Source organism: Hyphobacterium sp. CCMP332 (assembly GCA_014323545.1).
In the GTDB taxonomy this organism is placed as follows: domain Bacteria; phylum Bacteroidota; class Bacteroidia; order Cytophagales; family CCMP332; genus CCMP332.
Genome location: CP058647.1, coordinates 1,568,358 through 1,683,700, shown reverse-complemented (window position 1 = coordinate 1,683,700; position 115,343 = coordinate 1,568,358). Strand labels below are relative to the sequence as shown.

The following is a 115,343-nucleotide window of genomic DNA, read 5'->3' as shown; positions in this document are numbered from 1 at the left end:
CTGAACGAAGGAGAAGGAGACATCATCGCCCATAATTTGACTGTAACCAGAGAAAGAAAAGAGTATGTAGACTTTACCAGGCATTTGGTTTTAACAAAACAGGTATTGGTTCAACGTAAACCTCAGGGTTGGAGACAAATGAAAGTCCATAACATAAAAAACAAATTAATAAGCACACCTCTGGAGTTGATCGGTAAGGATGTTGTCGTGCGCAAGAATTCTTCATTTAGTAAGCGCTTAGATAACCTATCTGATGAAATAGGTGGTGATATTAATATAATTGAGGCAGATGCTGATGTAGAAACAGATGAATTAATTATGCGTGTAGTGGAGGGAGAAATACAATACACCGTTGCGGATAAAAATGTGGCCATGATCATCGCCAATGAAATACCCGATATCGATATAAGTGTAGAGTTGAGCACTTCCCAAATGATAGCATGGGCCGTCCGAAAAAACGCCAATGAATTATTGGATACGATCAATAATTTTATTAATCGGAAAAAACAACAAGCGACTTTTAATGTCTTATATCGAAAATATTTCAATAGTGTTAACAGGAAGGATGTTAAAAAATTACTTTACAGTTATTACGAGAAAAAAATATCGCGCTATGATGAAATATTGAAAGCATCAGCTGATAGCCTTAACTGGGATTGGCTTCTATTGGCATCTATGGCTTATCAGGAATCGCGATTTGATCCCAAAGCCAAATCATGGGTAGGAGCAAGAGGCTTAATGCAGGTCATGCCGGCAACGGCAAAAGGCTTTGGATATTCAGGAGAGTCACTTTACGATCCAAAGCAGAATCTTCAAATGGCCACAAAGTATATTCGAAAATTGGATAAAATGTGGTCTAAGACAGTAAAAGACTCAGTTCAGAGAATAAAATTTGTTTTAGCTTCTTATAATGTTGGTCCCGGTCATGTCATTGACGCACGAAATCTGGCAAGAAAATTCGACAAGGACCCAACAATTTGGGATGAAAATGTAGAGGTAATGCTATTAAAGAAAGCCTATAAAAAGTATTATACAGACCCGTCTGTAAAACACGGTTATTGCCGTTGCTATGAACCTTACAACTATGTAAGAGAAATTTTTCAGCGATACAAATCTTATTTGCAATTAACTCAAAGAGACAAAAAAATTGATTCGGACTCTGTCGCGTTATAAAACAAAAAACCCCAATGTAATCCAAAGGGGCTTTTATTAAACAATAATTATCTCCAACTATTTAGCTGCCTTTTTAGCATCGGCAATCAATTGTTTCTTAGAAGTTTCAACAACAATCGGTGTAGCTATAAATATGGAAGAATATGTACCAACTAAGATTCCAATCAAAAGCGCAAATGAAAATCCTCTTAAGGCTTCACCACCAAATATGAAAAGAATCAATACCACCAATAATGTTGTTAATGAAGTCATCACAGTTCTGTTTAAAGTACTGTTAATTGACAAGTTCAGTGTTTCTGCAAGGTTTGATTTAAAATGCTCCTGCAAATACTCTCTTACACGGTCAAAAACAACCACGGTATCATTGATGGAATAACCAATAATAGTCAACATGGCGGCAATAAAAACCTGATCAACTTCATAAGCCACACCTAAAAGCCGCATAATAGACATCATTGAGAGCACCACAAGTACATCGTGAAATAATGCCACGATTGCACCCAGACCAAATTGCCATTTCCTAAACCTTATTAAAATGTAAAGGAAGATGACAATCAGAGAAAATATAACCGACTCCTGTGCGGTATTTTTGATGTCATCAGCAATGGTTGCGCCCACTTTCGATGAGCTTAAAACCTGAGGATTCTGATCTTTGTATTCATCCAGGCCAGACATCAAAGAGGCATTCACCTTTTCATCCGCTTCCGCAGATTCATCATCAACTAAATAACCTGTGGTTATCTTGATAGTATTATTTGAACCATATGTCTTTACTTCCACACTGGAATTATCAAAACTATTCGACAAATTGGTCCGAACATCAGGAACTGAAACCGGCTCATCAAATTGAACAACAAAAGACCTACCTCCTGTAAAATCCACACCAAGATTCAATCCATTCTGAAGGAAAATAGTGGATAATCCGAAAATAATGAGAATAGTTGAACCGATATAAGCCATTTTTCTTTTTCCAATAATATTCAGGTTCAAATCGGACAAAAGGTTTTTAGAAATAAAGGTTGAAAAATTAATCCCCCCCTCTTTATTTTTTCTTGTCATCCATTCCACGATAACTCTTGTTATAAAAACAGCGGAGAAGAAAGAACAAGCAATACCAATCATTAAAGTAACTGCAAATCCTTTAACTGGCCCTGAACCAAAAGTATACAGAATTACCCCGGTAAGGAAAGTGGTTACATTTGAATCCAGAATAGAGCTAAATGCTTTTTCATAACCCAGTTTGATGGCATTTAAAAGTGATTTCTGAGCCCGCAGTTCTTCCCTGATTCTTTCAAAGATGAGCACGTTGGCATCAATAGACATACCGATAGTCAATACTATTCCCGCAATACCTGGTAACGTAAGTGCTGCGTTTAACTGAGCCAGTATTCCAAGAATGAAAAATATATTTATAAAAAGCGCAATGTCTGCTACAAAACCACCTTTGTTATAATATAGCACCATAAACAAAATCACCAGCACAAGACCGGCTAAAATGGATGTAATGCCCTGACGAATGGATTCATCACCCAATGTGGATCCAACAATAGCTTCTTCCACAATCCTGGCCGGTGCTGGTAATGCCCCTGCTTTTAAGATGTTGGCAAGATCTTTTGATTCTTCCAGAGTAAAAGCCCCTGAAATTGCCGATCGTCCACCAGGAATTTCATTTTGTACAGTTGGAGCAGAATAAACTCTGTTATCGAGGACAATAGCAATTTTGCGATCGATATTTTCCGCAGTCAATCGCTTCCAGACTTTCGCTCCACGGGAATTCATTTGCATATTGATCTCATATCCTCTTCCGTCCTGAGATATATCGCTATTGGCATTAGTAATAACATCACCTTCCAAAGGCGCTTTTCCGTTTCTGCCTTTTCTAATTGGGAAGAGTTCAAATATTTCTTCTCCTGCCTGTGAAGTGCCAATGGGTTTAACCGACCAAAGAAATTCCAAATTGGGCGGAAAAAATGCTTTGATTTTTGGACTGCGCATTATTTCATTAATCTCGGCAGTATCTTTTCCAGGAAAAAATAATCTCCCGCTGTTCGGATCCACCCCGGTTAACAAAATAGAATATTCCTGTTGAGCAAGGCTGTCTTGAGCTGATATGCCCGAGTCCAAAGCAAGTGCATCAGAACTGCTGTCTTCTTCAAAACCCAATCCATCTGTAACTGACTCAGTAGTATCTTCTTCCAACAATGCCAGATTTTCATCCAAATCCTCGTCAATATCTAAGGTCAAAGGTTCATCAGAGATTTCTAAGTCGCCTGATTCAGTGCTGAGATCACTCCCTTCAGAATCGTTACCTTTTTCCAAAGCCTTTTCTGCTTTTTCCTTTTCTACGAGATAGTCATTAGCTTGTGCATAAAATTCTAAGAATTCATTGGGTTCATAAACCTCAAAAAATTCCAATTTTGCAACACCTTGTAATAATTTTCTTACTCTTTCCGGGTTGTCAACGCCCGGAAGCTCAACCTGTATTCTGTTGGTCCCTTCAAGCTGCTGAATATTTGGCTGCGTTACGCCAAATTTGTCAATACGCGTGCGAAGAATTGTAAAAGTTCTGTCGATGGCATCATCTATTTCAGCGCCAACAACTTTCAATACTTCATCATCTGTTGATGAATAGTCGATTCGACCTCTATTGGCCGTATTGGAAAAATAAGAACTAAGCTTTATACCCGGATTAATTTTCTGATACTCGGTATAAAATAAATCTATAAACTTATCCTGACTGTTTCTTTGGGCTTCACGAGCATTTTTAAGTGCCTCATTAAATTTGGGATCGGTGCTATTTCCCGCCATGGTCTTGATGATTTCTATGGGTGAAACCTCAAGCGTGACATGCATTCCTCCCTGAAGGTCAAGTCCAAAATTTAACTCGGTTTGTTTAACTTCCTTAAGGGTGAATTCCAAGCCCAACAAATTGTATACCGGTGCTGTCCATAGTGAGTCAAGGTATTTTTGCTTGCGGCCAAAATCAACTGTTCCGGTTGAATCTTTGGCAAATTCTGTTGCTTCCTTCGCTACATTTCTGGAAACAAATGTGAATGATAAATAATATACACACAGTAATGTGATAACAATGGTCAATGCGACCACAAATCCTTTGTTTTTCATTTTATTCTATTAAATTTTTGAGAAAATATTTTTAAGAGCGGGGCTTAGAAAAGACGCTTATGGCCCATGTACCTGTATGATTTTAGTAAAAAGCTTTTTCCAGGTAAGAATTGAAAAGTCTCTTAAGATAAAAGAAATGCTGGTCCTGTCGATTTTAGAAACCAGAAATAATTTTGGGGAAAGGGAGAATGTCTGCGAAACACTAAATTGAAAAGAAGAAATTATGGCTTCTGATGATGTACTGATATCAAGATTTTCCGTATCAGATTCTTCTTGTTGTGGTAAAGTCTCTTTTTCAGACTGTACCTTTTCCTTTTGGACGTGCAATTCGGGCACGGCCATGGAAACACTCAACGAAATGAGACAAAGAATTGATATGTAAAGAGTTAATCTTTTCATTTAGGGCTTGCAAAAGTATGTAATATTATTTAGCATACAAGCATTTTAACTTAGGTATTTATTTCAACAAAGCGTGCTATATCATTGTGTTTACCCATTATAATTAAAATGTCGGTGTCGTAAAGAAGTGTTTCTCCATGGGGAACACCTACTATATGTTGTACTTCCTGAAACTTGCCTTTCACCTTTTCTTCAAAGGTTCGTTTTACCGTTATGAGATTTAAGTGATAGTTTTCACGAAGTCCAAGATGGCCCAGGGTTTTATTCACAACTTTTTTTGGTGTTTTGATTTCAACAATTTCGTACTCATCAGGCAATTGAAGAAAAGATTTCATGGTAGGTTGCAATAACATTTCTGCCACGGTTTTACCAACCTCTCCTTCCGGAGATAAAATTTCCTGAACACCTACTTTTTGGAGTATCGCGTATTGTTGAGCATTGGCCGCCCTTGCTATAACCCGCTTTACTTTTAATTCCAGTAAAAGCACTGTCGTCATAAGCAAACCTTCAAAATTTTCACCAATGGCGACAACCACAGCGTCCATATCCTGAAGATTCTGTGACAACAAAGATTTTAAATCAGTTGAATCCATGGTAACGGCATGCGCAACGTCATCCTTAAGTGATTCTACTTTATCATGATCGAAATCTACGGCTAGTACCTCCGCCCCACGAGCAGCAAGAGTTTTTGCGATAGAGGTTCCAAATATTCCCAAACCGATAACAGCAAACTTTTGAGAGGCCATTATAAAAAAGTTTTAAGATGCGAAACTAGCACATTCAAAGCCTTTTCGAAAGAAGTGTGATTAGGAATGATGATATCGGCTTCAGATTGAAAAGGCTTTACATATTTTTCATAGGTTGGATAAACATGATTTTCATAGCGATATAAAACATCATTGATATCATATCCCCTTTCATTATTATCTCTGTTTATTCTTCTGATAAGCTTCACAGGTTCACTGGCTTCAATAAATAATTTTAAATCGTACAATTTTAGATATTCTGCTTTATAAAATGCAAAAAGACCCTCAGCTACTATAATAGGAGCAGGGGAGAAAGTTAGGGTATCAGGGATTTTATCAGGGTTATTAAAAGTGTATTCTTTTCGCCGAACAATACGGCCCGAGCGCAACTCACCTAAGTCCTTATAAAAAGCCTCATGATCTATGGATTGAGGCAGATCAAAGTTTTCGATACCGTTTTTATCTTTTGGCTGATTTTCACGGTCCAGATAATAGTGATCCTGAGAAACCAGACAAATTTCTTTAGAAGTGAATCGGTTTATTAATTCATTTATAAATAATGTTTTGCCTGAAGCGCTTCCTCCCGTGATCCCTATGAGATATGGTTTTTTCAAGTTGATTGTAATTTTAAGAATCCCGCTAATTTATCAATTGCCCTTGCCCTATGGCTAATTTTATTTTTATCTTCTACCGGCATTTCTGCAAAGGTCATGGTTTTTCCATAGGGCAAAAAAATCGGATCATATCCAAAGCCCTTAACGCCAATTCTTTCATTAGTAATCTCACCTTTAACAATCCCTTCAAAATAGTAGTCTTTGCCATTTAATATTAAGGCAATGATGGTTTTAAATTGTGCCGCCCTGTTATTTTCACCTTTGAGATCTTCTAAAACTTTGGCCATATTTTTTTCACTGTTAGGTGGCTTGCCGGCATAGCGGGCAGAATAAACCCCCGGCTTCCCATCCAATGCGTAAATTTCTAATCCGGTATCGTCTGCAAAACAATTTAGATTAAATTTATTGTAAACAAATTTGGCTTTAGCCATGGCATTTTCCTTGAGTGTTTCAAAGGGTTCGGGTATTTCTTCAACACAATTGATGTCTTTTAGGGACATAATATTATAGGGAAGATTTTTGAAAAGAGATTTAATCTCAAAAACCTTATTTTGATTGTTTGTGGCAAACACCAATTCTTTCATTATTAAAAATTAAGATAAAACTCTTTACATAAATTGATATAGGAAGGGTGATATTGATGTCTCATATTTTCTTCAATAATCAGGTTATTTTCACTTTCATTTACTTCTGAGGAATTTGTAAATTCCAAAATAATTCGATGGACCTCATGATTTTGAGTTGGGCGGATGTATAATTTTGAACTGCAAAACAAACCGTAATCTTCCGCAAGAGAAAACAATTGATTCATCTGCTCCACTGGATAAATAATAGTGACTTTGCCATTAGCCGTCAGACTCTTGGATGCAAAAAGAAATAAATCTTCCGGACTTAATGAATTTGAATGTTTGCTACGGCTGTTAGTCTTGTTCTGTGGGAGCAAGGCACGACTGAAATAAGGTGGGTTGGAAACAATCAAGTTAAACTTTTCTTTGATTTCAAAATTTTTTAAGGCCTGGTTGATTAAAAACAGTCTGTTTTTAAAAGGGCTGGATTGAAAGTTATTTTTAGCTTGTAAAGCAGTATCGCCATCTATTTCAAGTGCATAGACATCTGCCTTTTCAAATCTTTGAGCGAGCATTAAAGCTATAATGCCGGAACCGGTTCCTATATCTAATATTTTTTTCAGATGGCATTTCCTCCCGGCCCAGGCACCTAAAATTACAGCATCGGTACCTATCTTAAATGATGGCCCCCCGTGAAAAAGTCCAAATCTTTTAAATCTAAAATAGTTCTGTTTATATTTTTGAAATGAATTAATTTTCATTGCATAAAACAAATTTGGTTTTTTTAGTATTAATAAATGGTATTAGTTCCATATTTCAAAGAAAAACGATTCAGAAACACACCTCAAATAGTTAAAAGAGACATAAATATTTAGTTTAAGCATGGCGGAGTATTCGATTAAGGATTTGGAGAGATTAACTGGTATTAAAGCTCATACTTTGAGAATTTGGGAAAAGAGACATACCATAATCGAACCTAAGCGAACGCCTACAAACATCAGGTACTATTCTGATGATGATCTTAAGAAAATTTTAAATATTTCTATTTTAAATAATAATGGTTTCAAGATAAGCACCATTGCTGACCTTGATGAGGAAGAACTCAATGAGCGTGTGATGTCAATCAGCCAGGCATCGGATAAATCATCTAACTTCATCGATCAATTGACCATAGCAATGATCGAACTGGATGAAGGTAAATTTGAAAGAATTCTATCCGTTGTTACCTTAAGAATGGGCTTTGAAAACACTGTAACAGGAGTTCTTTACCCTTTTCTTGATAAAATAGGAATACTTTGGCAGACCGGTAAAATAAATCCAGCCCAGGAACATTTCATTTCAAATCTCATCAGACAAAAGCTAATTGTAGCCATCGACAGCTTACCCAATCATTCTAATAGCAGACTACCGGCAGTTCTGCTGTATTTACCGGAAAATGAATTACATGAGATTGGCTTATTGTTTTATTCCTATTTAGCCAAAAAAATGGGCTTTAATGTTGTCTATCTTGGACAGACCGTTCCTTTTAATGATTTAAAATCTGTGGTCAAAATCAGAACTCCTAAAATAATTATCACAAGTATAAGTACTCCAATACCGGTATCCTCACTAAAAAATTACCTAAGCCAAGTCTCTGAGCAATTCTCAAATTCAGAAATATTCATTTCCGGATATCAGATAAGCGATAAGGTCGTTGCCTCATTTGATAACATCCACAGAGTGAACAATGCAATCGCATTAAAAGAAAGCCTTCAACAACAGGCAGATCTTTACCTTTCCTAAGACTAATTACTATTTTGTTTAAATATATATTTTAAACGTTAAACACGCTTAAATACAGCACAATGCCCATTTTAAAGTCATTTATTAAAGTATAATTGCTTATCTGGCAAAAATAATTGATTAAATGTTTGGTTTTTTGTTTAATGTTTGACTACATTTGTTAAACAAACCAAAATTAAACATCATGACTGCGATAGAATTTAACTCTCAAGTAACAGGTCTTTATAAAACTTTAGAATTATTTACTAGAAGATTTACCAACGACAGAGATGAAGCATTGGACCTTGTTCAGGAAACTGTTTTAAAAGCCTTCAAGTACAGAGATAAGTACACTCATAATACCAATCTGAAGGCATGGTTGTTTACTATAATGAGAAATACCTTTATAAATAATTACAGAAAAGCTTCCAAAATGAAGTCTACAATTGATACGGACCAGGAACTGTATTATCTTAGTGTAGAAGACAAGAGCAATTTCTCTACTCCGGATCAGAAGCTTCAGTTTAAAGAAATTAAGAAAAATATACAAAAGGTTAAAAAGGAATTTAGAGTGCCATTTGAAATGCATGTAGAAGGATATAAATATAACGAGATAGCAGATAAACTTGGCATTCCTTTGGGAACAGTAAAAACGAGAATATTTTACGCTAGAAAAGAAATTCAAAAACATCTCAAAGTAGCATAAGTGTCAAAAAAGGTAATAGTCATTGGTTCCGGATTTGCCGGCATATCCGTAGCAGCTAACCTTGCGAAGTCAGGTTTTTCAGTAACAGTACTTGAAAAAAATGAACAACCGGGTGGCAGGGCAAGATCTTTTGAATCGAATGGCTTCCTGTTTGACATGGGCCCCAGCTGGTATTGGATGCCCGAAGTGTTTGAGAATTTTTATCAGTCATTTAAGAAAAAAGCATCTGATTATTACAATTTAATCAGACTCGATCCTTCTTACCGCGTCTATTTCGGTGAGAAGGATTTTTTAGATATCCCCGCTAAAATGGAAGAGTTGGAAAATTTATTTGAACAGCTTGAACCCGGGTCTTCTAAAAACCTTAAAAAATTTATCAGTGAATCGGCGTATAAATATGAAGTAGGCATGCGCGACCTGGTGCATAAGCCAGCGAAGTCTATTTTGGAGTTTGCTGATTTACGTCTCTTAAAGGGGATGCTTAAAATGCACGTATTCCAAAGCATTTCTAATTATATAAAAAAATATTTTTCCCATCCGCGCTTAATACAATTACTTGAATTTCCTGTACTTTTTCTTGGGGCAACGCCCTGGAAAACCCCGGCTCTTTACAGTTTAATGAATTATGCCGACATGGCTTTGGGGACCTGGTACCCTATGGGCGGAATGCACAATATAGTAAAGGCAATGAAAGATATTGCTGAAGAACAAGGTGTTGTTTTCAAAACCGGAATCAATGTTGAAGCCATAAAGTCAGAAGGCCGAAATGTAAAAGGTGTATTTGCCGGAGATCACTTTTATGAAGCCGACATTGTCGTGGGAGGTGCGGATTATCATCATATAGATCAGCATTTACTTGCACCTAATGTCCGAATGTATTCCGATGACTATTGGCAAAAAAGAGTTATGGCCCCTTCGTCCCTTATATTTTATTTAGGCGTCAATAAAAAAATAGAAGGATTGCAACATCATAATCTTTTCTTTGATCAGGATTTTGTTGAGCATGCCAAGGAAATTTATGAATCGCCGAAATGGCCGGAAAATCCACTTTTTTATGTATGTTGTCCATCAAAAACGGATCCCTCCGTGGCACCGGAAGGAAAAGAAAACTTGTTCATCTTGGTACCGGTGGCTCCGGATTTGGAAGATAATGAAGAGATAAGGGAGCATTATTATAATATGGTAATCGGTAGATTGGAAAAAATTATTGGTCAAAAAATTAAAGAAGATATCATTTATAAGAGGAGTTTTGCTCATAAGGATTTTATCTCAGATTACAATGCGTTTAAGGGGAATGCCTATGGTTTGGCAAATACACTTAGGCAAACAGCAATATTAAAACCAGCTTTAAAGAACAAAAAGTTAAATAATTTATTTTATACAGGACAATTGACGGTTCCGGGTCCGGGGGTACCGCCTTCTATTATATCCGGACAGGTAGTGGCGAAAGAGATTAATAAGGCATTTAAGGCTTAAAAACATGAAACAGCTCTTTGACGAAGTATCACTCAAATGTAGTCAACTTACTACCCGATCCTATAGCACATCATTTTCAATGGGTATTCGACTTTTAAGCAAAGAAATTCGTGGCCCGATATATTCAATTTATGGATTTGTCAGATTTGCGGATGAAATTGTTGATACCTTCCACGATTACAATAAGGAGGAACTTCTTAAAGAATTTACTAAAAACACATACCGTGCGATTGAAAACGGAATTAGTTTAAACCCCATTTTAAACTCTTTTCAGAAAACAGTAAATGAATTCGAAATCCCCATTCAACTTATTGATCAGTTTCTTCACAGCATGGAAATGGATCTGGATTTGGACAGTTGCAATAGAGAGGATTATGAAGAATACATTTTGGGTTCAGCTGAAGTTGTTGGATTGATGTGTTTAAAAGTATTTGTCAATGGTAATACATCCGAATACGAAAGACTTAAGCCCTTCGCGATGGCTTTGGGTTCTGCTTTTCAAAAAATAAATTTCTTAAGAGACCTTAACGCCGATTACAAAAATTTGGGCAGATCCTATTTTCCCGGTTTGGAAGTTGAAAATTTTGATGAAAACAGTAAAAAGCTGATCGAAGATGAAATTTCCAATGACTTCAAAAAAGCCTATGAAGGAATAGTCCAATTGCCCAAAAAGGCGCGCTTTGGCGTCTATCTGGCTTATGTTTATTATCTGGCATTATTTGAAAAAATAAAGAACACCCATTCTTCCAAAGTAATTGAATCCAGAATCAGAATACCCAATGAAAGAAAGTATGCGATTTTGGTCAGTTCTTATGTTCGTCATCAAATAGGCCTAATATGATTCAAGAGCATGTCATATTGGTAGATGAGTCTGATAATGAATTGGGCACAATGGAAAAGATAGAAGCTCATAAAAAAGGGGTGTTACACAGGGCTTTTTCAGTTTGCATTTTTAATGACAAGGGCGAAATGCTGATTCAAAAAAGAGCGGCTGATAAGTATCATTCACCCGGGCTTTGGACAAATGCTTGTTGCAGCCATCCCAGAAAAGGCGAGAATATTCACGAGGCGGCCAAAAGAAGGTTGGAAGAGGAAATGGGTATTCAAACCACAATTGAAAAGGCTTTTTCATTTTTATACAAGACCCGTCTTGAAAAAGGCATGATAGAACACGAATTGGATCATGTACTAATCGGAAAGTACAATGAAGAACCAAACATTAACCTGGCCGAGGTTGAGGATTGGAAATACATGAAACTTAATGATATTCAGGAAAGCATAATGAAAAAGCCTGAAATGTGGACTGAATGGTTTAAAATAATCATGCCTAAAATAAGTTTATATTATTCACCAATATTTGTATAACATGTTTGGAATTTTTGGAGGAGGAGAAAAAAAGAAATTGGAAAAAAAGTATCAAAAGCTTTTGGAAGAAGCCAGAGATTTACAAAGAAAAGGCGATATAAAAGCTTACGCTGTTAAATCTGAAGAGGCCGATAAAATTGCAGATCAAATAAAAGCCCTGTCATAATTGTATAACTTTTCTTCAGACACCACAATTTTTTGGATGAGAAGAGATCTAAGGTTATTTGATAATCACGGTCTATATCGTGCATTAAAAGATAGAGGAAATGTGTTGGTTCTTTTCATATTTGACAAAAATATTCTTGACGAGCTAGAAGATGAGGAAGATAAACGACTTCTGTTTATTCATCAGGAACTTGAAAAAATCAATAATGAACTTCAAAAATATGGCAGTTCATTAATTACCTATTATGGTAATCCCGAAGACTTTTTCCAGGGCATAGAGGTAAAAGCAGTTTATACAAATCAGGATTATGAACCCTATGCAAGAGAAAGAGATCAAAAAATTAAGGACAAACTTGTTTACCGAGGAATAGCCTTTCATAGTTTCAAAGATCAAATCATATTTGAAAAGACGAGATCGTAAAAAGATGATGGCGAGCCTTATTCAGTTTTTACACCTTACTCTAAAAAATGGTTGGAGGCTTTTAGAAATTCTGAAATGGAATTCTTTCCTTCCGAAGAATTCATGGACTCTTATTCACAAATTGAGGCACAGGAAATAATTCCACTGGAAGAAATGGGATTTAAAAAATTCAATTTTGAATTTCCAGATAGAACAGTTGATAAGGATTTAATAAAAGAATATAAAAATAAAAGGAATCTACCTGCTGAAAAGGGCACCAGCAGATTGAGTATTCATTTCAGATTTGGAACCATTAGCATTAGGGAGATGACCCAATTGGCCGATCAATACAGTTCTACATGGCTCAACGAATTGATCTGGCGAAACTTTTATATGGTTATTTTATGGCATCATCCCCGTGTTGTGGATCAATCGTTCAAGCCTGCTTACGATAAAATTAAATGGCGGAACAATGAATCAGAATTTGAGGCCTGGTGCGAAGGAAAAACCGGCTATCCGATTGTAGATGCCGGAATGAGACAATTAAATCAAAGCGGGTATATGCACAATCGGGTCAGAATGATAACCGCCAGCTTTCTTACCAAACATTTACTTATCGATTGGCGCTGGGGCGAAGCCTATTTTGCAAAAAAATTGATGGATTATGAACTGGCTTCAAACAATGGCGGTTGGCAATGGGCCTCAGGAAGCGGTTGTGATGCAGCACCTTATTTTAGGGTTTTCAATCCTGAACTACAGACTAAGAAATTCGATCCCGAAATGAAATATATCAAAAAATGGGTTCCTGAATTTAAAAGCAATGCGTATCCAAAACCTATTGTTGAACACAAAATGGCCAGAGAAAGAGCCTTGGATACTTATAAAAGCGCATTAAACGGTTAAATTTCCAAATTTTTATCATTTAGAAAAATTGTGAAATTTTTTTAACAAAAAGTTAAACAATTCTATAACACTCAGGTTTATTAATTGAACGTAATAAGTTTCTCATACTAATAGTTTCAATTCCATACTTTTAATTGCGAAAAAAAGTCTTCGGCTTCCGGAGACTTTTTTTATTTAGTTTTGTTATTAAGCTTTATAAGTAATGCCTCATAAATGATATTATTTGCTCTTATAACGATTGTAACTTTTTTATTTATGGAGTTCATGTCCTGGTTTACACACAAATATGTAATGCATGGATTCCTGTGGGTCTTACATGAGGATCATCATGTACCTCAAAAAGGTACTTTCGAAAAAAACGATGCTTTTTTTCTAATGTTTGCCATCCCTAGTTCCTTGCTAATGATTTTTGGATCCATAAATGCGCTTGATTACCGATTTTTTATAGGATTGGGAATACTACTCTATGGCATTGCATATTTTCTTGTTCATGAAGTTTTAATTCATCAAAGGTTGCCATGGTTTAAGCGAACCAATAATGTATATTTCAGAGCAATTAGAAAAGCGCACAAGGTTCATCATAAACATTTACAAAAAGAAGAGGGCGAATGTTTTGGAATGCTTCTGGTTCCAATGAAATATTTTAAAGAAGCTTCTAAAAGTGCGAAAAAATAATAGCTATTGATGAACTACCTCTATCTACTCATCAATATTTTCACAATATCTATTCCTTTAATACGCAGTTTTGAACCAAAAATTCACTACTACAAAAATTTTAAAGCGCTATTTCTTGGGATTCTAATAGCAGGAACAATATTTATTATTTGGGATATATTTTTTACAATTAATGGGTTTTGGGGCTTTAATTCTAAATATTTGACGGGAATCACGGTGTTTCATTTGCCCATTGAGGAATGGATGTTTTTTATTACGGTCCCTTTTGCAAGTGTATTTATTTATGAAGTACTCAATTATTTTCTGGGCCCGGATCATTCCGTTAAAGACAAACATCCATTTGGAATTAGTTTATCATTAATACTTATTGCCTTTGGAATCTTAAATCTTGACAAATGGTATACCTCTATCACTTTTTTATCTACAGGCCTTTATCTTTTCTATCTGTCATATGTTTTAAAAGAGAAATGGCTCAGTAAATTTTTCAGAGCTTATGTTGTAATACTTATACCATTTTTTATCGTGAATGGAATTTTAACGGGGACTGCTATTGAGGAGCAAATTGTCTGGTATAACAATGCCGAAAATCTTGGAATTCGAATATTTACCATTCCAATAGAAGACAGCATTTATGGGATGCTTTTGATTTTAATCAATGTTCATGTACTTGAGAAATTCAGAAATTCTCCAGTTGATTCTAAATTTTGATCTCTCCTACAAGATAGGTGACAGCTGTACCTTTAATCTCTACTCTTTCACCCAAATCTACACAATGTAAATGGCCACCTCTGGCTGATATCTGTTGCGCCGACATTTCTTTTTTATGTAAGCGTTTAGACCAATAGGGAATTAACATGGTATGGGCAGAACCGGTCACAGGATCTTCATTTATTCCCACCCTTGGCGCAAAAAAGCGCGAAACAAAATCTACTTTGTCGCCTTTGGCAGTGACAATAATTCCTCTTGTATCGACTTTGTTTAAAAGATTAAAATCCGGATTTATATCTTTTACTTCTTTCTCAGAATCCAGAATCATCATATAATCATCATTCTTATAAAGCTCAACAGGCAGAGCACCCAAACCTTCAAATAATCCATCCGGTAATTTCGCTATGTTAAAATTCTTTGCCGGAAAATTGAGCACGAGACCATCTTTTTCCTTTCTCACCATCAATTCACCACTTTTTGAAGAAAATTTTAAAGTCTTTGAATTATTATTTAAATAATTAATGATAACATGCGCAGATGCAAGCGTAGCATGGCCACAAAGATCGACTTCAAGTTTTGGCGTAAACCAGCGAATGTCAAAAATCTCATCTTTTTTTACAAAGAATGCTGTTTCCGCTAAATTATTTTCTTCCGCAATTTTTTGCATGACTTCATCCGATAGCCATTTTTCCAAAGGGACAACCGCAGCCGGATTTCCTTTAAATACTTCTGATGCAAAGGCATCAATTTGGTAAATTTTTAGCTTCATTCTGAAAATTGAATTTCAAATTGTGAATTATAAACTCCGTGCAAGGTAATAAATTTCGAAATTTAGCGATTTGAGGCGGTAGCTGATTCTATTATTTTATCATCTTTTACTATTCGTTGTTCATCTGCTTTTCTATAGTCAAAAAGCATGTTTCCCCTTTTATCCCACTCGTACATAATAAAAGCCTGTTCGCTCTTTACCCTCGGATAACTAATGTCCATTTTTCTTCGCTGGGATCCGGGATGATAAATTCTCCATCTACCTACTTTTCTATTTTCTTTATAAGTTCCTGTTACGCGCAGTGTTCCATTCTCATTAAAATAGACATAATCACCTTCTTTTCTTCCCCATACAATTGGCACTACTTCTTTTATTTTTGTCCTTTCAATATCATAATATGTGATATCCGATTCTTTAGGCCAGCCTTTGTAATAATATTCTTTGTCGACCAGAATGGTATCTAAATCGTATTTTACCCACCTTCCATGTTTGGTTCCGATATAAAAATTACCTTCTTCGACAACCATTTTATTGACATATTTTTTGTAAGGGCCGTGTAAAATTCTCATGACCTTTTTATCATTTACAACCTTGGAAGCTCTACCGGTCCCGATTTTTCTTTTTTGCACATCAAACCAAAACACTTCCTTCACATAAGGATTGGGTTCAATAAATTCTTTAAGAACATGATAAGTTTCAATGGTAACCTTTCTGCCTCTTTTAACTGCTGGTGTAAAAGCTTTTTTGGTTTTCAGACCGTAAAAAACCCTTTTCTTTTTTTTCTTTTTATCCTTTTTTTCCTCCTCTTCTTTTTCTTCGTCGGGGTTTAAATCAAGAGTAGGTTTAGCTTCTTCACTGATAAATATTTTCCCTTTGTCCTTAACCTGTGCAGTTACAGTTTGAAAAAGGGTCAACAGAAACACTACTGAAATAAATTTCCAGTTATTCTTCATATCATGTTAAACGGATGATAATTTATCTTATTGAGTCTTGTGCTTTATAATGCACCTCTCAATAGGAACAAAGCTGCGAATGCAATAATTGCATATAATTCAGGAAACACAGCCATTATAAGTGTTTGACCGAAAACGTCATTTCCCGATCCAATACTATCAATTCCACTGGCACAGACACGACCCTGATATATTCCTGAAAAAAGCGCTGCAAGACCCAATCCTATGCCACTTCCTAAAATGGCTGCGGCCTGAAGCATTGTAATTTCCGGAACTAATAAATCCTTCATAAGAAAGAAGCCGGCAAAACCATAGAGACCCTGTGTTCCGGGTAAAGCGGCCAGCACTATAAATGAACCAAAGGCTTCTTTTCTCTTTTTCAATGCACCAACGGTAGTCATGGCACCTAGAGCTGTACCAATGGCACTGCCAATTCCTGGCAATCCTACGATTAATCCTAAACCGATAGATGCTAATATTAGGGGAAGATCAATACTCGTTTCCATATGCTGTAAATTTACAGATTCAGTTGATTTTTCTTAAATGGTTTAAATTCTTTTCCTCCACCTTCAAACTGAGCATTTCCATAAAATTCGACAAATGTCAATCTTAAAGGATGAATTAATGCGCCTAAAAAGGCAATGGCAAAATTGAGTGCATGTCCAAAAACTAAAAATACAATTCCACCTATTATTCCTAAAATACCTGATTCAAGCAAAGGTGCTCCAATTTGATTTACCACCAAACCTAAAATAGAAGAAGAAACTCCTAAGGCAAATAATCGGATATATGACAATGAGTCACCTAGTATTCCGGTAAAAACAAAAAATACTTCTAATAAGCCCTTCATAACTCTACTTACCACAGGAATACTGAAATCATGTGTAAATAATAAAATCACAATACCGAGCAATAGAGCAATCTTTGATAAGCCAACAAATGGCTGAAGCAGCTCCATTTCCTGAGATGCGCCCAAAAATAAGGCGACCGAAGAACTAATAATTAAAAATTTAGCCACCATGGGAATTGCCATAGAAAAACTCTGGTATTTAAGTTTTCGATAGAATGATAATACTACACCCACTAAAATTTGCACCAAACCAATCATTAAAGAGACATTAAAGGCATTAAAAATGAAATCCTGATTATCGGTTATGAAAATATACTTTGAAAGCGAGTCAAAAAGAGCGATATTTTTTGATTCTGCAATGCTTAATCCAAATACAGTTCCTGATTTTATAATTCCAACAAACGTTGTTGCTATTCCAAGTACGAGCCCAAGCAAAGCTACGGTTTTCATTTTTTTGAGTGGGCCGAAATACGCCCAAACTGCGAGTATGCTGAGCACTATACCATAGCCCGCATCCCCCAAACAATATGCGAAAAAGATAGGATAAAAGACCCCAATAAAAGGCGTAAGGTCGAGTTCATGGTAATTGGGCAACTGATAGACCTTTGTAATATTTTCAAATATTTTATTGTAGGTATTGTTTTTTAATACCACCGGTACATCGTCCTGCTCTCCCGGGGCTTCAATTTCATAGGCCAAATCCAGGGTTTCCAGTTCCTTTTGAATTTTACTTTCCATTTCCTGTGGAAACCAGGCGGTGATATATTTTATCCTGCCTTCACCCGCTTCAATCATAGAATTAGAAGCATTTAAAATCATCAGTTTATCAAGCAATTCAGTTAAATGTTTTTCAAGTACATTTCTGTATTTGCTCAATGACCTTATACTTTGCTGCAGTTTTATTATTTCTTCTTCTGTTTGCGACAAAAGCCGGCCTACTTCGCCAAGGGGTAATTTGGGAAGCTCCAATTGCTCAAAGGGCAGGCTTTTAGATCTGTCGAGCGGTTGAATATTTACAAAATATACATTGCCACCTTTCCTGGCCACCTCTAATACATATGGATCGTCTTCTATTTGAAGGAATGAATTTGACGGTGCGATATAAAAATTAAAAGTCCAATTTAACTCCTCAATGGTCCGAATTCTTTTCCATTTGATATTACCCCAAGGCTTTAGAAGTCTAAAATCCTTTTGATATTTTTCAAGCAATTCAGCGTATTCCAATACTTTATCATTTAGAAGATCATAATCCTCTAAAACTTCCAAGGCATTTAAATCGTCTGCCTGAGGACTATGTTCGTCCATTTCATCCAAAATGGATTCAATTTTCGATATATATTTGGAGAGCTCCTGGGATGCTTCATTTTCATCCGTAGATTGTATATCCAAATGTACCAAGCCTTTTTCCTGTAGATTATTTAAAATCTGCTGCGTGTCACGGTGGTAAATCATAAAAGTGGCTTTTTTCATCTTTGCTTTCATTGTGCCACCTCCTTTCTTTGATTTCTCTCTTTCACAATTTTTTGCGCCGCCTTTGCAATATTATCCTTGTCTTCTAAAAACCGTTTTATTTGATTGATTCCTCTTTCAAAAGCAGGTATCTGAACCTTTTCATAAAGATTGACTTTTTGGGTAGTCTTTTTTCTCGCCAGGTATAAAACGTCGTGTTGTTGCTGTAATATTTGTTCTTTGGTTTCAAGACTAATAATATTTTTTAGGATGTCTATTCCTTTAAGCAACCAAACAGGCTGATCAAAATCAATAAATTCTGTCAATTTGAATTGTATATCATTCAATACTGGAATTTTTGTCCCTGCAGTATTTTTAATACTGATGTCAATGGAATCAATTTTCAGCACCTGAGGGTATCGTGTCCAAAGTGGAGAAAATTCTTTGATTTCGGAGTTAAACAAATCCTTTTCCTGTCTGAGTTCTTTGAGCTTTTCTGAGATTTTTTTCACCTCCAATCGAAGTGCGGTTTCCTTACTTTTAAGGGTAGGCAATACTTTTTTTCGTATCGCAAGTTGGCGTTTGAGATAGGTTAAAAATGTTTTATTGTATTGAACCTTTAGTGCCATATTACTCCGAACTGTCTGCGGTTTCTTTTTGCACCCAGTATTTTTGCACTAGCGACTCTTTCACACCGACTTCGTGTTTTTCAAAAAATTTAGCCATCAGTTCCCATCCAGTATCGAGCATTTCATCTGTGCTGATATTTACATCCACGGCAAGAAGCCTGTTTGAATATTCTTTTGAATAATCAAGGCATCTCTGGTCGTAATCCGTTAAATCAAATCCATTTTCTTTTTTAGTTCTGGCGGCCATTGCATCGGCGTATAATCGCACTAATGTATTCATCACCTGAGGGTGATCTTCTCTTGTCACTTTTCCAATTACGTTTTGTTTCAATCTTGAAAGACTGCGAAATGGATCGATAATTACTTTTCCGATATCAGTATCACGACGCAAAAACAACTGGCCTTCGGTAATGTAACCAGTATTATCAGGAATAGCATGCGTTATATCACCTTCATTGAGAGTGGTAACTGCAATGATGGTTAATGACCCACCATGGTCAAACTGAACAGCTTTTTCATAGATTTTTGCAAGATCGCTATACAAGGAGCCGGGCATGGAATCCTTTGAAGGAATTTGATCCATTTTATTGGCCACTATGGCCAGGGCATCGGCATAAAGTGTCATGTCAGTCAATAACACCAAAACCTTTTCCTGCTTATCGTTGGCAAAAAACTCACCTGCTGTACAGGCCATGTCAGGGACCAACAGACGCTCAACAGGCGGATCTTCGGTGGTATTTATAAATGAGATTATCTTATCAAGCTGACCTGCATTGGTGAAAGTGTCTTTAAAAAAAAGATAGTCATCATTGGATAAACCCATGCCACCAAGAATAATCTTGTCGGCATCTGCTCTCAATGCCACCTCCGCTAGTACCTGATTGTAGGGCTGATTTGCATCGGCAAAAATGGTATTTTTTTGACCTGTTACCAATGTATTGTTCAAATCAATTCCGGCAATACCAGTTGCTAAGAAGTCCGAAGGTTGTTTTCTCTTTACAGGATTTACCGAAGGCCCTCCAATAGACCTTTCTTCTCCTTCAATTTCAGGGCCATTATCCAATGGAGCGCCATAAGCATCGAAAAATCTCCCCGCGAGTTGTTCACTCACTTTCATTGTCGGTGATTGTCCGGTAAAAATCACTTCAGACTTAGTATGCAGACCCTCAGTCCCTTTAAATACCTGAAGCGTAACATTATCACCTAGCATTTTCACAACCTGGGCTGGCCGGCCATCAACATAGGCCAACTCCTCATAACCTACATCCTTAGCTTTTAAACTACAGGTGGCTTTTGTGATTTGACTTAGATTGGTATATTTTTTTTGAAATGCCTGTGTCTGCATGTCAATTTTCTTTTTGGGCCAATAATACTTTCAATTCGGATTCATACTTTTTGAAATCCCCGGAATTGTATTCTGAATAGTTCATCTGTCTCATAAGGTTGATCATTTTTTTGTAATAATCACTCACCTCTGTAAAAACTTCAAAATCCGGTTCCATTTTGCAAATTGACATGACTTTGTTAAACATATATTTTTGCCTGTCCATCTCACAATTCATATCCACCTTGTCAAATGAATCCTGCTGTAGAAACACAAAATCCAAAAGTTCACTTTTCCAGAATTGTCTGTGATACTCAATAGGCACAGCATCATCACCCAAAATGGCAATTTGATCTCTGGCTTCTGCTCCGCGTATTAAATAATCTTTTGCCTGATTCACCAGGCCTGTCCAGCCTTTCTGAATATTTTCGTTGGCATACTCCTTAAATTCATCATAGTCGATATACTTGGAATAAGAATCGACGGTTTCGATAGCAGGGTATCTTTTTGAATCAGCTCTGCCCTGATTTAAGGCATAAAAACATCGTGCAACTTTGCTTGTGGATTCCGTAACCGGTTCTTTGAGATTACCTCCTGCCGGGGAAACTGTTCCAATAAATGTTACCGATCCTGTTTTTCCATTGTTGAGATATACAAATCCCGCACGCGCATAAAAATTTGCGATGATGGCCGGAAGATCAACAGGGAAAGCATCCGGTCCGGGAAGTTCTTCCAGTCTGTTCGACATTTCTCTCAAAGCCTGTGCCCATCGGGATGTTGAATCCGCTAATAACAGGACTTTTAATCCCATGCAACGATAGTACTCGGCAATCGTCATTCCTACATAAACTGATGCCTCTCTCGATGATACCGGCATACTAGATGTATTACATACAATACAGGTTCTTTCTTGTAATGTACGTCCTGTTCTCGGGTCAATCAGATGTGGAAACTCAGTAAAAATCTCAACCACTTCATTGGCTCTTTCACCACAGGCAGTAACAATAATGATATCTGCATCACCATTTTTTGCAATGGCGTGTTGTAGTACTGTTTTTCCAGTACCGAAAGGTCCCGGGATAAATCCTGTTCCCCCTTCTGTAATTGGGTTCATGGTATCAATGACGCGCATTCCGGTTTGCAATATTTTAAATGGACGCGGTTTATGATCATAAGTTTTGATTGGTATTTTAACCGGCCATTTTTGGATCATACTTACAGAGTGCTCCTTGCCTTTCGTGTCTACCAATACTGCAATTTCATCTTCAATGCTATAATTTCCTTTTTTCGCAATTTTTTTAACCTTGAAATGGCCTTCATAGGCAAAGGGGACCATTATTTTATGCGATAAATTGTTTTCAATGGTCTCTGCCAACCAATCGGCGGCTAAAACCGTATCGCCGGTACTGACAAGAGGTGTTATCTCATATTTTTTACTTCGATCCAATGCATCGGAAATAACCCCTCTTTCTAAAAAAGTAGAGTCGAGTTTGTCAAGATTGTTCTGAAGTCCGTCAAAGTTTTGAGATAGCAAACCCGGTCCTAATTCAATCTCGAGTAGGTGTCCGCTAAACTCAACCGCATCGCCAATTTTTACACCGCGTGTCGACTCAAAAACCTGGGCAAAAGCCGTATTGCCTATCACTTTTATAACTTCGGAACGCAATTTTGTATCTCTTGCAATCACATGACAAATTTCATTTTGCCCTACTTTCCCTTCCACTTCTATTGAAATGAGGTTGGCAACAATATTTATAATCTTTCCTTTAGTCATATCTATATCACCGAAGGTATTTCAATTTCACTTATTAGCTGTTTTTTCAAAAAATCAAAACGTTTACTACCATAATCTGATGTCATTTCTCTCCATTTAGCCCCGACTAAAAGTTTGAAAGTGTAGAAGAGCAAATGTTCCATATCAAAGGGATTACGACTCAATAATTCCTGACTTTTTCTTATTAGCAGGTCATCGCACCAGGATTCAGCCTCCCAGGGTTCCGAATCTAAAGTCTTGGTTTTAAGATTGTTAAAATTTTCATGTTCATGCGACATTCCGGATAATGTTAGCCGCCCTGATTTTAAATCTTCTAACTGAGATTCATAACCAATCCAGTGATCCCAAAGTCCCAACCCAAGATTTTTACTTCGAATAAGGCCAAGAATATCGTGCATGATCACGTAATTCTGCATGACCTCCTTTAAATAGGGATTCATATTTTCAAGGGCATTATAATAAGCACCCCAAAAAAACCGCGTGAGTTCCTTTTCGCTCATACTCGTTATTTCTGCCTGAAAGTCCTCCATCAAAACCCTTAAAAATTCAGGCCATTGGTCTTTATATAGTGTCCATTCTTCTAATTCCTGTGGATTTATAAGTGCAGGCAGATATGGCATTTTATTGCCTGTGATCGTACCATTTTTATTGGAATAGAAGTTGACGATATTCCTTATATCATTTTTTACAAGAATCATCTTTATCTGTATTTGACCTTCCTCATCTACATTGTCCATGATGATTCGCACGATTCCCTCAACATCCAATGGGGTTTTGGTATCAAGAGGATCAAACTCAGGTAATGTCGCTATCAGGTAGTAGAGCCTGCTCAAGGATTATTCAAAAATAAGTTTTTGCGTTTTTTCTTTTAAAAAAGGTTTTAAAAATTCACGAAACTGCTCTTCAGTAAAGGTAATTTCGTAATGGTCTTTTTTATCTTCAATTATAAAGCCGGTTTCAAGACCTATTGCCGATCTGATTTCCATATCTTTTAATACATCCTTCAAACTCGGTTTAAGGGCTTGTTCTACTTTGCTTTTTATGGAATCTGCTACTTTGACATCAAAGCCATTATTCGAAGACCAGCTACCTGCTATTTCCAGTATTAAACTTTTAATAAAGTCCGGGTCTTTAAAAATTGATTTTAAGTTGTCATCAAGTAGTTTTAGGGATACCTGATCTTTTATCCTTTGCCTTAAGCTTTCAATAACCTGTTCTGAAGCTAGTTTCAACTCAGAGGAAATGATCTTTTTTTCCTTTTTAGCTTTATTTTCAGCTTCTTTAATAATTTGATCAGCTTGGGCTTTGGCGGATTTAATTATCCGATCGGCTTCTGTGTTGGCGGAATTTAAAATGTTCTCGCTTTCTTGTTGTGCTTTTTCAAGCCCTTCTTCATAAATCTTTCGGGCTATTACATTGATTTTATCGCTCATTGAAAAAGGGTTTAAACCTGATTCGCGGATTTAAATTACAATTAAAATTTAGGCCTGAACAAGAATTTGTTATTATTTATCTACCAAGGTCAATAATGGTATATCAATCTCTGCTGCCATTAGCTCAGAAATACTCTGATGAAAAAGTTTTTCAAAGAAGCTATGCTCGCCTGGCATCACTGCCAGCATGTCAATTTCGTACGCATGGACATAATTAATCAATTCATGTTCCACGTCTTTTCCAATTACAGTTTCGAAGTCATGTGGAACATCATTTCCGAGATAATTGGAAATTTTATTCTCTTCTTTAATTCGCTCTTCTCCCTTAGGGTAATTATGGGCTCTGACATCAATAATTCTGATATGAGTATTAAATGCCATCGCCAATTGTTTTAACGTGCTCAATGAATAAACATTTTGCCCTTGTTTGTGAAAATCGTAAGCCAGGCAAAAACGTTTGGGGTTTTCAACTTTTGATCCATCGGGAATTACCAATATTGGTCCTTTAAGTCTATTGATCAGGTTGGTGGTTTTACTTCCCCACATTAATTCAACGCCTTTAGCCCCATGGGTGGCAAGCACCATTAGATCTATTTCTAAATTCTTAAATGCCTTTTCGATATTTTGAAGTGAAATTCCGAGCTCGTATATGATTTCGAATTCGCATTCCTTCAATTCAGAAATATTATTGACAAAAACTTCAAATTGTTCTTTAACTTTTTCTGTCTTTTGATTTAAACGATGCTCCTGTTCATAATTACTTAAATCAGCAATGTCTGCGGGTCTTGAATATGCATGATACAATAATAGTTTGGCCCCATTTGACTTTGCAATAGCTGTGCTTTGAACTACTGCGTTTGCAGAGCGTTCACTAAAATCAACCGGCACTAATATTTTCGATATATTATAGCTTTCCTTCATATTCCCTTAAAAATGATATTTTTAGTGATATTTCCATATGACTAATTTCAAAATTAGAATTGATTTGTATCACAATCTATCAGTATTTTTATAAAAAATTTTGAATATGTCCGCGACGTCATTTAAAAATGTACTTTGTTGCCTCGACCGAAGCGCGGTGGATGAAAATGTTTTGATCTTTGCCAATCAATTAAGGGAAAGTGGGTTGATTCAAAATATTAAGGCCCTGCATGTAGTTGACAGTGAATTAGAGGAAAAAGCAAGACAATATACAGATAATGATGCCTGGAATGATTTCAAGGAAGAAATAAGAAAGGATATTAGAAAGAATATTAAAACTATTTTCAAAAATTCCGATAATATTAAAGTAATTGTTAGAGGTGGCAGCCCTTTGGAAGTGATCAACACAAAAAGCAAATCCGAGGCGGTGGATTTGGTGATTGTAGGGAATAAAAAGAAAAAAAACGGCCTTGGAATTGCAGGACATCATATTGCAAGATCTGCATTGTGTGACATTTTATTTGTTCCTGAAGGTTATCAGAATATACCGCAATCTATTTTGTGCGCCTATGATTTTTCTGAACATTCAGAAGCAACAATGAATGTGGGACTATCATTCGCAAAAACATTTGGAATTAAGGATTTTAAAGCATTAAATATTCTTGCCAGTCCTTCAGGTTATTTTAAAACCGGCAGATTGCACAAGGATTTTGTGGAATCGGAAAAAAAGAATCTCAGTAAAAAATGGAATAAAGAAGTGGAATTGCATCCAAGATATGAGAACGTTGATTTCGACATTACCGAAAATGAAAAGAACGATGTATCCCATTATGTAAAATTAAAGGGCTCTGAAATGAATGAACCAATTATTTTTATAGGTTCAAAAGGCAAAACAGCCAGCTCCTCATTTTTACTTGGCAGTGTCACTGAAAAGGTATTGATGAAAGAAATTGAATCGCCAATTTGGATACACAAGATGCCGGGTGAAAATTTTGATCTTTTTGATGCAATATTCAAAGGAGATTGATTTTATTGTAGATAAGGACAGGAATTCCTTAAATGTTGTATATTCAAAATGTAATATATATAATTAAAGAAAACGTTTTATTTAAAGTCAAGTTTTCAAATAAATAATACTTTTGTATAAGTACTACGAATTATGAATAAGACTGTGCTCGATAATATAAACGCTATAGACACTACTGCTGCAAGGCTGTGGTCGAGGCAGGATGGCGTAGTAGTTATCCAAATCAAACCTAAAATCCACTTAGGAAAAGAAGAGAGTTCAGAGATTTTGAGCGCAAGAATGGAATTGTATAAATCACAACCACAGCGTGTTTTGGTAGATGCGAGAGAAGTTCGAAGCTCGGACCCAAAAGCCTGGGATTTTACTCAGGATAATAGCAAATTACAAATCACAAAAGTCCTGGCCTATTTGGCACACCGGCCCGTTGAAAAAGGCCTGGTCAGCTTTTATTTTTCACCCAGCCCGGGTGCTTTGTTTCAGAGCAGACTTTTTATGGATGAAAATAAAGCCTTGGAATGGTTGGATTTATTCAGAAGAATTGACCTCTAGATTAGGATTCGAATTATTAGTCCTTTTTTAATCTGAGCGGATTAAAGGATATCAGATAATTTCCAAATAAACTAATTCAAAAGATATTTTTACTTTTTCTTATTAAGCGATGCCTGCATAACGGTTTTTATCTCATTTAGCTTTAGTAAGGCTTCAACAGGTGAAATGCGGTTTATATCAAGCTGTTCAAGAATTTCCTTGACTTGGACATAATTTGGATCATTGGCTTCAAACATGCTCATTTGGAATTCAGCACTTTTCGGAATTTCCTTAAGTTTCTCTTTGTTATGAGCACTAACTTTTTCCTGTTCCAGACCAATCATTATTTCATGTGCTCTTAAAACCACTTCATTTGGCATTCCGGCCATTTGTGCTACGTGAATTCCAAAGCTATGTTCGCTGCCCCCGGGCTTGAGCTTTCGCATAAAAATGACTTTGTCAGCAACTTCTTTTACTGAGACATTATAATTCTTAACCCTCTCCAAATCATTGGCCAATTCATTAAGTTCATGGTAATGGCTGGCAAAAAGTGTTTTGGCTTTTTTATCACTTTTGTTATGAAGAAATTCTACAATGGACCAGGCTATTGAGATGCCGTCATAGGTACTGGTACCTCTGCCAATTTCATCCATTAGAACCAGGCTGCGGTCGGATAAATTATTTAGAATGCTGGCGGTTTCAGTCATTTCTACCATAAAAGTAGATTCACCTTTGGATAAATTATCCGAAGCACCGACCCTTGTAAATACCTTATCGACCAGACCAATTTCTGCTTTTGAAGCAGGAACAAAACTTCCCATCTGCCCCATCAAAACAATCAATGCTGTTTGTCTTAGAAGCGCAGATTTACCCGACATATTCGGTCCTGTGATAATTATTATCTGCTGCAATTCATCATCTAAAAAAATATCATTGGGAATATAGCTCTCACCGGGAGGCATTTGCTTTTCAATGACGGGATGCCGACCATTTTTTATATTCAATGCCTTCCCGCTATTAATTTCAGGCTGAGCATAATTATTTTCCACCGCTGCATGGGCAAAGGAAATCAGACAATCAAGCTGGGCCAGCAATTTGGCATTTTTTTGAATCTGTTGAACGTATTCTCCGGCGACCTCGACAAGTTTTATATACAAATTGTGTTCAATGACTTTCAGACGATCATCAGCATTAAGAATTTTTTCTTCATAGGATTTTAATTCTTCGGTGATGTAGCGCTCTGCATTAACGAGCGTTTGTTTTCTAATCCACTCATCGGGCACTTTATCCTTTTGCGCATTGCTTACTTCAAGATAATAACCAAAGACTTTATTATAAGCAATTTTCAGTTTTGGAATTCCGGTACGCTCCGATTCCCTCTGTTGTATTTCAACCAAATAGTCCTTTCCGCTTCTGGCTATTTTGCGCAACTCATCAATTTCCTCATCAATACCATCCCTGAACAAATTTCCCTGATTGAAAACGATTGGCACATCATCCAAAAGTTCATTTTCTATTTTTTCAAGTAATGTTTCACATTTATTGAAAGAATCGGCCAATTGAATGAGAAGCGGTTCTTCGGAATCGATTAAGTAATCAATAACCGGCAGGCTGCTTTGAAGTGCTTTTTTAAGTTGCAACATCTCCCGCGGATTAATTCTTCTTGCCGCCACTTTGGCAATAATTCTTTCCAGATCACCAATTGCCTTTAAATGTCGAACAATGTTTTCTCTCAAACCCGATTCCTCGACAAAAATTCTTACCATGGAAAGTCGTTCTTTGATCTTAACTTCATCTTTCAGAGGAAGCACCATCCAGTTTCGAAGTAAGCGCGAACCCATAGGCGTTTGGGTCTTATCCAAAATTTCAACCAAGGGGATACCATCTTCTCTTTGTGCATAAATCAGCTCAAGGTTTCTGATGGTGAATTTATCCAGCCAAACATAATGCTCTTCTTCTATTCTCGAAATGGAATTGATATGATCAATATTGCGATGTTCAGTTTCATCCAGATACTGAAGAATGGCTCCGGCCGCTGTTATTCCCAGTTTCTGATTTTCAATTCCAAAGCCTTTAAGGTTTTGTGTTTGAAAGTGGTTGATCAGCGTTTCATTGGCAAAATCAAAAGTGTAAATCCAGTCATCCATGTAATACACATGATATTTTTCATCAAGTTTATTTTGCCAGACTTTTTTATCACTTTTTCTGTACAAAACCTCTCTTGGTTGAAAACCCTGTAGCAATTTTTCAATGTAATCACTACTTCCCTGTGCCAACATGAACTGACCGGTTGAAATATCTAAAAATGCAATTCCGTTTAAATCAGCATCATTGTAAATTGAAGCGAGATAGTTATTTTTATCTTGATCAAGGACATTATCATTAAAAGAAACACCGGGTGTCACCAATTCAGTAACACCGCGTTTGACTATTCCTTTGGCTGTACTGGGGTCTTCCAATTGATCGCAGATGGCGACTCTTTGACCTGCACGGACAAGCTTGGGAAGGTAAGATTCAAGTGAATGATGAGGGAATCCGGCCAATGCCACTTCAGAAGCAGAGCCGTTGGCTCTTTTGGTAAGTACAATACCCAGTATTTTACTGGCAATCTCGGCATCCTCGGCAAAGGTTTCGTAGAAGTCTCCGACCCTAAACAGCAGTATTGCACCGGGGTGCTTTGCCTTGATGGCATAGTACTGTTTCATTAACGGAGTTTCTTTTTTATCCTTAGTCTTAGGCATGTGCTTGGCAGGTCTCTGCAAATATGTTCAAATTTGTGTGGATATTCAATCTCAAGATATGCGAAAGTTAGAAATGCCTGAACTCAATCGAATTAGTATTGAGGAATTCAAAAATTCAGAAAAGATTCCTGTTATTGTTGTTCTGGATAATATCCGAAGTATGAACAATGTAGGCTCGGTTTTCAGAACATCAGATGCATTCAGAGTTGAGAAAATTCTACTCTGTGGAATAACTGCAAAGCCACCGCACAGGGACATTAATAAAACTGCTTTGGGTGCGGATAAATCGGTAGACTGGGAATACCATGAAAGCATCTTAGAAGCGATTAAAGCTTTGAAAAAGGATAATTTCAAAATTATTGGAATAGAACAAACCAATGAAAGCGTGGATTTAAATTCATTTACAATCGACAATAAAAAGAAATATGCACTGGTATTCGGCAATGAAGCTTTTGGCCTTAGCGATGAAATTTTACCTGAACTGGACTTAAGTTTGGAGATACCTCAGTTTGGAACCAAGCATTCTTTGAATATCTCCGTTTGTGCAGGTGTGGTGCTTTGGGAGTTCTGGAAAATGTTAAAAGTTAAAAATTAAGAGTGAAAAGGTCGATAATATTTAGTCATACAAACCTTATTGCAAAGGATTGGAAGAGGTTGGCTGAATTCTACATTGAGGTTTTTGATTGTGTACCTACATTTCCTGAAAGAGATATTAAGGGTAAATGGATTGATGATATGTGTGCATTGGAAGATGTGCATTTGAGAGGTGTGCATTTACAATTACCAGGATTTGAAAAAGGCCCTACCCTGGAAATTTTCGAATACAATCAAAAAGGCCGGAACAAGAATATTCAGATCAATGATTTTGGATTTGGACATATTGCTTTTCATGTAGAAGATGTGGGTGCTGTTTTAGCAAAGCTAATTGATAATGGCGGTTCCATGTATGGAAAAGTAGTTGAAGCAGAAATTCCTGGAAAAGGATTTTTAAAAGCTTTTTATGCCAGGGACCCCGAGGGGAATATTATTGAGATTCAGAATTGGAGGGTATCGCATGTCGATTAAATGAAAAACGCGATCAGAAAACTCAATTTTTTCATTTTCAAATCTTATTTTGGACAAAAAATTCTTGAATGAAAAGTTTAAGCTTATCTATATTCTTTGTGTTAGTTTATTCACTCACATTTGCGCAATTGAAACCTAAGGCCAACTGGGGTTCAGATATGGAGTCAATTAAGTCGAAGGAGATGGGCGTATAGATGCTTTCAAGAAGCTCCGTTTTACAATACAGCTCTTCGATTTATGGAAAGAAGATTATTAAATCATATTTCTTTGATTCAGAAGGACAATTCGAAAAACTGGAAATTCAACCCGCAGTGGCTAAAACAAGCCATAAAGCAGAATTAATGGAATTTATCGAATTTTATGAAGTATTAAAGGACGAATTGGGCAGCTATCAAACGTTCATAACCCCTTATGATTTTTTAAATAAAGACCTTGAAGAAATTAAAAACAAGGATGCCAGGTATATTATAAATAATTCGTTACCAAAAGGGATATCACTGATTTGGAATGATGGCTATACCAGAACCGAGTTACATTTGACCGAAAAAATGGATCGATTTTTTTTAGTCCTTGATTATACACCATCTGCATTGGCTAATGAGAGCTCCTCTAATATAAATGGAGATAACAATACATACACTCCAGCAAAAACTCAATCTGTTGAGATATTAACTCCTTCCAATGTCCCTGGTAATTATCTCATAAAAGCAGGAAAAGCTTATAATGCAGCTCTGGGTGTAAGTCTTGTTGGAGGGTTAATTGGTGGCATTGCAATTGGAATTGATTCACCAGAACTAGCCCTTATTGCAATTGGAGGTTCTACTTTGATCTCTTTAATATTAAATGTGACTGGAAACAACAATTTAATTAAAGAAGGAATGATGGATCAAAAACGAATTTCTATGAACACAAATCAGGGAATTGGAATTGCCTATACATTTTGAGTTTATCGTCAGACTTCAGGTTTTACTTCCATAGGGAAGTTTATTAAGGAGTGAGATTCCAAGAATTTCAAAAAATTGAAATCTTGGATTGTCGGCTACTTTTTGGTCCAGCCTCTATCTTTAGAACGTCATTCCAAGACGAATGAAGTGAGTTCTTGGAATCTTCATCCTTTGTAGACTATTTTTCTTAATTTTCATAAAAGAAGACTGCATTTTATGAGAAATAAATTACTTATACACCTTTCTGTACTATTTATTCTTCTTCAATCAAATATTGAGGCACATTCACAAAGTGTCCTTTTCAACAAAATTTATCCTAAGCCAAATGGAGTTAATCTTGAAGCTGTTGCGGCTTATCAATTAGAGTCAGGAAATTATTTTGTAATCGCCAGACATGACAATGGTTCCTATTTTGCCAGGATGGATCCAATGGGAAATAAGATTTGGGAGAGTTTTAATTATGATGGCAAGACCCCACATTATAGTATAAAAAGAAAAAACGGAAATTATTTGGTTTCCGGGGATAGTTTAAATGAGATATATCCTAATAAACCTTATCTAAGAGAAATTGACACAAGTGGAAATGAAATCTGGACCAGCTCAATAAATTTATCGTACGAATCTGTTAATTGGATGGGTTCCTCGAAAATTATAGAGCTTGCGGATCAATCTCTTAGAATGATAATGCCGAATGAGTTTCCTGTTTGGGGAGATTATCAGTTCTACAGTGGTTCTGAATCCTATTACTTAAAACTAGATTCTATTGGAAACCTGATGGACACAACAGTTTTAATAGGTTCTTATATTGATTTGATAGAAGCAATTGATTCGGGTTTTATTTTAATTGGAGCTATTCCTTATATTAAAAATATTATTCAACCTAATGATACCTTATGGGGATATAAATTAGCCGTCACTCAATTAGGCAATAATGGTGATTCAGTTTGGTCAAAACAATATGGATATCCTCACTATTTATTTGGAAGCGATTGGGCAGGCTGTGATATTATTAAACTCGACTCAACATATTTAATTCTAGGCAATACGGACCCGCCTTTTGAAGCTGGGACTACGCCCGGATTTGTTGATCATTTTGATATGAATGGAAATCCTACCGGGAATTTGGGTCAACTAAATTTTCCAGTGGTTGGTGAAACTTCTTCGTTTATTAAAAGGACTTTTGACAAGGGAATTCTAATCGGGAGAAGTCGATCATATTGCGATCCTCCCGGAGATTGTTGGTATGCAGGCGCATATTCATATTTTATAAAGTATGACAGCCTTTTTAACAAAGAATGGTCAGACTCCGGAAGTGTTTCCTGGTATGGTACAAAAAGTGTTACCGAAGCGAATGAAGGTGGCTTTATTGCAGTTGGAAATACCTCTCAATTCAACTATCTGCCCCCTTGGGATTTTGGCAGGCTCAATCTATGGAACTACGATAGTTTAGGAAATTCCATTTCTAATCTGAATGAAGAATTTTTTGCGAACGCTCAAATTAGTATTTTCCCCAATCCCGCATCAGATCAATTGATTTTTAATTTTTCAGATTCAAGATTATATGATTTGGAAATTTCAGTTTACACTCTTCAGGGAAATGTGGTAAAGAATAGAATTCTAGGAGAAAATAAAACCTCCATCAATGTTTTTGATTTGGAATCCGGAGTTTACATCTTCAAAATCCAATCAGAAGAGTTCAACTCAGTTGGTAAGTTTATTAAGAAGTAGCAGGAGACGCCGTCATAAAGACGGGGTATCTTCCACCGACAAAACACCATTTACTAAGAATAATATGAAAGGTAGATTCCAAGAACAAGTCTTGGAATGACGTTTCAATTGTTACGTCATTCCAGCGCGTGTCACTGGAATCTCAAATTAGTTTATATCCATTTCCTCAATCAACCTATTTGCTCCTGCAAACTTGTCTACAATGAAAAGAATATAGCGCATGTCCACACTGATGTTCCGGCAGATTTCAGGATTGAACATCATATCGCTCATGGTGCTTTCCCAGGTGCGATCGAAATTGATACCAATTAGTTCTCCATTTGCATTAAAAACAGGACTGCCCGAATTACCACCCGAAGTATGATTGCTGGCTATAAAACATACAGGCAAATTATCTTCATCGGAAAATTCACCAAAATCTTTTTCCCTGAGTAAAGTCACCAGTTTCTCAGGCAAGTCATATTCGTAACTCCCAGGAATGTATTTGTCCAAAATCCCATCCGTTGTAGTCATATGCTCATACTGCACTGCATCCATTGGTTCATAACCGCCTACCTGTCCATAAGAAACCCGTAGTGTTCCATTGGCATTGGGGTAATAATCTTTTTGCTCAGGTAGCACTTTCATTTGTGCCGTCATATATTCTTTTTCAATCTCATCGATCCTGCTGGAGATTTTGCTGTAATCATCTTTAATTTGATTTGAATAGAGATTGTAAATGGCATTCATCAGTTTATAAATAGGATCATCTTTCATTTTATCCATGCCGCCCTCATAATTGTCAGCCCAAACTGTAATTCGTTCTTCATTTGTAAAAATCGAGTTTGAAAACAATTCCTGAGCCATATTGCCTGATTCTGAATTGTAATCCTTCATGAAATCCATTAATTCTGATTGTCCCTCAAGAATACTTTGATCAAGATTGGAAAAGAAGATTTCTGCAGAAGCGGCCAACAAAGCCTGATCAATTTCAGGCACATAATTTTTGTAAAAATTGTCAATCCTTTTCTTCAGGTTTTCTTTTTTCGTTTCCAGTGAATCCTCGCTTTCCAGGGTATTTTCTAAACCACTAACAAAGCGTATGATTTCGGGCCCATAATACACAAACTCTCTCCAGAGCGTGTATGCCAGATAGTATTTTTCGTATTCTGGTAGATGTTGTTCGAAGTCGCTGAACAATTCACCGTACATCTTTTTTAGCTTTTTGTCTTTAGCTACTGCATTTGAAAACCGCCCTTCCAGTTCTTTCTTTTTCTCAATCGCATTAAACCTCTCCAATCCCCTGGTCTGTCCGATCCATTTTTTCCATGCATTGCTGATCCTCGACTGTTTGGCTGCGTATTGAATGGCAACTTTCTCACTTTCTCTCATCGCTTTATCGATAACGGCAAGATTGTTTTCTCTCATCTCAATCGCCAGAGGTAAAGCTTTATTTATTATGATATCAAGTTTTTGAGAATACAAATAAGAATAGGTAGTCCCCGGGAATCCATAGACCATGGTGAAATCGCCCGAATTAACACCTTTACTGGAAATAGTCAATGAACGTAAAGGTTTATATGGCACATTGTCTTCCGAATATTCAGCCGGCTTATTGTCTTTATCCACATAAACCCTGAAAATGGAAAAATCACCTGTATGTCTTGGCCATACCCAATTATCGGTATCAAAGCCGTATTTACCGATAGAAGACGGCGGCGCTCCAACTAATCTGATGTCAGTAAAAGTCTCTCGGACGATCAGATAAAATTGATTACCTTCATAAAATGGCCTAATCTGATAATTGTAATGGGTTCCCATGGTAGCTTCCTTACCAATTTTTCTGATGTTGTCCTCGATTTTCTCTGCTTTTTCTTCATCACTCATTTTGGATGTGATGCCTTCCATGACTTTATCTGTAACTTCTGTCATACTTACATATCTTGTAACTGTTAAACCCGGATTGGGCAATTCATCATCTAAAGTTTCGGCCCAGAATCCATCTTTTAAATAATTATTTTCAAGACTCGAATGACTTTGTATTCTACTGTATCCACAGTGATGATTTGTTAGAATTAAACCTTGATCAGAAATGATTTCTGCAGTACATCCACCACCAAAGTGAAGTACCGCATCTTTCAGACTCGGGCTGTTTTCGTTATAAATTTCTTCGGCAGTAATTGCCATTCCCAGAGATTTCATTTTGCCTTCCTGCTCTTTAATAAGCTTGGGAATCCAAAGCCCTTCATCTGCAAAACTGGAACCAAAGATCAGGAGGAATACGATCAGGAGATTTATTCTTTGTTTGTACATAATTGTGAAGCTTTTAATGCTAAAGTCTATATAATGAATATATTAAGGATGTGGTTTTACAAAAACGGTAATAAAATGAATCGAATTTTAATTTTATTGGTCCTGATAATTCTTTCAAATGCCTGTATGGCAGACAGTCAGGAAAACCAAAATTCAAATAATTCCGGTCAGATTAACAAACCTAAACTGCCGCTCGAAGATATTAAATTACCCGCAGGCTTTGAAATTGATATTTATGGAAAGGCAGATAATGCAAGAAGTCTTTCTCTGGGAAGTAAGGGAACGGTATTTGCAGGCAACAGAAGCGGGAATTCTGTTTACGCCTTACGCGATGAAGACGGTGATAACTATGCGGAAAAAGTTTTTGTGGTCTATGATAAATTCAAGGATTCTCCTAATGGAGTGGCATTTAAGGATGGGAATCTTTATGTAGCCGAAATAAGTAAAATCTGGGTGTTCAGGGATATTGAAAATAATCTATCAAATCCTCCGAAACCGGAGTTAATTTATGGAGGATACCCAACAGATGGTCATCACGGATGGAAATATATAGCTTTTGGCCCCGATGATTTGTTATATGTTCCTGTCGGCGCTCCTTGTAATATCTGTAAAAGTGAAAATCCCATCTATGCTTCCATCACAAGGATGGACGTATCAAACGCGAAACCGGAAATATTTGCCGAAGGCATAAGAAATACGGTAGGCTTTACCTGGCATCCCGAAACCAAAGAATTGTGGTTTACCGATAACGGCCGAGACTGGCTTGGTGATGATGAGCCTCCTTGCGAATTAAATCACGCCCCAAAAAAAGGACTGCATTTTGGTTATCCTTATTGTCATGGGGGAGTAATTGCTGACCCGGAATTTGGAGATAAAAGGCCTTGTTCTGATTTCAAAAAACCAGCACAAAACCTTGGGCCTCATGTTGCCCCTCTGGGTCTGAAGTTTTACACGGGTAATATGTTTCCACAAGTGTACAAAAACCAAATTCTTATTGCAGAACACGGTTCGTGGAATCGATCGACACCGATTGGATATAGAATTACAATGGTTAGCCTGGACGGAGACAGGTCACTTGGCTATAGTGACTTTGCCAGTGGATGGTTGCAGGAAGATGGAACAGCATGGGGAAGGCCGGTAGATGTATTGGTAATGCCCGATGGTGCTGTGCTTGTTTCTGATGATAAAGCAGGTGTTATTTACCGAATAACCTATATAAATTAAGGGTTTAATTTGGCTCCTCCTGAGCTTACCTCGGAAACACAAAAATGCCCAACGACTGCTTTTTCTGAGTTTGGATTGATATTAAAAATATTTGTTCGAACATTGGTTGGAGGAGTTGCAAATAATCCACCATTGTTTACTTCTGCCTGAATCTGTTGTAAAAAGAAAAGAGTGGATTCGTTAATGGACCAGATTTCCACATAAATAGAGTCGCCTATTTCATATGGTGTTTCGGGCACGTATTGATTAGGATCGCTTCTTTCCTCATCCTCATCATCGTTAATTGGGTTAATCCCTGTTCTAATTGGTAAGATAAAGGGGATTCCATCGGAAGAGGCACCGGGCGTAAAAGAAGCATCATAAGCTACATTGATCTCTGCGGCCTTGCTCAGGTAAATTCCATTCACCCAGGATCTGATCCAGTAAATATCGCCTGTTCCGGGAAGGTCGCTCGCTTTTAATTCCGCATAATAGCCCTCGTCAGTAAATGAATTGCCCTCTTCGAAAACAAAAATGACAGAATCTATCGCTGTGGTGCGTTTTAAAACAGAAGCTGAAATAAAGGTGTCTGCTCCATTGACTATGGCTAAATTAAGCGTATCACCTACTTCTCCAATTCTGTTTAGAATAGGAAGCGTACTATCTGACCACTGGTAATGACCGGGTTTTGTCTGATTTTCAGTAAAATTAAATACGAGACCGGAATTCAAATTAAATATAGCCACCTCTGCATTTCTTACAGCCGGAGGCTGATTGGCCTCAAAGAAGTCCACCGTTTCAGATAGTATAATTTCCTTAATAGCAGCATCATTATTTATAAAAGCATCGACAACCATTTGACTCTCACCCTTTTCGATATCAATATCAAATGGGTCTTCACAAGATGTTGATAATAAAGCAATTGCAATAATTATGTAGAATAAATGCTTCATTCTTTTAAAATTCAAAATTGTAAGAAATGGAAGGTATTATTCTGGCAATGACCGAGTATTTAGTCCCTTGAGGTGTAAAAGATTCACCGGGTAACAGTTGTCCGGGTTGGGTTTGAAGTTTTCGTCTTTCAAAATCAAATTGTTCCTGAAAAATGCTAAAAGCATTGGCTCTGTTATATACATTGTAAATTGAAATTACCAGATAGTCGCGGTTTTTTCTCTCCTCGCCATTTTTCTTCACTTCTTTTCCATTAATAGTCAAAGACAAATCCAGGCGGTGATAGGCCGGGTTTCTGTAATTATTTCTTTTACCCTGTGGATTATGAGGTACATAAAAGCCCTGAACGTAATAACCATTGGTTGCAAAGGTGGCAGGTGTTCCTGTAATGTAGGTAAAGTTAGCTGACGCCGATACGCGTTTTGAGAAATCGTAAAAACCAACGAGGCTTATGTTATGTGTTTGATCGAATCTCGATGGATACCATTCAAAATTATTAACCCCTTGAGTCCTTCTTTCGGATCGTGCCAAGGTATAGCTCAGCCAACCATTGATCCGCCCTACTTTTTTCTTTAAGAAGAATTCCGCACCATAGGCTCTTCCTCTGGCCGGAAGTAGGTCAGCCTCGAGAAACTGGTTGATCAACAAATCGGCATTATCAATAAATTCCAATAAATTTTGACTCTCCTTGTAATATACTTCAACTGAGCTTTCGTAGGCATTTTCTTTAAAGTTTTTAAAATAGCCAAGAGCCCATTGGTCGGCAATCGCAGGTTCAATGTTATTGGTACTTGGATTCCACACATCTAAAGGAATAGAGGCAGTGGTATTGGATACCAATTGCACATATTGCGCCATACGGTTATAGCTGGCCTTTACAGAACTAGATGCATTTAATTCGTATCGAACTGAGAACCTGGGCTCAAAATTGTCATAGATCTGAATGGTTTCCCAACGGCCATAATTCTCTGATCCGATTACCGGTTTACTGCCCGCATTGGGTTCGATGTATCCAAAATCATAGGCCGTTCCGGGGCCCATATAGTCAAATAATGAATATCTCAATCCGTAGTTTAAAGCTATTCTTGAGCCCACTTTTTGTTCATTGGCAATAAATAAAGCAGTTTCCAAACCGTATTTATTGTCAAGACTGATGTCAGTGCTAATCCCTTCACTTATACCACCGGCATTGGCCGGTTCGAAATCGTATAAAATACTTTGTGCTCCGAAAGTAATGTGATTGTTATTATTCAGAAACCAGTCGAATTCCGGTTTAATGCTGTAATTGAACAATCGGCTGTTCCAGTTAAATTGATCTGGCCCGCTTCCGAAGCCGAGTTCGTAATCGTAGTCCGAATAGATAAGCGAAAGGTTAAAGAAAAGCTTATCGTCAAAAATGTGATTCCATCTTAAAGTTCCGGTTGCATTGCCCCAGTTGAATCGAAAATCTTCCCCTGCTCCAAATACGTCCCTACCAAAATAGCCCGAAAGAAATACACGGTTTTTATCGTTTATTTTATAATTGACTTTTGCTGAAAGATCATAGAAATAGAATTGGCTCCCAGAAAGGTCTTCATTCAGAAAGGGTTTTGCCAGCACATCGGCATAAGACCTTCTTCCGGCAATAATAAAAGAAGCCTTATCTTTTACGATGGGGGCCTCTACCGTTAAACGGCTAAAAATAAGTCCGACACCGCCGGTCGCTCCAAAAGTTTTAAGATTTCCCTCTTTGTTTCGTATATCCAATACCGAAGAAAGTCGCCCTCCGTATTGAGCAGGTATTCCTCCCTTGATCAGTTTTACATCCTTTACTGCGTCGGGGTTAAAAACCGAAAAGAAACCGAACAAATGCGAAGAATTATAAACGGGGGCTTCATCGAGCAAAATAAGATTTTGATCAACGCTACCACCTCTTACATTGAATCCGCTGGCACCTTCTCCAACTGTCGAAACCCCAGGAAGTAACTGTATGCTTCTTATGACATCTACTTCTCCCAAAAGCGCAGGCATTTTTTCTATGGTGCGAATATCAAGTTTGTTTACACTCATTTCCGTACTTGTAACGTTGGCATCTTCACGATCTGCCGTTACAACCACCTCTTCCAATTGTTCTTCTTCCTGTTGCATTTCTATATCGAGCCTAAGGTCAGAATTGAGTTCTACCTGGCGACTAACGGTTTCATAGCCCAAGTAAGATATTTTTATAGTGTAGCTTCCTTCCCTAAGTGTTAATGAATAAAAACCGTAAAAATTAGTTACTGCTCCGGTTGATGTACCATTTACTGTAACGGCCGCACCGATAAGATCTTCACCATTTGCCGCATCCTTAATATTTCCACTTAAAGTGAATTTTTCCTGAGCGAAAAGGAATTGCAAGGTGAATAGGTAAAAAATTAGTAATGTATTCAGCTTTCGCATAGCCTCTAAACAGGAAAATTTGTTTTTTGTTAAAATTGGCTGCGAAAATAGTCAGAAGAGAGCAAATAAATAAAAGCTGAAATAGATTTAATGCGTTGCGGAATTAATTTTTGATAAATGGTATGGATTCCTGAATTCCGGTTCCGGATATCATTAATACATAATTTCCATTTTGTAAGTTTCTTACATCTAAAGTTAAGCCATCAATACTCTGAAAACTGTTTGGTGAAAACAATTCACCTTTCAGTGATATAATTTTAACTTTCACTTTGGTATTCTCTAATCCCTTGATGTTTATATTCGAAACACAAGGATTAGGATATAAGCTAATACTTGTTATTTGATTTTTATCATTAAATACATTTACAATTGTAGATATGTTTTCAGTGCCATTAGTTTCAATATGCTTGACACGGTAATAGTTAAACCCAGTCTTGAATGAATTATCCAAATAGTTATAATTACCACTTTCATTTGGATCGACCTGAGCAATGGAAACCCATGAAATTAGATCATTGCTTCTTTCTATATTAAAGTAAGAAGTAAATTCTTCATCTGCGGTTATCCATTGAATGATATTACTTCCCTCATAATTTTGCACTTCCACTTTTACCCAGCTTACAGGTAAAGGCGCTGCCGGTGTGGTGCCATAATCAATTGACGTTGTAATTGGCCCATTACTGGCTTTCCAAACCGTTGTTCCTCCAATTTCTATTGTTTTACTGCTGCCCCCACCTGATCCTGAAGGAATTATCGAACCACCGGGGACAACTTTTACACCTGACCCGGCGGAAGTTCTTAATTTAGAGCCACCACCTAAAAACTCCAGTATACCGTATATTTCTACGTAAAGTGGTGCTTGCGCGGTAAAATTTAAATTTGAAGTAATTGTAACTTTAATACTGCTTTCAATAAATATGGTATCTCCACCCTGAGGTGTTCGCGATGCCGGAGATACTCCGTTTTGACTCCATGTGTTTACATTTAACCAATCTCCTGAACTTACGGATTTGAAATTAACAGCATTTGAATTCGAATAGCATATCGTTATCACAAACAAAAGGATTATATGGTATTTCAAGCGATTAATGGTTTTAGCTTTTGGTATTCAATTTTACGACAAAGCTCGTGAAAGGTTGTAAGAAGTTCAATGATAATTCCATTAAATTGTGTTTTAATGTAAAAGTATTATAAAACTTACATCAAAATAATATGTTTTTTAAAGACCTTTAAAAAACGCAACAGGTAAGATTTTTGCACCATTAAATGCAATTATACCAAATTTGGCATGTTTCTATTGGGTTTCCAACTATTTTAACATTCATGGAAAATATTTAAAAATGTGATTATCGATTAAAAACAATACATGAAGTAGGAGTTTAATGGATTAGCAAATCTATATTATATTTGCCCTAAGTTTTTGATTATTAAAATATGAGTTACTTATGATTGCTTTCCTGAATCTATTATAAGGACTTAAACAATTTTAAATTTTTCTGGTTTCCATCCAAAATGTCACAATTGATCAAAAGATTAGTTCTATCATGTGCATTGTGCTTTATATTCATTTTTACTAAAGCTCAATGTCCGGATCCTACAACTACTGATGATTCTACCATTTGTTATGGCAGTTTAAATTTAACGGTCGGATCCTCCACAGGATATTATGCCTGGTATGCTGATTCAACGGGTGGGCCAATTATTGACACAGGTTCTACTTATACTACTGTCGGCAGTTTTACCACTGACACTTTTTACGCTTCTGCTTTTGACACCATTACTGATGATGCCTTGGACATGGATGGTTCGAACGATTATATCTCAATTCAAAATTACAGCTATTCAAGTTCGGGATTAACTGAATTAACGGTTGAAGCCTGGATAAGAACCAGTTCCGGGGCTGATCAGATGATTGCAAGCTTTGACAGGTCTGAATACTGGCGTTTTGAGATAAACGGTGCTTCTGCAGGGACAGGCCAAATTGGAATAGGCATAAATACAAATTCCGGCATCGTGGACTTTGGGGGAAGCACAAGAGTTGATGATGGCAATTGGCATCATGTGGCAGCCACTTTTGATAATGGAACAATCACTCTTTATGTAGATGGTGTTGTGGATGCAAGTACCACCAATGGATTGACCTTTGGAAATGGCACAACACGATTTGGATTTGTTGGAGTTGGTTCTGAAGCTAATACATTCGACGGAACTACCGGACCTAATGTTTATTTCAATGGCGATATGGACGAATTCAGAGTTTGGAATGTGGCAAGATCGGCAAGCGAGATTGCAGAGTTTAAAGATAAATGTGCCATAGGGGAAACTGGTTTGGATTTATATTATCGCATGGATGACGGTACAGGTGCATCCGTAGTTACGGATAGAACAGGTAATGGTAATAATGGAACTTTAAAAAATATGAACCCTGCAAATGATTGGATTAATGGGGGATTAGGAATTTTTGGTTGTTGTGAAAGTGCCAGAATACCAGCTATCGCAAGAATTGACACAGTTGATGGAACCGGGCTGATTGCTGCTGCCGATTCTAATTGCGGTACCGGAACAGTCAACCTAAGCGCTTCAGGTTCTTCAGGAAATTATAATTGGTACGACCAATCTACAGGTGGCAATCTGGTTGCCATTGGAGCCAATGTGACCAGTCCAATAATTTCAACATCTACGGACTTTTACCTGGCAGCGAAAGACAGTTCGATAATCACCAATGCCCTCTTGTTTGATGGAAACGATGACCACATCGCCATTGATAATTTTTTTTACAACAGTTCAGGATTAACAGCAATGACCGTAGAGACCTGGCTAAACACTTCGGATGGATCGGATCAAATTATAGCAAGTTTTGACAGAAGCGAATTTTGGCGACTGGAAGTAAATGGCGATGGAGGAGGAACCGGACAAATTGGTTTTGACATTAACACAAGTTCCGGTATTCTTGATTTTGGTTCAACAACGAGAATTGATGATGGCAATTGGCATCATGTGGCAGCAGTATTCGACAATGGCCTGGTTTCTATTTATATAGACGGGGTATTGGATAATTCTACGAATACTGGAGTAACATTTGGAGTAAATGCAACCCGATATGGATTTCTAGGCACTGGTTCTGAAGCTACAACTTTTAACGGAACCACAGGCCCAAATAATTATTACAACGGGCAGCTCGATGAGTTTCGCATTTGGAATAAAGCCAAGACTCAGGCTGAAATCGTCAGAGAAATGAGTGAATGTCTCCAGGGCGATGAATCCAACCTACAAGTCTATTACACCATGGATGATCAGTCGGGGACAAGCTTAAGTGATATAGTTGCTTCTGCGGACGGCACGCTTATTAATTTTAGTCCGATTGCAAATGCCTGGACGAGTACAGGCCCGCAAATAACTGGTTGTTGCGAAACTGGAAGAGTTGCTGTAACCGCAACCATTTTACCATTGCCAAGCATTGATTTAGGATCTGATTTTTGCTCTCAGGGTGCAACAGTATTAGATGCAGGTGCTGGTTTCGTATCTTATTTGTGGTCTACAACCGAAACAACCCAAACCATTAATATAAACGGAGGTAATTTTTATTGGGCAAGAGTAGAGGGTTCAAATGGTTGTTTTAACAGCGATACTGTACAAGCAGCAATAGCTCTTAACCCTACGAGCTCCACAGACGCTGACACCTGCAACCCGGGAACAGCCACATTGTCTGCAACAGGTTCTACAAACGGTTTTTATTATTGGTACGATGCTCCTGGTGGAGGAAATATAGTAGGTACAGGAATTCCATTTACTACTCCAATATTGACAAGCAGTCAAAATTTTTATTTGGGCATTTATGATACTATTTATTCAACAAATGCATTAGATTTTGATGGAATTAATGACTACATCGCTTTAACCAATGTATACGATAGTGTTGGTTTATATTCATCTTTCACGGTTGAGGGCTATGTAAGAACAACTGAATCTGGCTCCGGAACTAATAACAATTGGGCTATTCTCGATTTTGATAGAAGTGAATATTTCAATCTTTATGTTACAGGAGATAATGGAAGAGTTGGATTCTCAACCACTGATGACCTTGGTACCACAGATGATTTATACAGTGCGACGCCCGATGTGGTAAATGATGGAAATTGGCATCATGTGGCTGGCGTTTACGATGGCACGGATAAAATTATTTATATAGATGGCGTAGAAGTCACCAGAGCTGTCAACCCTCACGGTGGAAGACCTATTGGCGTTGGTGGTCCGCGTGCAGGAATAATTGCTGATGGATCTGAAGCCGCTGCCTATAATGGGGGAAGAAATAATTTGTATTTCCAGGGTCAGTTGAAAGAAATCAGGGTTTGGAATTACGACAGGTCAGCAGTTGAAATATCCAATAATCGAAATTCGTGTCTAATTGGTAATGAAACAGGACTTGAGCTGTATTATCCATTAAGCGAAGGTATGGGTACTGATACTATTAAGGATTACAGCGGCAATGGCACTTTTGGTGTTTTATTTAATATGAATTCAGCTACAGACTGGGTAACGGACGGTCCTCGTATTTCGGGTTGCGGTACTTGCATTAGTACTTCACGACAGACTTCAACTGTTACCGTGAATGATCCGCCAACGGATCTCACGGTAAATATTTCTTGCGCCGGCGATCTTGGCAATTATGTAGGATTGCTCGGAGTTGGAGGCAGCGGTAATTACGATTACAGGGAAACCGGAGGCAGTTTTAATTACGATGCCATTTACAATACGACGGAGCAATATTTTACAGTAAACAACGGCGCCTCATATGATTTTGAAGTAATGGATGACAATGGCTGCTCTTTTCTTCAATCTACCACGATTGTTCCGGCGATACCCACAACAATAAATGCTGCAACAAGTGTTGGCACCTGCTTATCATTGGGCTCTAATGACAATCAATATATTGTAAATGGATCCAATGAGGTATTGATGGCCATAGATGATCAGGGCACCCCACTTGGAACCATAACCGTTGATGCCTATGTCGATGCAAATGCGGGTGTGTATTTTAATGATGCCTATATGGCGCGACATTTTCGGGTAAGTACAGACTCGGTTCCCGGTGTAGGTGGAGCACTTGTTCGACTGTATTTTACAAATGCAGAATTAAGTGAGCTTCAGGATTCGGCAGCCGCAACACCTCTGGCAGATGACGATGTCAGTTCCATCAATGATTTGGGAACAAGCAGATATAAAGGCCCAACCGAAGATGGTGTATTTGATGATAGCGATGCCACCAGTTTAGTTTTTATTGGTCAGAACTCCAATGGAACACAATTTGGAGCCAATTACATAGAAATTTCAACAGACTCCTTTTCTGAATTTTGGATCCATGCATCAGCTTCAATGCAACCACTTCCTGTCGAGCTTCTGTATTTTGATGCTTCTGAAGTAAATGGCAAGGCACTCTTGCAATGGACCACCATAAATGAAAGCAATAATGCTTATTTCATTCTCGAGAGATCCGATGATGGAAGCACCTTTTCAGAAATTGCAAGAATAGACGGCAATCCTGAATCCGAAGGAAAAACATACAATTACGTCGATCAAAATAGCCAAAGCGGTACAAATTACTACAGATTATCACAAGTAGATTTTGATGGACAAAGAACCTATTTTAGGATAGTCAGTTTGAGTATTGGTTCGAACAATGAATTGAAAATTTATCCAAATCCTACGAGCCAGTATAAGAAAACCACCTTACAATACCACTCTGCTTTAAAGGATAAAATCTGGATTCGGGTTTACAATTCGGAAAGTCAATTGAGCCGTCAATTCATTATTGATGTAGAAAATGGATTAAATACCATTGACTTACCTTTTGATGGGCTTCCTTCGGGATTTTATTTTGTTAATGTTTCAAATCCCGGTAAAGCCATTACAATAAAAGTACTCATTGATTAGTCTTGAATAATAACTTTTTGAACAATTAAAGCTTTTTCGGATTTCAGTTTGAAGATGTAAAAGCCTTTCGGAATTGATGGAATTGTAAAAACAGATGCATGATTCAACACATCCATTTTTATAATTGTGCGGCCACCTAAATCAGTTATCTCAATACTTTCTAAGTTTTCAATTCCTCTTACACGAAATGAATTCTTTATTGGGTTTGGAAATATAAAATTAGAATTATCACTAAATGGCCAATTCTCAAAAGAACTTATATCATTATTTATAGTGATATAGTCTTGTCGAATTAAAGTATCACTTGAACCGGCACCATTGCTTACTATCAGTTTAACCGAATAGGGATTTGGAGAATATTGAAACAGATGTTCAGGTTCTTTGTCTATGGCGTCAATTACGCCGTCGGAATCAAAATCCCATTGATAGCTTACTATTGTATCTAATGGGTCGTTTAAGCTGAGATTGGAAAATTTTACATTGAGGGAGTCTTCCCCAATAAGATTGTCGGCTGAAAAATTGGCTTTAATATAGCCTGTAGGAACACTTTCGCTAATATTGTAAATTGAATTCGGACTTGTATTGACCAAAACATTCATTAGTCCTGATGGCCAGTTGATAATGATTGAATCGGCTTGCGCAGCATCTCTCAATCCGAAATGCATTCTCAAATCATTGGCTCCGCAAAAAGAATTTTGGCTATTGACTTCGCGCATTTGCCAGACGGCCTGACCATCAATGGTGGCTTTTAGTCTTACCATTGCGCCAATTGCCGATTTATTTGAAATGCTGCCTTCCAAATCAAGAATTATCCAGTTATTGGAATTTCCGTCATTTTTGTAAAGTCCGACACTGGAAGCAGATGCTGAGCTTACAAAAAGGTCGAGAAAGCCATCGTTATCATAATCGCCGGCACTTGCTCCACGAGAGCTGCCTGTTGCGCTCAATGACAAAGTAACTTCATTAAAAAATGATGAATCATTTCTGTAAAACCGGTCCTGTTGACCTCCGTCAAAGGTGACAAAACAGTCCAGGTCGCCATCGTTGTCAAAATCTCCCCAAAGGTTAGAAAGCCCGGCTCCTAATTGACTGACGATATTTCCAACTTCTATGGATGTCAACAATCGATAAACACCGTTGCCATCGTTTTTGTAAAAATCGTTGCTCTTCGATGAATTGTAATTCGTAACAAATCCATCCAAATCCCCATCATTGTCATAGTCGATCCAATTCCAGTTTTGTCCATCGCGTAGGTCCGTTGCAAGTACACCGGTATCCAACCTGATCAAATTTGCACTGCCAGTTTCGCTGAGTTTGTTTATAAAAATGTCATCTTGCGATAAATTGCTGACTTCACCGCTTCCTACAAAAAGATCCAGGTCTCCGTCCAGATCAAAATCCGTCCAGGTACAGCCGGTATAAGCAGAGAAATCATCGGTAACATCATTAAATATTCTAGTAAAACGCCCGTCGCCATCGTTGTGGTAAAGTATATTTTTTTGAGCAGCCCCCAGAAAGCCCTGTGGATGCACCATGACCAAATCGAGAAAACCATCATTGTCATAATCGCCCCATGCCGTTGACCAGCCTCTGTAAACCAGGTTTTCCAATCGTCCTGAAGTTTGATTGAAAAATAGACTGTCCTTGTTTTCCAGAATGTCTGAAAGACTGTGAGTTCGCGCCAGATCGGGATCGCCGTCATTGTCAAAATCACCCCATGAATTTCCATTGCCCAATCCGTTGGCGGTGTTGATTCCAATATTATTATTTAAAGTAAAAATGCCATTGCTGTCGTTTCTATAGAGAAAGTTGGAATTCACAAAGAGGTCGATATGGCCATCACCGTTATAATCAATCCAGCTGGCTCCGGTATATGCACTTATTGCCGGATGATTGCTTATGTCATTTGTGGGCTGGTTGATCTTTGTAAATGATAATTGAGCCAATGATGGTAAAAGAACAATTGAAAGGAATAGAAATGTAAGTAGTATTGATTTCATGATCTTATTTTACTTGCGTTGATAATTTATTCTCCAAACTAATGTCCAGTTTTTTGCATCAGTGGAACTTTGCCAATCCCATACAAATGAAGCCTCCTGAATATCGTAGAAAATCATTCTTTGATGTCTTGTAATGCCATTTTTATCAGTAAAACTTCTTTTAAATCCCAGGAGACTATCTTCAACAAAACCTTCAAAGTCCAAATAGGCCCCGCTGTTATCCACCCAGGTTTGTTTCCATTTATTGGTATTAGGATTGTAGACCGTCCAGCTTTTTCCTTTGAATCGGCTCGATTCATCTCCTTCCAGTGATGTAAAATTTTCCTGAATTACTTTTTCATTTAAAATGCTTTCAATTATGTTTTCACCCTTTGTAATTTCATTATTTGGACCCTCCCAGGTCAGATCCCAATCACCAATCCAAAAATCAAAGGCATCGCTTTGTGCAAATGACCATGTTGAAAAACAGAGCAGCAGAAAACTTAAAATGACTTTTAGCATGATTTTTTATTTCAAATAATGTGAATAGTTGATTAGAAAAAGTAAAAACTTATAAAATTTTACTTTTTAAGACAGGCTGGCGCTTTTTGAATTAATCAGCGACCGGAATTCTTTTGGCGAGACTTGATTCTTTTTTCTGAAGGCATTGTAAAAAGAGGCCTTTGTATTAAATCCCACGCGATAGGCAATTTCAATTACATTTAAATTCTGGTATTCATCAGAGCTGAGTAGTTTTTCCGCTTCTTTTATTCTAAATGAATTAATATAATCTGAAAAGTTTTTTTTGAAATATCCATTCAACAATTGAGAGAGTGCGTGTTTACTTAAACCCATTTTTTTAGAAAGCGCATCTAAATTTAAATCCCCATCCAGATATAGCTGTTCTTTTTCCATAATGTCGGAAAGCATTGCTGAATAATAAGACAGGGAAGCTTTAGTCAGAAGCGGTTCGGAATTTCGTTTTTGTTGAAAATTCGAAAATCTCAAACCTGTATAGGCCAGGCCATAAATAAATAATGCCATAGAAAATGAGATCAGATAATCAAATAACAAAACATAAGAGTCAAAAAAGACCATGGCATAATAGGAAGCATGTGCCAGTGCAAATAGTAAAAACGCGATTTTGGCAAATGATTTTAGTAATCGGTTCTCCTCATTTTCTTGAATTGAAATGCTAAACATCAATAAGGCATATATTAATACATGAAGGGCTTGTAAATTAGCGATCCAATTTGAAGTAAGTATTATGGTTTCACGGCCCAAATCTGCAAAAAGCGAAAACCTATAGGATAACACCCAGCTCAGGTGGAGTATTAGAGGAATAAAATGAAGCTTTAAATTGGAGGGAAGCCGAACTCCATTTATTTTATGAAAATAGACCCAGAAAATTGGCCCAAAGGCAAAGGGAAGTATTAAAAATAGTCCATCAAAGCCGAACACATATCTGTTATATCCTGTCCAGAATGCAACATAGTACATCATCATAATCGAAAACAGGCCTACCAAAACGGAAAGGAATTTCCGCCCGGGATGATATTCTTCTTTTTGTTTCCACAGAATTAATGAAAGAAACAAACCTTGAAAGGCAGCCAATAAAAAAAGAGAGGTCCAGGTATCAAAACTAGCTTGGTTCACATATTGAATTTCCAAAATAATTTCGGTAAAGCCGCAAACATTTATTTAAAAGGATAATAGGGAAGAAGAAAGCATAGAAATTAAAAATGATCATTTTCCTTATTTTCACTTGAGGGAAATAAAGAAATGATACAAATACCGGAAAAATACAAAGGCCTTTTGCTTGAAACCATCGAAGAAGCACTGTATAAAATTGCTCTAAATATGGAAGATTTAAAAGGCGGTCCAATGACGCCTCAAAGAAAAAAGCTGGATAAAAAACAAAAGGATTTGGAAGCATTGCAACACAAGATTTCTATTCAATAGGGCAATTCAAATATTGGGTTTTTAATTTTTTGTCTTTCATGACAGAGAGACTAAAATCTATTTAATATTATTGTGCGCTTCTTACTTCATTTAAAATCTTAATTATGAAATTCCTATTAGCCTTTGTTTGTTTAGTCATTGCTGTAAGTCAATCTTTGGCCCAAATTCAAGTCAACTACAATTGGGGTTCATCCAAAGAAGCGGTTAAAGAAGCAAAATCGGATCTTCTCATTTCAGAAAGCGATGGACTTTTAAAATATAAAACCAAAATCAATGACAAGGGGGCGGTACAAGAGTATTATTTTGATCAGGATAAATTGATTAAAGTTCAATACACGCTAATAAATTCCAAAGAGGATTTAGTATCTGTTTGGGAGACATTTAAGCAAGTCGAATCATCTATTAACACAAATTATAAAACCAAAAGTGAAGATATAGGGAAACGAAAACTTATCGATGAGGATACTAAAGCTGAAATGAAGAAAATTGCAAGAGGCTCATCAAGGCATGATATTAAATGGCAGGATAGCCTGACAAAAACAGAATTAGTGGTCTTTAGCTTTGCAATGAACCCACGAACGATTATTAATATACTTCCTCAAAAAATACCGGAACGAACTTCAGCGTCCTCAATTAGCTCATCATCAGAGACAAAAGAAAAACAAAGCCCGACTACAAAAAATGAGAAAATTACAATAAAAAGAAGTTTTGGTAAATCCTATTATTATCAGGGACAAAAACTAAACCATAGGGACTTATACAATTTGACATTGAATGTGCCTGAATCCTATACCATGATGTACAATTCAAAAAGAGATGAAACAATAGCTTCGGTAATAGGAGCCATTGGAGGTGCCATGTTCGGCTATAATTTTGCACAGGCATTTTTACAAAGTGCGGCAGACTATGAGCCTACAGTAGGCCTGATCGGATTAGGACTTATCGGGGTAAGTGTTTCTTTTGACATTGGGGGAGACAAAAAAAGATACAAAGGAGTTAGAATTTACAATTCGAAAGTCAATTAGATAATATCAGCAAAAGGATTTTTCTATTAATGCGATATATCCTTCCTTAATAAAAAAAATTACTGACGGTTTTCTCCAAATCCAGATAAATTATAGTAATTCCAACTGTATTGTTGAATCCGTGAATAAAGACGGAATACCACAAAACTTTATTGGAATGGACATAGACCACGCCCAGAATTACGGAAATAAGGCCTGTTGCAATTACGCCCGGGTAGCCCTGGTACATATGCGCTAAACCTAAAACAGTCGAAGTAATCAAGATTGCCAAAATATTTCCGAGCTTTCTATTATTAAAAAGCTGACTGATCCTATCGAGTAAAAAGCCACGGAACAAAACTTCTTCCAGAAAACCACCAACCAACCAACCAATGGCAAGCAATAACATATATTTAAAAGGATCACCTTTTATACTATCAAGATTGCTAAGATCAAGCTTAAAACCCAAGGACTTTTCAATAACAGGTTCGACAATACTTTGAAATCCCAATTCCAATATAATCCCAAAAACCAGAGTAATTAATATCAGACTGACCCAGTTTTTTGGCCTGTTAAAACCAACAGATTCAAATTTTTTACGGCGGTCGCCAATTAGCAGGTAGGCAAAGAGGGCTATAAAAGCAAAAAGAACCCCCAATCCCGGAAGTGCCAGTGTGATGATCAAAGAAAATAATACGATCGCAAGCTCTGTGGGATTTATCATTTTCATAAGTGATCAATTTAGTTATTAATTTTTTAAACATAAATATTGATAATATTGGGCAATTACATAGTTTTGCATTCCTGTTTTACACAAAAGGTGTAAAATTAATTATTGCGAGAGTAGCTCAGCTGGTAGAGCACGACCTTGCCAAGGTCGGGGTCGCGAGTTCGAACCTCGTCTCTCGCTCAAAAAAAGTGAGCTTAATGTTCACTTTTTTTATTTCTTCAAACTGATAAATTTGACAAGCCGCGCTTGTCGAAGCTTCAGCGAAGACAAGCTCGGGTGGTGGAATTGGTAGACACGCAGGACTTAAAATCCTGTGGCCGTTAAGGCCGTGCGGGTTCAAGTCCCGCCCCGAGTACTTTTAAAGAGTGAGAATGAGAATTAAAAAGAATTCCGTTTTCACTTTTTTTATTTAAAGAGATTGTAGATGGAACCTGTCCCGATTGCAATCGAGGTTGACAAGCACGTCCCATTGGGATAGCCGTTAAGGCCGTGCGGGTTCCCTGCCTACCGGATCCTGGATTTGTTCCGGGAGTAGGTGGGAAGTCTAGCTTGCCGATCGAAGCCTTGGCGAAGATGGGCCCCGAGTACAAAAACCTTCTTAGTTAGTTCTAGGGAGGTTTCTTTATTTACAGAAAATGTAAGTGTTATTAGTCCCGCTTGCCATTCGAAGTTTTGGCGCCTTGCCTGGCCGAAGCGGATTCCAAATACCGCCGAAGGTTTAAATTGGCTCGGCGCGAAGGCAAGGTAGAATGGCACCGGGTACAACAACCTTCTCTGAAAAGCCAGAGGAGTGTTTTTTGTAGATATTTAATTACAAATAATTTCATGCTTAATCAGCCGCTGCACTTCTAATAAGCCGTTAATTTCATCTTTTTCTACATTCTACTGTATAAATACCTAATATCATTGTGTGAAACACTATTTTTGTTGTGTGAAAATTAATTTCGCAACATTTGAAAAAAAGGCAAACTAATTTCATTTCATTAAAAAGGACATTTCTGATTGTTCTTATGTTGCTTCCTTTCTTGTACGCACAGGCTCAGGATTCGGTCTATTATCAAAGTGCATTTAATTCCTCGGGCGATACTTTGAAATCGAGATTATACAATATTATAAAAGGCCATACAGAATATACCTATACTTCTTCCGGTACTGATGTCTGGGACATCCTTAAAGAAACCGATCGCGACCCCAACGATTCCAATAATGTCATTCTTATTTATTCTAACCGCAGTGTCAATGCGGCACAGGAGTACAATAGCGGAGCGGGTTGGAGCAGGGAACATGTATGGGCGAAAAGCCGTGGTGATTTTGGCACTTCCAAGGGTGCGGGTACCGATGTGCACCATTTAAGACCTTGCGATGTAAGCGTCAATTCCACAAGAAACAACAGAAATTTTGACAATTGCATTAGCTGTATAGATGTTATTGACAATGGATTCAATACCGGTTCGAAAACCGATGCCAATCTTTATATTTTTGAACCACCGGTAAATGTTAAAGGCGATATTGCCAGGATGATTTTTTACATGGCCCTGCGCTACGAAGGCGATGGTTCGGAACCCGATCTCGAATTGACCAATACCTTACAAAGCAATACTTCCAAAACCCCGCTTCACGCCACATTAAACACTTTATTGGCATGGAATCGCGAGGATACGGTAGATGGATTTGAGCGCAACAGAAACCAGGTTATTTACAGTTACCAGGGTAATAAAAATCCCTTTATCGATTATCCCGAATTGGCAGAATATCTATTTGGTGATAGTTTAGGTCTGGTTTGGAAACCAGAAATTGTGGCCGGAATTCCTGAAATTAATTCCAATGATTTTACTGTTTATCCCAATCCATCGCAAATGGGTATTTTCAATGTGAAGTCGAGCAGAAGAGCAGATGTACTAAAGGTATTCAATGAATTGGGTGTGGAAATATATTCTGCACTTCCCAATTCAAAATCGATAAACATAGATCTGAGTAATACCACCGCCGGTATTTATATTCTGGAGATGAATTTTTCTGGAGTCAAAATCAGAAGAAAGCTAATTCGAATCTTTTAGGTAGAATCTCAAGGGAAATTAAAAAAATCCTTTGAATTTTTCTTTCTTTAAAAATTTCATCGATGAGATTTTTTATTGCCATTTTATGTCTTGGAGTCTTCAGCTCTTGTGCCACTATGTTTGGGGGCAGCAATTATGTTGCACACGTTAATATCAAAGATCATCGCGATGCGGAGATTGTACACAATGGGCGCACCTATGGCTATGGTTATACTTCTATATTAGTCTCAAGAAAATATGCGGATAGATTTGCATTTTCAGCTAAAAAAGAAGGCTGTCAGTCGCAGGAGTATCATTTTAATTCAAAGATATTTCGCGGTTGGTCCTTGCTAGGATCCATAATTTTCTGGACCGGTATTGCACCTCCGGGCATTCCCTTACCCTATGGGGTGGTTTTAGATGGAGCTACCGGAGCCTGGTGGAAACCCAATGTAGCCGAACGCGGCATTAGGAAAGGGGATTATAAAAACTATTATTATACCGTGAGCTATGATGGCTGCCCCGATCCTGTTAAATCAACTGAAGAGGTGATATCCGATGAGGAATTAATTAAATTTCAAAAATTGCGAGAATTAAAAGGCCTATTAGATCAAGGGGTGATTTCAAAAGATGAATTCGATACCCAAAAGAGGAGAATACTCGAGAAATATTAATTGAATCCTTAAATCACAGCGTAAAACACCTTCCAAAGCAGGCCAATCCCAAAAATAAATACCATCACTATTGGCCATGAAACTTTAGAGCTTCTGTTCAAAATTTTTGCAAGAAATAGTGTCATTAACCATAAATAAACAAGCAATCCGGGGTTCAGGGATTTTGCCAGCATGGGGAGCGTATTTATACGATCTTCCACGGGCCAAAAAACCGCCATTGAGAAATGGTGGAAATGATCCAATTCAAATTGGCTATAGTTTCTATTTATGAATCCAAACCACAGAATTTTAAGTAATTGAGCAATAAAAAATGATGGATAAGCGAGTACGGTAATTTTTACCGAAGCTTTGAAATCGATTTTGTAGCCGAAGGTGAATGTTCCGATCCAAAGCATTAACCCAGCAAAAAAAACCTGAATAAATATATTCAATGGAACAATCAGATAGCCGCCGACTTCCTGTAGCCGTAAAAGCCAGTATAAAATTCCTGTTTCCCCGGCATCTTCAAGGAGATCAAAAAAATCGGCCCTAAAACCGATAATGTCTTCCTGAATAAAAATCAAAGCCACCTGTACTATGCAAAGCGCCAGAAAGATGACCCTGCCATCCTGCTCAAGGTAGGAATTTAGCCAATTTTTCTTTGAAGGTTCTTTCATATTTTAATTCCAATATCAGAAAGGTAAAGACCAGGATATATTCAATACTCAATAATAAAAAGTTTTCCTGCCAGGCGACCTGACTGTAGGCATAATAGGATAGAATCGAAGTAAATGACCAAAGTATGACGAATCGATAATTGGTAAATACACTTAATAGGAGTAGTAAACAAAGATACCATGGGTGAACGGTGGTACTCAGAAAGAGAAAAAAACTAAAACTAAAAAGCATTTCTTTTGGCAAATCAGCGATGGCTTGATGTCTTCTTTTTATTGCTAAAAACAGGATAAACAGAAACGTAATAAAAGCTAGCAAAGGGCCAATCACTTGAACGAGATCATAACCTTTCCACAAATACCCAAAATAGCGAAGGATATAAAAAACAGAGGCATTAAACTCGAACTTTTGAAAATATAAATCGATGCTTTGGAAGAGATTCTGCATCAAATCAAGATTCATTAAGGGGAGGAAGCTGAGCAAGACAAAGCTCAGAGTTAAGCCGTAATACCGGAACAGCACATTAAATTTTAGTTTGCCAAAAAACAAAGGCAGAAACATCAAAGGCCAGAGTTTAGTTGATATGGACAAGGCCATAAAAAATGCCGAAAGAAGTATTCTATTTTTTAAAAACATTAAAAATGAAAGCAAGAGAAAGGCGATCAACCAGGCTTCAAAATGAAGATTGCCGCTCAATTCAACTATGACCAATGGATTCAAAGCATAAATGGCGAAATGTTTTTCCGGCAGTTTTAAATGATCCAGAATTTTTAAAATCGCAAAAAAAGAAATGATTTCTGCAAATAGTATGGATGCCCTGATCATAATTATAGAAACCCACAAGTTGTCAACAGAGAAGGCTGTTGATAAGTAAAAAATTACTTGTGAGAAAGGCGGGTAAATGCTAAAATACTGTTTGGAATTGAGTTGCTCGTAGAGGTTTTGATCAATTCCATCGATGTGGATATCATTGTTAATAATGTGCTCGGGCAAATATATATAAGGATTTATGCCGGCATGCCATAATCTACCATCCCAAATATAGCGGTACACATCATCGGAAAGCGCCGGTTCTGAAAATAAAAAAAGCAGCCTTAAAGTAATGGCAGAAATTATCAGCCAATTCAATTTTAACTTTTGCCGATTTATCAGTTGCCAGCTGTAAATGACAAATAGCAGGCTAAAAGCAAAAAGCAGATTTGCAAATTCTGTTCTGTCCAGGAAATAGCCAATATAAATGTAAATCGGAATGGCGAATGCCAGCGATGCAATAATTTTTAGCTGTTTATTTCCCAAAGACATTGGAGTGTCTTATAGTATAAAAGACGATCAATCCAAAACCTAAAACCAACATAAAGTGATAAAAGATTAAAGCGTAGTCTTCTAAAGCGATGCCTAAATAAATACCAAAAACAAAATAGGCAGCCAGTAAGATCTCAATAATATTTAGAAAGGAAAAACCGGAGCTAACATATACATTTTCTCTTTCTTTGGCTTTTAGCCCTACAATGTCAAATTTTGGCGTTCTGACAAATGGTGTTTTTATTCCCAGAAAACCTTCAATTGCAGCGATCGAATTGTGAAGCGACAGACCCATCATAACCGAGAGAAACAGCGGGAAATTTTTGAAAAACATCTTGAATTTTGATTTTCTGCTTTTGTATTCATGCGCCATGGTTTCCCAATATAAAAATGCCAGAATTACTAAACTGACCAAAAAGAAAGAGGCAAAATGGAAATAGTATTTATAAGCAGGGTCCTGGTGTTTTATCCAAAGCATGGGAACACTTAAAATGGCAGAAACCAATACACAGATAAATATGGTGCTGTTTAGCAAATGAAAAATAGAATGGGTCTTGTGCAATTTGCCTATATCCGCAGACCAGACTTTAGGTAAGAGCTTTTTAGCCGTTTCAGCTGCACCTTTTGTCCAGCGAAATTGCTGTGATTTAAAAGAGGTGATCTCAACAGGCAGCTCTGCCGGGGATTCCACATCTTCCAAATACTTAAATTTCCATCCTTTGAGCTGAGCGCGATAGCTCAGGTCGAGGTCTTCGGTCAGTGTATCCGATTTCCAGTCACCAGCGTCGATAATGCAATTTTTTCGCCAGATTCCGGCCGTTCCGTTGAAGTTTATAAAATAATCAGCTTCATTTCTTCCTCTTTGTTCTACGGTAAAATGGGCATTCAATCCAAAGGCCTGAAGACGGGTCAGCAAAGAATACTCTTTATTGAGATGCCCCCACTTGGTTTGAACCATGCCAATATTTTCGTCTTGAAAATAAGGCAATGTGGTTTTGAAAAAAGAAGGATGAGGTAAAAAATCGGCATCGAAAAGGGCTATGAATTCACCTTTGGCGAATGTTAATCCTTCTTTTAGCGCTCCGGCTTTGTAACCTTTTCTGTCAGTGCGGTGATGGTAGGTTATGTTAAAACCTTCTTTTTCCAGCGAAAGCACTTTTTGAAATAGTATCGTTCTGGTTTCATCGGTGGAATCATCAAGAACCTGAATTTCCCATTTGTCTTTTGGGTATTCAAGTTTTGATATGCAATCCAATAATCGGCGGGCAACGTATTTTTCATTAAATACGGGCAACTGAACCGTGACAAAGGGCAGTTTTCCCTCTAGATGCATCCAGGGGGAAGCCATAATTTTGGTTTTCCTTGACTTTCTGTATTTAAAGATCAATTGCAATTGCACCAAACTGTAAACAAATATTACGGTAAGGCAAAGCGTATAAATAATGATAATACTTAAATGCAATCTTATCTGTATTTAAAAATTGTGTAAATAATTTTATAGCCTGCCATCAATGTACCTTTCAAGGTGCCGGAGACTTTAGAAACACCAATGCGTCTTCTGTAAGTAACCGGGATTTCGCTGCATTTCAAATTTTGTTTTCCTGCTTTTACTTGCATTTCAACAGTCCAGCCCCAATTTCTGTCTTTCATATCAATTTTTTGCAGGGCGTCCCATTTTATTGCTCGAAAAGGACCAAGATCGGTAAATTTTATTCCGTAAATGTATTTCATCAGCAAGGTGGCCAGCCAATTGCCAAAAATCTGCTGTATTGTCATGCTTCCTTTTTCTTTTTTTCCCAGGGCACGGCTTCCAATAACCAGATTGGCACCATTTTTTATTTCATTCAGAAGCAAAGGCATTTCCTCAGGATGATCGGAATAGTCGGCGTCCAGAAACACAATGACATCGGGAATTGACCCTTTTGCTTTTATATATTCCATTCCTTTCAAACATGCGGCACCGTAGCCTTTCTCGGCTTCAAAAAGAACTGTGGCCCCTGCATTTTCAGCGCGGTGAGGAGTTTTATCATTCGAAGCATTATTCACTACAATAATTTCTCTTACCAAGTCTTTTGGAATATCTCCAATTACAAGCCCCACTGAATCCTGCTCATTATAGGCGGGAATAATAACATCAACGATCATTTAATTGTGAATATCTTATTTAATCTACCGGCTGGCTGTCATTCTAATTACAAATTTAGATATAGATAGCTCTGCAAAAGCGCCAAAGAGCAAAATAAATGCTCAAAAATATTAAGGTGTAAACAGAGGATACCAATGCGATTGCAAAAACCGGCAGGGCACCATATTCCAAATTCAAGATACTAAGCGTAAAGGGCTGAAGTATTTTCCAAATCAAAATTCCCAATAAAATACTCAGGACAAAGGCCAAACCGGGAATTGGGATAAGGTATTTAAAAGTTTGCTTTGCTATATATTTTGGATGAAAACCGTTAAAGTATAGGATTTGAATATTTTCTTTTTGTCTTTGGAGCAACCATTTCCAGTGAAGCCAAAAATTTGATACGGAGAGGATAATAAAAACGCAAGCAATCAAAAGCAATCCGGCACTAAGCGGGTAAATTAAAGAGGCGGCTTTCCCCATTCTGAGATTTTCCTCATTTACAATCAATGCTTCGGATATTACATAGTCTTCAAAATCGGATATAAACGCGGGATTGACTTTGAGAACCGCTTTATCACTTCTGCTGCTAGCAGAACCTGTAAAATATGTATTGGCCCAATTTAGAAAGGTTTCGGGCACATAAAGCCCTGAAAATCTATCGCTCAAACCGATTATTTCAGCATTCATTGAAATTCTTTTACCATTGGCAATTAAGCTAATTTCAATCGGGATCATCGATAAATTTTCAATAGAGACCGGAGGAAGCCCTGCAATTGGGGCATACACAAAATTATAGAGCTGTAAAAACTCAGCGGAAATAATGATTGGCACTTCATCTTGTCCTTCTTCCCAATAAAATCTATAAACCGAGCCGTCCATCATGGAATTGGGAATAGACTCAAGGATTATTTCGGAACTGAATTGCTTCTGTTCAAAAAATCCGGCAATGCATTTGAATTTGGCTTTTTTGATAAAACTCAGTTCTGAACAAAAGGCCTGCTCCTTTAAACGTTTGATTTCTTCCTCATTAAAAGAAGAGGTTCTGCCTAAAATTGTATTGCCAATACCAATGGATTTACTCAGGCTGAAATATAAATGGTTTTCTTTTACTAATAATTTCTGTGAGTAGAATTCTGAAAGAAAGGCAAAAATAACAAAGGTAATAATCGTGGAAAGCAATAGGGTCAGCGTACTGAAAATCAGCTTGGATTGGAAGTTAATTTTGGGTAATATGATGGCTCTGATATTCAAAGCATAAGTTTTTGATAGTCAATATATCGTGGGTCATTTTCCAGATCAAAAATGATCAGAGAGGCATTTTTAATTTTCACATCCCTTTCTATTAACTGCAAAGCCTTTTTTTTCAATTCAGCATCCAAATGGCTAAAGGGTTCATCCATTATTAGAAAATTATAGGGCCGGTTTAGGGATTTGATTATGGCAAGTCTTTGTCTTTCACCATAGGATAAATGTCCAACTCTTTGATACAACTTGTCTTCGAGACCGAGTTGATGGAGCCATTCCATGCAATCTTCTGAATCGCCTCTGATATTGAGATTTTCCTCTAAACTAAGATCCTTAAACAAAGCCAGGTTTTGAAATACCAGCGACCAATCCATAAAACGAAATTTTGAAAGTTGATCTGTTCTGACATCTTTTAAAAGTTTTCCTTCGTATTCAATAAGGCCATTGTAATCCTTATTGATTGCGGCAAGCATATTAAAAAAAGAACTTTTCCCCTTGCCTGAAGGCGCACAGATCAAATACTTCTGCTGGTTTTTAAGATTAAAATGGCTATTCCAAATCTGGGAGTTTGGATTTTCTTTAAAAAATAGTGGTTTTAATTCTGAGATGCGGAATCCCATCAGGATTCAATATTGTTCGACAGCTTTTTTAGTGACTTTACTATAATAGTCAGACTATTTTTGTCTTTATTTTTAAAGAGTACATAAGCTTCTCCATCGGAGGTTCCATTTTTAATCGAAGATTGTGCAAAATACATTTCCTCAATTTCATCCGAATCGATGGGCCAGTTTTTCCAATAAGTTTTAAGCTTATCATAACTTTTTGTCGGCATGTTTTTAAGATCCAGATAAAATACGAGGGGATTATCGTCCAGCTTTGAAATAAACTCATTGTTGGGCACGCTATTATCCGAATTATCGAGATTTTCTGCGAGTTTTGTATCCGTGGTAAAAACCAGTCTTCCTTTGCCTTGATGTATGATGTATTGGTTGAATAGTGTATAAAAGCCATTCACCTTTCTAATAAAGCCAATTTCTTCCAGCGAAGTAATGATTTTGTGACAAGTTTCATTGTCTTTGATGCCCAGTGCAATAAAAAAATTTGTTTCCCCTTCATTTTCTAAAAGTACCGAAGCCATATCGCCGCTTAGCATGTCGAGTATTTCTCTGGTATTGGTATTCATCAAATCCAAATAGGTTTGGGAACTGTCGAGCATGCCATCTTCTTTCATTTGATTTCGAATAAGCGGAATATTCAGTCCAAGATTGAAAGAGCCTAATATCTTGTTTTCATCAATGCCCTTGAGAAGTTCCTTATCAATCGTTTCTTTTAAGACAAGCGCGCCATCTCTTTTTTCCTCGCTCTCTTTTTCATTGATGTAATATCTGGTGCGCACATTCATGGCTCCTTTATCGAAATCAATCCAGGCGTTATAAATTCCCTTGGATACTTTTTGCCCGGGAATGATCATGCCTAATGGATTTCTATATTTATTCAGCCTATTGAGATCCATCCAAACGGATATGTCCGCACTTTCTTCCTGTGCTTTTCTAAAGCTTTCATTTTGCAAAGTCATTTGATTGGTTTCGGGAAGTGTGAAGAGCCGAAACAGTTCCGATGTAATTGCAGCTTCATTTTTTATCGATTGATTGATTAAGTAAATGGCTGATTCGTTGTTCCATCCCAATATTGCGCCATCACCTACAATAACATAGGAGACATTTGAAGCGCCTTCACCGGGTTTCTTTATAGCATAGGAAATAGCAAAATCCCGAAACTTATAAGGGTCATTGAGCGGCATGATAAACCCGAGGTAATTATCTGCTTCATTATCGGCCACATGACCAATGATATAGGATTTGTCAAGAAAATCGATTCCCGATTCTTCTATGGGCACGGTCTTCTTTTTGTTTTTGTCCTGCTGCTTTTGTTCCAACATGTTTTCTTCTAAAAGAAGGCTCATATCGAATGCTTTGATGGTCATTTTTCGCACATCTAAAACAGCGACCATTGAAGCATTGCTGGGGATATGTTTTTCGTGATTGATTTTTGTAGAACAGGATGTAATTATTACCAAAACGGTTAAGGTAAGGAAGTTAATCCAGGCTTTCATTGCTGTTCTTAATAACATGGGAAATCTAAATAGCCAATTTTCTATCAATTAAGAAAATGTACTTGAAAAATACTTTTACAATTTTTCCAACTCTGCACTTTTTCCATCCTTGTTTTTATTCGGGACAAATGGCCTGATGATCAATCTCGCACCTCTGTCGTAGGTAAAATAATTCCACATCCAGTTCATCAAAGTCACAAATCTATTTCTGACCGAGTATATGGACATAAGATGAACAAACATCCAAATTAACCATGCAAATGCGCCTTGAAATTTCCAAAATTTAAGATCTACGACGGCTCTGTTCCTTCCAACAGTTGCCATTGACCCGCGATCCAGGTACTTAAATCGTTTGGGGGTTTTTCCGCGTTGAATTTTAGAGAGATTTGAAGCGAGGTTTTTTGCTTGCTGAATAGCTACCGGCGCCTGCTGCGGATGGCCTTCCGGAAAATCTTTGGTTTGCATGATTGAAATATCTCCTATAGCATAGGCATTTTTCAATCCTTTGACATTTGAATAATCATCGACAATGAGTCTGTTCCCTTTACCCAAACTGCTTTCAGGTATTCCTGCAAGTACATTTCCGGTAACACCGGCTGCCCAGATCAGATTTTTGGTTAAAATCTGCTCACCGCTGTCAAATTTAACTTCAATTCCATCGTATTCCTTTACCATTTTGTTAAGCCAAACCTGCACTTCAAATTTGCCCAAATATTTTTTTGCTTTTTCACCCGCTTGTTCAGACATGCCACCCAGCAATCTGTCGGTGCCTTCCACAAGATGTATTTGCATGCTTCTCAAATCGAGTTCCGGAAAATCTCTCGGAAGTACGTGCAGCTTTAATTCGCCCAAAGCTCCAGCTACCTCAACGCCCGTAGGCCCTCCGCCGACGATTACAAAATTCATCAATGCCTGTCTCTGGCTGAGGTCATTGACCAAAACCGCTTTTTCCAGATTTTGTAAAATATTGCTGCGCAAGTCCAGTGCTTGTGGGATTTGCTTTAATGGAAAAGAGTTTTCCTTCAATTTATCGTTCCCAAAATAATTGGTAACAGTACCATGGGCGAAAACTATATAATCGTAGCGGAGTTCTCCGATAGAAGTGTGAATTTCTTTTCTGTCATGGTCGACCTGATCAACGGTTGCCATTCTAAAAAAGACATTTTTTTGTTTTTTAAATAGCTTTCTTATAGGCCCTGCTATAGAATCGGGTTCCAGGCCGGCCGTTGCCACCTGATAAAGCAAAGGTTGAAATGTGTGATAATTATGTCTGTCAAGCAGCACAATTTGAAAATCACTTTTCTTTAAATGTTTTACGAGTTCTATACCGGCAAAACCCCCGCCGATTATTACAAGTCTGGGGAGATTACTTGCCGGGATATTAAATGATAATTCTTTTTTCAAGGCGATTATTAGCTTAATGGTAAATCTAATTAATCTTGTAACAAATAGTGAATTGATTTTAATTATGAAGGGATTCTTCAGATTATGCTCTAATTTTGCGCGGAATTTTTGAGATTATGTATAGAACAAATAATTGTGGCGAGTTAAGAAAAAGTGATGAAGGCAAAAAGGTAATTTTATCGGGTTGGGTTCAAAAAACACGTGATAAAGGTGGAATGATATGGATAGATCTCAGAGATCGCTATGGCATTACGCAGCTAATTTTAGAAGAAGGGAAAACGCCAAAGGCAACCATTGAAACGGCCAGAAAATTAGGGCGGGAATATGTAATTCAGGCGAGAGGAGAAGTTATAGAGCGATTTTCCAAGAATCCCGATTTGAAAACCGGAGATATAGAGCTAAAGGTTGAGTCTTTGAGTATTTTAAATGCGTCAAAAGTACCGCCTTTTACAATTGAAAAGGAAAGCGATGGGGGAGAAGAGTTGAGAATGAAATACCGATATCTCGATTTGCGAAGAGCACCATTGCAAGAGAGTCTGAGATTGCGCCATAAGGTTATGCGCTCCACAAGAAATTACATGGATTCTGAGGAATTTATGGAAATAGAAACCCCGGTATTGATTAAATCTACACCTGAGGGCGCAAGAGATTTCGTAGTACCTTCTAGAGTTCACGAAGGTGAGTTTTATGCCTTGCCGCAATCGCCGCAAACCTTTAAGCAATTGCTGATGGTAAGTGGCTATGATAAGTATTATCAAATCGTAAAGTGTTTCAGGGATGAAGATTTAAGAGCCGATCGCCAACCTGAGTTTACGCAGATAGACTGCGAAATGTCTTTCGTAGAGCAGGAAGATGTTTTAAAGACATTCGAAGGATTGATGAGAGCCATTTTCAAAGACATTAAGAATATTGAGCTTCCTGAATTTAAACGCATGACTTTTGCTGAAGCAATGGAAAAGTACGGTAATGATAAACCCGATCTGCGTTTCGGAATGGAGATTAATAAGCTTAGTGAAGTCGCAAAAGGAAAAGGATTTAAGGTTTTTGATGATGCAGAAGTTGTATTGGCCATTAATGTTGAGGGGGCAGCGGAATACAGTCGAAAGCAATTGGATGCATTAACCGACTGGGTGAAAAGACCTCAAATTGGTGCCGGTGGATTGATCTATGTCAAATGCAATTCAGACGGTACTTTCAAGTCTAGTGTGGATAAATTTTTCGATCAGGATGAATTAAAAAAATGGGCGGAAAAGCTCGGGGCCAAAGCCGGAGATTTAATCCTGGTGCTATCCGGAAAAGAAAAAGCCACAAGATTTGCCATGTCAGAATTAAGATTGGAAATGGGAAATCAATTGGGCTTAAGAGATAAAGATACCTTTGTTCCATTGTGGGTCATAGATTTTCCATTATTGGAATGGGATGAAGACACACAACGCTTTTATGCCATGCATCACCCATTTACATCTCCCAAAAAGGAGGATATATCCTTACTTGAGAAAGAGACCGGAAAAGTAAGAGCCAATGCCTATGATATGGTTATAAATGGTGTAGAATTGGGTGGAGGTTCAATCAGAATTCACGACAGAATCTTGCAAGAAAAGCTGTTTGAAATTCTGGGTTTTAGCGAAGAAGAGGCCAGGTCTCAATTCGGATTCTTAATGGATGCTTTCGAATATGGAGCACCACCACATGGAGGAATTGCCTTTGGTTTCGACAGAATTTGTGCAATGCTCGGCGGTTCGGATTCGATTCGGGATTTCATCGCATTTCCAAAGAATAATGCCGGTAGGGATGTAATGATAAATACCCCGAGTAGCATTAGCAATGAGCAATTGGATGAGCTCCATTTAAAAATTCAGAAAAGTACAAATTAGAAATGTGATTTCAGGAATTTCTCGGGGGTAAATACTTTGATTTCACTGAATTTATAGTCTTTGATATTTCTGGTGATTATGTAATCCACCTTAGATATATTTTTTGCGCTAAAGTGTTGAAGTGAATCTTCAAAATCACTAAAACTTGATTGAATAGATTCCAAAATTACGGACTTATCAGCTGGACTTATTTCAACAATATCCATTAAATTTTGAAGTTGATTCATGATCTTTTTATGATTGAATCTTTTTTTTAGAGTATAATAAATATTACTTATCGCTATTGCTGTAATAAAGATTTGAATCTTGCCTGTTTCACCAAGGCTTAACAACTCTGAGGCATGAGAAGAAAATGGTTCACGATCCAAAAAGACATCCAGAATTACATCTGTATCCACTAAAACCTTCACTTGAGATACTTTTTTTCTAGAGCATTATTGAGCTCTTCCTTGTAATCTATGTCTTCTGCTATTTTGAAAGAACCTTTTAGAGCGCGCACTTTTCGGCTGTATTTGGCAGAGTCTTCCTTTACTTGTGTCACTTTTTCAAGATAGGACTGAACCATAGCAGAAAGACTTTCGCCATTTTCTTTTGCATATTTTTTCGCTTTTTCAATAACGGATTTCTTCAGCGATAAAGTAAGCTTGGTATTCATACCATAAATATACGTACTTATAAATTATTTTATACGTACTGTGTCAATTAAATTTGATAAATTTCATTCGTACGAGAAGGTTTCTAAACCAATAAATAATTAAAAAAAGGCCGACTGAAAGCCGACCTTAATATTGTTATATGAAATATGGAGTTTACTTACTCGCTATCTCAACGCTTCGTTTTACAAATTCACTCAGGTCTTTTCCGCCGAGCAAACCCTGAGAAAGTAAAGCCAAATCCATGGCTTGTTTTGCATAGTTTTTCTGTGTTTTTTCAGTCTTTGCTTTAAGGATTTTCTGAATTAGTTTGTGATTGCCATTGACTTGCACAGAATAGCTATCGGGCATATTGCCCATAAAGGCCATTCCGCCACCACCTCCCATGGCTTGCATGTCCTTCATCCTTCGAATGTATTCCGCCATGGTAATGCTCACTGGCAATTCACCTTCCGGAAGCGATTCCACCGAGACACTGTAATTCTTGTTGGGAACTACTTTAGCGAATATGTCTTTTACTTTGTTCTGCTCATCTTCAGTAAGAACATGATCCAGTTTTTCGTCTTTCTCAATTAGTTTGTCAATGATGTCGGAATCCACTCGCTTAATAGCTGTTTTATCCATTTTCATTTCAATGTGATTGATAAAATGATTATCCAAAGGCCCTCCCATTTGAATCACATCGTAGCCTTTTCGCTTGGCGGATTCAATATAAGTATGCTGCTTATCCAGATCGGAAGCATATAACCATACGACCGTATCGTTTTTGTCTTTCTGACTGCCTTCAATTTTGCTTCGGTATTCATCAAAAGTGTGATATTTATCATCGATGTCTTTTACCAGGGCAAAGTCTTTGGCCTTCTCGTAAAATTTTTCATCGCTGATCATTCCGTATTTTATGAATACATCAATATTGTCGAATTTAGCTTCAAAGGATTTTCTGTCGTTTTTAAAGATCTCTCCAAGCTTATCGGCCACTTTCTTGGTGATATAGTTATTGATCTTTTTGACATTGCTGTCCGACTGCAAGTAGCTCCTTGAAACATTCAAAGGTATATCCGGAGAGTCGATCACCCCATGTAATAATCTCAAATACTCAGGAACGATGTCCCTCACTTCATCGGTGATAAACACCTGACGGCTAAATAATAGAATTTTGTTTCTATCCAGTTCGATGTTATTGCTCACTTTCGGGAAATAGAGAACCCCGGTAAGATTAAAGGGATAATCCACATTTAAATGGATCCAGAATAATGGATCTTCTGAAAATGGATGCAGTTCTTTGTAAAAGGCCAGGTAATCTTCATCTTTTAGTTCACTCGGTGATTTGGTCCAAATAGGCGAAGTGTTATTGATAATATTATCCACCTTTTCGGTCTTGTATTTAGGATTCCCATCCTTGTCTTTTCCATCCTCAACCGAATTTTCCTTTTCACCAAATCTTATCTCGACAGGCAGAAATTTGCAGTATTTATCGAGGATGCCCTGAATTCTAGATTCTTCAAGAAACTCCTCTGAGTCATCGGCGATGTGAAGAACGATTTCTGTGCCCCTTTCTGTTTTCTCTGCCTTAGAGATTTCAAAATCAGTTTCTCCTTCGCATTCCCATTTGGCAGCTTCTGCATCTTTTTGATAAGATTTAGTAATGATGTCGACTTTTTTGGCCACCATAAATGAGGAATAGAAACCCAAACCAAATTTTCCGATTATTTCCTTTGCATCGGCGGCATCCTTAAACTTCTCTACAAATTCAGTTGCTCCCGAAAAAGCGATCTGATTGATGTATTTTTTTATTTCTTCCGCAGTCATACCAATTCCGCGATCAATCACGGTGATGGTCTTTTTCTTTTTATCCACCTTGACATCGATGGTCAGATCACCCAAATCGTCAGTATATTCACCGAGCGATGATAAGCGTTTGATCTTTTGTGTTGCATCTACGGCATTTGAGATTAATTCTCTCAAGAATATTTCATGATCCGAATAGAGGAATTTTTTAATAATCGGAAAGATATTTTCCGTGTGTATTGATATTGTTCCTTTCTCCTGCATAGTTTTTTAATTTAAGATTTGAGAAGACTGATCAAATAGTATTCCAAGATGATTTACGTCATTGTATATGACAAGATGACATAATTAATTAGTGAAAAGGAAAAATCCTTTATATTGAATGATGATTATTTATTATTTGATTTTTATTTAAATTTTCAGAATGGAAATAAAGCAGGTATTGGTAGCACTTGATTTTACTGAAATGGATGAAAATCTTATCCGCTATGCATGCTTTATGGACAAATTATACGATTTCGATAAAGTTTATTTCCTGCATGTAGCCAAAACATTAGAATACCCACAAGAATTACTCGACAAGCATCCTGAATTACTCGCTCCATTGGATGATACCTATAAACACGATATCAAATTGGAATTGGGTAAATGCTGGAAAGGCGATTTGGCTAAGGCAGAATTAAAAGTGGTAGATGGAAATCCCGAAGAACAGGTATTGAAATGGGCCAAAATCAAAGAAGTGGATTTGATTTTATTGGGAAGAAAGGTTGTGATGAAGGGTTCGGGATTGGTGCCGGGGAAAGTGGCCAGAGCGGCCCCCTGTTCAATAATGCTGGTCCCGGAGAAAGTCAATTTTGAAATTAATAAGATACTCTTATCCGTTGATTTTTCGCGTCATTCGCATTTAGTGGCAGAGCAATGTCTTCATCTTGCCGAAGCGAGTAAAAACACCAAACTCGTTTTCTTTCATGTTTACCATGTGCCCATGGGTTATTCCAAAATCGGCAAAACCTTTGAAGAATTTGCTGAAATAATGAAGGGCCATGCCAAAAGAGACATGAATGAATTTATTAGTAAACTGGATCTTGAAGGACACGATTATGAATTTAAATATGTGTGCAGTCACGATAAAGATGTGTTGGATGAAATTGTCGAGTATTCTGTGAAAAACGATGTTGATGTTCTTGCCGTAGGATCCAAAGGAAGAACAAATGCCGCGTCCTTCTTATTGGGAAGTCTGGCCGAAAAACTCGTTAATCGAAATGCTAAAATTCCATTTTTGATTGTAAAACAAAAAGGCTCCAATATGGGATTTCTTGAAGCCATTTTCCGTCTCTAGACTATTTTACTTTTTCAACTTTTATTGTTTTTCGAGAATCCTTATTACTGATATTTAATAAATAAGTTCCCGTTCCCAAACCCTGCAAGTCGATTCGTCCGCTGTTTTCACCTTTCTCAAGATTCAGTTCAAAACTTTTAACGATTACAGACCGGATATCTAACAGGTCAAATCTAAATAGACCGGCTTTTTCCAAATTGATCTTGTAATTCAATGTGGATTCGAAGGGGTTAGGGAAGAATTGAAAATTTTCATCGAATAGCGAAGAATTCAGATTTGTAATAATTGTTAAAAGCTCACAATACTGATCCGAACAGCCATTGTTATTGACAGTGAGACAGACATTGTAATTTCCACTGGAAGCATAGGTATGTATGGGATTTTGGCTCGTAGAAGTATTTCCATCATCAAAATTCCATAACCAGTCATTGGCATTGAGAGAGCTGTCGGAGAAATTTCCTGTTTGACCCGATACAGTATAGCCAAAATTAGCCAATGGGCTCAGTCTTACTTCAATATTTTCAAAAGCCTGTGCCACGCATAAATTCGCATCTGTATACATATAGGTAATCTGATGTGTTCCAACACCGGCAATAGAAGGGTTAAAATTACCATTTGTAACACCGTTTCCGGAATAAAGCCCACCGGCCGGAAAACCACCGCTCAGCGCAAAAGGCAAATCATTTTCGCAAACAGAATTAAAACTATCCAGTGTTACGAGCGGACTGGAATAAACAATGATAGTATCATAATCAATTCCGGTACAGCCGGCAGCATTGGTAAATGAATAGCTGATTACAAAGGATCCGATGCCACTAATCGCTGGGTCAAATAAAGAGCCATTAACGCCTGTTCCTGAAAATACGCCTCCTGTGGGCGTTGCACTCAATTGCAGTGCAGAAGCATTCTCACAAATATCGGGTACTGGGCTGATTGAGACTGCAGGACTGCTAAGCACGTTTATTCCAAGCGAAATGGTATCTGAACAATTGTTCGTATTACTGTAAGTATAATGTACCGTATGATTTCCGATGCCTGCTATTTGAGGATCAAACTGATTTCCTGAAATTCCAACTCCAAAATAGGTTCCACCGCTCGGGTTAGCCCCGCTTAAAGTAATGGCACTATCGTTTATGCAAAGATCCTGAACCGGGCTATGTGTGATTGATGGTGCTGCATTGACCTGAATACTTGCTGTAGCAGTATCTGAACAGGAATTAGCATTTGTTAAAATATAAGAAAGCGTATGCAGTCCTATGCCTGCCTGATTAGGATTAAAAGTATTACCGCTTACACCAGGGCCACTGTACACACCACCGCCAGGACTTCCGCCATTTAATACCAAAAGACCTTCGTTTTCACAAATTGCATTGCTCAAACTTAAAGCAGCCTGGGGTGCCGAATTAACTGTGATTGATTTTGTTTCTGAATTCGAGCAACCGTTAATATCTGTGAAATTGTATGTAATATTAAATACACCTGTGCCTGACAGGGAAGGGTCAAACTGGCCATTATTGACGCCTGTACCAGAGTAAATTCCACCCAAAGGATTTCCTCCTGATAGTAATAGAGCTGATTCATTTTCACAAATGTCCTGGAAATTTTGAAGTGTTACCGTTGGCAGCGCATTGACCTGAACATTTACCATAATAGAATCAGTACATCCATTATTATCGGTGAATGAATAATAGATCGGGTGATTGCCAACACCGCTCAGCTGTGGATCAAAACTATTCGAGCTGACTCCAACACCACTATAGACGCCGCCGGAAGGCGTTCCTCCACTCAAGGCAAACGAAACTGCATCCGAGCAAACATCCGCGATGGCACTATGGATTAGATTTGGTTTAGCATAAACATTAAAATTCAGACTGGCCGTGTCGGAGCAACCGTTTATATCCTGAAAAGCGTATTGAACTAAGTGTGTGCCGGTTCCTGCTGATGTAGGGCTAAATGTTGATCCGCTCACACCATTTCCGAGATACGTACCGCCGGCCGGCTGTCCGCCACTCAGATTTATGGTAGGATCACCTTCACAAAAATTTGTACTTGCATTAAAAGTTACATTTGGTTTTGCTGTAATATTTATATTCTGACTAGCAGAATTAGTACAACCCGAAGCATCGGTATAATTATAAGTTATCGAAATGACTCCACTACCGGCTATGGCCGGGTCCAGTATCCCGTTATTTACTCCCGGGCCGGAATAAAGACCTCCCAACGGAGAGCCACCGGATAAAACAATTGGATTATCGCTTTCGCAAAGATTCGGTATTCCGGAAAGACTGACTGTTGGCAGTGCGTTGACACTTATCGAAAATTGTACACTGTCAAAGCATCCATTAACATCTGTATAGGAATAGGTTATACCAAATATGCCAACTCCAGATACCTGGGGATCAAAATTATTGCCTGTGATTGCCGGACCTGAATAAATACCTCCCGATGGTGAAGCTCCACTTAGAACAAGCACACCTTCATCTTCGCATAAATCCTGAACACTGTTATGTGAAACATTTGGTTTGGCATGCACGCTGAAATTCAAACTGACTGTATCTGAGCAGCCATTGGAATTTTGATAGGCATAGCTCACTAAATGATTACCGATACCCGCAGAAACAGGATCAAATTGAGTTCCACTAACTCCATTTCCCAAGTATTGGCCACCCGTTGGACTTCCTCCGCTCAAACTTGCAACCGGATCGCCTTCACAGAAATCCGTATTTTCAATAAAGCTAACAGAGGGTTTGGAATTTACAGTAATGCTTTGAACATCAGAATTTGAACAACCAAAATTATCGGTATAGGAATAATTGATATTAAAAGTACCGCTGCCAGATACGGAAGGATCAAAAATGCCATTGCTTACACCAGGTCCGCTAAAGATACCACCTGTGGGATTTCCACCTGATAATGTGATTTGAGGATCATTTTCGCAAAGCGCGCTAAAGGAATTCAATGTCACATTTGGCAGAGCTTTTACTTCAATACTGATGGTGTCGGAATTTGAACAACCACTTGCATCCGTATAATCATAATAAACATCATGGAAACCTACACCTGCGCTTTGTGGATCAAATACACCACTTGCACTTGCCGCTCCGCTAAAAAGACCACCCGAAGGATTTGCACTTAAAATGGTAGAGTTTTCGTCAACACAATAAGGTCCAGCATTGGAAATCTGAACCTGGGGATTAGGATTGACTTTTGCAATTACAGGTATTCTTTGCGATTCACATCCGGCGTATTTTGTATAGTGAATTATACCGTTAAAGGCCCTTGGACTGAAAATTTGGTTAAATATTCCCCCCATTCCTTTGCCCATGGTAATAGCGAAATCATCGTTCATTAAAGTGCTGTCTGAACTTAAATTGGTATATTGAATACCACCCTGATTGGTGTGTACAAGTATGCCATAAGTTTGCTCCTGATTAATTACCAATCCACCGACATCCACATAAGTGGGAATATCCTGGCCTGCCGGTAAAACTGTATCTACGCCAAGTAATGTCCAGGCCGCCGGATTGGTTTCAAAACCCTCATAAGATCCTATTTTGTAATAAACGGCCACTTCTTTTTGGACAGTCCCGGTCAGATTTACGCTAAATCCATCAATATGAATATTTTTAGCGGAAAAAACATCAAATAGATTTCCACTGGAACCATTGTTGGAATTGAACCAGGTGGTTTGTGTTAAACCCATTTCTTCATTGCTCGCTGCAACATAATAGGTTTCGGAATTAGTCAGCAAGGGCGTGGTATAGGTATTTCCGGTATTGAATAGAGTATCATTTGCTAAATCCGTATACCAGTTAAATGAATTAGCAGTTCCGAGTACTGCCAGATTCATAATGCCGGAATCGCATACAGAATCAGCAATTGCTGTCGGCGAATTTGGCAATACACAAATATCGTTGGAGGGCAGGACTTCAATTTGATAATCTTCGGTTTCACCCCAGGTATATTGTGTACAAGGACTCATGTTTGGTGAATTGTAAGAGCAGCGAACCCGCATTCCATAAAATCCTGTATTCACATTCATGGCGATATCTACAAGAAATGAATCGGTTTCAAATGCTGAAGAAGATTGAAATTCTCCAATTTTTTCACCGGGGTCCGTGTAATCGCCATTATTATTCCAATCGATCCATGCTGCGTAATAATCTGTGAAATAGGATCCACTGGTAATTTTTAAATAAACCGAATCTAATTTATTGACCTGGCAACTGATACTGCCGTAATCGTTAAAATCCGGACCGGTGGTACTACCTGTCCCCGTATTAGACATTGTTCCAAACTCTACACCGTCAATAAAATCTCCATCGCTTGTACCAACCGTGAAGGTAGGTGTGCAGGCTACTGCAGAAGTAATCACAACCGTATAATCTTCCGTTTCGCCCCATGTGTAATCTGTGCAAGGGTCCATATTAACACCGTTATAGACACATCGCACGCGCATGGTTGTGGTGTCGAGTTGGGCAGTCAATGGAACAGTGAACGGAATATTTAAACTTTCAAACGGAACCGTGCTTTGAACTTCTCCCAATTTTTCACCGGGATCATCAAAGTCATTGTCCTGATTGAAATCAATCCAAACGGCATAATGATCGGTGAAATAACTACCTGAAGTGATGCTAAGCGTCTGATTAGAATTGCGAGCGATATCAGTACTTAAATTGGTGTAATCCGTGTAAGAGGGCCCTGTACTCGACCCGGTATTTTGATTATTGATGGTTCCAAGCACTACTCCATCTATATAATCACCATCCGAAGTACCCGTTATCGGATCAGGTGTGCAATAATTTGTAATGGTAATAAAACCGGATTTGGAAATTGAATCAGATCCGTTGGCATTTGTCACCAATAAACTTACGTCGTATGTACCTGCAGCTGCATAACTTACAACAGGATTTTGTAAGCCTGAACTCGAAGGTGTTCCCCCCGGAAAAGACCAGGTCCATGAATTGGGAGATCCCAAGGAATTATCAAGAAAGCTTATTGGTGAGCTTACGATTGCGGTACTTGTGTTTGAAGTAAAATCAGCAACCGGAGCCTGATTCCCATTGTTTCCGGAGTAAATATCCGATTCCCACAGGCCTCTTCCATAGGTAGCGGCCCTGATTTTACCAACAGAGCTTACAATTTCCAATTCTAAAACCCTTACTCTGGGCAAATCAGTCAAAAAAGGTATCCAGGAACTTAATAGATCATCTTTGTAATAAATACCCGATTGCATTCCCACATAAATCCCATTTTCTGCGGTGGCGTCCAATAAAATACAGTTGGCGCCAACATTGGGTAAATTCAAAGTCAGATTGGTCCAGTTATTTCCTCCATCGTTAGAAATATAAATTTTGTTTCCACCACTCACTGCAACAGCTACTCTCTGTGGATTATTTGGATCAACCGAGATATAATTTATAAATCCCGACCATGGTTCCGTAATATTTGACCAATTACTTCCTCCGTCGGTGGTTCGGTACAGCTGATCCGTATAAGACATATAGATTGTATTTGCATCAGAAGGAGCAAGACACAATTCATCCATATTGCCCGAGCCAATTGTTCCGGGCGAAATAGCATTCCAATTACTTGCAGGGCCAGAACCGGAGGTATTTTTATAAAGCCGATCAAATCCTACATAAATGGTCGTTGAAACAGCAGGGTCAATTTCAAAAGGTGTAACCCAGGAGCCGTTGCCAACCCCTGTAGGTTTTGCAATTCCTGATCTTGAATTTCCCTGATTGGTGCTTTTGTACATGCTGCCGTACTGGGAAGTACCATAAAGAATATTTGCATTGCTGTGATCGACAAAGGTCTCCATACCATCGGCTCCGAGCCAATCCACCCAATCTCTGGAGACTCCACGCATTACACTGGTTCCATTATCCTGGGAGCCGCCACTGACTACATTAGGATCGAGCTGAGAGCAACCTATTCTGTAAAACTGCCGGATTCCAAGTCCGGAGGTCAAATCGGTGAAGTTTGAACCGTTATCATTGCTGTTATAAATGCCACCATCTGATCCAACAAAAAGCGTATTACCTACATAATCCAATACTTCCACATCGGCATGGACATAGCCCAAAGAATTGGGAAGAAACCATTCGGTCAAAGGCGTATAATTATCACCACCATCGCTTGATCTGAATAAAATAATACCTGCAATAATAATTTCTTCGGCATTCGTATTTGACACGGTGATTGCCATATCTCTACCGGCCTGACCTCTGGTATCCGTACCGTTTGAGCTATAACCCAGATAATTGTTGGTACTTCCATCGTATTGCTCGCGAATAGTAAAATTCAAACCGCTGTCTGTAGATCGGTAAACTCTACCAAATATGCTTCCCGATTTTTGAATTAGATAGACATAATTTGGGTTGGCAGGACTAACGTCCATTTTCATTCTTTCAGAAGCCGTAATTCCACTGGTGATTGTCGTCCAATTTAATCCGCCGTCTGTTGATCTTTGAAAATCATTACCACAAGCATATACCGTATTTGGATCACCGGGTTTGAAACGCAGATCTTCTGCATTGACGGAACTCACCTGTGTCCAGGTATTGCCGCCGTTGGTTGATCGGTAAACCGCCCCGCTAAAAGTACTCGTTCGGGCAGCAAATACGATGTTATTATTTGTTGGATGAATTAAAATATCCCTGATAGTACCTCCAATTGAACCTGTTTGATTCCAGGTTTGTCCCCCGTCCGTGGTTTTTAAAATGCCGCCTCCTGCGGTCCCCATATAGACAATATTGGAATTGGTTGGGTCTATTTCAACAGACCAGATATCCATCACCGGAAAGCTATCGGTTAGCACCTGCCAGGTATTTCCGCCATCAGTGGTTTTCCAAAGCCCTCCTGTCGGAGAGCCCACGTATATTAAATTTTGATTATTTTCATCTACATCGATGCAGACGATGCGACCTACTCCGGGATTCCAACCGCTCGTTCGTTGCCAATCGTAAGGCCCGAGTGAGGTCCAATTGCCCGTTAGTGATTTATTGGGACCTTTCTTTTGATGTGACAGACTGTTTTGATAATTTCTTAAAAACAGATCTTGTTCCTGCCATACCTGTTCCGGTTTTATTATAAAGCCCTGATCATCGATTTCTTTTTGATGAATGTATTCCCAGCGTTTATAATGTTTATAACCCGAACCACGGCCTTTGTCGCGATTGGCAAAGTATTTTTCGGCTGATCGCTGCACTTCATAGAAGTTGACATTCTCCTTTTGCATGAGCTCGAGATACTCTTGCGAATAGGAATTAGATGTAATTATGGCAAGTATTAGTAGCAGTATTATTTTTCTCATAGCTCAATCCAATCTTAATTATATACCATTATAAAGCTAAAGGTAATTTATTGCATTAAATTGAGTTACGGAAATTATACCATTATGTTCTGAATTAAAGCCCGTGGATATCAATAAGATAGATAAGCGATGCAAGCGCTGCTGAGCCCAATTGGAGCTCTCTTTTGTTGACCGTTTCAAATACATCATTGGCAGAGTGGTGATAATCAAAATAGCGCTGAGAATTAACGCTCAATCCAATTGTAGGCACACCCAATGGTCTAAGAGGGCCAATATCAGCACCACCGCCACCTCTTTTAAATTTGAATATGTCGTAAGGTAAAAATAGCGCCTGCCAGGACTGAAATTTGTCCATTTGCTCTTCCGTACCTGAACAGCCAAAACCCAATGGCCTAAAACCTCCGCCGTCTGATTCCAATGCGGCCACATGTTTCTCATTATTATTTTCTACGATTTCTGCGTATTTTTTTCCACCAGCAAGCCCATTTTCTTCATTCATAAACATCACCGCTCTCAGGCTGTGTTTGGGTTTGATTCCCAGTGCAAGAATATGTCTTAAAGCATCAATGGATTGAACGCTACCTGCGCCGTCATCATGGGCACCCTCTGCCAAATCCCAGGAATCGAGGTGGCCCCCAACAATGATGTATTCGTCGGGAAATTCAGAGCCGTTGATTTGTCCAATTACATTGTAAGAAGGTACAGTATCGGTAATTTCGCAGGTAGATTCCAGGTACATCTGAATATCAGGTTCCTCTTTTAACAGGTTACTCAAATAGTCAGAAGCATTGGTGCTAATGCTAAAGCCGGGAATTTTGGGGAGATTGAGTTTATAGCCCATGCTGCCGGTATGTGGATAATCATCCTGAGAACTGGATAATGCCCTGTTTACGGAAGCTATAGCCCCGTATTTTGCCGCTTCGGATGCGCCGTTCCAGCGGATTCTTCCGGCTTCGCCATAGGCCCGAAAGGTTTGTATGTATCTCGGATTCATAGGAATATTATAAAAGACAATCTTGCCTTCAATTTTTTCTCTTCCCATATCTTCCAATTGTGCAAAATCAGTGATTTCAACTATTTCAGCGCGGATACCCTTATTGCCGGTGCCAATGGAATTTCCAAGTGCCGTAATTTTCAAAGGCTTTTGAGCAAATTTTTTAGAACCGGTTAGGATGCATTTTTCGGGTTTGCCTCTTTCCCATTTGGGCACCATCACTTCCTGAAGAAAGACCGTGTCAAAGCCCAAATCCTCCATTACTTTTTTAGTATAAGCGACGGCTTTTTCGGCATTTTCGCTTCCTGAGAGTCGCGGCCCGATATCCTTGCAAAGCCCTCTTAATATTTCATAGGCCTGCCCATTGACGAGACTTTCATCGAAAATCGCCCTGATTCGCGCCGAATCAGTAATGGCAAAGCCATTAGAAAAAGCCATAATGGCCAGCAAAAAAAGATATAGTTTCTTCATTTCTATTTTTCTAATATTGATTTCAAGTCAGGCGGACTCCAGAGATTCGATTTTAACACTTTGCCATCTTCCCGAAAAATCGGTTTTCCATTTTCATCCAGCTTGCTCATGTTAGAGCGTTGTACCTCGGTAAATAATTCTACAAATTTTTCCTGAAGGCCAAATTCCACAACCGAACCAAATAATACGTATTGCAAGTCTGTCAAAGCATCGGCCACTTCTACTAAATCCCCCTTTTCAAAGGCATCCCTAAACTCTTCCAATTCCTCGCGTATTAATTTATAGCGCAATTCACAACGCTCTTTTTCGGGAATCACCGGCGAATTTTCTACGGGGACCTTAAATGATTTGTGGAATGTAGCCACCATTTCAATATGATCTTTCATCTTTGTAGCGTTTGACAATCGGCAATTTTAATGGAAACGAAACTTAAAAAGAAATTCGAATCAATGGAAATGGATAAAATTGCCATTTTCGATAAAATAAGTTTACTGGATAATGAATTTTTGAATAAGCCTCCCGCAAAAGATAAATGGTCGATTATTCAGATACTGCATCATTTAATTCAAGCTGAAAAAGCCACTTTAAATTATATTAAAAAAAAGACTCAAAGTCCTGAAAAACTTCAAAAAGCCGGACTCATTGAAAAGTTGAAATCATTGGTTTTAAATTACTATTTGAAATCACCAAAGAAATGGAAGGCTCCTGCTGTGGTCAATACTATTCCGGAGCAAGACAATCTGGAAAACACTATTATGATTTACAACAATAATAGAAATGAATGGTACAGCTTTTTAATTCAGATGCCTGATGACTGGGCGCGTAAAAAGATTTTTCGCCATCCGATTACGGGCCGTATGGATATGCATATGACTTTAGATTTTCTCAACCTGCACGCGAAACGGCATTTTAAGCAGATTAATTCAATTATGAATGATCAATTTCGAATTACGAAATAAGTGATTTTTGTTCCTGATATAGACTGACCAATTTAAGTCAGTAAATCTATCAACATAAAAGGTTATTCCCGGCTTCGCGCCGGGATCCCCAGAAATTTTAGATCGACCATTTATTCTAACTTTCAAAGTTGAAGAGATCCCCGCCTACCGGTTTACCTGCCGAAAATCAAGCAATTAACCATAGGCAGGCCGGCCGGATAATATCCGGGGATTACTGCGCTTTTTGAATTTATTCCTGAAGTTTAAATAGATTGACAATCCCTGAACTTGTAGACCGAATTAACCTTTAATTTTTAACTCTTAACTTTTAATCTTCTCTCTCAAAGGCTCCCATATCCGGCATTCCATCATTTCGGGAATTATTATTGAGATCAGGTCCGATTAAGTTCGAGATTTGAATATTGCCCTGGTCTTTGGCAGGTGAAAGAGTATCTAAATTGAAATCGTATTCTCTAAAATCTTTAAAAAGTAAATCATCGGTATTGCCCTGAATGATATTAATGCCGTTTCCAAATGTGTTTATGAGTTCAATATCATTAAGTTTTATAAAATTATAATCCAGATTCAACCCATTGCCCGCTCCCTGGAAGTTAAATCCAAATTCATCATCGAGATCACCCCAGATTATATTATTCTGTATATCGGCCTGAATCGGATTTATTTCTATGCTTGCTCCTGTAGAATCCGGGAAAAAATCGGTCAGAAATAAACCCGCATCTTCACGGTTAAATGCAAAAGAATAATTGGCAATTGTATTGTGATACAGATTGTGAGAGCCACCTAATAATAATGATACAGCGGTTCCACCGCAATTGGTAAATAAATTATTATTAGCGATTAAGTCGCCCCCAAATGAAATGAGGCCATCGCCTGCCATGTTTTTCACGACGGTATTTTCAAGAATTAAATCCGGCCTTTCCGCATCGTAAACACTTCCCAGACGAATGCCAGTCGTGGAATTTTTAATTTCGGCCCAGCGTATAATATTATCTTTTGAGCCGTCGAAAAACCAGATGCCATTGCCAAAATTATTACCCCACTGCCCCGGGATATTGTCAAATTCCTCCTCCAACCTTATACCGCAAAATGTAATTGGGTTTTCAAAAGTACCATTGGCTTCCAGCGTACCAAATACCAGAATACTTGATGCATTATCGAGATAAATCTTAGTTCCTGCCTCGATTGTGAGTTTGCAATTTTCGGGTACTCCTACAGATCGAACGATCACTATTGGTTTTTCATTGGTCCAAACAAGATTGCAGTCCAGCAGTGAATCTGTATAAAATATGGCATCCTGACCCCAGCTTTGAAGGGTAATCGCCTGAATATTGCCATTGCTGAAAAACTGAATCTCATCATTGATGATAAAAGGGTTATTAACAGGTTGAGGCGTTGGTAAATCTATATTGACCAACACATAAATTGAATCTTTACCCCTGATTAAAACATCCTTAAATGCCTTTCCTTCTTCACCATTAATGATCAATTGATAAGGGCTACTTTCTCCACCGGCTATTTTTATTTCGGAAACATTGATGGCATTATTATTTCGATTATAAACACGGACGCGCTTTGTGATATTTCGGATTTCTGTAAAAACCGTATCGAAAAGCACAGAATCCTCAGAAAACTCCAGCTGCGCACCGGAGTCAGTTGTGACAATTTCCGTTCTGGGTTCGCAAAACCAAAACAGACTGATGATTGAAATAAATAAAAGGCTTTGCCTCATTGCACTGAAACGCATGGATTCTGTTAAAATTATGAAGCGTCTTCTTCGTTCATCTTTTCGGCATTTTCCGCCATGCGCAAGGCTTCAACGAATTCCCCGAGTTCGCCATCCACAACCGCCGGGAGGTTGTAAACCGTTTTACCTATCCGGTGATCGGTGACCCTGCCCTGAGGGTAATTATAAGTTCTGATTTTATCGGATCGGTCACCTGAGCCCACCATTGACTTCCTTTGTGCGCCGACACTTTCATTGTGTTTTTCCATTTCAATGGCATAAAGACGTGCCGCAAGCTCTTTTTTAGCTTTTTCCAGATTCTTTAATTGGGATTTCTGATCCTGACATTGAACCACCAAACCCGTAGGTTCATGGGTTAATCGAACAGCAGAATAGGTGGTATTCACGGATTGTCCGCCAGGTCCTGAAGAACAATAACGATCGATTCTCACATCTCCCATGTTCAAATTTACCTCTACCTCATCCATTTCCGGCAATACCACCACCGAAGCGGCGGATGTATGCACTCGACCTTGAGTCTCTGTTTGCGGGACGCGTTGCACACGATGAACCCCCGATTCAAATTTTAGATGTGCAAATACATCCTCTCCGGAAATATTGGCCACCAAACGACTATATCCACCGGCATCGCCTTCATTAAAATCGCTCAGTTCTACTCTCCATCCTTGTTTTTCAGCATAGCGTTGATACATTCTGAAAAGGTCTCCTGCAAATATTGCCGATTCATCACCACCTGCTCCCGCGCGAATCTCCATGATAACATCTTTGCCGTCATTGGGGTCTTTTGGAATAAGCATTTGCTTGATTTCCTCCTCCATTTCTTCCTTTTGAGGATTTAATTCATCCAATTCCATTTTCGCCATCTCGCGAAATTCATCGTCTTTTTCTTCCGCAATAATGCGTTTGGATTCTTTAATATTGCTGAGAATCACCTTATATTTTTCATACTTTTCAACGATCTTCTGAAGGTCTTTGTACTCTTTTGAGAGTTCTTTATACCTTTTCATATCCGAGATGACATCCGGGTCTGATATGAGCACGGTTACTTCTTCAAATCTTTCCTTTAAGGATTCCAGTTTTTCCAGCATATGTGGATTTTTTTTAAGTCTGCAAAGATAAACAATGATGAATGAAAAGATTTAGAACATTCGAAGCATGTATTTTGTAATATTGTTAAAAGCGGAATTATGAGACTCTTAATATTTATTTTTTTAAGCCTGATATTATTTTCCTGTTATGATAAGCCGGCCAATACAAGCGATGAGGCATTTAAAGAAGAAATGAAAGAAAGAGAAATAAAAAAGGTCTCCGATGGCGCCATTATTGAAGCGGCCATGCAGCGCGGAAATATAATCGCTGATTCAGCTCAAAAATTACTCGGTTCTTCATTGAAAAAAGCAATCGCAGAAGGCGGTGTCCAATATGCGGTTAAATATTGCAATCTCGCAGCATACCCGATTATGGATTCCATCGAATCCCACTTTGGCGTTGAAGTAAAAAGAGCCACTTTAAAAGTTCGAAACCCTGCTGATAAACCAGATGAGTTGGAAAAACAACTGCTGGAAGCTTACCAATATCAAATTGACATCGATGATAAGTTATCTCCGAATATCCAAAGAGATGGCGAGGAATACCTGCTTTATACAAAGCCGATTACAATTGAAAATGCCCTTTGTCTCAAATGTCATGGCGAAGTAGGAAAATACCTAGATGAAGAGGATTACGCTTTAATCAAAACATTGTACCCTCAGGATAATGCTGTTGGACATCAAATGGGAGATCTTCGAGGTATGTGGAGCATCCGTATTTCCAAAAAAGAAATAATCAAGGATCTGTGAGGATAATTTTTATTCTTTTCCTTTTATCGGGCTTTAGTTCTATTGCACAGGAGTTTAAAGTCGGGCTGTATCTGGATACACTTTGCAGTCCCTATATGGCCGGTAGGGGCTATGTGGATTCCGGGCATTACAGGGCAGCTCAATTTATAGCAAATGAGTTTAAGGAAATCGGACTAATTCCAAATAAAGATTCATATTTTCAAAATTTTTCAATTGATGTCAATACCTTTCCCGGAGAACTTAGCCTTAAAATGAGGCGAAAAGAATTTGTAGAGGGCAAAGATTTTATTCCCAAGTCATTTTCGGGCTCTGACAAAAAAAGAAGAAAAATTGTAAGGCTTGACTCTTTAATTTTTTCAGATAGCACAGCGGCGAAGAATTTTCTAAAGTTGAAATTGAATAATAAAGTTTTGGTTTATTCCAAAGACGATTACTCAAAACTCACAGAGCTTCCTTATGAATATGTTGAAAAAGCTTTTTCATCAATTGCTACAATCGAGTTAAAGGAAAAGCTTACAGCGAGCTTTTCTCAAAAACAATACAGCGGAGTAAGTATCGAAATGCTTGACTCACAATTTGACGATGAAGCAAAGCGCTTGAAATACGAAGTACAGGCCGAGTTCCGGGAAAACCTTCTAACTCAGAATGTAATTGGAATTTTACCTTCAAAAAACAAATCGGATCAATACATATTAATCACTGCACATTACGATCATTTAGGCAAAATGGATCAGGCTTATTTTCCGGGAGCCAATGACAATGCCTCGGGAATAGCGATGATATTGGACCTGGCGAAAAGCTATGTTGAATCGGGAAATGACCTCAATTATAATTTAATGTTTGTAGCCTTTGGTGCCGAAGAAGTCGGTCTTTTGGGCTCTGAGTATTTTGTAAAAAACCCTCCTGTTTCCTTAAAAAATATCCGTTTCGTATTGAATTTAGACTTAATGGGAAACGGTGAAAAAGGCATTACTGTGGTTAACGGGAAAGTTTTTGAGAAGGAAATGGAACTTATGGATTCTATTAATTCAGCGCATAATTATTTGTCCCTTGTTAAAAAAAGAGGAAAGGCAGCCAATTCGGATCATTATCATTTTAGCGAGAGGGGTGTGCCTGCATTTTTTATTTATACTATGGGAGGTGAACCCTGGTATCACGACATTTACGATAGGCCTGAAAAGCTAACTTTGGCCAAATACAATGAACTGATAGCGCTCTTCCAAGATTTTTTTAAAATGTTGGATTAGAGCACGTTCAGACTTTGCTCTTTTATTTTCTCCAGTTCATCTTTCATGCCCACCACAATTTTTTGAAGCTCTGCATCATTGGCCTTGGAACCGATGGTATTAATTTCCCTGCCAATTTCCTGCGAAATAAATTGAAGTCGTTTTCCATTGCTGTCTTTATGGGCCAGAGTACTCTGAAAATAATCAAGATGCGTTTTTAAACGGACTTTTTCTTCACTGATGTCCAATTTTTCCATATAATAAATCAATTCCTGTTCGAAGCGATTTTCATCTACTCTAACCTTATCTTTTAATTCTTCAAGCGCATCCTTTAATTTTTCTGAGAGTCTTTTTCTTCTTTGTGAGTCAAGTGATTCAACCTCCTCAAGTCCACGGTATAGATTATTTAAGGATTCATCAAATTGAGCTTGCAGTGATTTGCCTTCATCCATTCTAAACTGATTGGCTTTTTCAATTGCAGAAACGACATTAGATTTTATCCAGGCCCATAAATTTTCATCGAGCATCTGATCTCCACTTTTGATAACATCGGGCATTTGCATGGCCAGCCGGAACAACTCAGATTTATCTGCATTGTGTTTATCTGCAATGGAAGAAAGTGTATTAAAATATTTATCAAAGAGTTCCTTATCAATTATATCAGAAGCACGATCGAGGTTCTGTACCTGCAATTCTATGCTTAACTGAACTTTACCCCTGCTGAGTTCATCATTGAGCAGTTTCCTTAATTCTGCTTCTTTATCCTGAACTTCTTTGGGAATTCTCAAATTGATATCCATGAACTTGGAATTCAGGCATTTTATATCCACACTGAGTGAATGTCCGTCCTTTTCACTTCTTATAGAACCAAAGCCTGTCATTGATTTTATCATGGAATAATTATTTGCGTTATTTGCCGAATAAATAGCGGTCTCGCAAATATAAATATTCAAGAGCTATGAAATTTGGTGTTGTTGTTTTTCCGGGTTCAAATTGTGATGATGATATGCTTTATCTTCTCGGGAAAAAATTAAAACAGGATGTGGTAAGAATTTGGCATAAAGATACAGACCTTCAGGGCTGTGACTTTATTGTTCTCCCGGGTGGATTCTCCTATGGCGATTATCTGCGTTCTGGAGCCATAGCGCGTTTTTCTCCGGTAATGAATGAAATTATCCGGCATGCTGAAAGGGGAGGCTATGTTATGGGTATTTGCAACGGGTTTCAAATCTTAACAGAAAGCCATTTATTGCCCGGAACGCTATTAAAAAATCTTAACAGAAAATACATCTGCAAAAATATTTACTTAAAAGCATCAAGCAACAGCAATATTGTTACCAGACATCTTGATCAGGCTAAAGCATATACTGTTCCTATCGCACATGGCGATGGACGGTTTTACGCGGATAGTGAATCTCTGAGAAGAATTTGGGACAATGAACAAGTTCTTTTTCAGTATTGCAATGAAAATGCTGAGATCAATGCATCTGTAAACCCCAACGGCTCTTCTGATAATATTGCAGGAATTTGTAATGAGGGAAAAAACGTTTTTGGAATGATGCCACACCCCGAACGATCCTCATATGAGGAATTTGGAAATTCAGACGGAATAAAAGTATTTGAATCTATACTGGATATGGTGCCCGCTTAAAAATCGTAACCTAAGGAGAAGTGCAATACCGGTTTTTGCCTTTTGTAATTCTCAACGCCATAGGCTAAATCAGTTTTTACATAGTAGCCAAGCATAGTTGTATGAATTCCCATTCCATAACTGTATAAGAATGGATTTTGATAATTATTGGTGGTTATTATAAAAGGGTTGGCTTCTTTGATTTCTTTATTCACCGTATTACCCGGATTTAAAGGATTAATCCCAGTCCATGCTGTACCGAAATCTGTAAAACCTGTTAATTGCATATTTCTAAAAAAGCCACTTCCAATAGGTTTATTTGATAAATATTTAAAAATCGGAATTCTGAGTTCTGCATTGGCCAGAAAATACTCATTCCCTCTTACTTTATTCAATGGAAAACCTCTGAGCGTGGTAGCATATTGGGTAAAGAGTAAATCTTCGCGGTTAAAAAAGATTTGATCATCGACATTGGGATCAAGAGGACCTTCTGCCAATTGGTTGTTATTAATGAACCAATTGTCAATTCCTCCCAGTAAGTAATTTTTTGGATTCCTTCCAAAAAAGTTTCCATAGCTGATTCTGGTAGCCAAGGTAATTTCATTGTGAATGGGTTGATAATTTCGGAAATCCAAATAAAAATTACTGAAGTTTTTTTGTTTGGCTTGCCATCCCTGATAATTTCTCAGAGCTATTTTAAAGCGCGTACCCTGTTTCAAATTAATGCTTTTGGTTATTGAATTATCATAAACCAATTCCCAGCGAGCACCCAGGTAATTTGTGATGAAATCACTTGTAGGGAGTACGTAAGTATTTCTATATCTGGTTTGTGTAAAAACGGGTGCTGCTGAAACTCTTAATGCATCATTGATGGGATAGGAAAAATCAACAGAGCCTTCATGTAAATAATAATCGTGGAAATAAGTCAGCGATTCTCTGGAGACGTATCGCAATTTTCGACGATCAAAGCGGGCAGAGATATCAACTCGCGACTTTAGGTATTTGTATTCGGCATAAACATCGTGGCTGTTTAAGTCAAAATAGAGCATTCCTCCAAATTTGAATTTGTGATTTCCAAAAAGGTCGGATAGTCCGTATTCCGCAACTGTTCCCAATCCTCTGAGATTATCGCGAACCAAGGCGAAAATTATATTCTCAGCCCGTATTCTGTTTTGACCTTCAAATGGGCCGATCATCTCCATTTTATCATCCTCACTTTTTTCAAGCTTGGATAATATTCTTTCAATTTCACTCATGGACTGAACCGGTTTTTCGGGCAATCTTTTTTTCTTTTTCTCAGATTCAAAAACGATTTCTTCCAGATTAATTTCTTCTTTATCTATGGCCTCAAATTGCTTTTCAGGTAAAATTCTGTTGATATTGATAAGATTATTGGAGTTGTCAATTTTGCTTTCCTGGTTTAATCTGCCTTCCAGCATCCAATTGTTCCGGTCAGTTTCAATCGATTGAAAATCTCTTTCCAAATCAAGAGATGGCAAATGGTAAACCAATTCTGCGTTTCCGTTTCGCATAATAGCCACCCATTCACCGGTTTGACGATTGTAATCATAACTTTTAATATTTTGCTGATAGTCAGTAAGTTGAATACTTTTACCTGAATTCAAATTAAGTTTATATACATTAAATATACCGTTGATGTCGCTGAGGTAAAGTACTTCACTATCAGAAATGGGAATGGGGTTTTTATTCTGAAAAAATGTTTCTGTTTCCTTGCTTACCCCTTTTGTAGATTCTTCGGGATCATAAATGAATAGATTATAGGTATCATTGATATCAATTTCTTCATTTTTCTTAATTTTTAAAGTATCCGTTGTTCGATTGGATGCAAAAATTAATTTGGAATTAGAGTTCGGAAAAAATTCAGGTTGGATATCGTCAAAATAATCCGCGGTAATTCTTTTTAGATTATTGCTTCGCACATAATAAATGTAAATGTCTGTCATGCCATTTCTTTCAGCACTTAGGAGCAGGCTGGTTCCATCGTCTGAAAAGGAAGCATCACTTATATTACTAAAGATATAGGGTCGATAACGTTTGAGTTTTTTGTCTTCGGTATTGTAAGAAAACCTGTGGAGTTGATTGTTTTTTAGGTCAATAAAAGTCAGGATTTGATTGTTTTGCCATGCTAGAATCGGAATTTCGTAATTAACTCTTCGGTCTTCGTTCTTAAATCCCTTGCGATAAATGCTCTTCTTCTTTCCAGTGATAAGATCTTTAATATAAATCTTGTATTTACCGTGATTATTTTCGGAATAGGCAAGATAATTTCCGTCGGGGCTAAATTTTATATCGTGATAAATGCGGTGCTTGCGATTTTTTCTTCTAAGCGCATATTCTTCTTCAGGCATGTCCGATTTATCAAGCACATTGTAGGCCTGGGCGGCATAATAATTTTTCCACTCATTGATAAGCGCCTGGTAGGGTATACCCAAGGTATTTGATATACTCGATTCAGTATTTTTTAATACCCTTGTCAGATTTAAAATACTGCCGACATTATTTTTACCAAATCTAATGGCAATATAATTCCAAAGCGACTGTCCTACATATTTTGCATCTCTTTCATCAAATTCAGAAGGTTTATTAAACTCATTGGAAATAATTAGGTCACGAACATAATCATCCATTTCAATGCTCCACCCCCGAGATGCGTATTCTGCTGCACCGTCTACAAACCAGGTTGGGAGCGATAACAAATAAGAACTTTGGACCACGTCTTTAAAACTCCCGCCGTACATCATTTCATTGATTAATGTTTTGGCTATTCCAAATTTCAGATCGTATTCGAATTCCTCATTGGTTCCGGGAAACGCAACCTCTATTGATCGATTCACGAGATTGGTTTCTCCCCCGGCTTCGTAATAGGGTATGCTGTAATCAATATTGCTTTGCTTGAGATCGTTTTTGGAATTGTAAATAAAGAGACGGATCCTTGTATAAGGGCTAAAATCAATCAGGTCCGTAATTTTCTTAAATTGACTTTCGGCATAAAGTGTAGCAAATCGCGCATGTCTTTGACCACCGCGGTAATAATAAATCTCAAAGTTTTCAGAAACAAAAACATCCCAATCTACTTTTTTGTAATTCACCCTATTCATGCCAAATATTTCATTGGCATTTTGTGCCTTTACTTCAAAGCCGAAGAAGGCTAGACACAAGGCAACTAAAAGGGTCGATTTGAGTATTTTTTTTATCAAAATTTAAAAAATGGAGCTTAAATTAACGAATTATAGCGGCTAATATTTACCTCAGGAGACAATTCCTTCTTAAATATTATATGTTCCACAAAAGCATTGGCCCAAAATGGCGCTAATGACACTCCCTTGCTGCCTAAACCATTAAAAATCCCAATTTGTTCATTTTTTGGGTGAAGCCCGATAAGCGGCTTTCGGTCCTTAACAGTAGGCCTTATGCCCACGATTGCAGATTTTAATTTGAATTTTTCAGTTGTAATTGCCTTTAATTTGTTCATTAATTCATCTTTACCTTCATCGGTCAAATCTAATTTGGTATTATCTCGGTGATACGTTGACCCAATCCAGAATTCATGATTTTCTCTTGGCAACAAAAACCCGTTTTTATTGTAGATATAATTTGAGCTCAAATTTTTGATTTCAACCGAAAGTATTTCGCCTTTGTTAGGTACAAGCGGCAGATAATCAAAGTAGGGATTCTCCCTGAGTGCAGCTCCTTCACAAAAGATTACCTTTTCAGCATTAATTTCTCCGTATCTGACTCCTTCTTTTGATGTTTGGAGTTTTGCGTGTTCAAATTTTTCCTCGACTATAAAATTATTGTCTTTAAGATAAGTCCTGTAAGCATTAATTAGCATTGAAACATCGAGGTAACCCGATTTTTTTGTTTCAAACAATCCCAATGGAGCCTTTATATTATTTGGGACTTCTATTTTCTCAGTACTGAGAAAATCCTCAATTCCCGGTTTTTCCAGTTGGCCATACCAGTCATTGATTTGCTTTTGCGAATCAAACATTCTCAGTACCGGTTTGAAATGCATTAATTTCTGATTCAATAATATTTCGAGATCCTTGTAAAATGAGGGTAAGAAATCAAATAGTTCTCTTGCCATCCAGGTTTTTTTCATTTGACGTCCTGTAATAGGATTGAATATTCCGGCAGCTGCTTGTGAGGCAGAATGTTCTATACCTCCATCTACAATCACAAAGGATTTGCCGTAATTTTTTAAGGTATTCGATAATACAGTTCCGGCAAGGCCTTGTCCGATTATGAGAAAATCAATATTCAACGGAAATTTGTTTTTGGAATCTTATAAATAGCAATTACTTTTCAAGTTCAATGAAAATCAAAATTAAGGTATTTGTTTTCAATCCTTTTCAGGAAAACACCTATGTCTTATCCGATGATACGAATGAAGCCATCATTATTGATCCGGGCGCTTACGAACCCTTTGAAAAAAAGGAGCTCAAGGATTGGATAGAACAACATGAATTAAAGATTAAATTTATTTACAATACACATTGCCATATTGACCATGTTCTTGGCAACGAATTCTGCAAGGAGCAATTTAAGGCTCCATTAATCATTCCTGAAATGGAAAATCAGATTTATAAAGCAGTTAATACCTATGCAGATAGCTATGGCATCTTCGGCTATCGGGAGGCGGAGGTTGATAATTTTATAAATGAGGATCACATTATTCGTTTTGGTAACACAGAATTGAAAAGCATGTGGATTCCGGGCCATGCACCGGGACATCTTGTATTTTACAATGTTCAGGAAAAGATCTGCATAGGTGGAGATGTCTTGTTTCAGCGGAGTATAGGCAGAACGGACTTACCCGGAGGTGATCACGATACTTTGATCAGCAATATTCGTCAAAAGCTTTTCAAATTAGACGAGGATATGAAGGTATATCCGGGCCATGGCCCCCTAACTACTATTGGTGAAGAAAAAAAACACAATCCTTTTGTAGGCATCCATGCATAATTGGAAATTGGCCATACCATCAGCATTTACACTTGGAAATCTCTTCTCCGGATTTGTGGGAATTGCTTTTGCCTTCAAGGGTGAATTTCAGATTTCGTTCTTGCTAATTCTCTTGGCTGCCTTTTTGGATTTTTGGGATGGATTGCTGGCGAGAAAACTAAAAGTGGATGGCGAACTTGGCAAACAGTTGGATTCCCTTGCAGATGCCGTGACCTTTGGCGCTTTGCCTGCCTTGTTGATTTATTTAGTTATGCTAAAAGGCGGCATTTACCTGGATGTATTAAAGCCTTTTTCAAATGTTTTGCCTTATTTCTCAGGGCTGATACTTCTATCATCTGTTTGGAGACTCGCAAAATTCAATACCGATTCCGAACAAAGTACTTACTTCAAAGGCCTTGCAACACCGGCAAGTGCTATTTTAATCGGAGCCATTGCCAATAGCTTTTATTATAAAGGTTTTTATTATCCGATCTTCTGGTTTAATGAAGTCAGCTTAATATTTGTTCTTCTGCTTTCCTGGTTTTTAAATGCCAAAATGCGATTGTTGAGCTTCAAATTTGCAGAATACTCTCTTGCAGCAAATAAATCTCGCTATCTTCTTATTCTTTTGAGTCTCATATCTGTGTTTTTTTATAGTTTTGAGGCCATTCCGATTATAGTTATTCTTTATATCGGAGTTTCTTTTATTCATTTCAAAACGAACCATGAAATTTAAAGCAGAAGTTCATGTCATGCCAAAAAAGGAAATACTCGATCCTCAGGGAAAAGCGGTAATGTTGGGATTGCAAAACCTTGGTATACAAAACATTAATGATGTACGCGTCGGCAGACATATTGACCTTGAAGTAGAAGCTGCCAACAGGGAAGAGGCCGAATCAAAAGTAGAGCAGGCTTGTAAAAAGCTATTGGCAAATGTCATTATGGAGACCTACAGCTACTCTATTTCAGAAAATTAGTTTTCTAAATGCAATAAAAACACTCTTTTAATTGTTATGTTAACCAAAATGAGTGTATTGTAGAGAGTTCCACCGAATTCATGAATGCTGTAAAATCAACGTTGTTATTATTTTTTTTAGTTCTGTTTACATCGGCAAACCTATTGGCTGAATTTACGGTACTGAATTGGACAATTGAAAAGTCTCAGGGTTTTGAAGATCGTTTGATTTTTGAAGGCGCTATTTTCAGTCCTGAAAAGCAACTTCCTGTCTTTATTAAGAAATACCATTCAAAAATTATTGATGAAGCCTATCTGCAAAATCAGGTATTTGTGGCTTTAAGTGATGCTGAGCTGGAGCTGGTGGATGTTACTTTACTTAGCGATGAAATTGCTTTCACTACAAGTTTGAAAAAATTTGAAGGTAAAATCACCTCTTATATTGAGCTCATTCCAATTAGATTAAATCCGGTCAACGGCAAAGCTGAAAAACTGGTTTCATTCGATATTTCCATTATAGAAGCGGTCGATCACAGTTCGTTAAATTCCTATTCAGAAGCAAGAAAAATTGTCAAAGCGGAAAATTCTGTTCTTTCCACAGGAGAGTGGTATAAACTTGGAATAGTGGAATCTGGTGTCTATTTGTTGAATTACAATTATCTAAGTGGATTGAACAGCATTTTTGCCGGTGCAGACATTAATTCTATCAAATTGTATGGAAATGGAGGTGACATGCTGCCTGAAAGAAATGACGCCCCGCGTAAGGATGATTTGTATGAAAACCCCATGCAGGCGTTTGATCAGAACGGTAACGGCTTATTTGACCAAGGTGATTATTTGCTCTTTTATGGAGATGCCACAGATAAATGGTCTTTGGCCGATGGAGAATTTAAAAGAGAAATTAACATATATGCCGATACCAGTTATTATTTTATTAGCAGTCAGGGAAACAATGCCAATAGAATAGCCATCAGAAATTCATCCGGTGGATCGGCTACGGCGGTCTTAGATAATTTTGATTACAGGATTCAGCATCAATCCGACCTTATAAACCTTGAAAAATCCGGGCGTGAATGGTATGGAGAATTATTTGATTTCACACTTTCTCAAAGCTTTAATTTTACTATTCCCAACTTGATAAAAACCGAAGATATTTGTCTTGAAATAAATACGGTTGCAAGACATACTCCCTCAACTACAAGCTCCGTTTTTAGATACGATATCAATGGCAACCCAATTGGCAATGATGCAATAATTTCAGGTGTTAATACAGGTTATGGACAAAAATTCAATTCCAATACACAAAGAACCTGTCTGAGCCCTCAGAGCATTTCTATGGCTGATAATTTTAATGTGAACATCAGATACGATAAAAACGGAAGTGTTAATGCCAAAGGTTATTTGAATTACATTACTATTGAAGCAAAACGAGCCCTTGAATGGAATGGCAGTAGTATTCCATTCAGAAATAAATTAACCGAACAAGGGGGAACCTTTCAATTCCGAATAAATAATGCTCCCAATGATTTGGAGATTTGGGATGTAACTGATCCTTTGAATCCCATAAGACAATCATTCAATCGAAACGGCAGTCAGGTTAATTTCAAGTTTGATGCCAATCAGGGTGTATTAAATGAATTCATTGCTTTTTCATTGTCCAGTCTTGGAAATCCTGTTTCAGTCAAAGCGGTTAAAAATCAAAATCTGCACGCGCATCAGCCCAAAGAGTTAATAATTATTACCCACCCTATTTTCTTAAGTGAGGCCGAGCGCTTCGCCAATTACAAAAGAGAGGTAATGGGTCTTAGTGTACAGGTAGTGCGTACCGATCACATCTACAATGAGTTTTCAAGTGGAAAACAGGATTTATGCGCTTTAAGGGATTATATGAAAATGTTATTTGACCGAGATCCCAATGCACTTGAAAATGTTTTACTATTTGGCGATGCCTCCTACGATTACAAATACAGAAGTCCTGTAAATACCAATTTTGTTCCTGTTTATGAATCAGACATTTCTCTTCACGATGTAAACAGTCATTCATCGGATGATTATATTGCCTTTTTAGATGATGGGCTTGGAGAGTGGTGCTATAATGTTTCATGTCAAAGAACCCATAAAATGAGCGTGGGTGTTGGCCGCTTTCCTGTTAAATCTCTTGAAGAGGCCAGAATCATTATTGATAAAGTTATTTTTTATGAGAATAAAGCAAACATTTTTGGAGACTGGCTGAATAAATTGACATTCGTCGCTGATGATGATGATTCTAACAGACATATGTTAGATGCGGAAGCGGCTTCAATAGCTGCGGCCAATGCAAATCCAGCAATGGATATCCAGAAAATTTATATCGATGCATATCCCGAAGTCTCTTCTCCATCAGGCGCATTAACAATAGAAGGTAAAAATGCTTTAGACCGGGCCATACAGGATGGAACACTTTTGGTAAATTATTCTGGACATGGCGGCGAAGTTGGTTGGACAGAGGAGCAAATTCTCAGGTTGGATCAGATTTCACAATGGAATAATTATGACAAATTAACATTCTTTTTTACTGCCACTTGTGAGTTTGGGAGATATGACGACCCTGATGTAGTGGCAGGAGGAGAAATGGTACTGCTTGAAAGATCAGGTGGAGCCATAGGAATAATGACGACAACCCGGCCCGTTTATTCAAGTGCTAACCTTTCAATTAACCTGACATTTTTCAACAATGTATTTGACAGAGAAAATGGCCAGGCCCTGAGTCTCGGTGAAATCATCAGGAGGTCAAAAAATGAAAGTGAGCAGATTAACAATAGAAATTTTGCATTGTTGGGAGATCCATCCATGAAATTAAACTATCCTGATAAAAGAGTATTAATTACTGAGATCAATGAAGTTTCACCGGATCTTGAGCAAGACACGCTTAAAGCGCTTTGTCTTGTGGGGATTAAGGGAATTGTAGCGGATCTCGACAGTTCCATACTCAACAACTTTAATGGATTTGTCGATTTAAAAGTATTCGATAAAAAACTGCAATTGACAACCTTGGGTAATGACAATTCCAAATTTCCTTATAGCATTTATAAAAACCTTTTATTTAAAGGGAAGGCCACAGTTAATAATGGAGAATTCAATGTAAATTTTGTAGTACCCAAAGATATTGACTACAGCATCGGACAAGGCAAAATCGGATCTTATGCTTATGACCCTGAAACCGGACTTGATGCCAATGGTCTTGAAACAAGGGTGTTTGTAGGCTCGAGTTGTGATAATATAATTGCGGATAATGATCCGCCTTTGATAAACCTTTACCTCGATGATACCACATTTTCTTCGGGAGATTTAACCTCAGCTTCACCTGAATTAATCGCATTTCTCGAAGATGAAAATGGGATTAATTTTACCGGAACCGGAATTGGACACGATATTACTGCACTTGTAAGCGCCAGTTCAGAGGAGAAAATTATTCTCAATGACTATTATTTATCTGAACTTGACAATTATCAGAAAGGCAGAGTAAATTATCAATTGAAAGATTTACCTGATGGCGAACACAGTCTTACTTTAAAAGCCTGGGATACACACAATAACTCATCTGAAGCCACCGTTCAGTTTGTTGTAGCTTCCAGTGAAACAATGGCTTTAAAAAATGTCATGAATTACCCTAATCCCTTTAGCGAGGTCACATATTTTTCATTTGATCACAATACAGCCGGTGAAGATTTGATATTAGAACTGCGAATATTGGACAGAACGGGTAAACTCATGAAAACTGCGAATATGGAGATTCCGGCGAGTACAACTAAGGTAGATGGTCTGAATTATGAACAACTCCGATGGGATGGTACGAATTCGCAGCAACAAAAATTAAATTCAGGCGTTTATTTTTACGAAATCAAGGTTAAATCCAAAAACCTTGGAACAGAAACTGGCGAAATCAAGCGTTTAGTATATATCAAATAAATTACTTTTATATTTGCAGCTCAATTTTTTAAAGATGTCAAGAAAGATACTAGTAGCAATACTTGGAGTATTTGCATGCAACGTTATTTATGGTCAGGATGATCTGAGAACACTAACAACCTCAGTGCCTTTTTTAACCCTACCTGTTGATGCAAGAGGAGCTGCCATGGGAGATGTGGGTGCAGCAACAAGTCCTGATGCAGCTTCAATGTTTTGGAATCCCGGCAAACTAGCTTTCATCGATGCGGACTATGGTGGTTCTGTGTCTTATACGCCCTGGTTGAGAAACCTGGTGGATGACATGTCCTTATCCTACCTTACGGCATTTGCAAAAATCCGACAGGAAGATGCAATTGGCGTTTCACTTACATTTTTCAATTTAGGCCAAATACAATTTACCGATAATCAGGGGAATGAACTTCAGTTGGTTAATCCAAATGAGTTTAATATCTCAATGGCCTATTCCAGAAAGCTAAGCCGCAAATTGGGTGTGTCATTGGGATTAAAATATATTCACTCCGACCTGACCGGTAGAATTGATGCACAGACCAGTCCAACAGGAACTGACCTGAAACCGGGTAATACTGCAGCAGCAGACCTGGCCATGTTTTATCGAAACGACTATGTGATATTTGGGAATAATACCAATATTGCTTTTGGTGCCAACCTGAGCAATCTGGGTCCGAAAATATCTTATTCGAATAATGATTCAGCAGATTTTATTCCAACAAGTTTGAAATTGGGTACTTCAATTGGAATGGATGCGGATGTTTACAATACTTTTACACTCTCCATCGACTTTAATAAATTACTGGTTCCATCCGATGCAAACTCAGACCGCGGTGTGGTAGGAGGAGCTTTCAGCTCTTTTGGAGATTCACCTGACGGATTTAGCGGAGAATTAAAAGAAATAGCTATTTCACTAGGGCTGGAATACAATTACGATGATAAGTTCTTTGTTCGCACCGGTTATTTCTTTGAAGATGAACTCTATGGCGCGAGGAAATATTTTACCGTGGGTGCCGGTGTGAAATATCAGGTCATTGCTCTTGATCTTGCATACCTAATACCAACTACAAGAAATCATCCATTGGAAAATACACTTCGTCTAACGCTTGGTTTCAATTTTATGAGACCGGATGAGCTTGAATCCGTACAGGACGAGAGTTAGGAAAATCTAATTACAATTCTTTCGAATCTGAATCTTCTTCTTTCTTAAAGAATTTATTCTGAAAAATTAAAATGGCAAGGACTCCACAAAAAATGGAGGCATCGGCAATATTAAAAATTGGCCATAGACTGAAATATTGTCCACCGATAAATGGAATCCAGTCTGGTGCAAAGCCTTCCCAAATATCCAGATAAAACATATCTATGACTTGTCCGTGAAACCAGGGCGTGCTTGCATCTGAAGGGGCATTATTTAATATTACACCGTAAAAAGTACTGTCTATTACATTTCCGATGGCACCACCAAGAATTAATGCTATACAAACCAAAAGACCCCGTTGAGCTGATTTTTTAATTAGCAAAATCAAATAATAAGCAATTCCCCCCATCGCTAATAAGCGAAATAAACTCAATACCAGTTTTCCATAAGACGAGCCCAGTTGAATTCCAAATGCCATTCCGGGATTCAAAGTATAATACAGTTTAAACCAGTCATCAAATACTTTAATCTGGCCCACTGAACCGTAATCCATATTGAAATGCACTAGCATTTTTACCGACTGATCCAGAATAATTATGGCCAGACTGATTAAAAAATATTTTGAATACTTCATTGACTAATACTTAGACTGGTTTTTTCGATTTTAAGCCCTATTGATATTTCATCAATTTCAATTGAATCAGAATCAGCAGGATCTTTATCCAGAACATCCAGCTTCATGGCCTGTGTTTCCCTGGAGATATATTGGTTAAAATTGTTTACCGAATTAATAACAAATTCGTCTTTTGAGGATATTTCCACGACAATTTTGTCCTGAACCTCCAATCCGGAGTCTTTCCTCATATTTTGAATTCGATTAACTATGTCCCGGGCAAATCCCTCACTTTTTAATTCATCGGTAATGGCAATGTCCAAAGCAACGGTCAAACCGCTGTCGTTGGCGACCGACCAACCGGGCACATCGCGGGTCTCGATAAGGATATCACCTTGTTCAAGCTGTATATGTTCTCCATCAACATCGATTGAAAAAACGCCGTATTGTTCGTATTCAGAAATGGCATTCTGATCCATTTTTTGGATATGGGGAACAATTGTTTTCAGTTTTGGGCCGAACTTTTGTCCAAGCTCTCTGAAATTTGCTTTTGCTGTTTTGGTGATTATGGAATGATCATCGAGCAACAATTCTACCTCTTTGACATTGACTTCATTCTTGATCATTTCTGATATCTGCTGAATTTGTTCCTTTGCTTTTTTGTCAAGAACAGGAATCATAATTTTAGATAGAGGCTGTCTGACTTTTATTCTTTCCTTTTTTCTCAAAGAATGAACAAGCGATGAAATTCTTTGGGCATAATCTATTCTCTTTTCCAAATCCAAATCTATCACCATACTGTTGGCTTCCGGAAACTCAGAGAGATGAATGGAATCAAATTTTTCTTTATTACTAACGACATTGAGCTCTCTGTAATAATGCTCCGATATAAATGGGATAACCGGTGAAGACAATTTCAAAATGACTTCAAGACAATTATAAAGCGTTTCATAGGCCGCTTTTTTGTCATTCGTAAACTCTCCTACCCAAAATCGTTTTCGATTTAAACGCACATACCAATTACTCAAATCGTCTATCGTAAAATCCTGAATTAGTCTTGCAGCGCGTGTCGGATCGTAATCTTCATAGGCTTTTTTCACATTACCAATCAATGAATGCAATCTGGAGAGAATCCATCGATCGCTTTCAGGCAGTTTATTGAAAGCAACAGGATCGGATTTATAATTAAAGCCATCAATATTGGCATATAAGGCAAAGAAATTATAAGTATTGTGAAGTGTCCCAAAAAATCTTCGCTGAACTTCTTTAACGCCTTCAATATCAAATTTTAAATTTTCCCATGGCGGAGCATTGCTGATCATATACCAACGGTTACAATCTGCACCATAGGTATTGATTGCATCGAATGGGTCCACTGCATTGCCGAGGCGTTTAGACATCTTATTTCCGTCTTTATCCAGAACCAGGCCATTGGCGATAACATTTTTAAATGCAACCGAGTCAAAAAGCATTACCGCGATGGCATGCAGGGTAAAAAACCAACCACGCGTTTGATCTACACCCTCAGCTATAAAATCTGCCGGATAATTGGCTTTAAATACATCTTCATTTTCAAATGGATAATGCCATTGGGCATATGGCATTGCTCCCGAATCAAACCAAACATCAATTAGATCGGATTCGCGATACATTTTTTGGCCGCTGGGGCTGACCAGGACAATTTTGTCTACAAAAGGGCGGTGAAAATCAAAATTTTCATCCAGTTCACTATCCATAAAACCGGCTTTTACCGATTTAGAAACTTCATTCTTCAGTTCCTCCTTCGAACCAATGCATATGGCCTCGGATTTATCTTCACTTCTCCAAATAGGGAGTGGTGTTCCCCAAAATCTGGATCGGCTTAAATTCCAGTCAACAAGATTTTCAAGCCAATTACCAAATCTTCCCTTACCAGTTGCAGCAGGCTTCCAATTAATACTGTTATTTAATTCTACAAGTCGATCTTTAAAAGCCGTGGTCTTAATAAACCATGAATCCAGCGGATAGTACAAAATCGGCTTATCTGTCCTCCAGCAATGAGGATAGCTGTGTTCGTATTTTTCTACCTTAAAGGCTTTATTTTCTTCTTTGAGTTTAATCGCAATCAGTACATCGGTGGATTTATACTCGGGATTTTCAGCCACGCCTTCATCTTCGTACTCCTGTTTTACATAGCGACCTGCAAAGTCCGATACTTCTTTTACAAATCGACCTTGCTTATCCACTAATGGAATGTCATGCCCGTTTTCATCTTTTACCATCACGGCAGGAACATTATTTTGCTGGGCTACACGGTAGTCATCGGCACCAAAAACAGAAGCCGTATGAACAATACCCGTACCTTCTTCCGTAGAAACAAAATCACCGATAATTACACGGAATGCATTTCTCTCTAAATCTTCATTAGTCACATATGGCATTAATTGCTCATACTTCAGTTCTGAAATCTCTGAACCTTTGAATTCTCCTGCAATTTTCCATGGGATTATTTTATCGCCCTCATCGTAGTCTTCAAGCGAAACTTCAGCACCTTTTGCCTGAAAAAACTTATTAACCAAATCAGCTCCCAGAATTACTGAAGTGGGTTTAAAAGTATAAGGGTTAAAGGTTTTTACTTTGACGTATTTAATATTTTTCCCGACGGCAAGCGCACAGTTGGAAGGGAGTGTCCATGGGGTGGTGGTCCATGCTAATAAGAATACTTCTTCGTCATTCGAATCAAAAATAAATTCTGATTTTTCGCTGCGTTTTAATTTAAATTGGGCAACTATAGAGGTGTCCTTGACCTGTCTGTATGTACCGGGCTGATTTAATTCATGAGAACTTAATCCGGTTCCCGCTTTTGGAGAAAAAGGCTGTATGGTATAGCCTTTGTACAAAAGACCTTTGTCAAATAGTTTTTTAAGTAAATTCCAAAGACTTTCGATGTAGTTGTTTTCAAAAGTTATGTAAGGGTCGTCCATATCAACCCAGTAGCCCATTTTTTCCGTGAGCTCTTCCCATTCACCTTTAAATTTCATTACCGCTTCACGGCAACGCTGATTGTAATCCTCAACGCTTATTTTCTTACCGATATCTTCTTTTGTAATGCCGAGCTCTTTTTCAACCTGTAACTCAACAGGTAGGCCATGAGTATCCCATCCGCCTTTTCTTTTTACCTGATAGCCTTGTAAGGTCTTAAAGCGACAAAAGATGTCTTTGACCGTGCGGGCCATAACATGGTGAATTCCCGGGGTTCCATTTGCAGAGGGCGGGCCCTCATAAAATGTAAAGGATTTCTTGCCTTCTCGCTCTGAGACGGAGCGTTCAAAAATGTTATTCTCCTTCCAGAATTTTAGAATGTTTTTTTCTATTTCCGGAAAGCTAAGCTGTTTATACTCTGTGTATTTACGAGCCATTTGAAATTGCTGGGTTTTTCGGCATGCAAAAGTAGGTAATTTTTGCTTCCCTTAAAGATTATTTACTATCGCTATTCTCTTCTCCTTTAAAAAACTCTTCTTCAGACTTTCTGCCATTGCTTCTTACAGACATTTGACTTAAATCGATCTCCTCATCTTCATGCTCATAGTAAAACTCATCATACATCTCAATGAGCGGATGTGCATCTCTGTTTTTCAGGCCTTTATCAAAAGACATTATCAGAGAAGGCAAAATGATTAAATTGATAAGTAAAGCCACTAACAGCGTAAGCGAAGTAAGAACTCCAAGCGCCACGGTTCCGCCAAAATCAGAAAATGCAAAAATGATAAATCCTGCAAAAAGGACGATTGAGGTGTACATCATGCTCGATCCGGTTTCGAGAAGACTAATAGAAACACATTTTGAAATTCGATTGCCATTGGCCAGTAATTCCTGTCGGTATTTGGCTAAATAGTGAATCGAATCATCCACCGAAATACCAAATGCAATGCTAAATATTAATGCGGTACTTGGTTTTAGATGAATGCCAAAATAGCCCATGATACCCGCTGTGACCAAGAGTGGTATTGTATTTGGAATAATACTGATAAGAATCATTCTGACCGATTGAAAAAGAATGGCCATAATGATGGCGATCAATACAAAGGCAATGATCATACTTTGAAGAAGATTCTGAATCAGGTAACTGTTGCCTTTGATAAAAATCAAGGTGGTGCCGGTAACCATCATTTCGAGATCCGTTCCTTCAAATAATGATTTGGCCTTAGGAATAATTTTTTCATTTATAAGTTCATTCAATCGAATAGAACCCATGTCTTCTATCCTGTAGGATAGTCGCATTTTTTGACCCGCCGAATCAATAAAACTATTGGCAATTTGAGTGCTGTCTTGGGTATTTTTTAAATATCTGTAGAGAAATGCGCGGTCTCTTTTGGAAGGGAGCTGGTAAAAGTCAGGATTTTGATTGTAGAATGCATAGTTGGCTGCTTTTACCACATTTAACATGGATACCGATTTGGAAACATTCGGAATGGAATCTATAAATTCATCAAACTGATCTACAAGTTGCAGATTATTGAGTTTAGTCGTTCCCCTTTTTTTATTGGTATCAACAATGATTTCCAAAGGCATTATTCCTGCAAAATTCTGCTCGAAAAAATGGAGGTCCTTAATTATAGGCGAGTTTTTAGGCAAATCATCCACCATATATGAGATGGCTTCAATTTTGGTAAGTCCGTAAACGGATACAACAATGGTGATCAATGTGCTGATGTAAACCGCCGGACGATATTTATGTACAATCACATCAAATCCTTCGAGCAAGAAACCTACAAATCTAAATTCGAGATGTTTAAGATGCTTTGCAGAGGGCTCGGGTAATAGGGCGAAAGTAGCGGGAATAAGGATAATACTTACCACAAAAGTGGCCATAATGTTAATGGAAGCTACCAATCCAAACTCAGTGAGAATGGCAATATCTGTAGATGTAAGTACACCAAAGCCTATAGCTGTTGTAAAATTGGTTATCAGTGTGACAATTCCAATTTTGCGAATGATCCTGCTCAATGCCAGGAGTTTAATCCCGTGTTTGCTGAATTCCTGGTGATATTTATTGATAAGATAAATGCTGTTTGGGATACCAATTACCACAATGATGGGGGGTAATAGGGCTGTTAAAAGTGTGAGCTTATATCCTAGTAAAACGATCGTACCCATTGTCCAGACTACAATTACTCCAATCAACAACATGGGCACAAGCACTGCGGTAAAGGATCTGAAAAAGAGAAATAATATGGTCGCGCAAACGGCTAAGGAAATATAAAGGAAGAATGAAAATTCTTCTTTTACGCGATTGGAAACCTCAGATCTTACATAGGGAATTCCGGCATAGTGAAGCTCAATACCTGTTTTATCCGTAAACTGATCACCTGCCATTCGAATGTCGGCAATAAGGGGATCGCGCTGTGCTGAATTGACATAATCTTTTTCTAAGGTGATAATAACTAATAATGCACCGTTTTCACTGTTGATTACCTGCCCCTCGTAAAACTTAATATTTCCGGCAATCGCCAATAAACTATCGAGTTCCTCTTGACTGTCGGGAGTTTTTGTAAAAACAGGTAAATATTCAAATTTTTTCTCCGCGGTATTTTTACTCACATTGAGTATAGAAGCGATGGACAATACCTTATCGACACCTTCAATCTGGCTCAGTGCTTTGTCAAGATATTGAAGTTTAATAAACTTATCTTTTTCAAAGATGGATTCGTCTTTTAATCCGATGGCCATGACCGTACCATCTTCGCCAAAGGTTTTTTTAAACTCCCTTAAATAGATCATGTCGGGATCATCGTCGGGAACGATCTGCGCAAAATCGTAAGTTAACTCAATCTTCCTGGCCTGATTGGCCATAAAAATAGTTACAACAAGTATTGATGCCAGTAAGGCATATCGGTACTTAATTATTATATGTGCTAAACTAGTCCACATTCAAGCCAGCAAAACTATTGATTTCTAAGCTATTTGAAGATTTTTCTTTGTAATAAACTGATATCTAAGCCTGAACATTATAATCTGAGAAAGGTTCATGTTTGATTATGTGTCAAAATCATGTTTGAATGAGGTCTTTTTACTTAATTTAAGGAGATTTTAATAAAGAGGATATGGGAGACTTAAACGTAAGGATAGTTTCAAATCAAAAGCAGCTCAATAATTTTACAAAATATCTCTTAAAGGATCTTCAGGCTTTGGAAAAAATGCTTGAAGACAATTGGTTTAATACCAGCCCGATGCATATTGGTGCAGAACAGGAAATGTGTTTGGTGGATGAAAATTATAAACCTTCTCCCAAGTCTCTTGAAGTGCTGAATGATTTGAATGACAAAACATTTACGACTGAATTGGCAAAATTTAACCTTGAAGCCAATATTGATCCCCTTGTTTATGAAAAGGATTGCTTTTCAGTTTTGGAAAATAATCTCAATACACTTCTGAAAAAAGTAAGCGCAGTTGCGGCCAATCATCACAGTGAAGTAGTGCTTACAGGAATTTTACCGACCATCCGAAAATTTGATCTCGACCTGGAAAACCTTACACCACTGGATCGGTACTTTGCATTGGTAAAAGCCATCAACAAATTGAGAGGGAAAATCTACGAATTGAGAATAGCGGGTATAGATGAACTGAATATAAAACACGATTCTGCAATGCTGGAAGCTTGTAACACGAGTTTTCAGGTACACTTGCAAATTGCTCCCGACGATTTTGTCCGCAAATACAATGCCGCTCAGGTATTGATGGCCCCGGTATTGGCCATTGCGAGCAACAGTCCTATGCTTTTTGGAAAACGCCTTTGGAAAGAAACAAGGGTTGCATTATTTCAGCAATCCGTGGACACCCGGGTGACCAGCGAGCATTTACGCGATAGAAGCCCCAGGGTGACTTTTGGTAATCAATGGCTTCAAAATTCCATTATTGAATTGTATAAGGAGGATATCGTTCGGTTCAAGGTAATGTTGATGACTGATGTTGACGAAGATGTTTTTAAAAAAATTGATGAAGGTGTAACACCGGCACTTCGCGCTCTAATGATTCACAATTCAACGGTTTACAGATGGAACCGACCCTGCTATGGGATTAGCCCGAATGGGAAACCTCACCTAAGAATTGAAAACCGCTGTTTGCCTTCCGGGCCTTCTGTCCTTGATGAAGTCGCAAATTCTGCTTTCTGGATTGGATTGATGTCCGTATTTGATCATCATTATCCTGATATCCCAATTCATATGGATTTTGATGATGCAAAATCAAATTTTGTTGCAACAGCGCGTTTGGGTATGGATACGCAATTGCACTGGTTTAAAGATAAAAAATATCCCGTCAGCGAACTGATTCAAAAAGAACTATTGCCTTTGGCAAAAGAGGGTTTGAAAAAGAATAATATAAATCAAGAGGATATAGATCGCTATATGGATGTGATCAATGAAAGAAATGAAAGCCGAAAAACGGGTGCTAGCTGGATGCTGAAATCATTTGCCAAACTCAGCAAAGTGACATCCAAGGAAGAACTTTCCATTGGTCTCACTGCCAGCATATTAAAGAATCAACAGGAAGGCAAACCAATTCACACCTGGGATCTGGCAAGTCTTGAGGATATAGTGTCTTGGCAACATTCAACATTACTCGCAGAAGAATTCATGACGACGGATTTATTTACTATAATAAAGGACGATATTCCGGAAATGGTCACCGAAATTATGGATTGGCAAAAAATTCGGTACATGCCGGTCGAGGACGATAAGGGAAAATTGATAGGACTTATTTCTTCAAGAATGCTGCTTCGTTACTTTAGCAGATTAAACAAAGGCGAATTGAGCGATGGCAAAACTGTAAAGGATTTGATGATTGCCAATCCGATTCACATAAGTCCAGAAACTACGGTCATTGAAGCAATGAATATAATGCAGGATAAAAAAATTGGCTGTTTGCCGGTGGTCAAAAATGACAAATTGATTGGTATTATAACTGAAGAAAACTTCCTGAACATTACCAGCAGCCTTTTAAACAGGTTAGGAAAGGGGAAATCTGTTAAATAATAATTCAGCACAAGCAAATGCTAATTCATTCCCAAAATATCCCGATTCATCAAATATTCCTTTTATATATGAATGTGACTGGCCACCTTTGATATCAGATTGGAGGTCAAATTAATCTAATAATGTCATGTTAAAAAAAGTCTATAGTTTGTTAGCCCTGGTATTTGTGGTCACTGCCGGGGCTTTTGCACAAAGTGATAAAGCCTTTATTTACGGAACAGTTTCAACGATCGATGGGGATAAATATAAAGGACAGATTAGGTGGGGTGATGAAGAAGCCTTGTGGGAAGATGAGTTTAATTCCACAAAAAGAGAAAATCCCTATAATCGCTGGGCCAATAAAGACATGGTCAAAACCATGAAGTTTAACAAAGGCGATGACGAGTGGGAGTTTATGGGTCTTTGGAAAGATAAAAATTGCTGTGATTACCATTGGCAAAATCATCAGTTTGTTTGTCGCTTTGGTGATATAAAAGCTATAGAACCGGTTGGCCGTTCTGAAGTGTCATTAATAATGAAAGACGATTCGAGGTTTAATGTCTCGGGGGGCTCAAATGACATAGGAACGAGTATTTTAGTAATGGATCCGGAACTTGGAGAGGTTAAGATCAGGTGGGAAAGAGTGAATAGAATTGACTTTGAATCAGGCCCACCCAATTTAAAATCAAAATTCGGTGAACCGCTTTATGGAAAAGTAAAAACAATAAGAGGAGAGTTTGAAGGTTTCATTCAATGGGATCATGAAGAATGTCTTAGCATTGATAAACTCGATGGGAATAATAATAATGAAAGATTTTCCATAGAAATGGGTAATATCAGAAAAATTGAACGCTACGGCAGAGGATCCAGAGTCACCTTAAAATCCGGCCGGGAAGTTGATCTGTTCGGAACCAACGATGTGGACGATTCAAACAGAGGCGTGGTTGCCAGAACTCAGGATTTTGGAAAAGTATTGGTAGATTGGAGAGACTTTGAATATGTGGAGTTTCAGGACAAAATCCCAGTGGGATCATTTCTTTCTTATGATGAATTCCCAAAACCAAAAAGGCTAAAAGGCGAAGTTATTACAGTCAAAGGAGAAACATTGAAAGGCCTTATCGTCTTCGATATTGACGAAACTTATGATTATGAAATTCTTGAAGGAGATGACTACAACGTCAAATACTCCATACCCTTCAGAAAAATTGCTTCGATAAAACCTAAGAATTATAATTTTTCAAATATTACTTTGAGAAATGGCAAAGAAGTATTACTGGGAGATTCACAGGATGTTTCGGATAGGAACGATGGCCTGATGATTTTCAAGAGTGAAACAGATGAAGAGCCCGTCTTGATTCCCTGGGAAGGTGTGAAAGAAATTAAATTTCAATAATCACCGTTTTGGGAAATTTTCCAATTTTTAGTACGCCCAATTATATGAACACAAGGAGAGATGCAAGTGCTCTTTCCTGGCTAGGTCTGGCCGTGATCGTAGCGATTTTAGGAGCAGTCGCCTTTCTTGGTTATTTTTCCAAAGTGGAATCGCTTTTAATCACAATTATATTTTGGATAATAAACGTCGTATTCTTCATTTGGGCAGGGAATCGTTTTATTTCGAAGTGGCTGGATAAAAAATTGCCCTGGGATGTTTTTGTTTCCAGACGTTTTTTTATTCAACTGCTTTCTAGTGGAATTTACAGTTTGCTGGTTGTAAATCTAACTTTCTACTTTTTCAGGACTTTGTTCACCAGTTCAGCTCCGGATTTTTCTCAAATGGCCGTGATGAACATTTACGGTCTGCTCTTTGTGTTGCCAGCCATATCCATACATTTTGGGATATACTTTATGACCCAATGGAAAAAGACAAAATTAAAATCTGAACAACTGGAAAAGGAAAATATCAGAACCCAGCTGGAGGTATTAAAAAGTCATATTGACCCACATTTCCTTTTCAATAATTTAAACATTTTATCATCGCTGATAGATGAAGACAAGGATACTGCCAGAAAATTTCTGGATAATTTTGCCGAAGTATATCGCTATGTATTAAAAAACAAGCAAGTAGAATTAGTCAGTCTTGAAGAGGAGCTTGAATTTCTCAACAGCTATGTCTATTTACTTAAGAATCGATTTGGTGAACGCCTGATTTTTCAAAATGATATAATCATTAATACAGAAAATCTTATGATCCCTCCTTTGGCACTGCAAATTGTGGTTGAAAATGTCATTAAACACAATAAGATAGATGGCGAAATGCCTTTAACAATCGAGATGTTTACTGAAAATGAAAAACTGGTCGTTAAAAATAATCTTCAAAAGAAAAATCAAACCGTAAACTCTTCAAAATCCGGATTAAAGAATATAAAAAAGCGATTTGAGTTCCTTTCGGATAAAGAAGTAGATGTATTGAATATAGAATCACATTTTATTGTAAAATTGCCTTTGCTTGAAGTTGAAAAATGAAGGTATTAATCATTGAAGATGAGGAACTAGCGGCAAAAAAATTGAGCAAAATGCTCAGAGAAATTGATGATTCGATTGAGATAATGGAATTATTGAGTTCTGTAAAAGAAGCCTCTTCCTGGTTTGATAAAAACGATTCTCCCGATCTGATATTTACGGATATTCAATTAGGCGACGGATTGAGTTTTGATATTTTCGAGAATCAGGAATTAAAATGTCCTGTAATTTTTACCACCGCCTTTGATCAGTACGCCATTAAAGCCTTTGAGGTTAACAGTATTGATTATCTGCTTAAGCCTGTACAAAAAGAAAAAATAAGAGCTAGTCTGGAGAAATACGAAGCGAAAAAAAGAGCCTGGAATCAGGAAGAAAGTACGCTGGATGTAAAATCGCTATTAGAAGCCATTAGCGAAGCAAAAAATAATTATAAATCACGGTTTTTGGTAAAACTGGGAAATAAAATTCACGCTGTTAAAACGGAAGAAATAGCCTATTTCTATTCTGATAACAAGCTGACATTTCTGGTAAACAAAGAGGGAAATAAGTATCCTATGGATATATCACTGGATGAGATTTTGCAACAGCTCAATCCCGAATTATTCTTTAGGATTAACAGAAAATATATAATACATCTGGATGCAGCATCAGAAATCAAACCCTATTTCAAAGGGAGATTAAAAATTAGCTTAAAACCCGGTATTGATGATGAAATTGTGATCAGTGCTGATAAAACGCCGGCCTTTAAAGCCTGGCTTGATCATTAATAATTGGAAGCAATTAATTCTTCACTTAGAAGCTGCAACATAATTATTCTTGAAGAAGGGTATAAATAGGCTGCTTTTTTTAAAAGTTTGGAAGCCTTTTCAAATTCTCCCTCATTAAAGGCAAGCACTGCGAGATTATAATATTGTAATCCGGCTAAGTTGAAAAGATTGATCTCATTGGTAAAAATTTCTTCCGGATTTTCGCTTGCATTTCCCAATCCTCTTGCCACAAATTCACTTTGACCCTGCGCGTATTCTTCTCTTCGCGATTTGACGTTTTTCATTTTATCTACTACCCCAAAAGCCGCATCCGTCGATTCAATTAAAATAAATTCTCCGTTTTCATTTTCTACTTCAAGGTAAGCGTGAAAGGGCGTTTCATAAATATGAATTTTATAGCCCATTTCGGACAGGAGCAGAGCATAAAAGGCAGTACCGGAAATACAATTGTAATCGCCTTTTTCCAAAAGATCGCTGTAGGATTCATACAATTGATAGCTGTTAAAATATTTTTTTTGAGTGGTTTTGAATATGTATTTGAGTTTTTTCTCAAAATCCATTCGATCCATTTTGGAAGTGTTCAATTCCAATGGGATGCTTTTCAAAAGGAGTGAAAAATCCCTGTATTCATTTAGTCCATTTTTACTTTCTGCGGCTATTAAAAAACTTGAAGGGTCTACTAGCTTATTTTGTTTAAGCTGCTCAAATGTCTTTTTCTCAAAATCTGAATGAAAATCAGATACAGCAAAATACTGAGCGTTCAAGGGGACGCTGATCAGTAAAAAACCGTACATAAGAAATTTAAGCATCTTCCAAAGTTAATTAAATATTACGCAAATATTAATAAAATGGTTACAAAAAGGCGTATAATTGTATAATACTAATATAAAATATAATTATATTAATCAAAAATAGGCTGTATTAATTTTAAGTTTACTTAAAGCATAAAAATCAATACTTAATTAATTCTATTTTTGCCCGATGCAAAAACTACTTTTTCTTCTAATAGGGATTTATTTTTTTTCGTGTAATCCGAGTTCTCAGCTTAGTGCAGAAAAGGAAGAGCACAGCAAATTAGGCGTTAGGGTGATTATAGGTGAAAAGTACAAACCCGGAGATAATGTGGTTTTTATTCTCGAAAATAATTCTGATACACTCCGGTATTTATTGGAGCCTTCCAGATTGCAAATACAAAGAAAAATCGATACACTTTGGTACGACCTGCGGATACAACATTGTGCATGTGGGGCGCCTTGTGCTCCACCTCATTATATTCCAATTAAACCATTCCAACAAATGGACCTCTCCTGGAATCAAAAAGAAAGCTGGTGTGAGGGTGGCTATGAGCCGGGAAATGATAAAAGTGCTTATGTAAGACGCGGCACTTACAGATTTATAATTACTGTAAATGATTCTCCTGAAAAAGAGCAGGCAGACGATGAATTTATTTATGCAGAATTTAAAATCCTCTAAGGGTTTTTGATTATACTATCTGCTTTTTTGTTGGCTTCATTCATGATTTGATTTGCGCGGCGGTTGGCTTCATTTTCAACCTTTCTGGCCTTATCTTCTCCTTCTTTTTTAATTTTCTTGGCGGCTTCCTGAGCAGCTCGTTTTGCAATAGGGTTATTCGCTTTTTTCACCAAAGCATCGGCCTGATCATTGGATTGCTTGCGAATTAAGTTGGCAGAGCGTTTTCCTTCAGCCCTAATTTTGTCAGCATTTCTTTTTGCCTCGGCCAGAATTTTATCTGCCTGTTCTCTGGCTTTGTTTCTGGCATCATCGCTTGCTTTGTTTTTTAAATTTGTAACAGTTGTTTTTGCTACGCTTTTACCGGACCCATCTCCTGAATCCATGCCTAACAACTTCACTTTAGGATCTGATTGTGTACCTGTGACACCGAAGTTTAATGTTACAGGCCCGGAGCCCGATAAGTTTGAACCGGACAACGCATTCAAAGCACTGGCTGCAGCACCTGTGATGGCACTTGCTGAAATATCGGATTTAATGGTATAGTCCAGGGCACCATCCAGACCATAATTTCCACCAATAGTCAGATTATTTCCAGCGGCATTTATTTTAAAAGGTTCAAAAAATATCTTTCCATCACGAATTTCTGCATTAACAAGAAAGTCACTCAGCGGATATTCGTTGGATGCATTCGAATTAAATCCTGCAAATTTTGCTGCACTGTTAAGTTTATTAATGATTTTAAAATCCTTCATTGCTGCATTAAAAATATTCAACAAACCACCGCCGGAGAGGCTTGCGAGGTCGGGATCGTAGTTTTGTAATAAATTTCCTTCAACATGAAAATCAGTATTGACCTTGCCGGTCATATTCTTTGCCATAGGAGCCATTTCCTGAATTGAAGCAAATGCCTCGTATGCTTTTGGTATTTCCAATTCTTCGATGTGAAGGTCAAATGAAAAATAAGGATTTAGAGAATCTTTGGTATCGTATTTTCCGGTAGTCCTGAAGGTACCAGCGAGCATGTTAAATCTTGTTTGATTTAAATTTATCGCCCCATCCTTGATTACAATCTGGCCATTCAAATTGGTAATATCAGATTGCGCATAAAGAATTTTCTCTATGCTGGCGTCAAGTGTAAAATCTATGTTTCTTGGAATGGGTTCTACCACCAGTTCTTCCTCGGTAGAGGCACTTGCTTCTGACCCCAATTCTTCCTCTTCAGACATCCATTCGTTTAAATCAAAGCGCTTTGAATTGAATTTAAGATTTCCGACTAAGGTTTGGTCTTTTAATACATAGCCCAAATAATTATTAAAACTACCTGACATTTGCATGTCACTATTCCCAAGTGTACCATTATAATTTCTAAGAATGGCCTCTTTAGGATTAAATTCAAAATTGGCAGATTTTATCCCCAGGCCCTGAGGCAGGTCTTCACTTTTAAATGCGAGGTTAAAAACACTGATTTTTCCCGATGTGGGTAATTGATCATAGCGTTCGGCATCTATGTCCGACATTTTACCGGAGGTTTTAATATCGGCCTGAATGATACCGGCCAGTTCCATACCGTCCTGTGGAAAGATTTTCATTAGTTTTCCAAGATCAATTTGACCTTTTAAGCCTGTGCTATAGGTATAGTTCTCAAAGTTTTCCAGATGCAAAAATGCTTCAATTGGATTGCCATCAAAGTTCATTTTAAATGTTTTCACATCCAATGAGCTATTGACCAGATCTCCACCTGCGCTTTTAGCATTGGCAATCATTTGTATATTTTCCAAAGGAGCCGGTACTTCTGCGGATTTGATATAGCCATTTTCCAATTTCAAATCGGCATTAACATTAGGCATTGCAGTTTCACTATAAGTCCCACTGATCTTTGCAACCAGCCCAAAAAGCCCCTTCATTTCAAGACCCTCTACCGGGTAAAAAGAAGAAACTTCTGCAAGATTTAAATTGACATTGGCATCAACGTTCATATCAATTACATCAATTCCTTTTGTAGTCGCCGTTATATCTACCGGATTATTTCCTAAATCCATATGAAATTTTTTAAGATCCATTTCTGTGGATTCAAGACTCGAACCCTCTTTTTTAACATTCAGGTCGAGATTTACATTTTTGACAGCAGCAGGTAAGTCAGGATATTGGAACATTCCATCTTTGACCAGAAGCGTTATTCCAAAATCAGGAAGTACCTCTCCCTGTAATTTTCCCTTAACAAATCCATCAAAAGACATGGTCCCGGAAGTTTTCAATGATTCAAAGTCCTTTTTAAAGACAGCGGGAACCAGTGATAAGATATTTTTAAATGTTGTTTCTTTTGAGATAAAAGTAAGGTCGTAATCCTGAAAGTCATCACCAAGTACAATGGAGCCATCAAATCCAAAAACAAATTGATTTAATGCGATACTATTTTCCTTAAAAACATATTTGTTATTATCCAGATCCATATTTAGAATAAGGTCGGCATTGATAGTGTTTCCATTCAGGTAATCCGTCCCCTCCATGCTAAAATCTATAGCCTCAATATTGGTTTTTGTATTAATATCAAAAACGGAAAGCGTAAAATCTCCGGAGCCTTTATGCCTTAAGTTTTTTATGTAAGCACGCATATCTGAAGAATTATCGATGTATCTGATATTAGCATTGGCAATTTCCCAAACATTTATCGAGAAGGCCATTTCTGAACTTTCTTCACTCGCAGGCTCTTCAATGGGTGCTTCTTCATCTGTGGCTTTGGCAATATCGTAATTTGCTCTTCCGTCTTTTAATACCTTAACATAAATATTGGGTTCTATAAGGTAAATGCCATTCAGTTCTATTTTATCTGTCAAAAGACTCATAACATTAATGGCCAGTTCAAATTTTTTGACATCCATAAGAGTGTCACCCTGAAAGGGAGCATTATTGGCAATTCCGAAATCCTCAATGGCTATCGTAAGGCTTGGGAAGTGAGAGAAAAATGAGAGACTGAATTTTGCGGGGTCAAAATAGACTTTCGCATTAACATTTTCCGCGACGGCATCATCAACCGCTTTTCTGATATCATCTTTAAAGATGATCGGTACAGATACCATAATTATGAGAAGAAGAACAATCATACTGAGCAGAACAATCAATACTTTTTTCATTACCAATTAATTTGTTAGGATATTGCAAAGGATTGAATTACTGAAATTCAAATTAAAAATCTCACTAATTGCAATCTGAGTTACCAAATTTAACTTTTACTTAATTTAAAATTAAGAATTTTTAAATGCCTTAAATTATGTCCTCAAATAAAGATGCATTTGTACCCTTTGAGCATGAATCGTTTTCGAACGAAGAAATGCTATTTCGCGCCAGACAAATGCGCGATTTTTCAGAAAAACGACGCTCAATACGTTTTTTTTCGGATAAGAATTTTCCCGAATCCATTCTCGAAGAAATTATACTTACCGCCAATACAGCACCTTCAGGTGCGCACAAACAGCCCTGGACGTTTTGTTTGGTCAAAGACAAAAAATTAAAACAAAAAATTAGAGAGGCTGCGGAAAAGGAAGAGTACGATAGCTATCATGGAAGAATGAGTGAAACCTGGTTAAAAGACCTTGAACCTTTTGGCACCAATTGGGAAAAGCCTTTTATTGAAACCGTTCCGTACTTAATAATTGTATTCAAAAGGGTATTCGAGTTGGACAAAGGTGAAAAGAAGAACAATTACTATGTAAATGAATCCGTAGGAATTGCCTGTGGGATGCTTATTAATGCCATTCATAATGCCGGTTTGTGCACACTGACGCATACGCCGAGTCCAATGAATTTTTTAAGTAAGATTTTGAATCGACCCGAAAATGAAAGGCCATTTTTACTTTTGCCGGTGGGCCTGCCTCATGAGAAATGCGAAGTCCCAAATATCAAGCGAAAATCTCTTGATGAAGTATTAGTAAGATATTGAAAAACTTAGGATTACAATATAGGGAGGCAATCAATTTGGCAGGCAAGGTCAATTTTAAAAAGTTGAGAAATGCCATTGAAGTCTATCAGTCTTACAGACACTCAAGAAAAACTGGAAAAGTTTTGCATCCGGCAATGCCTTTTGCGCTATCAGTTGAACCCACGACCTCATGCAATCTCAGATGTCCGGAATGTATTAGTGGTTTGAGGGCTTTTACAAGGCCAACCGGTATGTTGGAGCCGGGCTTGTATTCTAGAATAATAGAGGATGTCAGGGAGTATTTAATTTATCTGACGCTTTATTTTCAGGGGGAACCTTATCTCAATCAACATTTCTTTGATTTTGTAAGAATTGCCTCAGAATCTGATATCTATACGAATACCAGCACCAATGCGCATTTTTTAAATCCTGAAAATGCCGAAAAAACTGTAAAAAGCGGTTTGGACCGAATTATTGTATCCATCGATGGGCTGGATCAGGAAACGTATGAAAAATACAGAATTGGAGGGGATTTGAGCAAAGTAAGCGATGGCTTGAATAATCTGGTAAGTATTAAGAAAAAGCTAAAATCGCGAAAACCCTTTATTGATTTACAATTTATTGCAATGGGCACAAATGAACATCAGCTCAAAGATGTTAATGCATTTGGTGCGCAACTCGGTGTGGACAGAGTCCTTATTAAAACGGCCCAGATCAACAACTATGAAAACGGCTCAGCATTTATTCCATCTGATGAATCGCTGTCGAGATATAAATACAATGATGAAGGAAAATGGGTACTTAAAAACCGAATGGATAACCACTGCTGGAAAATGTGGCATTCTGCGGTTATAACATGGAATGGAGATGTAGTGCCCTGCTGTTTCGACAAGGATTCAAATCATTCGATGGGAAATATAAAGGAAAATAAGTTTGAAGAAATATGGAATAACGATGCTTATAAAGCATTCAGATCAAATTTATTCAAATCCAGATCAGAAATAGACATTTGCAGCAATTGTTCAGAGGGAACGAAAATCTGGAATTAGGAATTTTCGCTGGCTTCGAATTTCAGGTCAAAATTAATGGTTAGTTCTTCCTGGACTTTAACCAATCCCAAAAATTTCACAGGAGGCTCAATGCAATAATTCCTGAGATTAAGTGTTGCAACTCCATTGTAATGATAATGCTCATCTAATTTTTGAGGATTGACTTCTATTAGTTCATTGTGAACCTGGCCGGCCAATCGAACTTTTGCATTTAGAAAAAGTGATTTATGATGGGCACCTTTCATTTTGGGGACCACCGATTGAAAATCTATAGTAACAGAAGGGTACAAATCCGCTTTAAGTAATTCATAAAGATCATTGTTCATAATTCTGTTGCCGCTATCAAATCCTTTTACTTTTAAATTGAGAATGGCATTTTCAAATGAAATTCGATCTGAATTGCTCTTTACAGTCACACACATATCATCCTGAAGATATTCGGGGTCGTATTCAAAGCTGAATGTATTGACATTTGAAGTGCCGTGAATTTTTAACTTGCTTTCATCGTAAATACGAATATTGTATTCTGAGGGACTTTGGTTTTCCCATCCAAAAAACACAAATGCAAATAGCAAAAAGATCATAATTTATAAATATAAAATAGGGGAGTTGATAATTCAACTCCCCCATAACATTATTTAGGTCAAAATAATTTAGAAACTAATAGCTGCTTCAAGCACTATTCCATCCCAGGTTGCTCCGTCAAACCTTGATTGATTCAATGGTGCACCTTCTGGAGATAAGGAACCATCATAAGAATGTGTTACATACTCAATTTTAGCTAGCATATTTCTGGTTATGAACCATCCTGCACCAGCGTTAATTCTGGTTTGGCTCATATCGGTATTCGATTGATCTGTAAAATCGCCTGAAACAGAATTGTATCTTCCGCCAACGTAAAACTGTTCGTTTCCACCGAATCTATATAATAATTCTGCGCCAAGTTGAGTAAAACTACCTCCTGATGTGTCATTATCACTGGTCATTTCAAATACGCCGAAGAATTCTAAACCTTTAAATTTTACAAATGGGTTTACCTGGAAAGCTGTCAAACCTTTCCATCCCGGACTAAATCTTGGATCAAAATCACTTCCTCCACCTTGATTACTTTCCATAATGCCATAATATCTTGCACCTGATCTGTCTCCGGCATATAAATAATCTCTTTGACGATTTCTACCAGTTGGGTTTGGATAAGTTCCCTGATCTGCAGAACTGGTGTAGAATGAACCGGTAAATCTCAATCGAAGATCATCGTTCATTTGCTTGTCATAACCCAGT

General features: G+C 37.8%; 90 protein-coding genes, 2 tRNA genes and 1 pseudogene (2 of these 93 cut by a window edge). 42 read left to right on the top strand and 51 right to left on the bottom strand.

Translation table 11 applies throughout. From position 1 onward, the window contains the following. A protein-coding gene (locus HZR84_07410; protein QNL23213.1) for a transporter substrate-binding domain-containing protein crosses the window boundary here: on the top strand, positions 1-1,173 show its 3' portion. The gene continues 336 nt to the left of window position 1, outside the view; the window shows 1,173 of its 1,509 coding nt (coding positions 337-1,509); its start codon lies off the left edge, out of view; the stop codon is at positions 1,171-1,173. 57 nt (positions 1,174-1,230) lie between these two features. Here HZR84_07410 and secDF read toward each other — a convergent pair whose 3' ends face one another. The 6 genes from secDF to HZR84_07380 are packed head-to-tail and all read right to left on the bottom strand — an operon-like array spanning position 1,231 to position 7,382. Beyond that, entirely contained in the window at positions 1,231-4,296 is a 3,066-nt protein-coding gene (gene secDF, locus HZR84_07405) for a protein translocase subunit SecDF (protein QNL21768.1), read from the bottom strand. A gap of 57 nt (positions 4,297-4,353) precedes the next feature. Further along, positions 4,354-4,695: a hypothetical protein gene (locus HZR84_07400; GenBank protein QNL21767.1), complete on the bottom strand. Its 342-nt coding sequence runs from the start codon at positions 4,693-4,695 to the stop codon at positions 4,354-4,356. 50 nt (positions 4,696-4,745) lie between these two features. Continuing rightward, positions 4,746-5,441 (bottom strand): TrkA family potassium uptake protein, encoded by a 696-nt coding sequence (locus tag HZR84_07395; GenBank protein ID QNL21766.1) that lies wholly within the window; start codon positions 5,439-5,441, stop codon positions 4,746-4,748. After that, entirely contained in the window at positions 5,441-6,055 is a 615-nt protein-coding gene (locus HZR84_07390) for a uridine kinase (protein ID QNL21765.1), read from the bottom strand. The genes HZR84_07395 and HZR84_07390 overlap by 1 nt, the downstream gene beginning before the upstream one ends. Further along, positions 6,052-6,642, bottom strand: a complete 591-nt coding sequence (locus HZR84_07385; protein ID QNL23212.1) for a non-canonical purine NTP diphosphatase — start codon at positions 6,640-6,642, stop codon at positions 6,052-6,054. The genes HZR84_07390 and HZR84_07385 overlap by 4 nt, the downstream gene beginning before the upstream one ends. Further along, on the bottom strand, positions 6,642-7,382 hold the full coding sequence (locus HZR84_07380) for a methyltransferase (protein ID QNL21764.1): 741 nt from the start codon (positions 7,380-7,382) through the stop codon (positions 6,642-6,644). The genes HZR84_07385 and HZR84_07380 overlap by 1 nt, the downstream gene beginning before the upstream one ends. Positions 7,383-7,503: 121 nt before the next feature. On the opposite strand from HZR84_07380, the gene HZR84_07375 reads away from it, so the two are divergent. The 9 genes and pseudogenes from HZR84_07375 to HZR84_07335 all read left to right on the top strand — a co-directional run bounded on the left by HZR84_07375 (position 7,504) and on the right by HZR84_07335 (position 14,780). Then, positions 7,504-8,403: a MerR family transcriptional regulator gene (locus HZR84_07375; GenBank protein ID QNL21763.1), complete on the top strand. Its 900-nt coding sequence runs from the start codon at positions 7,504-7,506 to the stop codon at positions 8,401-8,403. A gap of 184 nt (positions 8,404-8,587) precedes the next feature. After that, entirely contained in the window at positions 8,588-9,088 is a 501-nt protein-coding gene (locus HZR84_07370; GenBank protein ID QNL21762.1) for an RNA polymerase sigma factor, read from the top strand. After that, positions 9,089-10,564 (top strand): phytoene desaturase, encoded by a 1,476-nt coding sequence (crtI, locus tag HZR84_07365; GenBank protein ID QNL21761.1) that lies wholly within the window; start codon positions 9,089-9,091, stop codon positions 10,562-10,564. It abuts the gene before it with no gap. Between the two features lie 4 nt (positions 10,565-10,568). Beyond that, the gene (locus tag HZR84_07360) at positions 10,569-11,405 is read left to right on the top strand and encodes a phytoene/squalene synthase family protein (GenBank protein ID QNL21760.1); all 837 of its coding nucleotides are present in this window, start codon (positions 10,569-10,571) and stop codon (positions 11,403-11,405) included. After that, positions 11,402-11,929, top strand: a complete 528-nt coding sequence (gene idi / locus HZR84_07355; GenBank protein QNL21759.1) for an isopentenyl-diphosphate Delta-isomerase — start codon at positions 11,402-11,404, stop codon at positions 11,927-11,929. The genes HZR84_07360 and idi overlap by 4 nt, the downstream gene beginning before the upstream one ends. A gap of 1 nt (position 11,930) precedes the next feature. After that, complete coding sequence (locus tag HZR84_07350; protein QNL21758.1) at positions 11,931-12,095, top strand: Lacal_2735 family protein; 165 nt, start codon at positions 11,931-11,933, stop codon at positions 12,093-12,095. Between the two features lie 36 nt (positions 12,096-12,131). Further along, positions 12,132-13,397, top strand: a pseudogene (locus HZR84_07345) (deoxyribodipyrimidine photo-lyase). A gap of 213 nt (positions 13,398-13,610) precedes the next feature. Continuing rightward, a complete protein-coding gene (locus HZR84_07340) occupies positions 13,611-14,072 on the top strand; it encodes a sterol desaturase family protein (GenBank protein QNL21757.1) in 462 nt (153 codons plus the stop codon). A gap of 6 nt (positions 14,073-14,078) precedes the next feature. Further along, positions 14,079-14,780 carry a lycopene cyclase domain-containing protein gene (locus HZR84_07335; protein QNL21756.1) on the top strand — a complete coding sequence of 234 codons (702 nt, stop codon included), beginning with the start codon at positions 14,079-14,081 and terminating at the stop codon, positions 14,778-14,780. On the opposite strand, the gene HZR84_07330 is transcribed toward HZR84_07335, so the two are convergent. The 10 genes from HZR84_07330 to HZR84_07285 form a co-directional block, all read right to left on the bottom strand. Continuing rightward, complete coding sequence (locus HZR84_07330) at positions 14,770-15,549, bottom strand: PhzF family phenazine biosynthesis protein (GenBank protein QNL21755.1); 780 nt, start codon at positions 15,547-15,549, stop codon at positions 14,770-14,772. The two genes, HZR84_07335 and HZR84_07330, sit on opposite strands and share 11 nt — an antisense overlap. A 62-nt stretch (positions 15,550-15,611) precedes the next feature. Next, positions 15,612-16,502 (bottom strand): hypothetical protein, encoded by an 891-nt coding sequence (locus HZR84_07325; protein ID QNL21754.1) that lies wholly within the window; start codon positions 16,500-16,502, stop codon positions 15,612-15,614. A 44-nt stretch (positions 16,503-16,546) separates the two neighbouring features. After that, positions 16,547-16,996, bottom strand: a complete 450-nt coding sequence (locus tag HZR84_07320) for an ATPase (GenBank protein QNL23211.1) — start codon at positions 16,994-16,996, stop codon at positions 16,547-16,549. Between the two features lie 23 nt (positions 16,997-17,019). Further along, positions 17,020-18,834, bottom strand: a complete 1,815-nt coding sequence (locus HZR84_07315) for a V-type ATP synthase subunit I (protein QNL21753.1) — start codon at positions 18,832-18,834, stop codon at positions 17,020-17,022. Next, positions 18,831-19,430: a V-type ATP synthase subunit D gene (locus tag HZR84_07310; protein QNL21752.1), complete on the bottom strand. Its 600-nt coding sequence runs from the start codon at positions 19,428-19,430 to the stop codon at positions 18,831-18,833. The genes HZR84_07315 and HZR84_07310 overlap by 4 nt, the downstream gene beginning before the upstream one ends. A 1-nt stretch (position 19,431) precedes the next feature. Next, the gene (locus tag HZR84_07305; GenBank protein ID QNL21751.1) at positions 19,432-20,775 is read right to left on the bottom strand and encodes a V-type ATP synthase subunit B; all 1,344 of its coding nucleotides are present in this window, start codon (positions 20,773-20,775) and stop codon (positions 19,432-19,434) included. A gap of 1 nt (position 20,776) precedes the next feature. Then, positions 20,777-22,528: a V-type ATP synthase subunit A gene (locus HZR84_07300; protein ID QNL21750.1), complete on the bottom strand. Its 1,752-nt coding sequence runs from the start codon at positions 22,526-22,528 to the stop codon at positions 20,777-20,779. Between the two features lie 2 nt (positions 22,529-22,530). Beyond that, positions 22,531-23,361 (bottom strand): DUF2764 family protein, encoded by an 831-nt coding sequence (locus tag HZR84_07295; GenBank protein QNL21749.1) that lies wholly within the window; start codon positions 23,359-23,361, stop codon positions 22,531-22,533. A gap of 3 nt (positions 23,362-23,364) precedes the next feature. Next, positions 23,365-23,961: a hypothetical protein gene (locus HZR84_07290; protein ID QNL21748.1), complete on the bottom strand. Its 597-nt coding sequence runs from the start codon at positions 23,959-23,961 to the stop codon at positions 23,365-23,367. A gap of 72 nt (positions 23,962-24,033) precedes the next feature. Further along, positions 24,034-24,882: a universal stress protein gene (locus HZR84_07285; GenBank protein ID QNL21747.1), complete on the bottom strand. Its 849-nt coding sequence runs from the start codon at positions 24,880-24,882 to the stop codon at positions 24,034-24,036. A gap of 106 nt (positions 24,883-24,988) precedes the next feature. Between HZR84_07285 and HZR84_07280 the strand changes: the two genes are divergently transcribed. Together HZR84_07280 and HZR84_07275 are read left to right on the top strand one after the other, a co-directional pair. Beyond that, positions 24,989-25,909 carry a universal stress protein gene (locus tag HZR84_07280; GenBank protein ID QNL21746.1) on the top strand — a complete coding sequence of 307 codons (921 nt, stop codon included), beginning with the start codon at positions 24,989-24,991 and terminating at the stop codon, positions 25,907-25,909. Between the two features lie 132 nt (positions 25,910-26,041). Further along, entirely contained in the window at positions 26,042-26,458 is a 417-nt protein-coding gene (locus tag HZR84_07275) for a hypothetical protein (protein ID QNL21745.1), read from the top strand. Positions 26,459-26,547: 89 nt separating this feature from the next. Here the strand turns inward: HZR84_07275 and mutS are convergent, their stop codons facing one another. Further along, positions 26,548-29,178 (bottom strand): DNA mismatch repair protein MutS, encoded by a 2,631-nt coding sequence (gene mutS, locus HZR84_07270; GenBank protein ID QNL23210.1) that lies wholly within the window; start codon positions 29,176-29,178, stop codon positions 26,548-26,550. A gap of 58 nt (positions 29,179-29,236) precedes the next feature. On the opposite strand from mutS, the gene HZR84_07265 reads away from it, so the two are divergent. The 4 genes from HZR84_07265 (at position 29,237) to HZR84_07250 (ending at position 32,915) form a co-directional block, all read left to right on the top strand. Further along, positions 29,237-29,773 (top strand): RNA methyltransferase, encoded by a 537-nt coding sequence (locus tag HZR84_07265; GenBank protein ID QNL21744.1) that lies wholly within the window; start codon positions 29,237-29,239, stop codon positions 29,771-29,773. Between the two features lie 2 nt (positions 29,774-29,775). Next, positions 29,776-30,243 carry a VOC family protein gene (locus tag HZR84_07260; GenBank protein QNL21743.1) on the top strand — a complete coding sequence of 156 codons (468 nt, stop codon included), beginning with the start codon at positions 29,776-29,778 and terminating at the stop codon, positions 30,241-30,243. Between the two features lie 194 nt (positions 30,244-30,437). Beyond that, complete coding sequence (locus HZR84_07255; protein QNL21742.1) at positions 30,438-31,187, top strand: hypothetical protein; 750 nt, start codon at positions 30,438-30,440, stop codon at positions 31,185-31,187. 216 nt (positions 31,188-31,403) lie between these two features. After that, the gene (locus HZR84_07250) at positions 31,404-32,915 is read left to right on the top strand and encodes a T9SS type A sorting domain-containing protein (GenBank protein QNL21741.1); all 1,512 of its coding nucleotides are present in this window, start codon (positions 31,404-31,406) and stop codon (positions 32,913-32,915) included. Positions 32,916-33,062: 147 nt separating this feature from the next. Here the strand turns inward: HZR84_07250 and HZR84_07245 are convergent, their stop codons facing one another. After that, on the bottom strand, positions 33,063-35,207 hold the full coding sequence (locus HZR84_07245; protein QNL21740.1) for a S46 family peptidase: 2,145 nt from the start codon (positions 35,205-35,207) through the stop codon (positions 33,063-33,065). A gap of 75 nt (positions 35,208-35,282) precedes the next feature. On the opposite strand from HZR84_07245, the gene HZR84_07240 reads away from it, so the two are divergent. Further along, entirely contained in the window at positions 35,283-36,431 is a 1,149-nt protein-coding gene (locus HZR84_07240; GenBank protein QNL21739.1) for a sorbosone dehydrogenase family protein, read from the top strand. On the opposite strand, the gene HZR84_07235 is transcribed toward HZR84_07240, so the two are convergent. From HZR84_07235 to HZR84_07225, 3 genes are all read right to left on the bottom strand, one after another. Then, the gene (locus tag HZR84_07235; protein QNL21738.1) at positions 36,428-37,363 is read right to left on the bottom strand and encodes a DUF4249 family protein; all 936 of its coding nucleotides are present in this window, start codon (positions 37,361-37,363) and stop codon (positions 36,428-36,430) included. The genes HZR84_07240 and HZR84_07235 overlap by 4 nt on opposite strands. A 4-nt stretch (positions 37,364-37,367) precedes the next feature. After that, a complete protein-coding gene (locus HZR84_07230) occupies positions 37,368-39,779 on the bottom strand; it encodes a TonB-dependent receptor (protein QNL21737.1) in 2,412 nt (803 codons plus the stop codon). 103 nt (positions 39,780-39,882) lie between these two features. Further along, positions 39,883-40,860: a T9SS type A sorting domain-containing protein gene (locus HZR84_07225; GenBank protein QNL21736.1), complete on the bottom strand. Its 978-nt coding sequence runs from the start codon at positions 40,858-40,860 to the stop codon at positions 39,883-39,885. 440 nt (positions 40,861-41,300) lie between these two features. On the opposite strand from HZR84_07225, the gene HZR84_07220 reads away from it, so the two are divergent. After that, a complete protein-coding gene (locus tag HZR84_07220) occupies positions 41,301-45,710 on the top strand; it encodes a T9SS type A sorting domain-containing protein (GenBank protein ID QNL21735.1) in 4,410 nt (1,469 codons plus the stop codon). Here the strand turns inward: HZR84_07220 and HZR84_07215 are convergent. The 3 genes from HZR84_07215 to HZR84_07205 all read right to left on the bottom strand — a co-directional run bounded on the left by HZR84_07215 (position 45,707) and on the right by HZR84_07205 (position 49,345). After that, positions 45,707-47,710 carry a VCBS repeat-containing protein gene (locus tag HZR84_07215; GenBank protein QNL21734.1) on the bottom strand — a complete coding sequence of 668 codons (2,004 nt, stop codon included), beginning with the start codon at positions 47,708-47,710 and terminating at the stop codon, positions 45,707-45,709. The genes HZR84_07220 and HZR84_07215 overlap by 4 nt on opposite strands. Positions 47,711-47,719: 9 nt before the next feature. Continuing rightward, entirely contained in the window at positions 47,720-48,211 is a 492-nt protein-coding gene (locus HZR84_07210; GenBank protein ID QNL21733.1) for a hypothetical protein, read from the bottom strand. A gap of 66 nt (positions 48,212-48,277) precedes the next feature. After that, entirely contained in the window at positions 48,278-49,345 is a 1,068-nt protein-coding gene (locus HZR84_07205) for a helix-turn-helix transcriptional regulator (GenBank protein QNL21732.1), read from the bottom strand. A gap of 126 nt (positions 49,346-49,471) precedes the next feature. Here HZR84_07205 and HZR84_07200 point away from each other — a divergent pair, with 126 nt between their 5' ends. Next, entirely contained in the window at positions 49,472-49,651 is a 180-nt protein-coding gene (locus HZR84_07200; protein QNL21731.1) for a hypothetical protein, read from the top strand. 104 nt (positions 49,652-49,755) lie between these two features. Beyond that, positions 49,756-50,676 carry a hypothetical protein gene (locus HZR84_07195; protein QNL21730.1) on the top strand — a complete coding sequence of 307 codons (921 nt, stop codon included), beginning with the start codon at positions 49,756-49,758 and terminating at the stop codon, positions 50,674-50,676. 46 nt (positions 50,677-50,722) lie between these two features. Here the strand turns inward: HZR84_07195 and HZR84_07190 are convergent, their stop codons facing one another. Further along, positions 50,723-51,379 (bottom strand): CPBP family intramembrane metalloprotease, encoded by a 657-nt coding sequence (locus tag HZR84_07190; protein ID QNL21729.1) that lies wholly within the window; start codon positions 51,377-51,379, stop codon positions 50,723-50,725. Positions 51,380-51,492: 113 nt separating this feature from the next. Here HZR84_07190 and HZR84_07185 point away from each other — a divergent pair. From HZR84_07185 to HZR84_07170, 4 genes are all read left to right on the top strand, one after another. Further along, positions 51,493-51,565 (top strand) — tRNA-Gly (locus HZR84_07185). Between the two features lie 90 nt (positions 51,566-51,655). Continuing rightward, positions 51,656-51,740 (top strand) — tRNA-Leu (locus tag HZR84_07180). A gap of 598 nt (positions 51,741-52,338) precedes the next feature. Then, a complete protein-coding gene (locus HZR84_07175; GenBank protein QNL21728.1) occupies positions 52,339-53,442 on the top strand; it encodes an endonuclease in 1,104 nt (367 codons plus the stop codon). Positions 53,443-53,504: 62 nt separating this feature from the next. Then, positions 53,505-54,095: an SHOCT domain-containing protein gene (locus HZR84_07170; protein QNL21727.1), complete on the top strand. Its 591-nt coding sequence runs from the start codon at positions 53,505-53,507 to the stop codon at positions 54,093-54,095. A gap of 8 nt (positions 54,096-54,103) precedes the next feature. On the opposite strand, the gene HZR84_07165 is transcribed toward HZR84_07170, so the two are convergent. Genes HZR84_07165 through HZR84_07130 form a run of 8 tightly spaced genes read right to left on the bottom strand, consistent with a single transcriptional unit; the run spans position 54,104 to position 62,941 of the window. After that, positions 54,104-54,751 (bottom strand): hypothetical protein, encoded by a 648-nt coding sequence (locus tag HZR84_07165; protein ID QNL21726.1) that lies wholly within the window; start codon positions 54,749-54,751, stop codon positions 54,104-54,106. After that, complete coding sequence (locus HZR84_07160) at positions 54,708-56,051, bottom strand: DUF2029 domain-containing protein (GenBank protein QNL21725.1); 1,344 nt, start codon at positions 56,049-56,051, stop codon at positions 54,708-54,710. The genes HZR84_07165 and HZR84_07160 overlap by 44 nt, the downstream gene beginning before the upstream one ends. Continuing rightward, a complete protein-coding gene (locus HZR84_07155; protein ID QNL21724.1) occupies positions 56,035-57,513 on the bottom strand; it encodes a glycosyltransferase in 1,479 nt (492 codons plus the stop codon). The genes HZR84_07160 and HZR84_07155 overlap by 17 nt, the downstream gene beginning before the upstream one ends. A gap of 2 nt (positions 57,514-57,515) precedes the next feature. Then, positions 57,516-58,196 (bottom strand): glycosyltransferase family 2 protein, encoded by a 681-nt coding sequence (locus HZR84_07150; GenBank protein QNL21723.1) that lies wholly within the window; start codon positions 58,194-58,196, stop codon positions 57,516-57,518. 55 nt (positions 58,197-58,251) lie between these two features. Next, the gene (locus HZR84_07145) at positions 58,252-59,430 is read right to left on the bottom strand and encodes a hypothetical protein (GenBank protein ID QNL21722.1); all 1,179 of its coding nucleotides are present in this window, start codon (positions 59,428-59,430) and stop codon (positions 58,252-58,254) included. After that, positions 59,427-60,044 (bottom strand): ATP-binding cassette domain-containing protein, encoded by a 618-nt coding sequence (locus HZR84_07140; protein QNL21721.1) that lies wholly within the window; start codon positions 60,042-60,044, stop codon positions 59,427-59,429. The genes HZR84_07145 and HZR84_07140 overlap by 4 nt, the downstream gene beginning before the upstream one ends. Then, positions 60,044-61,555: a DUF4836 family protein gene (locus HZR84_07135; GenBank protein QNL21720.1), complete on the bottom strand. Its 1,512-nt coding sequence runs from the start codon at positions 61,553-61,555 to the stop codon at positions 60,044-60,046. The genes HZR84_07140 and HZR84_07135 overlap by 1 nt, the downstream gene beginning before the upstream one ends. Before the next feature lie 57 nt (positions 61,556-61,612). After that, positions 61,613-62,941, bottom strand: a complete 1,329-nt coding sequence (locus tag HZR84_07130) for an NAD(P)/FAD-dependent oxidoreductase (protein QNL21719.1) — start codon at positions 62,939-62,941, stop codon at positions 61,613-61,615. A gap of 116 nt (positions 62,942-63,057) precedes the next feature. Here HZR84_07130 and aspS point away from each other — a divergent pair, with 116 nt between their 5' ends. Then, a complete protein-coding gene (aspS, locus tag HZR84_07125) occupies positions 63,058-64,815 on the top strand; it encodes an aspartate--tRNA ligase (protein ID QNL21718.1) in 1,758 nt (585 codons plus the stop codon). Here aspS and HZR84_07120 read toward each other — a convergent pair. The 3 genes from HZR84_07120 to htpG all read right to left on the bottom strand — a co-directional run bounded on the left by HZR84_07120 (position 64,812) and on the right by htpG (position 67,520). Further along, entirely contained in the window at positions 64,812-65,225 is a 414-nt protein-coding gene (locus HZR84_07120) for a PIN domain-containing protein (GenBank protein QNL21717.1), read from the bottom strand. The two genes, aspS and HZR84_07120, sit on opposite strands and share 4 nt — an antisense overlap. After that, positions 65,222-65,470: a hypothetical protein gene (locus HZR84_07115; GenBank protein ID QNL21716.1), complete on the bottom strand. Its 249-nt coding sequence runs from the start codon at positions 65,468-65,470 to the stop codon at positions 65,222-65,224. The genes HZR84_07120 and HZR84_07115 overlap by 4 nt, the downstream gene beginning before the upstream one ends. 154 nt (positions 65,471-65,624) lie before the next feature. After that, entirely contained in the window at positions 65,625-67,520 is a 1,896-nt protein-coding gene (htpG, locus tag HZR84_07110) for a molecular chaperone HtpG (GenBank protein ID QNL21715.1), read from the bottom strand. Positions 67,521-67,680: 160 nt separating this feature from the next. On the opposite strand from htpG, the gene HZR84_07105 reads away from it, so the two are divergent. Then, entirely contained in the window at positions 67,681-68,595 is a 915-nt protein-coding gene (locus HZR84_07105; GenBank protein QNL21714.1) for a universal stress protein, read from the top strand. 1 nt (position 68,596) lies between these two features. Here HZR84_07105 and HZR84_07100 read toward each other — a convergent pair whose 3' ends face one another. From HZR84_07100 to HZR84_07090, 3 genes are all read right to left on the bottom strand, one after another. Beyond that, on the bottom strand, positions 68,597-75,913 hold the full coding sequence (locus tag HZR84_07100) for a PKD domain-containing protein (GenBank protein QNL21713.1): 7,317 nt from the start codon (positions 75,911-75,913) through the stop codon (positions 68,597-68,599). Positions 75,914-76,007: 94 nt separating this feature from the next. Further along, positions 76,008-77,378, bottom strand: coding sequence for a M28 family peptidase (locus HZR84_07095; protein QNL21712.1), 1,371 nt, complete (start codon positions 77,376-77,378; stop codon positions 76,008-76,010). 2 nt (positions 77,379-77,380) lie between these two features. Continuing rightward, positions 77,381-77,764, bottom strand: a complete 384-nt coding sequence (locus tag HZR84_07090; GenBank protein QNL21711.1) for a nucleoside triphosphate pyrophosphohydrolase family protein — start codon at positions 77,762-77,764, stop codon at positions 77,381-77,383. Between the two features lie 30 nt (positions 77,765-77,794). Here HZR84_07090 and HZR84_07085 point away from each other — a divergent pair, with 30 nt between their 5' ends. After that, positions 77,795-78,337, top strand: coding sequence for a DinB family protein (locus tag HZR84_07085; GenBank protein ID QNL21710.1), 543 nt, complete (start codon positions 77,795-77,797; stop codon positions 78,335-78,337). A 307-nt stretch (positions 78,338-78,644) separates the two neighbouring features. Here HZR84_07085 and HZR84_07080 read toward each other — a convergent pair whose 3' ends face one another. Both HZR84_07080 and prfA read right to left on the bottom strand, forming a co-directional pair. Continuing rightward, positions 78,645-80,066: a hypothetical protein gene (locus HZR84_07080; protein ID QNL21709.1), complete on the bottom strand. Its 1,422-nt coding sequence runs from the start codon at positions 80,064-80,066 to the stop codon at positions 78,645-78,647. Between the two features lie 29 nt (positions 80,067-80,095). Beyond that, complete coding sequence (gene prfA / locus HZR84_07075) at positions 80,096-81,169, bottom strand: peptide chain release factor 1 (protein QNL21708.1); 1,074 nt, start codon at positions 81,167-81,169, stop codon at positions 80,096-80,098. Positions 81,170-81,268: 99 nt separating this feature from the next. Between prfA and HZR84_07070 the strand changes: the two genes are divergently transcribed. Beyond that, a complete protein-coding gene (locus HZR84_07070) occupies positions 81,269-81,919 on the top strand; it encodes a DUF3365 domain-containing protein (GenBank protein QNL21707.1) in 651 nt (216 codons plus the stop codon). Then, entirely contained in the window at positions 81,916-83,166 is a 1,251-nt protein-coding gene (locus tag HZR84_07065; GenBank protein ID QNL21706.1) for a Zn-dependent exopeptidase M28, read from the top strand. The genes HZR84_07070 and HZR84_07065 overlap by 4 nt, the downstream gene beginning before the upstream one ends. On the opposite strand, the gene HZR84_07060 is transcribed toward HZR84_07065, so the two are convergent. Further along, positions 83,163-84,038 (bottom strand): YicC family protein, encoded by an 876-nt coding sequence (locus HZR84_07060; protein ID QNL21705.1) that lies wholly within the window; start codon positions 84,036-84,038, stop codon positions 83,163-83,165. The genes HZR84_07065 and HZR84_07060 overlap by 4 nt on opposite strands. 65 nt (positions 84,039-84,103) lie before the next feature. On the opposite strand from HZR84_07060, the gene purQ reads away from it, so the two are divergent. Beyond that, on the top strand, positions 84,104-84,796 hold the full coding sequence (gene purQ, locus HZR84_07055) for a phosphoribosylformylglycinamidine synthase subunit PurQ (protein QNL21704.1): 693 nt from the start codon (positions 84,104-84,106) through the stop codon (positions 84,794-84,796). On the opposite strand, the gene HZR84_07050 is transcribed toward purQ, so the two are convergent. Beyond that, a complete protein-coding gene (locus tag HZR84_07050) occupies positions 84,793-87,993 on the bottom strand; it encodes a PD40 domain-containing protein (protein QNL21703.1) in 3,201 nt (1,066 codons plus the stop codon). The two genes, purQ and HZR84_07050, sit on opposite strands and share 4 nt — an antisense overlap. 17 nt (positions 87,994-88,010) lie before the next feature. After that, positions 88,011-89,060, bottom strand: coding sequence for an FAD-binding oxidoreductase (locus HZR84_07045; protein ID QNL21702.1), 1,050 nt, complete (start codon positions 89,058-89,060; stop codon positions 88,011-88,013). 50 nt (positions 89,061-89,110) lie between these two features. Here HZR84_07045 and HZR84_07040 point away from each other — a divergent pair, with 50 nt between their 5' ends. From HZR84_07040 to porV, 5 genes are all read left to right on the top strand, one after another. Further along, positions 89,111-89,761 (top strand): MBL fold metallo-hydrolase, encoded by a 651-nt coding sequence (locus HZR84_07040; GenBank protein ID QNL21701.1) that lies wholly within the window; start codon positions 89,111-89,113, stop codon positions 89,759-89,761. A 7-nt stretch (positions 89,762-89,768) separates the two neighbouring features. Further along, positions 89,769-90,476: a CDP-alcohol phosphatidyltransferase family protein gene (locus HZR84_07035; protein QNL21700.1), complete on the top strand. Its 708-nt coding sequence runs from the start codon at positions 89,769-89,771 to the stop codon at positions 90,474-90,476. Beyond that, positions 90,466-90,717 (top strand): phosphoribosylformylglycinamidine synthase subunit PurS, encoded by a 252-nt coding sequence (gene purS, locus HZR84_07030; GenBank protein ID QNL21699.1) that lies wholly within the window; start codon positions 90,466-90,468, stop codon positions 90,715-90,717. The genes HZR84_07035 and purS overlap by 11 nt, the downstream gene beginning before the upstream one ends. Positions 90,718-90,860: 143 nt before the next feature. Next, on the top strand, positions 90,861-94,643 hold the full coding sequence (porU, locus tag HZR84_07025; GenBank protein ID QNL21698.1) for a type IX secretion system sortase PorU: 3,783 nt from the start codon (positions 90,861-90,863) through the stop codon (positions 94,641-94,643). A 34-nt stretch (positions 94,644-94,677) separates the two neighbouring features. Then, positions 94,678-95,814: a type IX secretion system outer membrane channel protein PorV gene (gene porV, locus HZR84_07020; protein ID QNL21697.1), complete on the top strand. Its 1,137-nt coding sequence runs from the start codon at positions 94,678-94,680 to the stop codon at positions 95,812-95,814. Between the two features lie 10 nt (positions 95,815-95,824). On the opposite strand, the gene HZR84_07015 is transcribed toward porV, so the two are convergent. Genes HZR84_07015 through HZR84_07005 form a run of 3 tightly spaced genes read right to left on the bottom strand, consistent with a single transcriptional unit; the run spans position 95,825 to position 102,316 of the window. Then, entirely contained in the window at positions 95,825-96,427 is a 603-nt protein-coding gene (locus tag HZR84_07015; GenBank protein ID QNL21696.1) for a lipoprotein signal peptidase, read from the bottom strand. After that, a complete protein-coding gene (locus HZR84_07010) occupies positions 96,424-99,804 on the bottom strand; it encodes an isoleucine--tRNA ligase (protein ID QNL21695.1) in 3,381 nt (1,126 codons plus the stop codon). Before HZR84_07010 ends, HZR84_07015 begins: the two co-directional genes overlap by 4 nt. Positions 99,805-99,862: 58 nt before the next feature. Beyond that, positions 99,863-102,316 carry an MMPL family transporter gene (locus HZR84_07005; GenBank protein QNL21694.1) on the bottom strand — a complete coding sequence of 818 codons (2,454 nt, stop codon included), beginning with the start codon at positions 102,314-102,316 and terminating at the stop codon, positions 99,863-99,865. A gap of 173 nt (positions 102,317-102,489) precedes the next feature. Here HZR84_07005 and HZR84_07000 point away from each other — a divergent pair, with 173 nt between their 5' ends. From HZR84_07000 to HZR84_06985, 4 genes are all read left to right on the top strand, one after another. Next, positions 102,490-104,418: a CBS domain-containing protein gene (locus tag HZR84_07000; GenBank protein ID QNL21693.1), complete on the top strand. Its 1,929-nt coding sequence runs from the start codon at positions 102,490-102,492 to the stop codon at positions 104,416-104,418. 127 nt (positions 104,419-104,545) lie between these two features. Further along, positions 104,546-105,790, top strand: a complete 1,245-nt coding sequence (locus HZR84_06995) for a hypothetical protein (protein QNL21692.1) — start codon at positions 104,546-104,548, stop codon at positions 105,788-105,790. A gap of 44 nt (positions 105,791-105,834) precedes the next feature. Then, complete coding sequence (locus tag HZR84_06990; protein QNL21691.1) at positions 105,835-106,860, top strand: histidine kinase; 1,026 nt, start codon at positions 105,835-105,837, stop codon at positions 106,858-106,860. Beyond that, complete coding sequence (locus tag HZR84_06985; GenBank protein QNL21690.1) at positions 106,857-107,624, top strand: response regulator transcription factor; 768 nt, start codon at positions 106,857-106,859, stop codon at positions 107,622-107,624. Before HZR84_06990 ends, HZR84_06985 begins: the two co-directional genes overlap by 4 nt. Here the strand turns inward: HZR84_06985 and HZR84_06980 are convergent. After that, a complete protein-coding gene (locus tag HZR84_06980) occupies positions 107,621-108,433 on the bottom strand; it encodes a hypothetical protein (GenBank protein ID QNL21689.1) in 813 nt (270 codons plus the stop codon). The two genes, HZR84_06985 and HZR84_06980, sit on opposite strands and share 4 nt — an antisense overlap. 172 nt (positions 108,434-108,605) lie before the next feature. On the opposite strand from HZR84_06980, the gene HZR84_06975 reads away from it, so the two are divergent. Then, positions 108,606-109,097 (top strand): hypothetical protein, encoded by a 492-nt coding sequence (locus HZR84_06975; GenBank protein ID QNL21688.1) that lies wholly within the window; start codon positions 108,606-108,608, stop codon positions 109,095-109,097. Here HZR84_06975 and HZR84_06970 read toward each other — a convergent pair. Continuing rightward, positions 109,094-112,228: an AsmA family protein gene (locus HZR84_06970; GenBank protein ID QNL21687.1), complete on the bottom strand. Its 3,135-nt coding sequence runs from the start codon at positions 112,226-112,228 to the stop codon at positions 109,094-109,096. The genes HZR84_06975 and HZR84_06970 overlap by 4 nt on opposite strands. 137 nt (positions 112,229-112,365) lie before the next feature. Between HZR84_06970 and HZR84_06965 the strand changes: the two genes are divergently transcribed. Continuing rightward, positions 112,366-113,034 carry a nitroreductase family protein gene (locus tag HZR84_06965; GenBank protein ID QNL21686.1) on the top strand — a complete coding sequence of 223 codons (669 nt, stop codon included), beginning with the start codon at positions 112,366-112,368 and terminating at the stop codon, positions 113,032-113,034. After that, a complete protein-coding gene (locus tag HZR84_06960; GenBank protein QNL23209.1) occupies positions 113,028-114,062 on the top strand; it encodes an SPASM domain-containing protein in 1,035 nt (344 codons plus the stop codon). The genes HZR84_06965 and HZR84_06960 overlap by 7 nt, the downstream gene beginning before the upstream one ends. Here the strand turns inward: HZR84_06960 and HZR84_06955 are convergent. Both HZR84_06955 and HZR84_06950 read right to left on the bottom strand, forming a co-directional pair. Further along, positions 114,059-114,646, bottom strand: a complete 588-nt coding sequence (locus HZR84_06955; GenBank protein QNL21685.1) for a YceI family protein — start codon at positions 114,644-114,646, stop codon at positions 114,059-114,061. The genes HZR84_06960 and HZR84_06955 overlap by 4 nt on opposite strands. 69 nt (positions 114,647-114,715) lie before the next feature. Further along, positions 114,716-115,343: the end of a hypothetical protein gene (locus HZR84_06950; protein QNL21684.1), read on the bottom strand. Its footprint extends 722 nt past the window's final position; the window shows 628 of its 1,350 coding nt (coding positions 723-1,350); the start codon falls outside the window, past its right edge; its stop codon occupies positions 114,716-114,718.

Bases quoted from the DNA above. Each gene is read 5' to 3' on its own strand.
- secDF (QNL21768.1), bottom strand. From the start codon at position 4,296: ATGAAAAACAAAGGATTTGTGGTCGCATTGACCATTGTTATCACATTA.
- HZR84_07400 (QNL21767.1), bottom strand. From the start codon at position 4,695: ATGAAAAGATTAACTCTTTACATATCAATTCTTTGTCTCATTTCGTTG.
- HZR84_07395 (QNL21766.1), bottom strand. From the start codon at position 5,441: ATGGCCTCTCAAAAGTTTGCTGTTATCGGTTTGGGAATATTTGGAACC.
- HZR84_07380 (QNL21764.1), bottom strand. From the start codon at position 7,382: ATGAAAATTAATTCATTTCAAAAATATAAACAGAACTATTTTAGATTT.
- HZR84_07375 (QNL21763.1), top strand. From the start codon at position 7,504: ATGGCGGAGTATTCGATTAAGGATTTGGAGAGATTAACTGGTATTAAA.
- HZR84_07370 (QNL21762.1), top strand. From the start codon at position 8,588: ATGACTGCGATAGAATTTAACTCTCAAGTAACAGGTCTTTATAAAACT.
- HZR84_07360 (QNL21760.1), top strand. From the start codon at position 10,569: ATGAAACAGCTCTTTGACGAAGTATCACTCAAATGTAGTCAACTTACT.
- idi (QNL21759.1), top strand. From the start codon at position 11,402: ATGATTCAAGAGCATGTCATATTGGTAGATGAGTCTGATAATGAATTG.
- HZR84_07350 (QNL21758.1), top strand. From the start codon at position 11,931: ATGTTTGGAATTTTTGGAGGAGGAGAAAAAAAGAAATTGGAAAAAAAG.
- HZR84_07340 (QNL21757.1), top strand. From the start codon at position 13,611: ATGATATTATTTGCTCTTATAACGATTGTAACTTTTTTATTTATGGAG.
- HZR84_07330 (QNL21755.1), bottom strand. From the start codon at position 15,549: ATGAAGCTAAAAATTTACCAAATTGATGCCTTTGCATCAGAAGTATTT.
- HZR84_07325 (QNL21754.1), bottom strand. From the start codon at position 16,502: ATGAAGAATAACTGGAAATTTATTTCAGTAGTGTTTCTGTTGACCCTT.
- HZR84_07315 (QNL21753.1), bottom strand. From the start codon at position 18,834: ATGAAAGCAAAGATGAAAAAAGCCACTTTTATGATTTACCACCGTGAC.
- HZR84_07310 (QNL21752.1), bottom strand. From the start codon at position 19,430: ATGGCACTAAAGGTTCAATACAATAAAACATTTTTAACCTATCTCAAA.
- HZR84_07305 (QNL21751.1), bottom strand. From the start codon at position 20,775: ATGCAGACACAGGCATTTCAAAAAAAATATACCAATCTAAGTCAAATC.
- HZR84_07300 (QNL21750.1), bottom strand. From the start codon at position 22,528: ATGACTAAAGGAAAGATTATAAATATTGTTGCCAACCTCATTTCAATA.
- HZR84_07290 (QNL21748.1), bottom strand. From the start codon at position 23,961: ATGAGCGATAAAATCAATGTAATAGCCCGAAAGATTTATGAAGAAGGG.
- HZR84_07285 (QNL21747.1), bottom strand. From the start codon at position 24,882: ATGAAGGAAAGCTATAATATATCGAAAATATTAGTGCCGGTTGATTTT.
- HZR84_07280 (QNL21746.1), top strand. From the start codon at position 24,989: ATGTCCGCGACGTCATTTAAAAATGTACTTTGTTGCCTCGACCGAAGC.
- HZR84_07275 (QNL21745.1), top strand. From the start codon at position 26,042: ATGAATAAGACTGTGCTCGATAATATAAACGCTATAGACACTACTGCT.
- mutS (QNL23210.1), bottom strand. From the start codon at position 29,178: ATGCCTAAGACTAAGGATAAAAAAGAAACTCCGTTAATGAAACAGTAC.
- HZR84_07265 (QNL21744.1), top strand. From the start codon at position 29,237: ATGCGAAAGTTAGAAATGCCTGAACTCAATCGAATTAGTATTGAGGAA.
- HZR84_07255 (QNL21742.1), top strand. From the start codon at position 30,438: ATGCTTTCAAGAAGCTCCGTTTTACAATACAGCTCTTCGATTTATGGA.
- HZR84_07250 (QNL21741.1), top strand. From the start codon at position 31,404: ATGAGAAATAAATTACTTATACACCTTTCTGTACTATTTATTCTTCTT.
- HZR84_07245 (QNL21740.1), bottom strand. From the start codon at position 35,207: ATGTACAAACAAAGAATAAATCTCCTGATCGTATTCCTCCTGATCTTT.
- HZR84_07240 (QNL21739.1), top strand. From the start codon at position 35,283: ATGAATCGAATTTTAATTTTATTGGTCCTGATAATTCTTTCAAATGCC.
- HZR84_07235 (QNL21738.1), bottom strand. From the start codon at position 37,363: ATGAAGCATTTATTCTACATAATTATTGCAATTGCTTTATTATCAACA.
- HZR84_07230 (QNL21737.1), bottom strand. From the start codon at position 39,779: ATGCGAAAGCTGAATACATTACTAATTTTTTACCTATTCACCTTGCAA.
- HZR84_07215 (QNL21734.1), bottom strand. From the start codon at position 47,710: ATGAAATCAATACTACTTACATTTCTATTCCTTTCAATTGTTCTTTTA.
- HZR84_07210 (QNL21733.1), bottom strand. From the start codon at position 48,211: ATGCTAAAAGTCATTTTAAGTTTTCTGCTGCTCTGTTTTTCAACATGG.
- HZR84_07200 (QNL21731.1), top strand. From the start codon at position 49,472: ATGATACAAATACCGGAAAAATACAAAGGCCTTTTGCTTGAAACCATC.
- HZR84_07195 (QNL21730.1), top strand. From the start codon at position 49,756: ATGAAATTCCTATTAGCCTTTGTTTGTTTAGTCATTGCTGTAAGTCAA.
- HZR84_07190 (QNL21729.1), bottom strand. From the start codon at position 51,379: ATGATAAATCCCACAGAGCTTGCGATCGTATTATTTTCTTTGATCATC.
- HZR84_07170 (QNL21727.1), top strand. From the start codon at position 53,505: ATGAGATTTTTTATTGCCATTTTATGTCTTGGAGTCTTCAGCTCTTGT.
- HZR84_07165 (QNL21726.1), bottom strand. From the start codon at position 54,751: ATGAAAGAACCTTCAAAGAAAAATTGGCTAAATTCCTACCTTGAGCAG.
- HZR84_07160 (QNL21725.1), bottom strand. From the start codon at position 56,051: ATGTCTTTGGGAAATAAACAGCTAAAAATTATTGCATCGCTGGCATTC.
- HZR84_07150 (QNL21723.1), bottom strand. From the start codon at position 58,196: ATGATCGTTGATGTTATTATTCCCGCCTATAATGAGCAGGATTCAGTG.
- HZR84_07140 (QNL21721.1), bottom strand. From the start codon at position 60,044: ATGGGATTCCGCATCTCAGAATTAAAACCACTATTTTTTAAAGAAAAT.
- HZR84_07135 (QNL21720.1), bottom strand. From the start codon at position 61,555: ATGTTATTAAGAACAGCAATGAAAGCCTGGATTAACTTCCTTACCTTA.
- aspS (QNL21718.1), top strand. From the start codon at position 63,058: ATGTATAGAACAAATAATTGTGGCGAGTTAAGAAAAAGTGATGAAGGC.
- HZR84_07115 (QNL21716.1), bottom strand. From the start codon at position 65,470: ATGAATACCAAGCTTACTTTATCGCTGAAGAAATCCGTTATTGAAAAA.
- htpG (QNL21715.1), bottom strand. From the start codon at position 67,520: ATGCAGGAGAAAGGAACAATATCAATACACACGGAAAATATCTTTCCG.
- HZR84_07105 (QNL21714.1), top strand. From the start codon at position 67,681: ATGGAAATAAAGCAGGTATTGGTAGCACTTGATTTTACTGAAATGGAT.
- HZR84_07100 (QNL21713.1), bottom strand. From the start codon at position 75,913: ATGAGAAAAATAATACTGCTACTAATACTTGCCATAATTACATCTAAT.
- HZR84_07095 (QNL21712.1), bottom strand. From the start codon at position 77,378: ATGAAGAAACTATATCTTTTTTTGCTGGCCATTATGGCTTTTTCTAAT.
- HZR84_07090 (QNL21711.1), bottom strand. From the start codon at position 77,764: ATGAAAGATCATATTGAAATGGTGGCTACATTCCACAAATCATTTAAG.
- HZR84_07085 (QNL21710.1), top strand. From the start codon at position 77,795: ATGGAAACGAAACTTAAAAAGAAATTCGAATCAATGGAAATGGATAAA.
- HZR84_07080 (QNL21709.1), bottom strand. From the start codon at position 80,066: ATGAGGCAAAGCCTTTTATTTATTTCAATCATCAGTCTGTTTTGGTTT.
- prfA (QNL21708.1), bottom strand. From the start codon at position 81,169: ATGCTGGAAAAACTGGAATCCTTAAAGGAAAGATTTGAAGAAGTAACC.
- HZR84_07070 (QNL21707.1), top strand. From the start codon at position 81,269: ATGAGACTCTTAATATTTATTTTTTTAAGCCTGATATTATTTTCCTGT.
- HZR84_07060 (QNL21705.1), bottom strand. From the start codon at position 84,038: ATGATAAAATCAATGACAGGCTTTGGTTCTATAAGAAGTGAAAAGGAC.
- purQ (QNL21704.1), top strand. From the start codon at position 84,104: ATGAAATTTGGTGTTGTTGTTTTTCCGGGTTCAAATTGTGATGATGAT.
- HZR84_07040 (QNL21701.1), top strand. From the start codon at position 89,111: ATGAAAATCAAAATTAAGGTATTTGTTTTCAATCCTTTTCAGGAAAAC.
- purS (QNL21699.1), top strand. From the start codon at position 90,466: ATGAAATTTAAAGCAGAAGTTCATGTCATGCCAAAAAAGGAAATACTC.
- porV (QNL21697.1), top strand. From the start codon at position 94,678: ATGTCAAGAAAGATACTAGTAGCAATACTTGGAGTATTTGCATGCAAC.
- HZR84_07015 (QNL21696.1), bottom strand. From the start codon at position 96,427: ATGAAGTATTCAAAATATTTTTTAATCAGTCTGGCCATAATTATTCTG.
- HZR84_07010 (QNL21695.1), bottom strand. From the start codon at position 99,804: ATGGCTCGTAAATACACAGAGTATAAACAGCTTAGCTTTCCGGAAATA.
- HZR84_07005 (QNL21694.1), bottom strand. From the start codon at position 102,316: ATGTGGACTAGTTTAGCACATATAATAATTAAGTACCGATATGCCTTA.
- HZR84_07000 (QNL21693.1), top strand. From the start codon at position 102,490: ATGGGAGACTTAAACGTAAGGATAGTTTCAAATCAAAAGCAGCTCAAT.
- HZR84_06995 (QNL21692.1), top strand. From the start codon at position 104,546: ATGTTAAAAAAAGTCTATAGTTTGTTAGCCCTGGTATTTGTGGTCACT.
- HZR84_06990 (QNL21691.1), top strand. From the start codon at position 105,835: ATGAACACAAGGAGAGATGCAAGTGCTCTTTCCTGGCTAGGTCTGGCC.
- HZR84_06985 (QNL21690.1), top strand. From the start codon at position 106,857: ATGAAGGTATTAATCATTGAAGATGAGGAACTAGCGGCAAAAAAATTG.
- HZR84_06980 (QNL21689.1), bottom strand. From the start codon at position 108,433: ATGCTTAAATTTCTTATGTACGGTTTTTTACTGATCAGCGTCCCCTTG.
- HZR84_06975 (QNL21688.1), top strand. From the start codon at position 108,606: ATGCAAAAACTACTTTTTCTTCTAATAGGGATTTATTTTTTTTCGTGT.
- HZR84_06970 (QNL21687.1), bottom strand. From the start codon at position 112,228: ATGAAAAAAGTATTGATTGTTCTGCTCAGTATGATTGTTCTTCTTCTC.
- HZR84_06965 (QNL21686.1), top strand. From the start codon at position 112,366: ATGTCCTCAAATAAAGATGCATTTGTACCCTTTGAGCATGAATCGTTT.
- HZR84_06955 (QNL21685.1), bottom strand. From the start codon at position 114,646: ATGATCTTTTTGCTATTTGCATTTGTGTTTTTTGGATGGGAAAACCAA.